The organism is Caulobacter sp. GW821-FHT12D05 (assembly GCF_058807295.1).
In genome coordinates this window covers 932,949-1,044,314 of the sequence record NZ_JBXAQO010000004.1, presented here as the reverse complement: position 1 = coordinate 1,044,314, position 111,366 = coordinate 932,949, and the positions used below count along the sequence as shown (strand labels likewise).

The 111,366-nt window shown below is 68.2% G+C and carries 100 protein-coding genes, 3 tRNA genes and 3 pseudogenes (1 of these 106 cut by a window edge); 43 read left to right on the top strand and 63 right to left on the bottom strand.

Features of this window, described 5'->3' with window-relative positions; genetic code table 11:
- Window positions 1-655: 655 nt before the first annotated feature.
- On the top strand, window positions 656-1,258 hold the full coding sequence (locus AC1RRR_RS23235) for a YdeI/OmpD-associated family protein (RefSeq protein WP_492816513.1): 603 nt from the start codon (window positions 656-658) through the stop codon (window positions 1,256-1,258).
- 140 nt (window positions 1,259-1,398) lie between these two features.
- Here AC1RRR_RS23235 and AC1RRR_RS23230 read toward each other — a convergent pair whose 3' ends face one another.
- A complete protein-coding gene (locus AC1RRR_RS23230; protein WP_492816511.1) occupies window positions 1,399-3,684 on the bottom strand; it encodes an NADP-dependent malic enzyme in 2,286 nt (761 codons plus the stop codon).
- Between the two features lie 251 nt (window positions 3,685-3,935).
- Here AC1RRR_RS23230 and dapB point away from each other — a divergent pair, with 251 nt between their 5' ends.
- The 5 genes from dapB to AC1RRR_RS23205 all read left to right on the top strand — a co-directional run bounded on the left by dapB (window position 3,936) and on the right by AC1RRR_RS23205 (window position 9,590).
- Window positions 3,936-4,709 (top strand): 4-hydroxy-tetrahydrodipicolinate reductase, encoded by a 774-nt coding sequence (gene dapB, locus AC1RRR_RS23225; protein WP_492816509.1) that lies wholly within the window; start codon window positions 3,936-3,938, stop codon window positions 4,707-4,709.
- A 51-nt stretch (window positions 4,710-4,760) separates the two neighbouring features.
- Window positions 4,761-7,976 (top strand): intermembrane phospholipid transport protein YdbH family protein, encoded by a 3,216-nt coding sequence (locus tag AC1RRR_RS23220; RefSeq protein ID WP_492816507.1) that lies wholly within the window; start codon window positions 4,761-4,763, stop codon window positions 7,974-7,976.
- Between the two features lie 32 nt (window positions 7,977-8,008).
- Window positions 8,009-8,194, top strand: coding sequence for a YnbE family lipoprotein (locus AC1RRR_RS23215; RefSeq protein WP_454718363.1), 186 nt, complete (start codon window positions 8,009-8,011; stop codon window positions 8,192-8,194).
- A gap of 13 nt (window positions 8,195-8,207) precedes the next feature.
- Window positions 8,208-8,561: a YdbL family probable chaperone protein gene (locus AC1RRR_RS23210; protein ID WP_492816504.1), complete on the top strand. Its 354-nt coding sequence runs from the start codon at window positions 8,208-8,210 to the stop codon at window positions 8,559-8,561.
- Between the two features lie 156 nt (window positions 8,562-8,717).
- The gene (locus tag AC1RRR_RS23205) at window positions 8,718-9,590 is read left to right on the top strand and encodes an EamA family transporter (RefSeq protein ID WP_492816502.1); all 873 of its coding nucleotides are present in this window, start codon (window positions 8,718-8,720) and stop codon (window positions 9,588-9,590) included.
- On the opposite strand, the gene cysQ is transcribed toward AC1RRR_RS23205, so the two are convergent.
- Together cysQ and AC1RRR_RS23195 are read right to left on the bottom strand one after the other, a co-directional pair.
- Window positions 9,587-10,360 (bottom strand): 3'(2'),5'-bisphosphate nucleotidase CysQ, encoded by a 774-nt coding sequence (cysQ, locus tag AC1RRR_RS23200; RefSeq protein WP_492816607.1) that lies wholly within the window; start codon window positions 10,358-10,360, stop codon window positions 9,587-9,589. The genes AC1RRR_RS23205 and cysQ overlap by 4 nt on opposite strands.
- Complete coding sequence (locus AC1RRR_RS23195) at window positions 10,357-10,545, bottom strand: DUF3553 domain-containing protein (protein ID WP_492816500.1); 189 nt, start codon at window positions 10,543-10,545, stop codon at window positions 10,357-10,359. Before AC1RRR_RS23195 ends, cysQ begins: the two co-directional genes overlap by 4 nt.
- A 65-nt stretch (window positions 10,546-10,610) precedes the next feature.
- On the opposite strand from AC1RRR_RS23195, the gene chpT reads away from it, so the two are divergent.
- From chpT to AC1RRR_RS23180, 3 genes are all read left to right on the top strand, one after another.
- Window positions 10,611-11,288, top strand: coding sequence for a histidine phosphotransferase ChpT (gene chpT / locus AC1RRR_RS23190; RefSeq protein ID WP_492816498.1), 678 nt, complete (start codon window positions 10,611-10,613; stop codon window positions 11,286-11,288).
- A 91-nt stretch (window positions 11,289-11,379) separates the two neighbouring features.
- The gene (locus tag AC1RRR_RS23185; protein WP_454718369.1) at window positions 11,380-11,757 is read left to right on the top strand and encodes a response regulator; all 378 of its coding nucleotides are present in this window, start codon (window positions 11,380-11,382) and stop codon (window positions 11,755-11,757) included.
- Window positions 11,754-12,587, top strand: coding sequence for a CheR family methyltransferase (locus AC1RRR_RS23180; RefSeq protein ID WP_492816496.1), 834 nt, complete (start codon window positions 11,754-11,756; stop codon window positions 12,585-12,587). Before AC1RRR_RS23185 ends, AC1RRR_RS23180 begins: the two co-directional genes overlap by 4 nt.
- Here the strand turns inward: AC1RRR_RS23180 and AC1RRR_RS23175 are convergent.
- The 5 genes from AC1RRR_RS23175 to nepR form a co-directional block, all read right to left on the bottom strand.
- Window positions 12,545-13,666 (bottom strand): hypothetical protein, encoded by a 1,122-nt coding sequence (locus AC1RRR_RS23175; RefSeq protein WP_492816494.1) that lies wholly within the window; start codon window positions 13,664-13,666, stop codon window positions 12,545-12,547. The two genes, AC1RRR_RS23180 and AC1RRR_RS23175, sit on opposite strands and share 43 nt — an antisense overlap.
- 171 nt (window positions 13,667-13,837) lie before the next feature.
- Window positions 13,838-13,972: an entericidin A/B family lipoprotein gene (locus tag AC1RRR_RS23170; RefSeq protein ID WP_099575337.1), complete on the bottom strand. Its 135-nt coding sequence runs from the start codon at window positions 13,970-13,972 to the stop codon at window positions 13,838-13,840.
- Between the two features lie 115 nt (window positions 13,973-14,087).
- Window positions 14,088-15,782 carry a sensor histidine kinase PhyK gene (gene phyK, locus AC1RRR_RS23165; RefSeq protein ID WP_492816492.1) on the bottom strand — a complete coding sequence of 565 codons (1,695 nt, stop codon included), beginning with the start codon at window positions 15,780-15,782 and terminating at the stop codon, window positions 14,088-14,090.
- A complete protein-coding gene (locus tag AC1RRR_RS23160) occupies window positions 15,779-16,384 on the bottom strand; it encodes a sigma-70 family RNA polymerase sigma factor (RefSeq protein WP_291876858.1) in 606 nt (201 codons plus the stop codon). Before AC1RRR_RS23160 ends, phyK begins: the two co-directional genes overlap by 4 nt.
- 2 nt (window positions 16,385-16,386) lie before the next feature.
- On the bottom strand, window positions 16,387-16,572 hold the full coding sequence (nepR, locus tag AC1RRR_RS23155; RefSeq protein WP_081612907.1) for an anti-sigma T factor NepR: 186 nt from the start codon (window positions 16,570-16,572) through the stop codon (window positions 16,387-16,389).
- Window positions 16,573-16,803: 231 nt separating this feature from the next.
- On the opposite strand from nepR, the gene phyR reads away from it, so the two are divergent.
- Complete coding sequence (gene phyR, locus AC1RRR_RS23150) at window positions 16,804-17,607, top strand: anti-anti sigma factor/receiver protein PhyR (protein WP_492816489.1); 804 nt, start codon at window positions 16,804-16,806, stop codon at window positions 17,605-17,607.
- A 229-nt stretch (window positions 17,608-17,836) separates the two neighbouring features.
- Here the strand turns inward: phyR and AC1RRR_RS23145 are convergent, their stop codons facing one another.
- The 4 genes from AC1RRR_RS23145 to AC1RRR_RS23130 form a co-directional block, all read right to left on the bottom strand.
- The gene (locus tag AC1RRR_RS23145; protein ID WP_492816487.1) at window positions 17,837-18,094 is read right to left on the bottom strand and encodes a hypothetical protein; all 258 of its coding nucleotides are present in this window, start codon (window positions 18,092-18,094) and stop codon (window positions 17,837-17,839) included.
- 14 nt (window positions 18,095-18,108) lie between these two features.
- Window positions 18,109-18,297 (bottom strand): hypothetical protein, encoded by a 189-nt coding sequence (locus AC1RRR_RS23140; protein WP_454761811.1) that lies wholly within the window; start codon window positions 18,295-18,297, stop codon window positions 18,109-18,111.
- Between the two features lie 333 nt (window positions 18,298-18,630).
- Window positions 18,631-19,098, bottom strand: a complete 468-nt coding sequence (locus tag AC1RRR_RS23135) for an OmpA family protein (RefSeq protein ID WP_492816485.1) — start codon at window positions 19,096-19,098, stop codon at window positions 18,631-18,633.
- Between the two features lie 84 nt (window positions 19,099-19,182).
- Window positions 19,183-19,527: a YMGG-like glycine zipper-containing protein gene (locus tag AC1RRR_RS23130; RefSeq protein ID WP_291876850.1), complete on the bottom strand. Its 345-nt coding sequence runs from the start codon at window positions 19,525-19,527 to the stop codon at window positions 19,183-19,185.
- 154 nt (window positions 19,528-19,681) lie between these two features.
- Between AC1RRR_RS23130 and AC1RRR_RS23125 the strand changes: the two genes are divergently transcribed.
- On the top strand, window positions 19,682-20,539 hold the full coding sequence (locus tag AC1RRR_RS23125; RefSeq protein ID WP_492816482.1) for a diacylglycerol/lipid kinase family protein: 858 nt from the start codon (window positions 19,682-19,684) through the stop codon (window positions 20,537-20,539).
- A gap of 3 nt (window positions 20,540-20,542) precedes the next feature.
- Window positions 20,543-21,331 carry a metallophosphoesterase family protein gene (locus AC1RRR_RS23120; protein ID WP_492816480.1) on the top strand — a complete coding sequence of 263 codons (789 nt, stop codon included), beginning with the start codon at window positions 20,543-20,545 and terminating at the stop codon, window positions 21,329-21,331.
- 58 nt (window positions 21,332-21,389) lie between these two features.
- Here the strand turns inward: AC1RRR_RS23120 and AC1RRR_RS23115 are convergent, their stop codons facing one another.
- The 4 genes from AC1RRR_RS23115 to AC1RRR_RS23100 form a co-directional block, all read right to left on the bottom strand.
- Window positions 21,390-21,566 carry a DUF1328 domain-containing protein gene (locus AC1RRR_RS23115; protein ID WP_454718380.1) on the bottom strand — a complete coding sequence of 59 codons (177 nt, stop codon included), beginning with the start codon at window positions 21,564-21,566 and terminating at the stop codon, window positions 21,390-21,392.
- A 97-nt stretch (window positions 21,567-21,663) separates the two neighbouring features.
- Entirely contained in the window at window positions 21,664-22,284 is a 621-nt protein-coding gene (locus AC1RRR_RS23110) for a superoxide dismutase (protein WP_492816478.1), read from the bottom strand.
- A gap of 216 nt (window positions 22,285-22,500) precedes the next feature.
- Window positions 22,501-22,902: a hypothetical protein gene (locus tag AC1RRR_RS23105; protein ID WP_492816476.1), complete on the bottom strand. Its 402-nt coding sequence runs from the start codon at window positions 22,900-22,902 to the stop codon at window positions 22,501-22,503.
- Window positions 22,899-23,246 carry a hypothetical protein gene (locus tag AC1RRR_RS23100; RefSeq protein WP_492816474.1) on the bottom strand — a complete coding sequence of 116 codons (348 nt, stop codon included), beginning with the start codon at window positions 23,244-23,246 and terminating at the stop codon, window positions 22,899-22,901. The genes AC1RRR_RS23105 and AC1RRR_RS23100 overlap by 4 nt, the downstream gene beginning before the upstream one ends.
- Before the next feature lie 218 nt (window positions 23,247-23,464).
- Here AC1RRR_RS23100 and AC1RRR_RS23095 point away from each other — a divergent pair, with 218 nt between their 5' ends.
- Both AC1RRR_RS23095 and aac(6') read left to right on the top strand, forming a co-directional pair.
- Entirely contained in the window at window positions 23,465-25,303 is a 1,839-nt protein-coding gene (locus AC1RRR_RS23095) for an HWE histidine kinase domain-containing protein (protein WP_492816472.1), read from the top strand.
- The gene (gene aac(6'), locus AC1RRR_RS23090) at window positions 25,300-25,746 is read left to right on the top strand and encodes an aminoglycoside 6'-N-acetyltransferase (RefSeq protein WP_492816470.1); all 447 of its coding nucleotides are present in this window, start codon (window positions 25,300-25,302) and stop codon (window positions 25,744-25,746) included. Before AC1RRR_RS23095 ends, aac(6') begins: the two co-directional genes overlap by 4 nt.
- A 105-nt stretch (window positions 25,747-25,851) precedes the next feature.
- On the opposite strand, the gene AC1RRR_RS23085 is transcribed toward aac(6'), so the two are convergent.
- Window positions 25,852-27,048 (bottom strand): CaiB/BaiF CoA transferase family protein, encoded by a 1,197-nt coding sequence (locus tag AC1RRR_RS23085; RefSeq protein WP_492816468.1) that lies wholly within the window; start codon window positions 27,046-27,048, stop codon window positions 25,852-25,854.
- 124 nt (window positions 27,049-27,172) lie between these two features.
- Here AC1RRR_RS23085 and AC1RRR_RS23080 point away from each other — a divergent pair, with 124 nt between their 5' ends.
- Window positions 27,173-27,805 (top strand): DUF4142 domain-containing protein, encoded by a 633-nt coding sequence (locus AC1RRR_RS23080; RefSeq protein ID WP_492816466.1) that lies wholly within the window; start codon window positions 27,173-27,175, stop codon window positions 27,803-27,805.
- A gap of 57 nt (window positions 27,806-27,862) precedes the next feature.
- Here AC1RRR_RS23080 and AC1RRR_RS23075 read toward each other — a convergent pair whose 3' ends face one another.
- From AC1RRR_RS23075 to AC1RRR_RS23065, 3 genes are read right to left on the bottom strand one after another with little or no spacing between them, the layout of a single operon-like run.
- Window positions 27,863-28,288 carry a PaaI family thioesterase gene (locus AC1RRR_RS23075; RefSeq protein ID WP_492816464.1) on the bottom strand — a complete coding sequence of 142 codons (426 nt, stop codon included), beginning with the start codon at window positions 28,286-28,288 and terminating at the stop codon, window positions 27,863-27,865.
- Window positions 28,285-31,881: an ABC transporter permease/M1 family aminopeptidase gene (locus AC1RRR_RS23070; protein ID WP_492816462.1), complete on the bottom strand. Its 3,597-nt coding sequence runs from the start codon at window positions 31,879-31,881 to the stop codon at window positions 28,285-28,287. The genes AC1RRR_RS23075 and AC1RRR_RS23070 overlap by 4 nt, the downstream gene beginning before the upstream one ends.
- Before the next feature lie 14 nt (window positions 31,882-31,895).
- Window positions 31,896-32,774 (bottom strand): ABC transporter ATP-binding protein, encoded by an 879-nt coding sequence (locus tag AC1RRR_RS23065; protein ID WP_454718389.1) that lies wholly within the window; start codon window positions 32,772-32,774, stop codon window positions 31,896-31,898.
- A 190-nt stretch (window positions 32,775-32,964) separates the two neighbouring features.
- Here AC1RRR_RS23065 and AC1RRR_RS23060 point away from each other — a divergent pair, with 190 nt between their 5' ends.
- The 3 genes from AC1RRR_RS23060 to AC1RRR_RS23050 are packed head-to-tail and all read left to right on the top strand — an operon-like array spanning window position 32,965 to window position 34,961.
- On the top strand, window positions 32,965-33,657 hold the full coding sequence (locus AC1RRR_RS23060) for a fumarylacetoacetate hydrolase family protein (RefSeq protein WP_492816460.1): 693 nt from the start codon (window positions 32,965-32,967) through the stop codon (window positions 33,655-33,657).
- Window positions 33,658-33,665: 8 nt separating this feature from the next.
- Window positions 33,666-34,298, top strand: coding sequence for a maleylacetoacetate isomerase (gene maiA, locus AC1RRR_RS23055; RefSeq protein ID WP_492816458.1), 633 nt, complete (start codon window positions 33,666-33,668; stop codon window positions 34,296-34,298).
- A complete protein-coding gene (locus tag AC1RRR_RS23050; protein ID WP_492816456.1) occupies window positions 34,299-34,961 on the top strand; it encodes a carbonic anhydrase in 663 nt (220 codons plus the stop codon). It abuts the gene before it with no gap.
- Here AC1RRR_RS23050 and pbpC read toward each other — a convergent pair.
- The 4 genes from pbpC to AC1RRR_RS23030 form a co-directional block, all read right to left on the bottom strand.
- A complete protein-coding gene (gene pbpC / locus AC1RRR_RS23045; RefSeq protein WP_492816454.1) occupies window positions 34,958-36,967 on the bottom strand; it encodes a penicillin-binding protein 1C in 2,010 nt (669 codons plus the stop codon). The genes AC1RRR_RS23050 and pbpC overlap by 4 nt on opposite strands.
- Window positions 36,968-37,002: 35 nt before the next feature.
- A complete protein-coding gene (locus tag AC1RRR_RS23040; RefSeq protein ID WP_492816452.1) occupies window positions 37,003-42,063 on the bottom strand; it encodes an alpha-2-macroglobulin family protein in 5,061 nt (1,686 codons plus the stop codon).
- 106 nt (window positions 42,064-42,169) lie between these two features.
- Complete coding sequence (locus AC1RRR_RS23035) at window positions 42,170-42,997, bottom strand: carbonic anhydrase (RefSeq protein ID WP_492816450.1); 828 nt, start codon at window positions 42,995-42,997, stop codon at window positions 42,170-42,172.
- A gap of 75 nt (window positions 42,998-43,072) precedes the next feature.
- On the bottom strand, window positions 43,073-43,546 hold the full coding sequence (locus tag AC1RRR_RS23030) for an Lrp/AsnC family transcriptional regulator (protein ID WP_492816448.1): 474 nt from the start codon (window positions 43,544-43,546) through the stop codon (window positions 43,073-43,075).
- Between the two features lie 119 nt (window positions 43,547-43,665).
- Between AC1RRR_RS23030 and ald the strand changes: the two genes are divergently transcribed.
- A complete protein-coding gene (ald, locus tag AC1RRR_RS23025) occupies window positions 43,666-44,778 on the top strand; it encodes an alanine dehydrogenase (protein ID WP_492816446.1) in 1,113 nt (370 codons plus the stop codon).
- Window positions 44,779-44,917: 139 nt separating this feature from the next.
- Here ald and AC1RRR_RS23020 read toward each other — a convergent pair whose 3' ends face one another.
- On the bottom strand, window positions 44,918-45,622 hold the full coding sequence (locus AC1RRR_RS23020; RefSeq protein WP_492816444.1) for a glycosyltransferase family protein: 705 nt from the start codon (window positions 45,620-45,622) through the stop codon (window positions 44,918-44,920).
- Between the two features lie 167 nt (window positions 45,623-45,789).
- On the bottom strand, window positions 45,790-46,668 hold the full coding sequence (locus AC1RRR_RS23015) for a bifunctional regulator KidO (RefSeq protein WP_492816442.1): 879 nt from the start codon (window positions 46,666-46,668) through the stop codon (window positions 45,790-45,792).
- On the opposite strand from AC1RRR_RS23015, the pseudogene AC1RRR_RS23010 reads away from it, so the two are divergent.
- Window positions 46,661-47,742: pseudogene (locus tag AC1RRR_RS23010) on the top strand (XdhC family protein). The gene AC1RRR_RS23015 and the pseudogene AC1RRR_RS23010 overlap by 8 nt on opposite strands.
- On the opposite strand, the gene AC1RRR_RS23005 reads toward AC1RRR_RS23010, so the two are convergent.
- Window positions 47,739-48,494: a creatininase family protein gene (locus AC1RRR_RS23005; RefSeq protein WP_492816440.1), complete on the bottom strand. Its 756-nt coding sequence runs from the start codon at window positions 48,492-48,494 to the stop codon at window positions 47,739-47,741. The pseudogene AC1RRR_RS23010 and the gene AC1RRR_RS23005 overlap by 4 nt on opposite strands.
- A gap of 156 nt (window positions 48,495-48,650) precedes the next feature.
- Between AC1RRR_RS23005 and acs the strand changes: the two genes are divergently transcribed.
- The 4 genes from acs (at window position 48,651) to AC1RRR_RS22985 (ending at window position 52,703) form a co-directional block, all read left to right on the top strand.
- The gene (gene acs, locus AC1RRR_RS23000) at window positions 48,651-50,594 is read left to right on the top strand and encodes an acetate--CoA ligase (protein ID WP_492816605.1); all 1,944 of its coding nucleotides are present in this window, start codon (window positions 48,651-48,653) and stop codon (window positions 50,592-50,594) included.
- A 34-nt stretch (window positions 50,595-50,628) separates the two neighbouring features.
- Entirely contained in the window at window positions 50,629-51,201 is a 573-nt protein-coding gene (locus AC1RRR_RS22995) for an SRPBCC family protein (RefSeq protein WP_492816438.1), read from the top strand.
- Window positions 51,198-51,602, top strand: a complete 405-nt coding sequence (locus AC1RRR_RS22990; protein ID WP_492816436.1) for a thiol-disulfide oxidoreductase DCC family protein — start codon at window positions 51,198-51,200, stop codon at window positions 51,600-51,602. The genes AC1RRR_RS22995 and AC1RRR_RS22990 overlap by 4 nt, the downstream gene beginning before the upstream one ends.
- Window positions 51,603-51,701: 99 nt before the next feature.
- The gene (locus AC1RRR_RS22985) at window positions 51,702-52,703 is read left to right on the top strand and encodes an SIR2 family protein (protein ID WP_492816434.1); all 1,002 of its coding nucleotides are present in this window, start codon (window positions 51,702-51,704) and stop codon (window positions 52,701-52,703) included.
- Between the two features lie 102 nt (window positions 52,704-52,805).
- Here AC1RRR_RS22985 and AC1RRR_RS22980 read toward each other — a convergent pair whose 3' ends face one another.
- Both AC1RRR_RS22980 and AC1RRR_RS22975 read right to left on the bottom strand, forming a co-directional pair.
- Window positions 52,806-55,322, bottom strand: a complete 2,517-nt coding sequence (locus AC1RRR_RS22980; protein ID WP_492816432.1) for an HWE histidine kinase domain-containing protein — start codon at window positions 55,320-55,322, stop codon at window positions 52,806-52,808.
- Window positions 55,309-55,899: a biliverdin-producing heme oxygenase gene (locus tag AC1RRR_RS22975; protein ID WP_492816430.1), complete on the bottom strand. Its 591-nt coding sequence runs from the start codon at window positions 55,897-55,899 to the stop codon at window positions 55,309-55,311. Before AC1RRR_RS22975 ends, AC1RRR_RS22980 begins: the two co-directional genes overlap by 14 nt.
- A gap of 163 nt (window positions 55,900-56,062) precedes the next feature.
- Between AC1RRR_RS22975 and AC1RRR_RS22970 the strand changes: the two genes are divergently transcribed.
- Both AC1RRR_RS22970 and AC1RRR_RS22965 read left to right on the top strand, forming a co-directional pair.
- On the top strand, window positions 56,063-58,921 hold the full coding sequence (locus tag AC1RRR_RS22970) for a M16 family metallopeptidase (RefSeq protein ID WP_492816428.1): 2,859 nt from the start codon (window positions 56,063-56,065) through the stop codon (window positions 58,919-58,921).
- Window positions 58,922-58,955: 34 nt separating this feature from the next.
- Window positions 58,956-60,185: a flavin monoamine oxidase family protein gene (locus tag AC1RRR_RS22965; RefSeq protein WP_492816426.1), complete on the top strand. Its 1,230-nt coding sequence runs from the start codon at window positions 58,956-58,958 to the stop codon at window positions 60,183-60,185.
- A 7-nt stretch (window positions 60,186-60,192) separates the two neighbouring features.
- On the opposite strand, the gene mscL is transcribed toward AC1RRR_RS22965, so the two are convergent.
- The 6 genes from mscL to aroA all read right to left on the bottom strand — a co-directional run bounded on the left by mscL (window position 60,193) and on the right by aroA (window position 67,066).
- Window positions 60,193-60,615, bottom strand: coding sequence for a large-conductance mechanosensitive channel protein MscL (gene mscL, locus AC1RRR_RS22960; protein WP_492816424.1), 423 nt, complete (start codon window positions 60,613-60,615; stop codon window positions 60,193-60,195).
- 84 nt (window positions 60,616-60,699) lie between these two features.
- Window positions 60,700-60,990 (bottom strand): integration host factor subunit beta, encoded by a 291-nt coding sequence (locus tag AC1RRR_RS22955; RefSeq protein WP_004617135.1) that lies wholly within the window; start codon window positions 60,988-60,990, stop codon window positions 60,700-60,702.
- Between the two features lie 117 nt (window positions 60,991-61,107).
- Window positions 61,108-63,072: a DUF3857 domain-containing protein gene (locus tag AC1RRR_RS22950; RefSeq protein ID WP_492816421.1), complete on the bottom strand. Its 1,965-nt coding sequence runs from the start codon at window positions 63,070-63,072 to the stop codon at window positions 61,108-61,110.
- Window positions 63,073-63,231: 159 nt separating this feature from the next.
- Entirely contained in the window at window positions 63,232-64,941 is a 1,710-nt protein-coding gene (rpsA, locus tag AC1RRR_RS22945) for a 30S ribosomal protein S1 (RefSeq protein ID WP_492816419.1), read from the bottom strand.
- Window positions 64,942-65,099: 158 nt separating this feature from the next.
- Window positions 65,100-65,732: a (d)CMP kinase gene (cmk, locus tag AC1RRR_RS22940; protein ID WP_492816603.1), complete on the bottom strand. Its 633-nt coding sequence runs from the start codon at window positions 65,730-65,732 to the stop codon at window positions 65,100-65,102.
- A 2-nt stretch (window positions 65,733-65,734) separates the two neighbouring features.
- Window positions 65,735-67,066, bottom strand: coding sequence for a 3-phosphoshikimate 1-carboxyvinyltransferase (aroA, locus tag AC1RRR_RS22935; RefSeq protein ID WP_492816417.1), 1,332 nt, complete (start codon window positions 67,064-67,066; stop codon window positions 65,735-65,737).
- A gap of 117 nt (window positions 67,067-67,183) precedes the next feature.
- Between aroA and AC1RRR_RS22930 the strand changes: the two genes are divergently transcribed.
- From AC1RRR_RS22930 to AC1RRR_RS22915, 4 genes are all read left to right on the top strand, one after another.
- Window positions 67,184-67,651, top strand: coding sequence for a TIGR02300 family protein (locus AC1RRR_RS22930; protein WP_492816415.1), 468 nt, complete (start codon window positions 67,184-67,186; stop codon window positions 67,649-67,651).
- A gap of 229 nt (window positions 67,652-67,880) precedes the next feature.
- Window positions 67,881-67,956, top strand: a tRNA-Ala gene (locus AC1RRR_RS22925).
- Window positions 67,957-68,125: 169 nt separating this feature from the next.
- Window positions 68,126-68,554, top strand: coding sequence for an Hsp20 family protein (locus tag AC1RRR_RS22920; RefSeq protein ID WP_492816413.1), 429 nt, complete (start codon window positions 68,126-68,128; stop codon window positions 68,552-68,554).
- A gap of 83 nt (window positions 68,555-68,637) precedes the next feature.
- Window positions 68,638-68,907, top strand: a complete 270-nt coding sequence (locus tag AC1RRR_RS22915; protein ID WP_354068258.1) for a DUF1150 family protein — start codon at window positions 68,638-68,640, stop codon at window positions 68,905-68,907.
- 52 nt (window positions 68,908-68,959) lie between these two features.
- Here the strand turns inward: AC1RRR_RS22915 and AC1RRR_RS22910 are convergent, their stop codons facing one another.
- The 10 genes and pseudogenes from AC1RRR_RS22910 to AC1RRR_RS22865 form a co-directional block, all read right to left on the bottom strand.
- Entirely contained in the window at window positions 68,960-69,733 is a 774-nt protein-coding gene (locus AC1RRR_RS22910; RefSeq protein ID WP_492816410.1) for a helix-turn-helix domain-containing protein, read from the bottom strand.
- A 99-nt stretch (window positions 69,734-69,832) separates the two neighbouring features.
- Window positions 69,833-70,297, bottom strand: coding sequence for a PTS IIA-like nitrogen regulatory protein PtsN (ptsN, locus tag AC1RRR_RS22905; RefSeq protein WP_492816408.1), 465 nt, complete (start codon window positions 70,295-70,297; stop codon window positions 69,833-69,835).
- Window positions 70,298-70,385: 88 nt separating this feature from the next.
- Window positions 70,386-71,018 carry a ribosome hibernation-promoting factor, HPF/YfiA family gene (hpf, locus tag AC1RRR_RS22900; RefSeq protein WP_492816406.1) on the bottom strand — a complete coding sequence of 211 codons (633 nt, stop codon included), beginning with the start codon at window positions 71,016-71,018 and terminating at the stop codon, window positions 70,386-70,388.
- 63 nt (window positions 71,019-71,081) lie between these two features.
- The gene (locus AC1RRR_RS22895) at window positions 71,082-71,696 is read right to left on the bottom strand and encodes an exopolysaccharide biosynthesis protein (protein ID WP_492816404.1); all 615 of its coding nucleotides are present in this window, start codon (window positions 71,694-71,696) and stop codon (window positions 71,082-71,084) included.
- A 52-nt stretch (window positions 71,697-71,748) separates the two neighbouring features.
- Window positions 71,749-73,242 carry an RNA polymerase factor sigma-54 gene (rpoN, locus tag AC1RRR_RS22890; protein WP_492816402.1) on the bottom strand — a complete coding sequence of 498 codons (1,494 nt, stop codon included), beginning with the start codon at window positions 73,240-73,242 and terminating at the stop codon, window positions 71,749-71,751.
- Window positions 73,243-73,446: 204 nt separating this feature from the next.
- A complete protein-coding gene (gene lptB, locus AC1RRR_RS22885) occupies window positions 73,447-74,205 on the bottom strand; it encodes an LPS export ABC transporter ATP-binding protein (protein ID WP_492816400.1) in 759 nt (252 codons plus the stop codon).
- Between the two features lie 12 nt (window positions 74,206-74,217).
- Window positions 74,218-74,778, bottom strand: a complete 561-nt coding sequence (locus tag AC1RRR_RS22880) for an LptA/OstA family protein (RefSeq protein WP_492816398.1) — start codon at window positions 74,776-74,778, stop codon at window positions 74,218-74,220.
- A 62-nt stretch (window positions 74,779-74,840) separates the two neighbouring features.
- Window positions 74,841-75,501: pseudogene (gene lptC, locus AC1RRR_RS22875) on the bottom strand (LPS export ABC transporter periplasmic protein LptC).
- Window positions 75,468-76,085, bottom strand: a complete 618-nt coding sequence (locus tag AC1RRR_RS22870) for a ribonuclease D (RefSeq protein WP_492816396.1) — start codon at window positions 76,083-76,085, stop codon at window positions 75,468-75,470. Before AC1RRR_RS22870 ends, lptC begins: the two are co-directional and overlap by 34 nt.
- Before the next feature lie 190 nt (window positions 76,086-76,275).
- Window positions 76,276-76,362: transfer RNA gene (locus AC1RRR_RS22865), tRNA-Leu, on the bottom strand.
- A gap of 166 nt (window positions 76,363-76,528) precedes the next feature.
- On the opposite strand from AC1RRR_RS22865, the gene AC1RRR_RS22860 reads away from it, so the two are divergent.
- Both AC1RRR_RS22860 and AC1RRR_RS22855 read left to right on the top strand, forming a co-directional pair.
- Window positions 76,529-77,494, top strand: coding sequence for a complex I NDUFA9 subunit family protein (locus AC1RRR_RS22860; protein WP_492816601.1), 966 nt, complete (start codon window positions 76,529-76,531; stop codon window positions 77,492-77,494).
- 11 nt (window positions 77,495-77,505) lie between these two features.
- A pseudogene (locus tag AC1RRR_RS22855) lies at window positions 77,506-77,577 on the top strand (hypothetical protein); the annotation flags it as partial.
- Window positions 77,578-77,618: 41 nt separating this feature from the next.
- Here the strand turns inward: AC1RRR_RS22855 and AC1RRR_RS22850 are convergent.
- Window positions 77,619-78,422, bottom strand: coding sequence for an undecaprenyl-diphosphate phosphatase (locus AC1RRR_RS22850; protein WP_492816394.1), 804 nt, complete (start codon window positions 78,420-78,422; stop codon window positions 77,619-77,621).
- A gap of 228 nt (window positions 78,423-78,650) precedes the next feature.
- Between AC1RRR_RS22850 and AC1RRR_RS22845 the strand changes: the two genes are divergently transcribed.
- A complete protein-coding gene (locus tag AC1RRR_RS22845) occupies window positions 78,651-80,096 on the top strand; it encodes an NAD(P)-dependent oxidoreductase (protein ID WP_492816392.1) in 1,446 nt (481 codons plus the stop codon).
- A gap of 18 nt (window positions 80,097-80,114) precedes the next feature.
- Window positions 80,115-84,629: a glutamate synthase large subunit gene (gene gltB / locus AC1RRR_RS22840; RefSeq protein WP_492816390.1), complete on the top strand. Its 4,515-nt coding sequence runs from the start codon at window positions 80,115-80,117 to the stop codon at window positions 84,627-84,629.
- Here gltB and AC1RRR_RS22835 read toward each other — a convergent pair.
- Complete coding sequence (locus AC1RRR_RS22835; RefSeq protein WP_492816388.1) at window positions 84,626-85,057, bottom strand: PaaI family thioesterase; 432 nt, start codon at window positions 85,055-85,057, stop codon at window positions 84,626-84,628. The two genes, gltB and AC1RRR_RS22835, sit on opposite strands and share 4 nt — an antisense overlap.
- A 90-nt stretch (window positions 85,058-85,147) precedes the next feature.
- Between AC1RRR_RS22835 and AC1RRR_RS22830 the strand changes: the two genes are divergently transcribed.
- Both AC1RRR_RS22830 and AC1RRR_RS22825 read left to right on the top strand, forming a co-directional pair.
- Complete coding sequence (locus AC1RRR_RS22830; RefSeq protein WP_492816386.1) at window positions 85,148-85,864, top strand: hypothetical protein; 717 nt, start codon at window positions 85,148-85,150, stop codon at window positions 85,862-85,864.
- Between the two features lie 19 nt (window positions 85,865-85,883).
- Window positions 85,884-87,494, top strand: coding sequence for a cisplatin damage response ATP-dependent DNA ligase (locus AC1RRR_RS22825; RefSeq protein WP_492816384.1), 1,611 nt, complete (start codon window positions 85,884-85,886; stop codon window positions 87,492-87,494).
- Here AC1RRR_RS22825 and AC1RRR_RS22820 read toward each other — a convergent pair.
- On the bottom strand, window positions 87,491-88,708 hold the full coding sequence (locus tag AC1RRR_RS22820) for a multidrug effflux MFS transporter (protein ID WP_492816599.1): 1,218 nt from the start codon (window positions 88,706-88,708) through the stop codon (window positions 87,491-87,493). The genes AC1RRR_RS22825 and AC1RRR_RS22820 overlap by 4 nt on opposite strands.
- A gap of 158 nt (window positions 88,709-88,866) precedes the next feature.
- On the opposite strand from AC1RRR_RS22820, the gene AC1RRR_RS22815 reads away from it, so the two are divergent.
- Window positions 88,867-90,048, top strand: coding sequence for an MFS transporter (locus tag AC1RRR_RS22815; RefSeq protein ID WP_492816382.1), 1,182 nt, complete (start codon window positions 88,867-88,869; stop codon window positions 90,046-90,048).
- On the opposite strand, the gene AC1RRR_RS22810 is transcribed toward AC1RRR_RS22815, so the two are convergent.
- Window positions 90,045-91,205, bottom strand: a complete 1,161-nt coding sequence (locus tag AC1RRR_RS22810) for a DegT/DnrJ/EryC1/StrS family aminotransferase (RefSeq protein ID WP_492816380.1) — start codon at window positions 91,203-91,205, stop codon at window positions 90,045-90,047. The genes AC1RRR_RS22815 and AC1RRR_RS22810 overlap by 4 nt on opposite strands.
- 132 nt (window positions 91,206-91,337) lie before the next feature.
- Here AC1RRR_RS22810 and AC1RRR_RS22805 point away from each other — a divergent pair, with 132 nt between their 5' ends.
- On the top strand, window positions 91,338-92,330 hold the full coding sequence (locus tag AC1RRR_RS22805; RefSeq protein WP_492816378.1) for a mechanosensitive ion channel family protein: 993 nt from the start codon (window positions 91,338-91,340) through the stop codon (window positions 92,328-92,330).
- Here the strand turns inward: AC1RRR_RS22805 and AC1RRR_RS22800 are convergent.
- The 6 genes from AC1RRR_RS22800 to AC1RRR_RS22775 form a co-directional block, all read right to left on the bottom strand.
- The gene (locus AC1RRR_RS22800) at window positions 92,257-93,432 is read right to left on the bottom strand and encodes a trans-sulfuration enzyme family protein (RefSeq protein WP_492816376.1); all 1,176 of its coding nucleotides are present in this window, start codon (window positions 93,430-93,432) and stop codon (window positions 92,257-92,259) included. The two genes, AC1RRR_RS22805 and AC1RRR_RS22800, sit on opposite strands and share 74 nt — an antisense overlap.
- Before the next feature lie 9 nt (window positions 93,433-93,441).
- Window positions 93,442-94,836 carry a pyridoxal-phosphate dependent enzyme gene (locus tag AC1RRR_RS22795; protein ID WP_492816374.1) on the bottom strand — a complete coding sequence of 465 codons (1,395 nt, stop codon included), beginning with the start codon at window positions 94,834-94,836 and terminating at the stop codon, window positions 93,442-93,444.
- A 69-nt stretch (window positions 94,837-94,905) separates the two neighbouring features.
- A complete protein-coding gene (locus AC1RRR_RS22790; RefSeq protein ID WP_492816372.1) occupies window positions 94,906-95,142 on the bottom strand; it encodes a hypothetical protein in 237 nt (78 codons plus the stop codon).
- Between the two features lie 138 nt (window positions 95,143-95,280).
- Window positions 95,281-95,934: a fructose-6-phosphate aldolase gene (gene fsa, locus AC1RRR_RS22785; RefSeq protein WP_492816370.1), complete on the bottom strand. Its 654-nt coding sequence runs from the start codon at window positions 95,932-95,934 to the stop codon at window positions 95,281-95,283.
- A gap of 74 nt (window positions 95,935-96,008) precedes the next feature.
- The gene (gene rfbD / locus AC1RRR_RS22780; protein ID WP_492816368.1) at window positions 96,009-96,872 is read right to left on the bottom strand and encodes a dTDP-4-dehydrorhamnose reductase; all 864 of its coding nucleotides are present in this window, start codon (window positions 96,870-96,872) and stop codon (window positions 96,009-96,011) included.
- Entirely contained in the window at window positions 96,869-97,414 is a 546-nt protein-coding gene (locus AC1RRR_RS22775; RefSeq protein WP_492816366.1) for a D-glycero-alpha-D-manno-heptose-1,7-bisphosphate 7-phosphatase, read from the bottom strand. Before AC1RRR_RS22775 ends, rfbD begins: the two co-directional genes overlap by 4 nt.
- Before the next feature lie 84 nt (window positions 97,415-97,498).
- Here AC1RRR_RS22775 and AC1RRR_RS22770 point away from each other — a divergent pair, with 84 nt between their 5' ends.
- The gene (locus AC1RRR_RS22770) at window positions 97,499-98,656 is read left to right on the top strand and encodes an AGE family epimerase/isomerase (RefSeq protein ID WP_492816364.1); all 1,158 of its coding nucleotides are present in this window, start codon (window positions 97,499-97,501) and stop codon (window positions 98,654-98,656) included.
- Here the strand turns inward: AC1RRR_RS22770 and AC1RRR_RS22765 are convergent.
- Both AC1RRR_RS22765 and AC1RRR_RS22760 read right to left on the bottom strand, forming a co-directional pair.
- Window positions 98,640-99,950: a mannose-1-phosphate guanylyltransferase/mannose-6-phosphate isomerase gene (locus AC1RRR_RS22765; protein ID WP_492816362.1), complete on the bottom strand. Its 1,311-nt coding sequence runs from the start codon at window positions 99,948-99,950 to the stop codon at window positions 98,640-98,642. The genes AC1RRR_RS22770 and AC1RRR_RS22765 overlap by 17 nt on opposite strands.
- A 75-nt stretch (window positions 99,951-100,025) precedes the next feature.
- Window positions 100,026-102,062 carry an NAD(+) synthase gene (locus tag AC1RRR_RS22760; RefSeq protein WP_492816361.1) on the bottom strand — a complete coding sequence of 679 codons (2,037 nt, stop codon included), beginning with the start codon at window positions 102,060-102,062 and terminating at the stop codon, window positions 100,026-100,028.
- Between the two features lie 179 nt (window positions 102,063-102,241).
- Here AC1RRR_RS22760 and tkt point away from each other — a divergent pair, with 179 nt between their 5' ends.
- Entirely contained in the window at window positions 102,242-104,203 is a 1,962-nt protein-coding gene (gene tkt / locus AC1RRR_RS22755; protein ID WP_492816359.1) for a transketolase, read from the top strand.
- A 22-nt stretch (window positions 104,204-104,225) separates the two neighbouring features.
- Here tkt and AC1RRR_RS22750 read toward each other — a convergent pair whose 3' ends face one another.
- Window positions 104,226-105,410 (bottom strand): carbohydrate porin, encoded by a 1,185-nt coding sequence (locus AC1RRR_RS22750; RefSeq protein WP_492816357.1) that lies wholly within the window; start codon window positions 105,408-105,410, stop codon window positions 104,226-104,228.
- A 230-nt stretch (window positions 105,411-105,640) separates the two neighbouring features.
- Window positions 105,641-105,716 (bottom strand) — tRNA-Ala (locus AC1RRR_RS22745).
- A 112-nt stretch (window positions 105,717-105,828) separates the two neighbouring features.
- Between AC1RRR_RS22745 and AC1RRR_RS22740 the strand changes: the two genes are divergently transcribed.
- The 3 genes from AC1RRR_RS22740 (at window position 105,829) to AC1RRR_RS22730 (ending at window position 108,332) form a co-directional block, all read left to right on the top strand.
- Window positions 105,829-106,143, top strand: a complete 315-nt coding sequence (locus AC1RRR_RS22740) for a YggT family protein (protein WP_492816355.1) — start codon at window positions 105,829-105,831, stop codon at window positions 106,141-106,143.
- Window positions 106,136-106,420, top strand: a complete 285-nt coding sequence (locus tag AC1RRR_RS22735) for a DUF167 family protein (protein ID WP_492816353.1) — start codon at window positions 106,136-106,138, stop codon at window positions 106,418-106,420. Before AC1RRR_RS22740 ends, AC1RRR_RS22735 begins: the two co-directional genes overlap by 8 nt.
- 196 nt (window positions 106,421-106,616) lie before the next feature.
- On the top strand, window positions 106,617-108,332 hold the full coding sequence (locus AC1RRR_RS22730; protein ID WP_492816597.1) for an ATP-binding protein: 1,716 nt from the start codon (window positions 106,617-106,619) through the stop codon (window positions 108,330-108,332).
- On the opposite strand, the gene AC1RRR_RS22725 is transcribed toward AC1RRR_RS22730, so the two are convergent.
- From AC1RRR_RS22725 to AC1RRR_RS22710, 4 genes are all read right to left on the bottom strand, one after another.
- Window positions 108,287-108,739, bottom strand: a complete 453-nt coding sequence (locus AC1RRR_RS22725; RefSeq protein WP_492816351.1) for a very short patch repair endonuclease — start codon at window positions 108,737-108,739, stop codon at window positions 108,287-108,289. The genes AC1RRR_RS22730 and AC1RRR_RS22725 overlap by 46 nt on opposite strands.
- Window positions 108,736-109,920: an FAD-dependent oxidoreductase gene (locus AC1RRR_RS22720; RefSeq protein ID WP_492816595.1), complete on the bottom strand. Its 1,185-nt coding sequence runs from the start codon at window positions 109,918-109,920 to the stop codon at window positions 108,736-108,738. The genes AC1RRR_RS22725 and AC1RRR_RS22720 overlap by 4 nt, the downstream gene beginning before the upstream one ends.
- Window positions 109,921-109,940: 20 nt before the next feature.
- Complete coding sequence (gene cysK, locus AC1RRR_RS22715; RefSeq protein ID WP_454761864.1) at window positions 109,941-110,927, bottom strand: cysteine synthase A; 987 nt, start codon at window positions 110,925-110,927, stop codon at window positions 109,941-109,943.
- Window positions 110,928-111,001: 74 nt separating this feature from the next.
- Window positions 111,002-111,366: the 3' portion of a DNA cytosine methyltransferase gene (locus tag AC1RRR_RS22710; RefSeq protein WP_492816349.1), read on the bottom strand. It continues 760 nt past the right edge of the window; the window shows 365 of its 1,125 coding nt (coding positions 761-1,125); the start codon falls outside the window, past its right edge — the gene reads right to left on this strand; its stop codon occupies window positions 111,002-111,004.

Genomic DNA, 111,366 nt, shown 5'->3' with positions numbered 1-111,366 from the left:
TGATGGGGGAAGGGTCGGGGATGGGGGTGATCTGCTGAGCTGGCGGCTGTGCGCGGCATCAACCGCCGTATTCACCCCCACCCCTGCCCCTCCCCCATCGAGGGGGAGGGAACGCGTTTCATCGTCCTCGCGCCGTGTGGCTGCGAGTGGCTGAAAGGGACCGCGGAGCGCCGGGCTGCGCCCGGAGTGTGAAGTGTGTGTACCGTTTCGACGAAGCCAGACGCCCCGCGCAGCCGTTATCCGAAAGCCTCCGGAGCGCGGGGTTTTAACCCGCTTCCGACATCGCCTCCGACGGGCGGAGGGTTTGGCTCCCCTCCGGAACGCACGGGCGATTTCAGCCCATGCCTGCCGCGCCGCCGAAGTCTTCGCCGCCAGGGCTTCGTCCCGATGTTTCAGGGAGCCTGCCGCTGGATCCGCCGCGAAGACGCCTTCCCGAAGAAAGACCGACGAGCGCTACCCGCTCGACCACCCCTGACAGCCGCCCAAGTCGCCGGCCGGACGTCCCTTTCGCGCCATCAGGTGAGGATGATTATGCGGGCGCCGCCGAACGCGGATCATTGGCGCGCTGCATTTTTCTGGAAGCCGTTGATCCGGCGCGGCTTTGTCTCGAAAAGAACGGGGATACAGCGTCCTCAGTCTCCGTCCGAAGGTCACGATGGCCCCTATCCACGTCGATCCCGCCCATGTCCACGAGTTCGTCGACGCCGAGGCCTTCTACGCCTGGCTCGCCAAGAACCATGACAAGGCCCCCGAGGCCTGGATCAAGATCCACAAGGTCGGCTCGGGCCTGCCGTCGATCAACGCCAAGCAGGCCATCGACGTCGTGCTGTGCTGGGGCTGGATCGATGCGGTGCGCAAGGGCTTCGACGAGAAGAGCTTCCTCCAGCGCTACACGCCGCGCGGCAAGAAGAGCATCTGGAGCCAGATCAATGTCGACAATGTCGCCCGCCTGATCGACGAGGGCCGGATGACGCCGCACGGCCTGCGCGAGGTCGAGGCCGCCAAGGCCGACGGCCGCTGGGACCGCGCCTATGGCAGCGGCCAGGACATGAAAATCCAGGACGACCTGCAGGCGGCGATCGACGCCAGCCCGAAGGCCAAAGAGATGATGGAGACGCTGTCGGCCCAGAACCGCTTCGCCCTGGCCTTCCGGGTCCACAACATGAAGACCGAGACGGGGCGGAAAAAGAAGATCGCCGACCTGGTCGCCATGCTGGACCGGGGCGAGACGCCCTACCCTCAGAAGAAGAAAGGGTAAGGGCCGGCCGGCGCCGCAAGGGAATGGCGCCGACCGGAGGGCTTACGCGTCAGCTTACTCTTGCCGACAGGACCTAGATGGGAGGGTTGGCCGCCCGATAAAGACGGTGCGGCGCCCTGTCGCGGAGGTTGTGCTTAAGCTTATTCGGCCGCTTGCTCGACCGGTTGGTCGTAAGCGGCCATCAGCGCCATGTTGAGGATCTTGGACACCGAGGCCGACAGCGGCGCGATCTGCACCGACTTGGACAGGCCCAGCAGCACCGGCCCGATCACCGTGGCCCCGCCCAGCGACTGCACCAGCTTGGTGGCGATCGAGGCCGAGTGGATGGCGGGCATGATCAGGATGTTGGCGCTGTCGGTCAGGCGCATGAACGGGTAGTTCGCGCGCTTTTCCGGATCCAGGGCCAGCTCGGGCGGCATTTCGCCCTCATATTCGAACTCGACCTCCATGTCGTCGAGCATGGCCACGGCTTCGCGGACCTTCTCCGAGCGCAGGCCCATCGGGTTGCCGAAGGTCGAATAGCTCATGAAGGCCACGCGCGGCTTGAAGCCCAGGCGCTTGACGGCCCTGGCGGCCTCGCAGGCGATCTCGACGATCTCGTCGGCTTCCGGCAGCTCGGTGACGTTGGTGTCGGCCACGAAGATCGTCCGGCCCTTGGCCAGCACCACCGACATGCCCATGATCCGGCCGCCCGGGGCCGGGTCGATGACGCGCAGCACCTCTTCCAGGGCCTGGTCGAAGCTGCGGGTCACGCCGGTGACCATGCCGTCGGCCTCGCCCAGCGCCACCATCGAGGCGGCGAAGCTGTTGCGGTCCTGATTGATCAGGCGCTGGACGTCGCGCTTCAGATACCCCTGGCGCTGCAGGCGGTGATAGAGCGCGTCGACATAGTCCGGATTACGGTCCGACAGGCGGGCGTTGATGATCTCCAGGTCGACGACGGCGGGGTCCAGGCCCACCAGCTTCATGTTCTCGTGCACCAGGTTCTCGCGGCCGCACAGGATGGCCCGGCCGTAGCCGCCCGTCTGGTAGGCATAGGCGGCGCGGATGACGCTGGGGTCCTCGCCCTCGGCGAACACGATGCGCTTGGGGTTGGCCAGCACCGCGTTGGAGATCTTCTGCAGGAAGCCCGCCGTGGGGTCGAGGCGCTGGGCCAGGCCGGCGCGATAGGCGTCCATGTCGGCGATCGGCTTGCGGGCCACGCCCGTGTCCATGGCCGCCTGGGCCACGAACGGCGGCACGTACCAGATCAGGCGCGGATCGAAGGCCGAGGGGATGATGTAGTTGGGGCCAAACTTCAGCTGGCGGCCGTGATAGGCGGCGGCGACCTCGTCAGGCACGTCCTCGCGGGCCAGCATGGCCAGCGCCTGGGCGCAGGCGATCTTCATCTCGTGGTTCACACGACGCGCGCGAACATCCAGGGCGCCGCGGAAGATGTAGGGGAAACCCAGGACGTTGTTGACCTGGTTGGGATAGTCGCTGCGACCCGTGCCCATGATCGCGTCCTTGCGGATCGCGTGGACCTCTTCCGGGGTGATCTCCGGATCGGGATTGGCCATGGCGAAGATGACCGGGTTGGGGGCCATCGAGGCGATCATCTCGGGCGTGAAGGCGCCCTTGGCCGACAAACCCAGCAGCACGTCGGCGCCGGCCACGGCTTCAGCCAGGGTGCGCTTGTCGGTCTTGACCGCGTGGGCGCTCTTCCACTGGTTCATGCCCTCGGTGCGGCCCTCGTAGAGCACGCCCTTGCTGTCGACCGCGATGACGTTCTGCGGGTGGACGCCCATGGCCTTGATCAGCTCCAGCGAGGCGATGCCCGCCGCGCCGGGGCCGTTCAGCACGACCTTCACGTCTTCCAGCTTCTTGCCGGTGATGTGGCAGGCGTTGATCAGGCCGGCGGCGCAGATGATGGCCGTGCCGTGCTGGTCGTCGTGGAACACCGGGATGTCGAGCAGGTCCTGCAGCTCGGTCTCGATGCGGAAGCACTCGGGGCTCTTGATGTCTTCCAGATTGATGCCGCCGAAGGTGATCCCGATGTTCTTGACCACCGTGATGATCTCGTCGGGATCCTTGGAACTGACCAGGATGTCGATGCTGTCGACGTCGCCGAAGCGCTTGAACAGGACGGCCTTGCCTTCCATCACCGGCTTGGAGGCCAGCGCGCCGAGATCACCCAGGCCCAGGATGGCCGTGCCGTTCGAGATGACGGCGACCATGTTGCCCTTGGAGGTGTACTCGTAGGCCGCGTCCGGGTCGGCGGCAATGGCGTGGACGGGCACGGCGACGCCGGGCGAATAGGCCAGCGACAGGTCGCGCTGGGTCGCCATCGGTTTGGTCGGGGTCACCGCCAGCTTGCCAGGCTGGGGGTAACGGTGGAAGGCCAAGGCCTCCTCATCCGTGAAGGTCTTGCGTTCCGCGTCGCTCATCCGGCGTTTCCCATTCCTGCTGCGCAAGTCGAAGAAGGGGCGCGCCGTCGATGCGAACACGCCCTTATGTGGGGTCACCGTAGCGACGGGTGCGGAGCGTCACAACCGGCCTTGGACGCGAAAACGCCAGCAAACGCTTGTTGGACTTGGCGTTGCGTCAACGGCGCTGACCTTCGGGAAGGCCGCGCGAGGTTGACCTCGGGGTCGGGTATTGCGATTTGCACGTACGCTAAGCGTACAGAGGAAGTGACTTGTCCCAGCCCGTGAAGATCGCGATCGCCGGCGCCAACGGCCGCATGGGCCAGGCCGTGGCGAAAGCCCTGGAAGGCCGGGCCGACGCCGTCGTGGCCGCGCGCTTCGAGCGTCCAGGCGTCGAGGGCGGCGATCTGGTCTCGCGCGACGAGGCCCTGGCCACCACCGAAGCGGTGATCGACTTCACCCTGCCGGAAGCCTCGGTGCTGCTGGCCGAAGAGGCCGCCGCCAAGGGCGGTCCCGCCCTGGTGATCGGCTCGACGGGCTTCTCGATCGAGCAACTGGCGCGTATCGACGCCGCCGCGACCAAGATCGCCATCGTCCGCTCGGGCAACTACTCGCTGGGCGTCAACATGCTGATGGGCCTGGTGCGCCAGGCCGCCGCCGCCCTGCCGGCCGAGGACTGGGATATCGAGGTCTACGAGGCCCACCACAAGCGCAAGATCGACGCCCCCTCGGGCACCGCCCTGATGCTAGGCGAAGCCGCCGCCGAGGGCCGCAATGTCGGTCTGGGCCAGGTCGCCGACCGGGGTCGCGATGGCGTCACCGGCGCTCGGAAGGAAGGCGCGATCGGCTTCTCGGTGGTCCGTGGGGGCGGCATCATCGGCGAACACAGCGTAATCTTCGCCGGCGAGAGCGAGAGCCTGACCCTGTCGCACTCGGCCATCGACCGGGGCCTGTTCGCCCGCGGCGCCATCGCCGCCGCCGTCTGGGTGCGCGGAAAGCCGCCGGGCCTGTACGACATGCAGGACGTCCTAGGCTTTTCAAAATAGGGATCTAAGCTGAGCCGGGGGGCTTCTTAAGGATCTAGATTTCAGGACCTGATGGCCGAGCCCTCGACCGAGCCCAAGCCCAAGACTTCCAGCCGCCGCGATCGCCTCGTCGATCTCGGCCTGGAAGCGCTGTCTCTGTCGATTCTGGCCTTCATCGCCACGGGCCTGGTCATCTGGTCGGGCCGGCGCGAGATCAGCCGCGAGCTGGCCGAGGCCTGGCTGCGCGACCACGGCATCGAGGCCGCCGTCGAGCTGGACGACCTGGACGCCACCGGCTTCACCGGCAAGGTCCGCCTCGGCGCCCGCGACAATCCCGTCTTCTCCGCCGACCGGCTGGAGGTCGCCTACGACCTGGCCGCGCCGTGGAACGGCGAGAAGTTCGGCATCCAGACCAAGGCCGTGCGGCTGGTCCGGCCGCGCGTGCTGGCCAGCATCGACGCCAAGGGCCAGGTGCGGTTCGGCGCCCTGCAACCCCTGCTCGACGAGTTCTTGAAGTCGCCCAAGCAGCCCGGCGTTCCCGGCCCGGCCGTGCTGGTCGAGGATGCTCGGCTGGACCTCGTGACCCCCGGCGGCCGCGCGCGGATCACCGGCGACGCCAGCCTGGACGACGGCCAGTTGCTGCGCTTCGACGGCCGCCTGGCGCCGCTGCACTACGCCGTCCGCGACCTCGTCCTGGACAGCAAGGGCGCGACCGTCTCGGCTCGCAAGCGCGGCGACCGCTTGAGCATCGAGGTCTCGCTGGGCGTCGACAGCCTGGAGAGCGAGACCGCCGACCTGTCCGACGCCGCCGCCAAGCTATCGGCCGACCTGCCCTATCCGGACCTGGCCAAGCTGACCGCCAGCGGCCTGGTCGAGGCGCGCCTGGATCTGCGAGCCGGCGGCGGGCGGATCGGCGACAGTCAGGCCGAAGACCTGGCCGGCGACGTCTCCCTGACCGGACGGCTGGACGGCGGGCTGGAGCGCTTCGCCTTCCTGGGTCGCTCGCGCGGGGCCTTCCACGGCGCGCGCCTGTCGGCCCCGACCCTGGACGCCCGCGACGCCGGCGCGACCTTCGACCTCGACCGCGTCACCGCCGGCCGCGCCGACGGCCGGATCACGGCCCGAGGCACCGCCCGCGCCGAGCTGCGGGCCGGCCAGGCGGTCGCCGCCGGAACCGCCGTGCGTGACCTGCGGGCCAAGACCGCCTCGGACAACCTGGCCCTGGCCGCCGACGCCCAAGGGCTGGCGCTGAAGGGGCCGCTGGCCGTCGACGCGACGGCCGCCCGCCTGGCCGGCGGCGCCCTGGCCCTGTCCTCGGCGCGGCTGAACGCCAAGGGCCGGATCGACCAGGGTCCCGGCGGCCTGATCCTGGCCCTGAACGGCTCGGCCGGCGGCAAGAGCGGGATCTCCGGTCCCGACGCCGAGCGCCTGGCGGCCCTGATCCCCAATCCGGCCTATGCCAAGCCGCTGGCCCAGGCCCTGCGGACCTTCACCTTGTCGCTGCCCGCCGTCGGCCTAGATATCAATGGCGGGCGCACGAAGCTGAACCTGGGCCAGGACGCTCGCCTGTCCGCGCCCAACGGCGTCGTCTTGACCGCCGGCGCGTCGATGGACGCCGGAGCCAACGCGGCGCGGGGAACGCTACGCGCCGCGCTGTCGGGCGGCGGCCTGCCGGTCGTGAAGGTCTCCGCGCCGAATTGGCAGGCCAATGGCGGCGTGATGACCTCGCCGCTCTCGATCGCCACTGAGAACTTCGACCTGCCGCCGATCGAGGGCGTCACCGGCCAGGTCGACGGCCAGGCCCGCATCGCCGGCGGCCGCTTCACCCTGACGACGGCCAAGTGCTCAGCCGTCACCGCCAAGGCCTACGCCCTGGGCGATGCGCCCGTCACCGGCATCAAGGCCCAGCTGTGTCCCTCCAAGGCTCCGCTGGTCACCGCCGGCGCGAACGGCTGGAGCGCGGCCCTGCGCTTCCAGGACGGCGAAGGCGATCTGGCCGTGGCCGAGGCCAAGCTGGCCAATATCAAGGGCGAAGCGACCCTCGGCGGGGCCGGCGGCTTCGACCGCTCGACCGTGCGCATCGACGGCGCGGCCATCTCCGACGTCGCCGCCAGCAAGCGCTTCAACACCATCCTGGCCAAGGGGAGCCTCGGCCTGTCAGGCGGCTTGTGGACCGGGACGTTCCAGGGCGCGACCCCGGTCGGGACGCCGCTGGGCGAGATCCGCCTGCGCCACGTCGTGGCCACCGGCAAGGGCCAGGCTGATATCGACGCCAGCAAGCTGGCCTTCGCCAAGGGCGGCCTGCAGCCGGCCGAGCTGTCGCCAATGGCCGCCTTCGCCCAGAACGCGCAGGGGCCCGCCAGCTTCACCGGCGTCTTCGCCTGGGACGCCCAAGGCGCGACGAGCCGCGGCCGCCTGGTCGCCGACAAGATCGACTTCACCAGCCCGATCGGCTTCGTCGCCACCCTGGACGGCGCGGTCGACTTCACCAGCCTGGCGCCGCTGACCACCGCCCCGAACCAGAGCCTGAAGATCGTCAAGATCGACAGCCTGGTGCCCCTGACCGGCATCGAGTCGGTGTTCCAGCTGGGCGCCGACGCCCTGCATGTCTCCAAGGCGAGCTTCGAGGCCGCCAAGGGCCGCATCTCGATCGAGCCCACCGACGTGCCGTTCGAACCGGGCAAGACCATCAGCGGCGTCATCGTCATCGAGCACCTGGACTTGGGCGAGGTGCTGGCCGCCTCGTCCCTGGGCGACAAGGTCAAGGCCCAGGCCGTGGTCGATGGTCGCCTGCCCTTCACCTTCGGCCCCGAGGGGCTGCGGTTCCAGGACGGCAAGATCCGCGCGATTCAGCCGGGCCGCATCGAGCTGGCCCGCGCGGCCCTGACCGGCGTCGCCGCGTCGCCCGCCGACAGTCCCGGTGCCCCGCCGGCGGCCCCGGCTCAGGTCAACGCCATCCAGGACTTCGCCTACCAGGCCATGGAGAACCTGGCCTTCGACCAGCTGGAAGCGGGCGTGAACAGCACCGACAAGGGGCGCCTCGGCATCCTCTTCCACATCAAGGGCGAGCACGATCCCAAGGTCGCCGAAAAGGCCCGCGTCGGGATCCTGGACCTGCTGCGCGGCAAGGCCTTCGACAAGCGCATCGCCCTGCCGGCCAAGACGCCGGTCGATCTGACCCTCGACACGTCGCTGAACTTCGACGAGCTTCTGGCGGCCTGGCGCCGCTCGTTCGCCGAGGAAGAGGCGACGGCCACCCAACCTCGTTCAGGTCCGGTTCAACCGTGACCGATCATCCTGAATACGAACTGGAGAAACGCATGAGAAAGCGCGCCCTCTTGATGGGCTTTATCGCGACGGCGGCGCTCGGCGCGGCCGCCTGCACGCCCACCGTCCGCGTGAAGGTCGACCCGATCAATATCTACGCCAAGCTGGACGCCGACGTGCGCGTGCGGCTGGACAAGGAAGTCCAGTCGCTGATCCAGCAGAACCCCAACCTGTTCTAAGAGGAGAACCGACATGATCCGCAAGACGATGACGGTTCTGGCGATGGGCCTCTCCCTCGCCGCCGTGTCCGCCCCCGCCTTCGCCCAATCGGCCGCCGCCAAGGCCGCCGTCGACGCCGCCAAGGCCGCCGGCACGGTCGGCGAGCAGGCCGACGGTTATCTGGGCATCGTGGCCGGCGGCGACGCTGGCCTGCGCGCCTCGGTCGCCGAGATCAACACCGGCCGCGCCGCCGCCTACAAGGACATCGCCGCCAAGACCGGCGTGACCCCCGACGCCGCCGGCCAGGCCACCGCCAAGCAGCTCTACAGCCGCCTGGCCCCCGGCCAGTTCTGGAAGCCGCTGGATGGCGGCTGGGTGAAGAAGTAACGACCCTATAGCGCCCCCTCCGGCCCTTCGGGCCACCTCCCCCGTTGCACGGGGGAGGAGATTGGGGGCGCTTTCTCCTCCCTTGCGAAGCGGGGGAGGTGGCGCGATGCGGATACGCATCGTGACGGAGGGGGCGTCACGGCCTAGATAGGCCCCATGCCCGCCTCCCGCCCGCACCTGCTCCCCTACGCCGCCCTGTTCGGGGCCATCGTCACGCTGTGCGTCGGCACGTCGTTCGCCAAGAGCCTGTTCCCGCTGGTCGGCGCGCAAGGCGTCACGGCCTATCGGGTGTTCTTCGCGGCGCTGATCCTGCTGATCGTCTGGCGGCCGTGGCGGCATCCGATCTCTCGCGCGGACCTCGGCAAGGTCGCCCTGTACGGCGCTTCCGTCGGCCTGATGAACCTGGTGTTCTACATGGCCCTGCGCACCATTCCGCTGGGCCTGGCGATCGCCATCGAGTTCTGCGGCCCGCTGGCCCTGGCCGTGGCCAGTTCCCGCAAGCTGATCCACTTCGTCTGGATAGGCCTGGCGGTTCTGGGCCTTGGCCTGCTGCTGCCGATCCATTCCGGAGCGACCCATCTGGACCCCGTGGGCGTGGCCTATGCCTGCGCTGCGGCGGTGCTGTGGGCGCTGTACATCATTCTGGGCAAGCGGATCGGCCACCTGCATGCGGGACGCTCGGTGGCGCTGGGCATGACGACGGCGGCGCTGATCGTCACGCCGGTGGGCCTCGTCACCGCCGGCGCCAGCCTGTTCCAGCCGCACCTGATCGCCCTGGGCTTGGTGGTGGCTGTGCTGTCCAGCGCCATTCCTTATTCGCTGGAGATGATCGCCCTGCGCGGCATCCCCAAGCGCAGCTTCGGCGTCATGCTGAGCGCCGAGCCGGCGGTCGGGGCCCTGGCCGGGCTCGTCATCCTGCACGAGCGCCTGGCCGTGACCCAATGGCTGGCCATCGTCGCCATCGTCGCGGCCTCGGTCGGCACCATCCTGACGACGCCGCCGGAGAAGGCCCCCGAGGTCGCGCCCTAGCTGCGGGCCACGAACCAGCCGTTGCGGAAGGCCTGGTCGGCCTTGCCATAGAGGAACGGCGAGCCGTCCGGCTGGGTGAAGCTGCCGCCGGCCCCGACCAGCACCGCATGAGCGGCGGCCGTGTCCCACTCGGACGTCGGACCGTGGCGCGGATAGATGTCGGCCGAGCCCTCGGCGATGCGGCACATCTTGATCGAGCTATCCATGGGGCTGCGCAGGTCGAAGCCGTATTCGGCGGCCAGTTCGGCGGCCTTTTCCTCACGCATGGTGTGGCTGACCAGGCCCAGGGCCTGACCCTTCGGCCAAGGCCGCACGCGGGCCGGAGCCTCGGCGCCGTCGACGCCGGTGCGCTTCATCGTCCCTTCGGCCGTGGTGAACCAGACCTCGCCCGTGGCCGGGGCGCAGACCGCGCCGGCGACCGGCACGCCGTTGTCGATCAGGCCGATATTGACCGTGAAATTGGGATCGCCGCGCACGAAGGCCTTGGTGCCGTCCACCGGGTCGACCAGGAAGAAGCGCGAACCGACCTCATCGGGCGTGCCGAACTCGCTGGCATGCTCCTCGGAGATTACCGTCACGTCGGGATAGAGCTCGGCCAGGCGCGCCAGGATCAGGCGCTCGCCGGCGCGATCGGCCTCGGTCACGGGGCTCTCGTCGGCCTTCTGGGCCACGGCCAGCTCGGTCTTCCAGAACGGCAGGATGACCACCGCGGCTTCTTCGGTGATCTTGGCCAGGGCGCGGCCCCAATCGGCGAGATTCTCGGTCACTATTCCCCCCGGGGGTCGTCGCCGACATAGACCAGACGCACGCGCGTGGCGTCGATGGTCTGCTTGCCGGCTTCTTCGAAATTGACGGTCACGCGGTGTCCGATCACGGACTGAACCTGGCCCAGGCCCCAGTCGGGCTGGCCGGGATGGCGCACCAAAACGCCGGGTTCTAGAAACGGATCGATCACGGGCGCTTTCCTTAGAGGACCCACCCGGTTTGCCAAAGCCTCAAATCACGGCAGAGTTCGCCGCCATGACCGACACCGTCTCCGAGACTCCTGCCGCCGCGTCGCCCGAAACCGACGTCCAAGGCCCCGATTTCGCCGCCATGCTGGCCGCGCGCCTGTGCCATGACTTCATCAGTCCGGCCAGCGCCATCGTCTCGGGCCTGGACCTGCTGGACGATCCGGCCGCCCAGGACATGCGCGAAGACGCCATGGGCCTGATCGCCTCGTCGGCCCGCAAGCTGGCCGACCTGCTGCAATTCACCCGCGTGGCGTTCGGCGCCTCGGCCTCGGCCGAGAACTTCGACTCGCGCGAGCTGGAAAAGCTGGCCCAGGGCGTGTTCGCCCATGTGCGCCCGACGCTGGACTGGCAGATCGAGCCGCAGGCGATGAACAAGCCGTCGTCGCGCGCCATCCTCAACATCGCCCAGATCGCCGCCAGCGCCCTGCCGGCCGGCGGCGTGGCCACGGTGAAGGGCGTTGCGGCCGATGGTCGCTTCTCGATCATCGCCGACTCGGTCGGTCCCCGCGCGCGCCTGCGTCCGGAAGTGCTGGCCGGCCTGCGCGGCGAGCCCCTGGCCGAGGGCCTGGGCGGTCCGTGGGTGCAGGCGGCCTATCTGAACGCCCTGGTCCGCGCGGCCGGCGGCCAGATCGCCGTCGAGATCGGCGAGGAACGCGCCAGCATCGCTGCGTGGGTTCCGGCATAAGCTCTGCCATAAAAGTTACATTTGCCGCACCCCGATCCGGGTTGAGGCAAACCGCTCCTTAACCAGACCGCTCGCACGATGGCGGTCTGAATTGGAGCATGCCGTGAAGACCTGTCTGGTGGTCGACGACAGCCGGGTGATCCGCAAGGTCGCCCGCCGAGTCCTCGAGGACATCGGCTTCGAGATCGCCGAGGCCGCCGATGGCATGGAGGCCCTGGCGTGGTGCCGCGCGGCCATGCCCGACGCGGTGCTGCTCGACTGGAACATGCCGGTCATGAACGGCATCGAGTTCCTGCGCCAGCTGCGCGGCGAGCCGGGCGGGACCGCGCCCAAGGTCATCTTCTGCACGGTCGAAAATAGCGTCGACCACATCCGCACGGCCCTGGAGGCCGGGGCGGACGAGTACATCATGAAGCCGTTCGACGGCGACATCATCGAGGCGAAGTTCGCCGAGGCGGGCCTGCTGTGACCCCCGAGGACATGGACCTGCTGGCGGCCCTGGGCCGCGCCCGCGCCGGCGTGCGGGTCGAGACCGAAAAGCCTTACTTGGTTGAAAGCCGCCTCTCGCCGCTGGCTCGCCGCGAAGGTTACGACTCGATCGACGCCCTGATCGCGGCCCTGCGCGCCAAGCGCGAAGAGCGCCTGATCTGGGCCGTGGTCGAGGCCCTGTGCCGCAGCGAAACCAACTTCTTCCGGGGCCGCGAGGCCTTCGCCCAGCTGCGCGACGCGGTGCTGCCGGCCCTGTCGCAGCGCCGCCGCGAAGCCCCGATCCGCATCTGGAGCGCCGCCTGCGCCACCGGCCAGGAGGTCTATTCGATCGCCATGGCCGCCAACGAGTCGACGGGCCTGGCGACCGGCACGCGCTTCGAATTCTTTGGGTCGGACCTGTCCGAGCGCTCGCTCGAGAAGGCCCAGGCCGGGATCTACACCCAGTTCGAGGTCCAGCGCGGCCTGCCGATCCGGCTGCTGATCAAGTATTTCGAGAACCACGACGACACCTGGGCGATCTCGCCGCGCATCCGCCAAATGGTGCGCTGGAAGCGGATCAACCTCTTGGCCGACCTGTCGGTCATGGGACGCTTCGACGTCATCCTGCTGCGCGGCGTGCTGCGCGGCATGGAGGCCTCGTTGCGGGCCAAGGTGGTGCAGGCCCTGACGGCGCTGCTGCCGAACGACGGGGTGCTGGTGGTGGATCCGGAAGACGATATCGGCGATCAGGACGACATGCTGTCGGCCGCGCCGGGCGGGACCGGGATCTACCTGCGCGATCCGTCCGTGCGGGCCGCCGCGGCCGCATAGGCCCTGGCCGGAGCGCGGCGGGTCACCGCCGCCCCACCCAGCAGGCCGCCGACGGCCTCTCCCAGCTTCTTCACGCCGCTGACCGGGGCCGGCGTCACGGCCGCGAAGGCCGGGGCCAGCTTGCGGAACAGGATCGGGTGGGCTTCCTGGCCCACGATCCCGCCGTGCAGGTCCATCAGGTCCACCACCTCACGCGCGGCCTTGCGCCACTGCACCGGCGGGGCGATGCCGTGCGGGGCGGGAGCGCGGCAGTCGGAGAAGTCGGGGCGCAGGCCGCTGCCGGCCTCGATCGCCGCCTCGACCTCGCGGGCATAGGCCTGGTCGCGGGCCAGGCGGTCCACGTCGACCACCAGATCGGCCTCCGGCAGCGCCTTCAGGTACGACCGCAGCCACACCGCCAGGAAAGCCTGGAACGAGACGCTGGCCGGAGCGCGCTTGAGGCGGCTGCGCACGGCGGCCAGGCGCTGGTCCAGCGAGCCTCCGCCGGCGAAGTCCTGGCCCAGCAGGGTGCGCGACAGGTCCTCGGCCCCCGCCATCTCGGACAGCAGGACATAGTGGCAGAGCTCGAAATAGGTCGGTCGGGGGCGCTTGCGCAGCGAATAGAACGACAGCCACTGCTGGACGGGATCACGCACCAGCATGACGTGGAAACCGCCAAACCGGCGCTTGAGCCAACCGACCCGGCCCAGCGTGCGACAGCAGGCCAGCACCGGCGTCTCGCCGCGTTCACGGGCCGCGCCGATCAGCCCCTCGACATAGGCCTGCTGGGCCAGGTCGCTGGCCTCGGGCTCGATCCAGAAGCGGTCCATCGCAAAGCCGGCGTTGAAGCCCTTGAGCCCCCCCGCCGGGTCCAGCACGACTTCGAATTCCTTGAGATAAGGATCGGTCCCGCCGGGATGGCGCAGGCCGCTGTTGTCGGGGGTCTCAGCGTTGATGGTTTGCGCGGTCACCCGCGCCAGCTGCTCGTGCCAGGGCTCATAATAGGCGCGCACACCGGGCAGCGCCCGGAACCGATGCCAGACATAGGTGCTCGAGCAGCGCCAGCCGCTGTGCACGAAGATGGTGTTGCTGGCGGACAAAGCGTCCCGGTCCCCTCGACGATGGAGACCAGCTTGAGCGTGCTGTTTTTCAATCCGATGGCGGATAACCGCCCTAAGGTTGCATCACCGAAACACTTCGTCGGCCGCTGAAAGACAAAAGGCCCGCCGGCGGAACCGGCGGGCCTCTCGATCTCAGTAGGGCTTGTGGCCTTACTTGACGTCCTTGGCGGTGTCGCTGACGGCCTTGCCGGCCGACGAGACGTCCTTGCCGGCGCCTTCGACGGTGTTGCAGGCCGCGACCGACAGGGACGCGAGGGCGGCGGCGATAATCACGAGCTTACGCATTGTTTTCTCCGCAGTTCGCCCCGGTCCGTGAGCGGGTGGGGCGCGTGTGAATAAGTGCCCCCAGAGAACGTCAGCAGCGAAGCTCGGTTCCGGAAATCAAACCGCGGCCCGAATCTTAAGCTTGGTGGACCACCGCCTGCGGCGTCGGGAAGATCAGCCGCACCGTCAGACCGCGCGGCTCATGGCTCTCGAACGTGACCTTGCCGCGCAGCTGGCGGGCGAAGGCGGTCATCAGGGTGCGGCCGACCCCGCCGCCCAGGCTCTCGGCCGCGCCGGGACCATCGTCGCTGATCGACAGCTCGGCCTCTTCGCCACGCACGTGGAAACCGACCTCCAGCTTGCCGCCATTGGGGCCGAAGGCATGCTTCTGGGCGTTGGTGATCGCCTCGACCGCGAACAGGGCGATCGGGGCCAGGCGGTCGGGATCGATGACCAGCGGGTCGGCATGCACCTCGGTCCGCACCAGCGGCGAGGTGGTCATGTCGTTGGCCAGCAGCTGGGCGGTCAACTCCTCCAGGAACGGCCGCAGGTCCACCCGCTTCAGGTCCGGCCCCTGGTAGAGAGCGCGATAGATCTGGGCCAGGGCGGTGATGCGCTGACGCGTGTCGTTCATCGCCGCCTTGGCCGCCGGGTCGGCCAGGGCCCGCTGCTGCATGTTCAGCAGCGAGGTGATGATCTGCAGATTGTTCTTCACCCGGTGATGGATCTCGCGCATCAGCGCGTCCTTCTCGGCCAGGCTGTCCATCAGCGAGGCGTCGCGGGTGACGATGGTGCCGGCCATGGCGTCCAGGGTGGCGGCCAGCTCGCGGATCTCGGGCGGCGCGCGCTCGGCCTGCAACGGCCGGACGGTGAAGCGCCCCCGGGCATAGATCGCCGCGACGCGTTGCAGATAGACGATCCAGCGCACGACCTCGCGCTCGGTCACCCACAGCACCGCGGCCAGGACCAGGACATAGGCCAGCACCGGCAGCAGGACCCGCGAGATCGGGCTCAGCGACGCCCAGGACACCAGGCCCGGCGCGGGGGCCGACAGCACGACGAAGACGTCGTCACCGACCAGTGGCGCGGCCGAATAGGTGCGGTCTCGGTTGCCCAGGTCGTGGCCGGTCCACAACGCCGAGCCATCCTTGGCCGCCTCCTCGCGCCAACGGTCCGAGACCGGTTCGAAGGCCTTGGGATCGGTGGCGGCGAAGACCTTGCCGGCGCCGTCGGCCAGGGCCACCTCGGCGCCGTTGGGCATGAAGCGGCTGGCGGTTTCCAGTTTCAGGTTGGTCAGGGTCAGGACGGCGGCCATGGCGCCGTCGAACTTGTCGGGCGTGCCGGCGCGCACGGCCGCCAGCACCGCCGGCTCGTTGGCATAGGCCGCGCCAGGCGCGCTGGCCACGACGATCGCATCGCCATTGCGCAGCGCCTGGAACCAGGCCCGCGCCCCGCGCTGGGTGTCGTAGGGCGTGGTCGCCGCCGCGCACGCCACCCGGCCCCGGCTGTCGAAGCGGATCAGGTTGGCGTAGCCCGACAGGCGCGCACGCACGTCGGCCAGGCGCTGGGCGCACTCAAGGCCCACCGAGCCCGGCCCCAGGGTCTGGAGCAGGACGCCGGCGGCCTCGATACGGGCGCGGGCCAGGGTGGCGCTGTGACTGGCGGCCAGCTCCAGGCTCTGGCGGCGCGCGTCGTTCTCGGCCCGGAAGGCGAGCGCCGACTGCGCGATGCCGATCAGCAGCACGGGCAGCAAGGCCAGGAACAGCGCCAGGGCCAGGCGGACGCGGATGGAGGTTACGGCCTGCGCGGCGCGGCCGGCGAGGGCGTTCACCGTAGAGAGCTCAACCGCTCCGCGTCGGCCAGGATGGCGTGCATGGCGTCACCCGCCGATCCGCCGTCACGATCATAGGCGCCCGCTTCCAGGATGGCCTGAAGCGCCCGACGCGCACGGCTGACCCGGCTCTTCACCGTGCCGACGGCGCAGCCGCAGATCTCGGCCGCCTCCTCGTAGGCGAAGCCGCCGGCCCCGACCAGAATCAGAGCTTCGCGCTGTTCGGCCGGCAGCATGCCAAGGCCCAGGCGCAGCTCGTCCAGAGCCACGGGAGCCTCGGGATCGTCGACCGCCACCAGGGTCCGCTCGGCGGCTTCCTGGTCCAGTTGGCTCTGACGCCAGCTGCGGCGCTTCTCGGAATAGAACTGGTTGCGCAGGATCATGAAGGTCCAGGCCTTCATGTTGGTGCCCAGCTGGAACGACGCGCGCGCGTCCCACGCCTTCATCATGGCGTCCTGCGCCAGGTCGTCGGCGGCGGTGGGATCACCGGTCAGGGTGCGGGCGAAGGCGCGCAGATGCGGAATCAGCGTGACCAGCTCGCGTTTGAACTGGTTGTCGCGGACGGGATCGGGCGGCGAGCGGCCGACTTGCGGTTCGCTCATGCTCAGCGACCTCCCGCAGGCGGCTCGGCCTTGCGCAGGATGTCGAGGAATTCGTCGGGCACCGGCTCGTTGACGACCTCGTCGAACATCTGGCGCAGCTTCACGCCGATCGCCTGCTGGCGCAGACGGGCTTCATCCAGCGCCGCGGCGCTTTTGCGTTTATCTTCCATGGGTACGTGTTCGATCATGTCCTCGACACCGTAATGCATTTGCATCGGCGTCCGCCCCCTTTGGCCGAATGTCTTTCCGCCAGACGACAACGTGGTTTTCCGTACCGGGTTCCATAAGCTTGGGCATAGGATGTCAAAATTCCGTCGTTCGCGGAACCGCTCAGTTGAGGGGACGTTATCGACCTTCGACGGAACGGCCCAGCTTAGCCGTTCGTTTTGTTGTTTCGAGACACCGCATCGGGAGGGGTCATGAGTCTTCTAGCTCGGCTGGCGCCGCATCTGCCTTACATCCGCCGCTACGCCCGCGCCCTGACCGGCGACCAGCAGACCGGCGATCATTATGTCCGCGTGGCGCTGGAGGCCCTGGCCGCCGGCGAACGCTCTCTGGACGCCGAACTGTCGCCGCGCGTGGCGCTGTATCGGGTGTTCCACGCCATCTGGCTCAGCTCCGGCGCCCAGTTGGAAGCCCGTCGTGAAGACGGCGCCCCCGGCAGCGACGACGCCTCGCAACGCCTGATGCGCATCGCGCCGCGTTCGCGCCAGGCGTTCCTGCTGACCGCGCTCGAAGGGTTCACGCCCACCGAGGCCGCCCAGATCCTGGACTGCGACTTCGGAGAGGTAGAGAGGCTCATCGCCGACGCCCAGGCCGAAATCGACGCCGAGCTCGCCACCCAAGTCCTGATCATCGAGGACGAGCCGGTCATCGCGGCCGACATCGAAGCCCTGGTCAAGGAACTGGGCCACGAGGTCATCGACATCGCCGCCACCCGTGGCGAGGCGGTCGACGCGGTTGCCCGCGCCACGCCGGGCCTCGTTCTGGCCGACATCCAGTTGGCCGACGGCTCGTCGGGCATCGATGCGGTCAAGGACATCCTGGGCCGGATGGACGTGCCGGTGATCTTCATCACCGCCTTCCCCGAGCGCCTGCTGACCGGCGAGCGCCCGGAACCGACCTTCCTGATCACCAAGCCCTTCCAGCCGGAAACGGTGAAGGCGGCGATCGGCCAGGCCCTGTTCTTCCACCCGCGCCGCAGCCAGACCAAGGCGGCGTAGGGTTTTACGAGACTTTCCCGATGAAGCGGCCTTCCGGAAGGGAGGCCGTTTTCTTTTGCCCTTCTCCCCCTGCGGAAGAAGGTGGCGCGAAGCGCCGGATGAAGGGTCGCACAAACGAAAACCGCCGCGACGGCGGATCAGCCAGTCGCGGCGGTTTCTGTCTTCAACCCCTCACCCGACCCACTGCGTGGGCCACCCTCTCCCGCAAGGGGAGAGGGATGAAGTCCGACTAAGGCGTCTGGCGCGCCGGCTGCTGCGGCGTGTCATACCGCTGCGCCTCGGCGGGCGTCTTCGCCCCGTTATTGACCTCGACCGAAGCCAGGTCGTCGGCGCGGTAGGTCCAGGCGCCGAATAGGGCGATGGCGGCGAGGACTGTCGAGACGATCAGCACCCAGAACACATGCTTGCCCCAGCGGCCCTGGCGGGCGCGGGTGGCGTTCAGGCGAGGCGCGTGTTCAGGCGCGGCGTGATGAATGTCGGCGGGCATGATCTCATACCTCCTTAAGGCGTCCACATGGCGGCGGCGCTCGCACGGTCTCGGTCGTTGAACGCCTGGACCATCCCGGCCGAGGCGCCGACCGCGGCGATCACGACCAGGGCCATGATCCGCGAACGCAGCTTTTTTTGACGCTGGCTGGGCGTCGAAACGAAAACCGTACCGCCATGTTCGGCCACATATGTGCGGATCACGACGTTGCTCCCCATCCCAGGCGGACACCGTGTCCGCCTGGGTTTTCAACGTCTTGTCGCGATCGTCGTTCCCTGAATCCGAGGTGTGGACCCCTCGGAAACCCAGATACAAAAAAAGTCGCGCAAAGCGGGAACCGTTCGCGCGACTTGTCGTTTTCATCTTTGCGAAGGCGGCGACGCCCCCCCGACTTGAGACTGGCGATAGCCAGTCTGCCGCCTTCGCACCCCCCTTTGTTGATGCGAACTCAGGCGGACCGGGCAACCGGCCCGCCTTTCCTTCGTCGCGGGTGCGGGTGCGCCTTCCCGAGCTGCGCTCGGGAAGGCTTGCGCGGTTTAGTTCGCCGCCGGCGCCTGCAGCTCGAACAGAATGTCCGCCCGACGACGCAGCGGGTTGGCCGCGCCCGAAGCGGCCATGGCGCCCGCGTCGCCCGCAGCGGCCGCGTCGATGTCGACCTTGCTGAAGCCGACCTTGCTCAGGGCGCTCGTCACCGACTCGGCGCGACGCTTGGAGAGGGCCAGGTTGGCCTGCGGCGCGCCGACGGCGTCGGCCAGGCCCAGCACCCGCACCGACTTGACCGTGCAGCCCCGCGCCTGGGTCTGGGCGCCGGACAGGACCATGCGGGCTTCCTTGGTCAGGGCCGCGCTGTCCTGTTCGAAATAGACCGAGGACTGGAAGTTGTCGCAGACCGGCGTTGCCGCGGCCACGGGCTTGCGCAGCGTGCGCCAAGGCCCTTGCGTCTCGGCGCAGGCGGCCAAGGCCAGCACGGCGCCGCCCAAGGCGATGATCGTCGTCTTTTTCATTCCACCCTCCGAAGCTTGCGAACACAAGAAAGGCGACCGGCAGGGCCGATCGCCTTCGTTTGGGACGTCGTCGACCGCCGCTGACTAGTAGCGGGGAGCGCCGTCTTCCCAATAGTAGCGACCGCTGCGGGAGTCGTAATAGTAGTAACGGCCCGCACGCTCGTCATAGTACTGGCGCCGGTTGACCGAGGTCGAGCCGCAACCGCCATCTTCCTTACAGCCCTTCACCGCGCCGACGGTGCCGCCGATGGCCGCGCCGACCAGGGCGCCGGTGCCCGCGCTGCCGCTGCCGACATTGTTGCCGATCACCGCGCCCGCGAGCGCGCCCAGGGCGGCGCCGCCGGCGGCGTTGCGTTCGACATTGCCGGTCGAGGTGCAGGCCGAGGCCAGCACGCCCACGCCCATCAGGGCGATCATGGTCATCTTCATGGTGGCTCTCTCCGAATCCGAGCTTCCTGTCCCCGTGCCGGAGCAAACGACTCCCAAGGGCGACGGTTCCGTTTGCCAAGCGGAACCATGGAACGCGGCAAGCCGTTGCCTCCCCAACTCCGAGACAGGGGCTTTCACGAGAGGGGGACGCTGCGTGAAGCGCATCGACGTCATCGCCAATACGGCTTCGGGCTCGGTCGGCCCCGACGCCCCACAGATCGCCGAGCGGCTGCTTGCCGAATACGGCGTCTCAGGCGTGGTCCACGCGCCGCAGCCGGGCGAGATCGGCGACTGCCTGCGTTCGGTGATCGACGGCGCGCCGGACGCGGTGCTGGTGCTGGCCGGCGACGGCACGGCGCGGGGCGCGGCCGAGCTGGCCGGTCCCGACGGCCCGCTGATCGCGCCCCTGCCCGGCGGCACCATGAACATGCTGCCCCGCGCCCTCTATGGCGAGCGCGACTGGCAGACGGCGATGAGAGCCTGTCTGGAAAACGGCGAGGCGCGGATGATCTCGGGCGGCGAGGTCGGCGGACGCCTGTTCTTCGTCGCCGCCATCCTGGGCAGCCCGGCCCTGTGGGCCACCGCTCGCGAGGCCGCGCGCGAGGGCAAGGCGGCCATCGCCGTGGCCCGCGCCCGCCGCGCCCTGCGCAACGCCTTCTCGGGCCGACTGCGCTTTACGCTGGACGGCCGCCCCAAACAGAAGGCCGAGGCCCTGACCCTGATGTGCCCGCTGGTCTCGACTGCCCTGGACGCCGAAGAACGCGCCCTGGAGGCCGCCGCCATGGACCCGTCCGGAGCGCTGGACATCTTCCGCCTGGGCTTCAACGCCGCGCGGGGGCAATGGCGCGAGGATCCTTCGGTGTCGGTCGGCCGTTGCCGGGTGGGCAAGGTCTGGGCGCGCGGGCGAATCCCGGCGATCTTCGACGGCGAACCGGCCAGGCTGGATCCGGAGGTCTCGATCCGCTTTCGGCCCAAGGCCTTCCGCGCACTGGTCCCGCCTGACGAAGTCTGACCCATGAAGCTCATCCAGGTCTCCGACATCCATTTCGGCGGCGAGAACAAGGAAGCCGTCGAGGCCGCCACGGCCTGGATCGTCGCGGCCGCGCCGAACCTGGTGATCGCCGCCGGCGACCTGACCCTGGACGGCAAGATCCCCGAATTCGACGCCGCCGCCGCCTGGTTGAAACGCCTGCCCGATCCCAAGATCGTCGCGCCCGGCAATCACGACACCCCCTTCGTCGGGCCGCGCGAGCTGCTGGCCCGGTTCACGCGCGGCTGGGGCCGGTTCAAGGACCGCTTCGGCGACGAGGACGGCGCATCCTGGAGCGCGCCCGGCATCACGGTCGCCTCGCTGAACAGCGCCCGCGTGGCCCAGGTCCGCTGGAACTGGTCGAAGGGCGCGGTCTCGCACAGCCAGATCCGCCGGGTGGTGCGCGAGCTGGAGGCCGCCCCGGCCGGCGACCTGCGCGTGGTGGTCTGCCACCATCCGCTGATGGAGATCCTGGGCGGGCCGATGACCGCCAAGGTGCATGGCGGGGTCGACGCGGCCAACCGCTTCGTCGCCGCCGGCGCCGACGTCATCCTGTCGGGCCACATCCACCTGCCGTTCGTCAGCGCCATTCCGTTCGGCGACGGCAAGACCCAGGCGGTCGGCTCGGGCACCCTGTCCCACCGCGAACGCGGCGCCGCGCCCGGCTTCAACGTCATTGAGATCGAGCCCCACTGCGTGCGCGTGGCGGCCATGGCCTATGACAAGGGCAAGTTCGACGTCTGGCGCACCTGGGCGTTTGACCGCCGGCCTTAGATACGAAAACGGCGCGACCCGAAGGCCGCGCCGCTCGTCAGTTCGATATCGCTCCCGTCTAGCGTGGCGCGCCGCGCCCTCGGAAGCCGTTGGCGACCAGCGACACCACGAACAGGATCAGGAAGACGAAGAACAGAATCTTGGCGATCCCGATCGCGGTGCCCGCGATGCTGGTGAAGCCCAGCAGGGCGGCGATCAGAGCGATCACCAGGAAGGTCACGGCCCAGTTCAGCATGGGATTTCTCCGAAAAAATCCGGCGACGCCGGGGTTGTTGTCTCGCTTGGAAACAACGCACCCGACTCGCCGGACGTTCCGGAAATCCGAAGACCTCTTAGGTCGGTGCCGGATAGGCCCAGCCTTGAGCGCCCGACTTGGCGGCCGCGTACTGGCTGTCGGCCAGGGTCCAGTTGATCAGGTTGTCGAACACCGCTTCCAGGAAGCCCTTACGCAGGTTCTGGTAGTCCAGGTAATAGGCGTGCTCCCAGACGTCGGCGACGACCAGGGCCGTCAGGTCCTGGGTGACCGGGCTCTCGGCGTCGTGGGTCGAGATGATCTTCAGGGCGCCCGAGGCGTCCGAGACCAGCCACACCCAGCCCGAGCCGAAGTGGCCGATGCCTTCGGCGACGAACTTTTCCTTCAGGGCGTCCAGGCCGCCGAAGGTCGAGTCGATGGCGGCGGCCAGGTCGGCGCCCGGGGCGGTCTTGGTCGGCGACAGGCCGTCCCAGAAGAAGGCGTGGTTCCAGGCCTGGGCTGCGTTGTTGAACACCTTGCCAGGGCCGGCGCCCTTGATCACGGCTTCCAGCGAGCCCTTGTCGTCGCCGTTCAGCAGGCCGTTCAGGGCCGTGACATAGGCGGCGTGGTGCTTGTCGTGGTGGAAGCGCAGCGTGTTGGCCGAGATGGTCGGCTCCAGCGCGTCGTAGGCGTAGGGCAGGTCCGGCAGCGAGTACGTCATGATCACTCCATGGGGAAGGCGTTCCCATGGAGAGGAAGGGAACGCGCGACAGGCATCTAGAACGCGCGGAGCCAAAGCGTAAGCTTTTAAAGCAGCCCGGCCCGCTCAACTTTAGTTGAGAAATTCCCTTTGAAACTTGGGGTTTCCAGGAAATCTGAGAACGCGAAAACGCCGCCGAGCGAGCCCGGCGGCGATCGGTGTCTGCATAACGCGCAATCAGCGCTGAGGTGGCTTCGGATCCAGGAAGGCCTTGGCCACGGCAGCGGTCAGGGTCGGGTTCTTCAGGGCGAAGATCCCGGCGGCCAGGCCGATGCCGATCGACATGATCGGGCGGTCGCGGACGATCTCGACGACTTTCGCCGTCATGTCGAAGCCGGCCTGCGGCGGCGCGTTGTGGTGAGCATTGCGGCTGCCCTCCACCTTGCGCGCGGCGATCATGCCGGCGACGGCGACGATCAGCGCCGCGACGGCGGCCACGATCGCGGCGGCGCCCGCCGGACTGACCAGCGGGACCAGCACGGCATAGACCGCGAAGGCGGCGGACACGACGCCGACCGCGGCGGCGGCGGCGATCGCCGCGGCCGCCGCCAGCGTCATCAGGGTCTTTTCGAAGATCACCGGTTGTTGCTACGGCCGCCGGAGAGCAGCAGGCCGATCAGCACGCCCACGCCCAGACCGGCCAGGGTGGCGGTGATCGGACGTTCGCGGATGCGTTCCGAGGCGTAGCGTTGGGCGTCCTCGATCTGCTGGCCGGCGGTGTCGGTATAGGTGCGGCTCTGGGCGCGCAGGGTCTCGAAGCCCTCGGTCACCGACTTCTCGACGCGCTTGGCGGCTTCGGTCAGCTGGACGCGAGCAGCGTCGGCGGCCTGCGCGAAGCTGCGCTCGGCGTGCTCGACGGCTTCCAGGGTGGCGCTCTTGGCCTTCTCGGCTTCCTTGGCGGCGGCAGTGGAACTGGCGGGCATGGTCATCTCCTGGTTCGCGACGCGACCGACCTGAAATGAAAAAGAAGTCTAAGGCGCTGAAGCTGCGCCCCGTCAACGCCGAGCTTAGCGCTGCGGTTCCAAGATACTCAAGGTCGACAAGCTTCACCACTCGGGAATCCGCAATCGATATCAATGGTCGGGCAAAAGTGCGGCCAAACCGGCTCGCGCCAAACGCGAAGCGGGTCTAAGGTCGAATCATGGAGGACGCCCCCATCGTCAGCGACGACAGTCAGGAAGCCGCCCGTCTCAACGCCTTGAAGGCCTTGGACATCCTGGACGGCGCGACGAACGAGCCGCAGTTCCTGCGCTTCGCCCGTCTGGCGGCCAAGCTGTTCGACGCGCCCAAGGCCGCCCTCGTCCTGGTCGACAAGGACCGGGTCTGGCGCAAGGCCTATGTCGGTTACGCTGGCCCCGAAAGCCCGCGCGACGGCGACCTGGCCGCCCAGGTGGTGACCGCCAATGGTCCCGTCGGCCTCGCCGTTCCCCTCCGCGACATCCACGGCCATGCCCTGGGCGCCCTGGTGGTCGAGGGTCCCGGCCTGTCCGGCCCCGCCTCGGACGAAGACCTGGCCGCCCTCGAGGATCTGGCCGATCTGGCCTCGGCCAGCCTGACGGCCAAGCCCTGCGCGTCGCGCAATCTCGAGAGCGAGCGCCTGGAGCTGGCCATCTCGGCCGCCAATTTCGGCGAGTTCGAGTGGGACATCAAACGCGACATGATCAAGGTCAGCCCGCGCCTGGCCAAGATCTCGAACATCGAGCCCGGCGAGGTGCCCGGCCAGAACGGGCTGGTGCTGTTCGACTACCTGCACCCCGAAGACAAGGAATGGGCGCCGGACTTCATCAACGGCCAGCTGAAGCAGACCGGCCGCTACGACATCGAGTATCGCCGCCCCACCAGCCCTGAAGGCCGCGAGACCTGGAACCATGGTTCGGGCGTGATCGTGCTGGGCGCGGACGGCGAGCCGGCCTATCTGATCGGCGTCGTCCAGGACATCACCGAGCGCAAGGCCGAGGAAGCCCAGCGCGAGAACCTGGTCGCGGAGCTCGACCACCGCATCAAGAACCTGCTGGCTGTCGTCCAGTCGGTGGCGGCCCAGTCGGCGCGCAAGTCGGCTTCGCTGGACGTGTTCCTCAAGACCTTCGCCGCGCGGCTGAAGTCGATGAGCTCGGCCCACGACCTGCTCAGCGCCGCCCGCTGGCGCGGCGCCACCCTGGCGCGGATCGCCGCCGCCGAACTGGGCGGCCTGTCGCCGACCCAGACCCGCTGGGACGGGCCGGAAATCTTCCTGACGCCCCGCGCCGCGGCCGCCCTGTCGCTGGCCCTGCACGAGCTGGCCGTCAACGCGATGCGCTACGGCTCGCTGTCGTCCGAAAACGGCAAGGTCGAGGTGGTCTGGCGGCGCACGCCCGAGGGCGGCTTCGCCCTGGAGTGGCTGGAGACCGGCGGCCCGCCGGCCAACGCCCCGACCACTAAGGGCTTCGGCGCGACCCTGATCGAGGACGTCGCCGGCCGCGAACTGGGCGGCTCGGCCCACATCAACTACAAGCCCAGCGGCGTCACCGCGATGATCCAGGGCGCGGCCGAGGCCCTGGCCGACGCCCCGCCGTTCGAACCGGCCGAGGCCGTCCCCGAACGCATCGTCGAAACCGTGGTCGCCGCCGACGAGACCGTGCGGCCCGGCGCCATCGCGGGCCTGAAGGTGCTGATCGTCGAGGACAGCCTGCTGCTGGCCCTGGAACTGGAAGCGGGCCTCGAAGACGCCGGCGTCGAGGTGGTCGGCTGCGCGGCCGAACTGTCCGAGGCCCTGTCGATGGTCGAGCTGGACTTCGACGTCGCCGTGCTGGACGCCGACCTCAACGGCCAGTCGGTGGCCCCGGTCGCCGAGATCCTGCGCACGATCGGGCGGCCCTTCGTGTTCGCCACCGGCTATGCCGACAAGGCCGCGCCGATGGGCTTCGACGCTCCGATCGTGCGCAAGCCCTACAATGTCCACCAGATCGCGCGCGCGGTGGCCGGCGTGACGGGCCGGGCATGATCGTTCGGTCGGTTCGCGCGGAGGATCTCGACGCCTGGGCGGCGCTGCGGTTCGACCTGTGGCCGGACGAGGGCACGGTCGCCGAGCTGCGCGCCGGGGCGGCCGAGACGCTGGAAAAGCCCGAGACCTTCGCGACCTTTGTCGCCGAGACCCCGGACGGCGCGATCGCCGGCTTCATCGAGGCCGCCCTGCGCCACGACTACGTCAATGGCTGCGAGACCTCGCCGGTGGCGTTCATCGAGGGGCTCTACGTGCGGCCCGAGCATCGCAAGGCCGAGGTCGGCCGGTCGCTGTGCGCGGCGGCGGCCGCCTGGGGGCGGGCGATGGGGTGTTCGGAGCTGGCCTCGGATGCGCTGGCGGACAATCTCGAGAGCCACGCCTTCCACCAGGCGGTCGGGTTCGAGGAGACCGAGCGGGTGGTGTATTTCCGGAGGGGTCTGTAGCGGGCCCGAAACCTCGTCCTTCGACAGGCTCAGGATGAGGTTTCTAGTGAAGCGCCGTGAAAAGTAGTCCTCATCCTGAGCTTGTCGAAGGACGAGGACGGCTCCTCAGACCACGCCCTTCGCTCGCAGCTGTTCCACCGCCTCCGCGCTCATCCCCGCCACCTCGGTGAGCACCGCCTCCGTATGCTCCCCCAGCGTCGGCCCCGGCCACCGCACCCCGCCGGGCGTCTCCGTCAGCTTCGGAAAGGCGTTCTGCATCTTGATCTGCCCGAACACCGGATGGGCCACCGTCACGATCGACTCCCGCGCCACGAACTGCGGGTCGTCGATCATGTCGGGCGCGCGATAGATCCGGCCCGTCGCCAGGCCGGCTTCCTGCAGCTTGGGCAGCAGGTCGTCGATCTCCTGGTCCGCCGTCCAGGCGGCGATGCGGGCGTCGAGTTCATGCTGGTGCACGCCCCGCGCGGCATGGTCACGATAGCGGACGTCCTCGGCCAGGTCCGGACGGCCCATCAGGTCGCACAGGCGCTTGAACAGGGTGTCCTGGTTGGCGCCGATCAGGACGAGTTCGCCGGACTTGGTCGGATAGACGTTCGACGGCGCGATGCCGGGCAGCACGGCGCCCGAGCGCTCGCGGACATAACCGGTCAGGTCGTATTCGGTGATCAGGTTCTCCATCACCGTCAGCACGCTCTCATAGATCGCCGCATCGACCACCTGACCGCGCCCCGTGCGCTGGCGGGCGTGCAGGGCCATCATCACGCCGAGGGCGGCGTTCAGGCCCGACAGGCTGTCGCCGATCGAGATGCCGGCGCGGGCCGGGTTGCGGTCGGGCTCGCCGGTGATGTGGCGCAGGCCGCCCATGGCCTCGCCGACCAGGGCGTAGCCGGCGCGCTTGGAATAGGGCCCCGTCTGTCCGAACCCGGACACCCGCGCCATGACCAGGCCCGGATTGGTCTTGGCCAGGTCCTCATAGCCCATGCCCCACTTTTCCAGGGTGTCGGGGCGGAAGTTCTCGACCACCACGTCCGCCTTGGCGATCAGGGCGCGGGCGATGTTCCGGCCTTCATCCGTGCGCAGATCGACGGTGACGGACTTCTTGTTGCGGCCGATCACCGGCCACCAGGGCGACAAGCCCTTGGGCTTTGAGCGCCCCCACTGGCGCATCGGATCGCCGACCTTGGGGTCCTCCAGCTTGATGACCTCGGCGCCGAAGTCGCCCAGCACCTGGCCGCAGAACGGCCCGGCGATCAGCGAGCCCATCTCGATCACGCGCAGTCCGGCCAATGGACCCTGGGTCATCGCATTCTCCCCCGCCTGCAACGGAACCGTTCACGGCGCCGTGAGGTTTTGTTGATCACCCGGCGCAGTGCGCCGCCGAGCTTTCAAGAACCTCTAAGAAAAACGCGTAGGGAAAGACAGAGCCATGACCCGTCACATTCTGATCAGCGCCGCCGCCGTCGCCGCGCTCAGCCTCGCCGCCTGCGGCCAGAAGGCCGATGAGACCAAGGGCGCCGCGACCCCGGCCGAACAGGCCGCCACGCCGGACGCCAACCCCGCCGCCACCGTGCCGACCCCGGCGGACGAGACCAAGGCCGACGTCTTTGTCGCCAAGGCCGCCGCCAGCGACATGTTCGAGATCGAAGCCGCCAAGGTCGCCGCCAAGCGCTCGACCAACGCCTCGGTGAAGAAGTTCGCCGCGTCGATGGAAAAGGCCCACATGGCCACCACCGAAGAGCTCAAGGCCGCCATCGCCGCCTCGGGCGCCGCCCTGGCCCCGCCGACCGCCCTGCCGGAAGACCTGCAAGGCAAGCTGGACGACCTGAACAAGGCCGACGCCAAGGACTTCGACAAGAAATACGCCGACAGCCAGGTCGACGCCCACCAGGCGGCCCTGAACCTGCTGCAGCGCTACGCCCAGGACGGCGACACCGGCGCCCTGAAGGCCTTCGCCGCCGCCACGGCCCCGAAGGTCCAGGAGCATCTGAACATGGCCGAGGGCCTGAAGAAAGGCTTCGACACCGGCGAGGACGTCGCCAAGGCCAAGGAAGGCCACTAAGCGCATCGGCCCGAAAAGTGGGAACCGGTTTTCGGGTTAGCTGATGCGAAGAAAAGACTATGGAATGGCGTAGGCGACGGTCGCTTTGGCGGCCGCTCGCTCGCGTCCTTCCGTCCACATCAGGACATCGGCCGTCGCGATGCGGCGGCCGAGCTTGAGCAGCGCAGCCTCGGCATAGAGATCGCCGGGCTGGCAGCCCCTCAGGAAGTGAATGTTCAGCGAGGTGGTCACCGCCATCGCCACCTCGCCGATGTGCGCCAGGATCACGGCATAGGCCGCCGTGTCGGCCAGGCCCATCAGAGTCGGTCCCGAGATCACGCCGCCCGGCCGCAGGTGCCGGCTCAGATGCGGCAACTTCAGCAGCGCCCGCCCCGGCCCGACCTCGACCACCGAGGCGATGTGCTCGGGATCGATGTCGGGAAAGGCGCGACGCAGGAACGCGTTCAGGGCTCCGGCGTCCATCTGGATCGCCGCCTCAGTCACTGAGCCCCGACCTTGACCGTGTTGTCATCGCCGTTGCGGTCGATCACCGTGTTGTAGGGATCGATGCCGGCGAAGGTCGGGGCCTTGGCCACCGTGAAGGTGAAGGTCTGCACGCCCGACCGGATCGGCCGACGCTCATAGGCCACCACGTTCTTGGCGTCGAAACCCTTGTCGCCCGGCTTGGCGGTGAAGAGACCGATGTCCATGGTCTCGTTCAGTGAGGCCGGCGTCTCCTTGCCCTTGCCGTCAGCGTACTTCTTGACGGCATCGATCGTGACCGTGACGTCGAACTTGCCGTCGGCGCGCGTCTTCACCACCGCCGACTTGGTCTTCAGGTCATACAGGGTGATCTTCTCGAACAGGTCGGTGATCAGCGCCTGCTTGTCGGCCGGCGCCTCGGCGCGGAGGATCGTCAGGAAGTCGGTGGTGATCGGATAGGGCGCGCCCTTGAAGGCGTGGTCGGCGATCAGCTTGCGCAGGGCGCGGTTGACCGTCTCCTCGCCCAGCTGGTCCTGCAGGCGGTACATGACCAGCGAGCCCTTGCGGTAATAGACATAGGGCTGGGTCTCGACCTTGTAGAGCGGCTGCTCGTCCAGGACGTCGCCGCCGCGCGCGCGCAGATAGCTGTCCAGCTCGAACTTCAGGAACCGGCGGATCTGCGCCTCGCCATAGGTGCGCTTCATGACCATCAGGGCCGAGTACTGGGCGAAGGTCTCGCTCAGCATCGCCCCGCCCTGCTGGTCGGCGCCGATCACCTGGTGGGCCCACCACTGGTGGCCGATTTCGTGGGCGCCGACATAGGTGACCATGTCGATCTTGGTCGGGTCACGATAGTCGGAGATGAAGAACATCCCCTCCGACCACGGAATGGTGTTGGCGAACGACTGGGCGAACTGCTCGTAGTCGGGGAACTCCTGGAAGCGCAGCTGGCGGAACTGATAGGGGCTGAATTTGGTCCCCATATAGTCCAGCGAGCGCTTCATCGACTGCTTCATGCGGTCGATGTTCCAGGTGTGCTGGGGATCGTAATAGACCGCCAGCTGGACGCCCTTGTAGGTCTCCTCGGCCACCTTGTAGCGAGCCGACTGGATCGAGACGAACGGCATGATCGGCGCCTCGGTGACGAAGCGGGCGATGCGGCGATCACCCTTCACCGTGTCCGAGACCTTGTAGCCCGGCGCGATCGGCGTCTGGTCGGCCTCGGTCGAGACGGTGATGTCGGAGGTGACGAAGTCGGCGTCCTTGCGCAGGCCGTTGAACTGGCGGGAGGCGACGTCGCCCAGCTTGGCCATGCGACGCTCGGGCGGCAGGCCGTACTTGCGGCGCTTGGCGCGGTCCTGCAGCAAACCATCGCGCGACATGCCCAGGATCGGCGCGATCTCCAGGTTGTTGACGAAGGTCCCGTTGTCGACGACCCGGTGCTCCTGGCCGCTGTTGGGGAAGCCCAGCTGGCCCCGCTGGGTGATGAAGCTCATCTTGCGCCGCTCGCCCGGCGCCATCGGCGTGTCGAAGGCGAAGATGCGATAGTTGAACTTCTCGAACGTCTTCTTGGGCCGCGCGCCCTCGATCGACAGACCCTTCACCTTGAGGTCGCGGTCGAACCGGACGTGGATCTCCTTCAGCGCCGCGCCCGTGCGGTTCTCGAAAATGTACGAGCCCTTGGTTTCGATGCTGGGCGTATGCGGCCGCACGTCGACGTCCAGCGTCATGGACACGATCTTGGGCTGAGGGGTGTTCTCGAACGGCAGCAGGGTCTTCTCGTAGTCGGCCTGCCACTTCTCGCCGTCGATCCGGGTCCGGTACTCGTTCCAGACATTGGTGTTCATGTAGATGAAGCCGCCCAAGGCCACGAACACGACCAGGGCGCCGCCAGCCAGGATCCCGGCCCCGCCCTTCAGGCGCAGCGGCAGCCGACGCAGGCGCGGCAGCAGGCGCGTCTCGGTCCCGCGCCGCCACAGGCCATAGGCGGCCACCAGCAGGATCAGGGCAAACGCGCTCCAATAGGCGCGCAGCCACCAGGCGCCGATCCAGAACTTGCCCAGGCCATTCATGTCCGAGAACGGCGTGTCGGTGACCGCGCCGTAGTTGTAGAGCTTGTGCTCGAAACCCAGGTTCACGAACGTGATGGTGGTGACCATGTAGATCACCATCAGGCCCCAGCCGATGAACTTGTGCGGGCTGATCGCCTGCAGGAACACGGCGAACACCGCCAGCAGGATCCAGTCGACGGTCTGGGGCAGGACGTACCACAGCAGGTACTTGTCCAGCTCGAAGTTGAAATAGCCGTGGAACACCTGGCTGACGATGGCGGCCAGCACGCTGACCAGCAGGGTCGAGACCAGCACCAGGCTGATGGCCAGGGTCTTGGGCGCCACGAAGGCCCAGTCGGGCACGGGGGTGGCGTCGATGATCTCGTGGGTCTTCTTCTCGCGCTCGCGCCAGACCAGCTCGCCCGAATAGTAGATGGCGATGATCATCGGGATCAGGCCGAACGACCCCAGCAGCGGCTGCAGCAGCACGCGGGTCACCGGATAGACCACGCCGCCGTAACGGCCGGCCTCGGTGGCGAACCACAACGCGCCCATGGCGTTGGCCAGGCCCAAGGCCAGCAGCACGAAATAGGCCGGGCTCTTGAACACCTGGCCCATGTCGAGGCGCGTGCGCATCACCAGCTGGGCCCAGGCGGTCTTGCGGTCGAACACCGGCTGCGGCAGCGAGCCCGTCAGAGCCTGCGGCGCGGCTTCGTCTTCAGCCTTGGCCTTCTTGCTCTTCTTGACCTTCCTCTGACCCGACAGGTCGGCCGACTGGAAGCGGAACAGGCCATAGGCGGCGACCAGGAACACGGCCGACAGCACGAGCACGAAGACGCGGTTGAACAGCAGCACGCCGGAGAGCGGCGGCACCAGGCTGTTGCGCTCGCTGGCCGTCCAGTACTTGGCGACCAGGCCGTAGGCGGCGGTGCCCAGGGGCTCGAAATTGGCGGCGATCTTCTCGTATTCGGGCCGATCCAGCGCGATGTTGGCGATGATCCACAGCACCATGAAGGCGATGACGCCGACATAGGTCCACATCATCGAGCGGGTCACCGTGGCCAGGGCGAAGAACAGCGCCGAGGTCAGCAGGATCGACGGCAGGGCCAGGGCGAAATAGGCGAACAGATAGGCGTGCAGGTCATTGGGACCCAGGCGCTCGGGATCGATCCACGGCATGAACGAGCCGATCCAGATGGCCAGCGGCACGACCAGGAACGAGATCGCCGCCGCCAGAAAGGCGCCCGTGAAGCGGCCGTAGAGGTAGTCGAACTTCCGAACCTGGGTGGAGCGCAGGATCGGCCCGAAGCCGGTCTCGTCGTCGCGCACCACCACATTGGCCACGAAGGCCGTGGTCACGAACATGTAGAAGATCGACAGGATCAGGTGGGTCTGGGCGATCGCGAACGGCGCGTTGCGGTGGATGTTGCCGCCGCCCCCGATCTGGATCTGGTCGATCGTCGCCGCCCCGAAGGTCAGCAGGAAAAAGATGGTCGCCACCACCCAGAAGACGGGCGACTTCAATTGGTAACGGAGCTCGAAGCCCGCGATCTTGCCAAACATCAGACCGCTCCCCGTCAGGCCGCCCGCCGCGTGGTCGAGAGGGTGGAGAAGTAGACGTCCTCCAGCCCGCCCTCGACAGGGGTGAAGCCCTCGCCCGGATTGTCGTCCGACAGGATGTGGATGACCGTGCGGCCAGCCAGCAGGCGGGTCGAGATGACCTTGTAGCGGGCCTTGGCGGCCTCAAGCTCGGCCTTGTCGATGATCTTCTTCCAGATCCGGCCCTTCAGCTGGCCGACCAACTCGGCCGGCGCGCCTTCGCGCACGATGCGGCCGTCGCAGATGATGGCCATGGCCGGGCACAGGTCGCTGACATCCTCGACGATGTGGGTCGAGAGAATCACCACCACGTTCTCGCCGATCTCGGCCAGGAGGTTCAGGAAGCGGTTGCGCTCTTCGGGATCGAGGCCGGCCGTCGGCTCATCGACGATGATCAGGCGCGGGTCGCCGATCAGGGCCTGGGCGATGCCGAAGCGTTGGCGCATGCCGCCCGAGAAGCCGGCGATGGCCTTCTTGCGCACGTTCCACAGGTTCACCTGGTTCAAGAGGTGCTCGACCGTGGCCTTGCGCTCCTTGGCGCCCGAGACGCCCTTCAGCACCGCCATGTGGTCCAGCATGTCGTAGGCCGAAACCCGCGGATAGACGCCGAAGTCCTGGGGCAGGTAGCCCAGGGTCTTGCGCAGCTCCTCGGGCGTCTTCAGCACGTCGATGTCGCCGAAGCGGATGTGGCCCGAGGTCGGGGCCTGCAGGGTGGCGATGGTGCGCATCAGGGTCGACTTGCCCGCGCCGTTCGGGCCCAGCAGGCCGTACATGCCGCGTGGGATCGTCAGGCTGACCTCGTCCAGAGCACGCGTGCCGTTGCCATAAACGTGAGTCAGATTTTCGATGATGAGCATGCGCGTCCTAAAGCCCCCAATAAGCCGCCAATATCCCCGACCGTGACATGACGCGACGGCGCGGACCGGAGCAAGTGAAAGAACATTTAGGCGAAGACCTCAACCGCAGGATTTCTGAACGGCGACCACTTTGCGGCCTCGATCCCGGCGGGGGTTTTGGCGTACGGATTTTGGGTCTACAGGAGGCGCCATGACGACCTATGCCTTTCCCCCGCACGCCATTCCGACGGTCCCGGTGGAGGGCCAAGGAGGCGAATCTCATTCGGTCTTCCCGGTGCGCCGCATCCTGTGCGTCGGCCGCAACTACGCCGCCCACGCCCGCGAAATGGGCGCCGATACGCGTGATCCGCCGTTCTTCTTCTCCAAGCCCGCCGACGCGATCGCGCCGCTGAAGGCCGAGATCGCCTATCCGCCGGCGACCAGCGACCTGCATCACGAGATCGAACTGGTCGTGGCCCTGAAGAGCGGCGGCGCGAACCTCTCGCCCGAGCAGGCGCTGGAGGCCGTGTTCGGCTACGCGGTCGGCGTCGACCTGACCCGCCGCGACCTGCAAGGCGCCGCGAAGGCCAAGGGCCAGCCGTGGGAAGCCGGCAAGGCCTTCGACGAAAGTGCTCCGATCACCGCCATCCGCGTCATGGACGCGCCCGCGCCGGAAGCCGCCGTCACCCTGTCGGTCAACGGCCAGGAACGCCAGCGCGGCGAGGTCGGCGACATGATCTGGAACGTCGGCGAGGTGATCGCCAAGGCCAGCGAGCTGTGGACCCTGGCCGCCGGCGACCTGATCTTCACCGGCACCCCCGAAGGCGTTGGCGCCATCGCCCGCGGCGACACCGTCGTCGGCGAGGTCGAAGGCGTCGGCCGTCTCGAATTCACGCTGGTCTAGGGGCCGACATGAAGCTGGTCCTGCACAGCGCCAAGCGCGCCGCCGCGCCCTATCGGGTGCGCATTGGCCTGAACCTGAAGGGCCTGCCCTACGAGCTGCGGCCCGTGGACCTGGTGGCCAACGCCCATCACGAAGACGCCTATCGCGCCCTGAACGCCCAGGCCCTGGTGCCGACGCTCGAGGTCGACGGCCGTCCCCTGACCCAGAGCCTGGCCATCCTGGAATGGCTGGACGAGGTCTCGCACGAGCCCGCCCTGCTGCCGGCCACGGCCTATGAACGCGCCATCGTGCGGAGCATGGCCGAGATCATCGCCTGCGACATCCATCCGCTGAACAACCTGCGCGTCCAACGCCAGCTGACGGCCTTAGGCGTCGGCGAGACCGACCGCAACGCCTGGACCGCCCGCTGGATCAGCGACGGCTTCCACGCCCTCGAACCGATGGTCGCCCAGCACTCGGGCGGCTTCGCGTTCGGCGACGCGCCAGGCCTGGTGGACTGCTGCCTGGTGCCGCAGGTGTTCAACGCCGGCCGTTTCAACGTCGACCTTTCGCCCTTCCCGGCGATCCAGGCCGCCGCCGCCCGCGCGGCCAAGCACCCGGCCATCGCCGCCGCCCATCCTGACCATCATCCGGAGCGCTAGATGCTTGAAGACCTGAAAGCCAACAACCGCGCCTGGTCGAAGAGCAAGACCCAGATCGATCCCGAGTTCTTCAAGCGCCTGGAGAACCAGCAGAGCCCCGAATATCTCTGGATCGGCTGCAGCGACAGCCGCGTGCCGGCCAACGAGATCGTCGGCCTGGATCCGGGCGAGCTGTTCGTGCACCGCAATGTGGCCAACCTGGCCCCGCCGCAGGACGCCAACTACCTGTCCGTGCTGCAGTTCGCGGTCGACGTGCTGAAGGTCAAGCACGTGATGGTCGTGGGCCACTATGGCTGCGGCGGCGTGGCGGCGGCCATCGACGGCCAGCGCCGGGGCCTGGTCGACCACTGGCTGCACCCGATCCGCGAGGTCCATGCCGAGCACAAGCACGAGCTGGAAGCGATCCCGGAAAGGCGCGACATGCTCGACCGCCTGACCGAGCTGAACGTCGCCCGCCAGGTGCGCAACGTCGCCGCCGACGTCTTCGTCCAGGACGCCTGGGCGCGCGGCCAGCAGCTGGCCGTGCACGGCTGGGTCTATTCGCTGGCCGACGGCCTGGTGAACGACCTCAACATCGGCATCGCCAGCCGCGAGGACTATGAGCGGACCATCGCCGACACGGTGGTGCAGGATCGTCCGTTCTGGAAGCGGGAAGAGGGCTAACCGCCCTTGATCCGCACCTTGGCCGTCACCCGGCGGCCTTGGGCGTCCACCACCGCCAGTTTGTAGAAGCCCGGCGCGCTGGGCTTCCAGATGGCGCGGCCGCTGACCGGATCGGGGTCCAGCGGCTGGCCTTCCACATACCAGGTCAGGCCTTCGCCCTCGGCGGCGAGGACCAGGCCCCGCGCCTTGGCGCCCAAGGCGTCGACCTGCACCGACGCGCCGTCGGGCGGGAAGATCAGGCGGGGGCCGGCGTGCTCGGCCTGCAGCTTCTGCAACGCCAGCGGCGCTGACTTCGGGGCGATCGGGCGGGGGGCCGAGGTCTGGGTTCCGATGGCGTCGGCGACATCAAACAGCAGCGGCAGGGCCGCGTCGCGTCCCGTCAGCCCGCCCCGCGCGCCGCCATCGGCCCGGCCCGTCCAGACCAGTATCGCATAGCCACCGACCACCCCCGCCGCCACCGCGTCGCGGAAGCCGTACGAGGTGCCCGTCTTGAAGGCCATCGACGGCCCGCCGCGCGTCAGGGCCGAGGGCGCGCGACCGCGCGGAGCCGGGGCCTCACGCAGGATGTCCAGCACCTGGCTCGCCGCCTCGGGCCTGACCAGGCGGTGGCCGCTTGAACGCTCGCGGGTCTTGGCCTCGTCCTCGGTCCAGGCCAGGGGCTTGGCGATGCCGCCGTCGCCGAGCGCGGCGTACAGCATGACGAGGTCGCGCCAGGTGATGCCTTCGCCGCCCAGGGCCAGGGCCAGGCCGGCCTCCTTCAGTTGAGCCTTCGGACGCGCCAGATGGGCGCCGGCGGCTTCGATGCGACCGGCGAAGGTCTCGGGACCCAGCTTCTCCAGGGTGGCCACGGCAGGGACGTTCAGCGAGTGGGCCAGGGCCTCGCGCACCGTGACCTTGTCGTGGAAGACGCGGTCGAAGTTCTCGGGCTGATAGTCGGCGAAGCGGGTGGCGCTGTCGGCCAGCTGGGTGTCGGCGGCGACCAGACCATCATCCATGGCCATGGCGTAGATGAACGGCTTAAGGGCCGAGCCGGGCGAGCGCAGGGCGCGGGTCATGTCGACCCAGCCCCCGGCCCGGTCGCGGCCCGCCGAACCGACGGCGGCGCGGACCGCTCTGTTCTTGATCTCGACCACCAGGATGGCGGCCGTCGCATCGGGCCCTTGCGCGCCCGCCACGGCGGCGGCCATCGGCTCCAGCCGTGACTGCAGGTCGGCGTCGAGGGTCGAGACCACGCTGGCCTGGTTCTGCGGCGCATTGCGGGCCAGCTCGCCGGCGACGTGCCAGGCCAGAGCCGGGAACGGCGTGCGGCGCGGCAGGGGCTCGTTCTCGGCCTCGTAGGCGGCGGCCTGGCTGATCGCACCGGCGTGGACCATCTTCTCCAGCACGGCGGTCCGGGCGCGCTTGGCGGCGTCGGGGCGACGATCCGGACGTCGGGCCTCAGGCGACTGCGGCAGGGCGATCAGCATCGCCTGCTCGCCGTCGGTCAGGCTGGACGGCTCATGACCGAAATAGCTGAGACTGGCCGCCCGCGCGCCTTCCAGATTGCCGCCATAGGGGGCGAGCGTCAGGTACAGCGCCAGGATCTCGCGCTTGGACAGCCGCGACTCCAGCTGCACGGCGCGGACCATCTCGATCAGCTTGGAGCTCAGATTGCGCGGACGCGGCTCGAGCAGGCGCGCGGTCTGCATGGTCAGGGTCGAGGCCCCGGACGTCACCCGGCCGTGCACCACCGCCGAGCCGATCGCCCGCGTCAGCGACAGTGGATCGACGCCCAGGTGCCACCAGAACCGCGCGTCCTCGACCTTGATCAGGCGCTTCTGGAACGTCGGGTCGGTGCGCTCAAGGTCGGCCCGGATCCGCCACCGCCCGTCCTCGACCGGCAGGGCCCGCAGCCACGCGCCGCGCCGATCCAGGGTGACCGGCGAGGAGTGTTTGGCCCGCGTCATGTCCGGCGGGAACACGGCGCTGAGGGTGAACAGCGCCGTCTCGATGGCGAGGGCGATCACCAGGCCTCTGGTGATCGCCCCAACTTTGTCATCTCTCACTGCCCGGGCGCGATCGTCGCGCGCGAGGCTTCCGAACGGCCGACCACCGCCGGACGGTACATGTCCTTGGCCACCGTCCCCGGCAGGAAGAAGCTGCCCGGCGTCACCGCTCGCGCCACATAGGCCAGGGCGAACGGCTTGCCGCCTTCCAGGTCCAGCGCGGCGATGAAGCGGTCGTCGCGGCTTTCCTGGACGTCGGCGGCGGTCAGCTGGCCGAGGAATTTGAACGGACCGTTCTGGGCGTCGTCGGCGCCCAGGGTGGTCTCGATCTCGAAGCCGGCCGGCAGGGCGTCGTCGACCACCAGGGCGGTCGAGCGGGCCTGCTGGTTGGAGCCAGAGACCAGCACGATCACCCGGTCGCCCTGGCGGATGGTGCTGGGATCGATCGCGCCGCCGCCCATCGACAGCAGGCGCTTGGAGACCGACAGGCCTTGGGCCGTCGCGCCCGGCGCCGAGGTGGGAGTGCCGCGCACGGACACCGTCCGCCACAGCGTCCCCTTGCCGGTGTTGGTAAAGCGGGCGTCGGCCAGCTTGCCCACCGCCCAGCGCGGCGCGCCGCCGGCCGGCGGCAGGGCGTTGGCGCCCTTGGCGTCGATCGACATCGGACCCGAGGCCTGGATCAGGGCGTTGGCCGCGTGCAGCAGCGCCGCCTGTTCCTGGGTGTTCAGGGCGTCGGGATCCTTGCTGACGTTCTCGAGGCGGGCCTGCATCTGGCGCGCGATGTCCATCATGTTGGACTCGGCCGCCAGGGCGGTGACCACCGCGGTGTCGCGCAGGGTCGACTGGTACCAGTCCTGCTCATCGCGATAGCCCAACGAGGAGACCGCCTGGCGCATGGCCGAGCGGGCGCGGGCGTTGTCGCCCATGCGGGCCAAGCCGGCGGCCACGTAGGCCTTGGCGACCGGCTGGCTCTCGTCCTTCATCTGCACGTCGTGCCACCAGCGCAGGCGGGCCAGGTCACCCTTGCCGGCCTTGGCCATCACATAGAGGGCGTAGGCGCTGGCGCGGCGACGCATGCGTTCGGTGGCCTTCTTGGAGGCGTCCTCGTTGCTCGCCCACCAGCCCGGATACTCCATGCGATAGGCGACCGACGCCCAGCCTTCCGGCCGGCTGACCTGGCGCATGGCCCCGACGGCCTTGTCGATGGCGTTGTCGGGCACGGCGACGCCTTGCGCGCGGGCCTCCAACAGGAAGTCGACGACATAGGCCCCCAGCCACGGATCAGCCTCACCGTCGCCGACGCGCCACAGGCCAAACGCCCCGTCCATCGTCTGGCGGTCCAGCAGCTTGCCCACCGCGCCGGCCAGGGCGGCCGGCGTGCGCTTCAGTTTCGGATCGTTCGAGAAGGTCTGGGCGTACAGCAGCGGATAGGCCGTCGAGACCAGCTGCTCGGTGCAGCCGTACGGATAGCGCTGCAAGGCCACCGCGATCGCCGACGGGTCGAAGCCCCGGATCGGCGAATAGCTGACCTGCATGGTCACGTCGCCCGCCGCCAGGCCCGAGAGGAGGCTGTAGGGCGGGGTGTAGGCCTCGCCAGGCTTCTGGATCTCGGTAGTGGTGCGCACCACGTCGCCCCAGCCCAGGCGGGTCTGGATCGGATAGTCCTTGCTGGTCGCAAAGCCCGGACCGGCGACCTTGAAGCCGATCTTGCCGATGCCGGTGACGTCCGGCGCCAGGAAGGGGATCTTCTCGGCGATGCGCTGGCCCAGGATCAGCTGGAACACCTTCTTGAAGGCGACCTTCAGCCCGTTGGTCGAGAAGGCTTCGGCGGTGTAGGCGCCCGGCTTGCCCTCGACATTGTGCAGCTCCAGCGTGGCGTAGGCCTGGTCGCCCGGCGCCAGGAAGCGCGGCAGGTTCAGGTCGGCCACCACCGGCTGGCGCACGGTCAGGGGCTTGCTGGCCGAACCGACGGCGGTGTCAGTCCAGGCCACGGCCTGGATGCGCAGTTCGCCGTTGAAGTCAGCGGCCGGCAGCTTGATCACCGCCTTGCCGTCCAGACCGGTCTCGACGACGCCGGACCACAGGGCCACGGTCTTGATCGGGGTGGTCGTAAGACCCTCGCCGCCGACCTCGTCGCCGCCGAAGTTGATGTTCGCCGGCGCGCCCATGTTCGGGTCGAGCAGGCGGCCGTAGTCGTCGCGGTAGTTCAGGGTCAAAGCCCGCTTGCCGAAGTACCATTTCACCGGGTCGGGGCTGTCCTGGTGGGTCAGGCGCAGGATGCCCTCGTCCACCGCGGCGATGGTGATCTTGGCCTTCTGGCCAAAGCCCATGCCGGTCACCTTCACCGGGATCTCGACCGGAGCCTTGCTGTCGATCTTGGTCGGCGTGCCCAGATCCACGGTCAGCTTGCGGCCCTTGGGGTCGAGCGGGACGTAGACCAGGCCCAGCGCGCGGCGGGGCTTGGGCGACGCGACCGGGTCACGCGGCTGGATGACGCTGACCATGATGTAGGCCCCGCCGCCCCAGGCGGCCGAGGTCTTCAGGCGCACGGTGGTCCCGTTCTCACCGACCGTGACGGTCTTGAGGTCGATCAGGCGATCGGTGGCCACCGCCACCTGGGCCTCACCGGCATAGGGCGGCTTCAGGGTGATCTCGACCGTGTCGCCTTGGCTATAGGTCTTGGTCCCCGCCGACACACGCACGACGTCCGGCGCCTCGCCCTCGCGAGCGGGGGCGCCCCAGCCGGCCGAGAAGCGGGTGACGGTCTTGGCGCCGTCCGCGCCCTCGATCTCGAGGCGATAGTCGCCCCAGCCCAGGCGGCGGGTGAACTTGGCCGGCGAGCCGGCGCCGATATTGACCTGCGCCTTGGCCACGATCGCGTCGCGGCTGCTGCGGCGCCATTGCCAGCGGCCGTTCTGCTGGAACCAGTCATAGTCCCAACGCTCGGCCACCAGGGTGTAGGTGGCCGTCGCGCCGATGCGCTGGCCGGCGGCGTTGACCGCGATCATGTCCAGGCTGACGGGCGGATCGCCCTTGCCGGCCTCGCCCTGGTCGACCTTGACGCCGTAGTAGACGGACTTAGCCCGAACCTTCAGGTCCACGCCCTCGCGGACCGGACGGCCGCCCGGCTCGAACACCGAGGCTGTGACCGAGGCGACCAGCGGCTGGGCGGTGTCGCCCGCATCCGTGGTCCCGACCGACAGGATCGCCCGTCCCTCGCCGTCGGTGACGGTCGAGCCCAGGTCGATATATTTCTCGTCGAAGGCCTTGGACTGGTCGCCCCACTGGAAGCCCTTATAGGCCGGGAACGGGTCGGTATCGGCGCGCAGGCGGGCCTCGCCTTGCGTCTGCAGGCCAGCGCCGGGCGCGCCGTAGAGGAAGCGGGCCGAGACGTCGACCTTGCGGGTCTCACCGGCCGCGACCGGGACGGACTCCTGGCCCGTGGCGGTGACCGCCAGGCGCTGCGGCGCGAAGTCCTCGACCGAGAACGACAGGCTGCCGGTCTCATCCTCGATGCCTTCGATATGCAGCTCGGCGGTCCAGCGGCCGCGCGGGGCCGAACGCGGCAGGGCGATGTCGGCCAGCACCGCGCCGGCATTGGCCTGGCTGAACGGATAGCGCTTGAACTCGACGCCCGAGGGCCGCTTGACCAGGATCTCGCCCTTGCGGTCGGTCACGGCCTTGGCCATGCGGTCGCGGACCATGGCGGTCAGGTGGACCGTCTCGCCAGGCCGGTAGATGCCGCGATCGGCATAGAGGTAGCCGTCGATGTCGGCCGCCACGCTGCGCCCGTCGACGCCGCCCTCGGTGCGGCCGCCGACGCCCTGCTTGGACAGGTCGACCGGCGAACGGTCCAGGTCCAGCAGCGCCAGGTCGCCTTGCGGGCCATAGGCCATGACCATCTTGGCGCGCTCGGCGCCCTGGCCCTTCAGCAGCGGACGCAGGAACCGCACGCGGCCGTCGGCGTCGCTGCTGGCTTCGGCCAGGGACTCGCCGTCGGCGGCCACCAGGGCCACCCGGACACCCGACAGGGTCTTGGCGCTCTTCAGCGAGCGGACCACCACGTCCAGGCTTTCCGAGCCGTCATAGCCCAGCAGGGCCATGTCGGTGAACACGATCCAGCGGCGGGCCTGGGCGGGGTTGTTGTCGCCGTTCTCCTCGTCGGGATCGCGGCCGCCCGAGACGTCGCGCGCCTTGATCACGAAGGCGCCGGCCTTCATGTCCTTCAGCACCGCGCCCAGCGGGAAGACGGTGGTGGCCTTCTGGCCGGTCGCGCCGCCGGTGACCGGCACCGTGCCCTTCCAGACGCGGCGGCCGTCGTCGCCCACCGAGTCGTCACCATAGTCGCCGGCCCAGTCGCCTTCGCCAGTCGGATCGGGGGCGGAGATCGACTTGCGCACCAGGTTGCGGTCCGGCACGCGCCAGACTTCCACAGCCAGGGTCTGGACGTTGATCGTCTCGATGGCGACGCCGTCCGACTCCTCGCGCGGCAAGATCACGCCGTCGCCGGCGAAGCCCACGTACGGCGGCTTCTCGCCGAAGGTGAAGTCGACATCGGCATTGGCCGTCAGCGTGTCGCCGCCCTTGGCCGGCAGGCCCTTCAGCAGGGTGATGCGGTGATCGGTGAAGCCGATGCCGCCCAGGCACAGCTCGTCGCCCTTCACCCGCACCGACGGCTGGCGGCCGATGTCGGGCGAGACCAGCACGAAGTCGGCATAGGACTTGGACGGATCCAGGTCCTTGCTCATGCGGATGCAGGCCAGCGGATCGGAGCCGGAGCTGTCGACGCGGGTCTGCCAGACCGCGAAACCTTCAGGCTTGGGGATCCCGCGACGGGGCGCGTTGGCGCCGCGCGGCTTGCCGAACAGCGACCAGGCCTCGCCCTTGACCGACTGCACGCCGGCCGGCTTGCCGCCGCCAAAGAACATCCCGGCCTTGCCGACCGCGAAACCGCCGCCGAAACCGACGACCAGCGCCCCGGCCACGGCGATCGCCACCGGACCCTTCAAGGCCTGCGGCCAACGCTCGGCAACCTGCGTGCGGAAACCGTCCCAGCGCGCCTTGAAGGAAGATTGGGTGTCGCGACCGCCTTCCGGCGGCGTCTCGTCCGTCGACATCCGTGTCTTCCCTTGATTTGCGCAGATTCCAGGCGAATTGAGCCTAAGCGCGACCAGGGGTCAACGGCAGTCGAATGACAGTGTTACGCTGAATACTTAAGCTTGATCAGGCGTCGAACGACACGACACCCGTCGCCAGATCGTAGCAGGCCGAGACCACCTTCAGGCGGCCTTCGTGGATGCGTTCGGCCAGGACGCCGTCGGCGACCTTCAGGCGGCCGGCGATGTCGCGGACGTTGCGGCGGATGGCGGCGTCCTGCAGGTCGGCGGGATGGGTCTCGTCGGCCTCCAGCACGGCCGGGATGATCGGCAGCACCATCTCGTGCAGGGCGCCGTGCAGCTCGGCGTGCTTCTTGGCGACGTCCACGGCCGCGCCGACGGCGCCGCACTTGGTGTGGCCCAGCACGACGATCAACGGTGCGCCCAGATGCTCGACGGCATAGACGATCGAGCCCAGGCCCTCGCGGCCGACGGTCGAGCCGGCCACGCGGATCACGAACAGCTCACCCAGATTGCAGTCGAAGACCAGTTCCGGCGCGGTGCGGCTGTCGGCGCAGCCGATGACCACCGCGAACGGCTTCTGGCCCTTGGAGAGCTCGGCCACGCGGGCCAGCGTCGGCAGCATCAGGTTGGCGCCGCCGCGGGCGAAGATGGCGTTGCCGTGCTTCAGGCGGCCCAGGGCCTCTTCGGGCGAGACCTCCTGGGCGGGCGCGGCGGCGGCCGGGGCGTGAGCGGCTTCCGCTTCCATCGGCTTGACGCTGGCCAGGGCCTTGTCCAGCGCGGCCTTGTCGGTGGTCTGGTGCTTGAGGGCCGAATGCGTGCGGCGGCCCTTCTTGGTCAGGAGGCTGGGCGAAGGGCCATCGCCCTCGGCGAAGGCCAGGGCCGGCGCGGCCATACCGGCCAGAGCCCCCAGCAGGATCCGTCTCGAAACCATCTCGTCCCCCGACGCGGTTTGAATGTCGGGAAGAAGACTAAGGACTCAACCGCTCAGGATTGGTTAACTACGCCCTCACAGCGGCAATTCGGCGCGCTTAACGACAGTGCGCATGGCGATACTGCTGCTGACGCGAACCACACCAGGGATGCGGGTCAGCTCCTGGGCGTGAACCCGCTCCAGGTCGTCGACGTCGCGCACCACCAGCCGCAGCAGATAGTCCGAGCCGCCGGTCATCAGGTAGCACTCGGCCACCTCACGGACATTGGCGATGGCCTTCTCGAAGGCGCTGAGCGTGCCCTCGGCCTGGGACGACAGGGTGACGGTGACGAAAACGCTGAGCGGCAGGCCCACCGCCCGCTCGTCGATCACCGCCGCATAGCGGCTGACGACCCCCGCCTCTTCCAGCGCCTTGACCCGGCGAAGGCACGCGGACTCGGAAAGATTCACCGCCTCAGCCATTTCCACATAGCTGGCGCGGCCCCGCCGCTGCAGCAGGTGCAGGAGCTTCCGGTCGAAACTATCAAGCTCAACGGCGGTTTTCTTCATGTGAATGACATAGCACGCAGGAATCCTGCACAACAGCGGTCACCGGACACGAAATCACCAGGGAAACTGCACTCGCCTGAGCGCACAGTCCCGGTCAAAGCGCTTTTGGAGGAAGCATCATGCGCGTTGGCGTCCCTTCCGAGATCAAACCGGGCGAACACCGGGTCGGACTCACCCCTACGGCCGTCCGTGAATATGTCGGTCACGGCCACACCGTCCTCGTCCAGTCGGGAGCCGGCCTCGGCGCCGGCTATGCCGACGACGTCTATGTCAAGGCGGGCGCGACCATCGCCCCGGACGCCGCAGCCGTCTTTGCCGGCGCGGACATGATCGTGAAGGTCAAGGAACCGCAGAAGGTCGAGTGGGAAAAGCTCGAACCCCGCCACATCCTCTTCACCTACCTGCACCTGGCGCCCGATCCCGCCCAGACCGAAGGCCTGCTGAAGAGCGGCTGCGCGGCCATCGCCTATGAGACCGTCACCGACGCGCGCGGCGGCCTGCCGCTGCTGGCGCCGATGTCGGAAGTGGCCGGCCGGATCGCCGTGTTCTCGGCGGCCGAGACCCTGCTCAAGCACAATGGCGGCATGGGCCTCTTGCTCTGCGGCGTGCCCGGCGTGCCCCCGGCTCGCGTGGTCGTGCTGGGCGGCGGCGTGGTCGGCTCAAACGCCGCCCGCATGGCCGCAGGCCTGGGCGCCGAAGTGGTGGTGCTGGAACGCTCGATCCCGCGCATGCGCGAGCTGGACGACCTGTATCAAGGCCGGATTCTCACGCGCTACTCGACCTTCGCCGCGGTGGAAGAAGAGATCCTCAAGGCCGACGTCATCATCGGCGCGGTGCTGACCGCCGGCGCGGCCGCACCGAAGCTGGTGCGTCGTGAACACCTGAAGCAGATGAAGCCGGGCTCGGTGCTCGTGGACGTCTCGATCGACCAGGGCGGCTGCTTCGAGACCAGCAAGCCGACTACCCATGCCGAGCCGACCTACACGGTCGACGGCGTCGTCCACTACTGCGTGGCCAACATGCCCGGCGCGGCCCCGCGCACCTCGTCCGAAGCCCTGGGCAACGCGACCCTGCCGTTCGGCCTGGCGCTGGCCGACAAGGGCCTGGACGCGCTGAAGACCAATGTCCACCTGGCGCGGGGCTTGAACGTCCTGAACGGCGAACTGACCCACCCGGCCGTGGCCGAGGCGCTGGGCAAGACGTCGGTGGATCCCTACGGGGCTTGGGCCTAACCCCACACCGATCTTCCCGGCGAAAGCCGGGACCCAGATCGTAAGGCTGTGAGGCGCATGCAAAGACGCCCGCGATCCTGTCCGGACCGCGGGCGTTCTTGCATCTGGGCCCCGGCTTTCGCCGGGGAGACGGATTCTGTTAGGCCGCGAAGCGCGCGATGTCCTGGCGGCTTTCGACCAGGTCCAGCACGTCGCCCATACGGAAGCCCGGATCGACCGGGTGCAGGGCGTCATAGACCGAGCGGGCGAAGGCCAGGTCGGCGGCGGTCTTGACCCGCCAGTCCAGCTTGGACCAGTCGCGGGCGGCCTTCAGGTGGGCCTGGCTCCAGCGTTGCGGCTGGTTGCGGATGGCGGCGGTCGGCGAGATGCGGGCCTGCGGGTCGCGCTCCTCGGCGGCGGCGTCGCGCAGCACATTGGCCTTGATCACCTCGACCTCGAGACCGGCCGGGAAGGTGCGCTGCACGCGGTTGGAGGTGTAGTCGGCGCCGCTGGCCAGGGCCATGCGGACGGCGTCGTCAATGACACCAGGATCCATGAACGGCGCGTCGCCCTTCAAGCGGACCACATGGCTGACCGAGCTGATCGCCTCGGCGCAGCGGGCGATGCGCGCCAGAATGTCGGCGCCGGCCCCGCGATGGACGGTGTGACCGCGCGAGACCAGGAAGCCGGCCAGGGCGTCGTCGGCCGCGTCGGTGCTGGTGGCGACGATGATCTTGGAAAGGCAGCGCGCGCCGCGCAGGCGTTCCAGCTGGCGCACGATCATCGGCTGGCCCTGGAGGGTGGCCATCGACTTGCCCGGCAGGCGGGACGATCCCATGCGGGCTTGCAGGACAGCGAGGATCATGACGCGTTTCCCTTTGTTGGGATAAAGCTAGACTAGACTGATAAAACTGATGTGAATCAGAAACTTACAGGTCGCTAACCGGCATGCTTAATTCGCGGATACCAAGACGCGCGAAAAAGGCGGCTGGTTGAGCCGCCTTCACTGTCGCTGGTGATTCTAGAGGTGGATCAGGCGACCCAACGTCGCGGGTCGAGCGCGACCGGATCGTCGATGGCCATCTCGTCCCAGTCGAGGTCCGGCGGCGGGCTCGAGGCGGCGGCCACGACAGCCGACAGCTCGGCGGCCGAGTTGACGCCGACCAGCACGGCCGAGCCTTCGGGGCGCGACAAAGCGAAACCCAGAGCCGCTTGCAGCGGATCAGAGCGCCCCTCGGCGATCATGCGGCGCACGCGCGACAGACGGCCCGAGGCGCCCTTCAGCTGGGCTGGGACGCGGTCGGGCGGCAGGAACAGCAGGCCGTTCAGGAAGATCGAGCGCAGATGCACCTCGACGCCCATGCCGGCGATGCGTTGCAGCGAGCCGTCGGCCAGCAGGCGCTGATCGAGCAGCGAGGCCGGGGCTTGCAGAATGTCGGGCTTGAAGCGACGGGCGACGCCGACCGGATCGTCGGTGGCGTGGGCCGCGACGCCGATCTTGGCGAACAGGCCCTGGTCCTTCAGGCGATGCAGGCGGTCCCACAGGGCCGCGCCGTGCGGGCCGCACAGTTCCGAGGGCGAGTGGACGATGATCGCATCGGCGCGCTCGACGCCGATCCGGCGCAGCGTGGCGCGAGCCTCGGCCTCGACAAAGTCGGGACCTCGATCGGCGCGGGCGGTGGCCAGGGTGACGCGGAACGGCACCGGGCGCGGAATCAGGTCGCCCAGCACGGTCTCGGCGCGGCCGAACAGGCCCGAGGCGTCCAGCACCGACAGACCGGCGCGGGCGGCGATGTTCAGGATATCGCGCGTCTCGGCTTCAGGCGAACGACCGCGCGGCGCCGACGAGCTACCGCCGTCGAGACCGAACTGGGCCGCAGCCAGACCGAGTTTTGTGACCGAAATGGACATCGCCATCCGTGCGCGAAAACACCAACAGACGCGAACGGTACGCGCCAAGGTTTGAACATCAGGTTTCTGGAAACTTGCCGAGGCGTTAACATCGCCATGATGACCGACGCCTACTCAGACGACACCTGGCCGATGCACGGCATGGCCGACGACGCCCGCCCGGCCTTGTCCGCCGCGCTTTCCCGGGGGCCGGCCACCCTGGCCACCATCACCGCCCTGGGCGGCGGCGGACCGCGTCCGATCGGCGCCCAGATGGTGTTCGGCGAAAATATTGTTTCGGGCTTCCTCTCCGGAGGTTGCATCGAGGCCGATGTCGAGATGCATGCCGAGGCCTGCCTGGCCGACGGCCAGCCGCGTCGCCTCGTCTATGGCGAGGGCAGCCCCTGGCCGGACATCCGCCTGCTGTGCGGCGCGCGCATCGAAATCCTGGTCGAGAAGATCGAAGCCGACGATCCGGCCGTGGCCGAGCTCTTGGCCCTGAACGACGCGCGCAAGACCGCCCACTGGATGAGCGACGGCCTGCGCCGGGTCTGTTCCGAAGCGCCGATCTTGCCCTGGCCCCAGGCGTTTGGCCGCACCTATCTGCCGCCACCGCGCCTGGTGGTGCTGGGCGGCGACCCGACCGCCCTGGCGGTGGCCAGCCTGGGGGCGCAGTCGGGCTTCGAGACCTTCCTGGTCCGCCCCAAGGGGCCGGTCGCGCCGCCGCCGCTGGCCGGCGTCGCCTACAGCCGCGAGACGCCCGACGCGGCGCTCTCCGGCATCGCCCTGGACGCCTGGACCGCCGTCGCCGTCTGCGGCCACGATATCGAGCTGGACCACGACGCCCTGATGGCCGCCCTGCCCTCGCCCGCGCCCTATGTCGGCCTCTTGGGCGCGCGCCGCCGCCTGCCCGAGCGGTTGGCGCGGTTGAAGGCGGCCGGACTCACCGACCGTGACTTGGCCAAGCTACGCGCTCCGATTGGCCTCGATCTCGGCGGCAAGGCGCCGTTCGAAGTGGCCGTGGCGGTGATCGGCGAGATCATGGCCGCGCGCCACGGCCAGCCAGTGATCGCGCGGCGCGTGGTGGAAGCCTAGACTGGCGCGCGCTCGTTCCCGAACGCGGCGATGTCTTCGAGCAGGGCGTTGGCCGCCATGTCGACCAGTTCGCCGCCCTTTTCGGGCGTGGCCTGGGCCGGGTCAGAGCCCATGCGGCCGTCGGCGTAGCGGGCGCGGAAGTCCAGGGCCTCGCGGATCGGACCGGTGGGCGCGATCTTGGGCTCATAGGCCGTGGTCTTGATCGTCTCCGGATACGCCCACTGGGTCACGGCGATCTCGGACGGGGTGGCGTGCGAGCCGTGACCGACCGGGAATTGACGGTTGGCCAAGGCGTTGACGCCAGCCAGATCCCACCAGTTCTTCAGCTTCAGCGCGAACGGCGCGCGGGTCTGGCGGAAGCTGTAGTCGGCATAGATCTCCGAGAACGCCGCCTCGATCGAGGCGACATTGCCGCCGTGGCCGTTCAGGAAATAGATCTTCGTGAAGCCGTGCGCGCCCAACGACCGCACCCAGTCGCCGATCGCGGCGATGAAGGTCGAGGGCCGCAGGAAGATGGTGCCCGGAAACGCCAGGTGATGCTGGGCCATGCCGATATTGAAGGTCGGGGCCACCAGGATCCGATCGCCCGCCCGCTTGCTGGCCTCGTGGGCGATGATCTCCGGACACAGCCAGTCGGTGCCCAGCAGGCCGGTCGGCCCATGCTGCTCGTTCGAGCCGATCGGCACGACCACGGTCTGGCTGGTCTGGATGCGGGCTTCGATTTCGGACCAGGTCGACAAGGCGAGCAGCATAGGAAAACTCCGGACGGATAGAGGAGACGACGCTTTACGCTCCTCATATAGGGCCGTCATCTTCCGGCCGTATCGGGGCGAGAAACCGAAATGGTCTTCTTGCGCCGGGCCGGGAGCTTCGCCTATTCCGGCGGCCAACGAGATAAGGGAGTACGGCTGGTGAGCGACGGACAGGTTTTCCCGGTGCCCGACGACTTGGCGAAGTCGGCGCATATCGACGCCGCCGGCTATGAGGCCGCCGTGGCGCGTGTCGAGGCCGACCCCGAGGGCTACTGGCGCGACATCGCCGCCCGCCTGGACTGGATCAAGGCTCCGACCAAGATCAAGGACGTCTCGTACGCCAAGGACGACTTCCGCATCCGCTGGTACGAGGACGGCGTCCTCAACGTCTCGGCCAACTGCCTGGACCGCCACCTGCCGGCCAAGACCGACGACGTCGCCCTGATCTTCGAAGGCGACGAGCCGGGGACCTCCAGCACCCTGACCTACGGCCAACTGCACGAGGAGGTTTGCCGCATGGCCAACGTCCTCAAGGACCTGGGGGTCAAGAAGGGCGACCGGGTCACGATCTATCTGCCGATGGTTCCGGTGGCCGCGGCCGCCATGCTGGCCTGCGCCCGCATCGGCGCGGTGCACTCGGTGGTGTTCGGCGGCTTCTCGCCCGACAGCATCGCCGGTCGCATCAAGGACTGCGAATCCCGCATCGTCATCACCGCCGACCAGGGCCGTCGCGGCGGCAAGCGTGTGCCGCTGAAGGCCAATGTCGACGAGGCGCTGCTGCAGTGCCCGGAAGTCGAGAAAGTGCTGCTGATCCGCTGGACCGGCGCCGACGTGCCGGTCGTCGAAGGCCGCGACGTGGTCTATGGCGATGTCCGTGAGGCCGCTTCGCCGGTGTGCGAACCCGAGCCGATGAACGCCGAGGATCCGCTGTTCATCCTCTACACCTCGGGCTCGACGGGAAAGCCCAAGGGCGTGCTGCACACCACCGGCGGCTATCTGGCCTGGGCGTCTTGGACCTTCTGGGCGGTGTTCGACTACAAGCCCGGCGAAGTCTTCTGGTGCACGGCCGACGTGGGCTGGGTCACCGGCCACAGCTATGTCGTCTACGGCCCGCTGGCCAATGGCGGGACCAGCCTGATCTTCGAAGGCGTGCCGAACTATCCGACCCCCAGCCGCTTCTGGGAGGTGGTCGACAAGCACAAGGTCGAGATCTTCTACACCGCCCCCACGGCCCTGCGCGCCCTGATGCGCGAGGGCGACGAACACGTGACCAAGAACGACCTGTCGTCGCTGCGCGTGCTGGGCAGCGTCGGCGAGCCGATCAATCCCGAGGCCTGGCTCTGGTACCACCGCGTGGTCGGCAAGGAGCGCCTGCCGATCGTCGACACCTGGTGGCAGACCGAGACCGGCGGCATGCTGATCACGCCTCTGCCGGGCGCCACGGACCTGAAGCCGGGCTCGGCCTCCAAGCCGCTGCCGGGCGTCAAGCCGCAGCTGGTCGACGCCGAAGGCGGCGTGCTGGAGGGCGCGACCGAGGGCAACCTCGTGATCACCGACAGCTGGCCGGGCCAGATGCGCACGGTCTATGGCGACCACCAGCGCTTCTTCGAGACCTATTTCTCGACCTATCCCGGCAAGTACTTCACCGGCGACGGCTGCCGCCGCGACGCCGACGGCTATTACTGGATCACCGGCCGGGTCGATGACGTGATCAACGTCTCGGGCCACCGCCTGGGCACGGCCGAGATCGAGAGCGCCCTGGTCGCCCACGAGGCCGTCGCCGAGGCCGCAGTGGTCGGCTATCCGCACGACATCAAGGGCCAGGGCGTCTACGCCTATGTGACCCTGAAGGCCGGTGTCGAGGCTACGGACCAGCTGCGCAAGGACCTGATCCTGTGGGTCCGCCACGAGATCGGTCCGTTCGCCGCCCCCGACATCCTGCAATGGGCCCCGGGCCTGCCCAAGACCCGCTCGGGCAAGATCATGCGCCGCATCCTGCGCAAGATCGCCGAGAACGAATTGGGCAGCCTGGGCGACACCTCGACCCTGGCCGATCCGTCGGTGGTCGACGATCTCGTGAAAAATCGCGCGGGGGCGTAACGAACGGCAGGCCAGCTGCGTTAGCTTGAGTGTGATGCGCCGGCTTGCTCCCTTCGTGCTCCTGATCGCCCTGGCGGGTCCCGCCCTCTCCAAGGCTGAGGCGGCTGACGCCGAGTGGGAGATAAAGGGCGACGGCATCACGGTCGACGCTCAGGCCGACAATCGCGGCCGCGGCACGGTCCGGGCCAGCGTCGACATCGACGCCCCGCCCAGCGTGGTGTTCCGCATCATCCTGGACTGCGACCGCGCCGCCCGCATGAGCCCGGGCGTCAAGAGCTGCCGCGTCGTCTCGCGCGCCCCGGACGGGACCGAGATCCGCGAGCACACGGTGCGCTGGAGCTTCTTCCTGCCGACCATGCGCTCGACCTCGCGGGTGACCCTGATCCCGGATCGCGAGATCCACTTCACCTGCATCGGCGGCGACATCCGGGCCTGCGACGGCTCGTGGCGGCTGGAGCCCCTGGAGGGCGGCCAGCGCACCCGCGTTACCTACGACATGTGGGCCAGCTCGCCCTTCGCCGTCCCGGCCGGCATGATCAGCGCCATGATGCGCAAGGACGTGCCCAGCTCGCTGAGGGCGCTGCGGCGCGAGTGCGAGGGACGATGACTCCGGACGGCCTGATGCTGTTCGACGGCGTCTGCCATCTGTGCGACGGGACGGTGCGGACCGTGCTGCGGCTGGACCGCAAGGGCGCTATCCGCTTCACGCCGATCCAGTCGCCATACGGCCGCGCGCTGGCGCTGGCCCACGGCATCGATCCCGACACGCCCGAGAGCTTCCTCTTCTTCGACCAAGGCCGCCCCCTGCGAAGAACCGCCGCCATCGCCGCCCTGCTGCGCCGCCTGGACACCCCCTGGCGCTGGCTGGCCTTCATCGACCGCCTGCCGCGTGGACCTGCGGATGTGGCCTATGACTGGATCGCCAGGAACCGCTACCGGCTGCTGGGCAAGAAGGACCGCTGCATGGTCCCGACTGAGGGGCAGCGGGCGCGGTTCGTGTTGGAGTAGGGACGGCTGTGGCGCGGCAGGTGGGATCCGCCGCTGTCGCTCATTCGGCGGATAGACTTTTTACCTCAAATCCCATTTTTTACCTCGCGCGAGGTTGAAATGGGAAAAACTGTATTTGTTCTAGGGGCCGGTGCCTCGAAGGATTTTGGCGATTACATGCCGGTCGGGGAAGAGCTGGCTGCTCAGATCGACCGCACTCTGATCGATGAGTTTTCGCAAGCCTCCATCACGAATGGAGGCTTGGTTAAGGACTCATTCCTACAGGGCGGGGGGCTGTTTCCTGACCATAGACGGGCGGCGTTGCAGATCTGCAAGAGCCTACATTCCAAACCTTCGATCGACGAACTCATCGACGAATGGATAGATTTTCCCGAATTCGCCACCGTCGCGAAGCGCGCGATAGCAGCTTCGCTGCTTTCAGCGGAAAGTAGCAGTTCACTTATGATCCCACTCGACGACGAGGTCGGATGGGCGACAGCTTTTCGGCCTTTGCGAAACAGCTGGGCAAGTTGGCTATTTCGAAACGTGGGTGGCAACGGGGTCCAGCGACGACAGGCGTTTCAAGCATTTAGCGACGTCTCGTTCGTTACCTTCAACTACGACCGCTGCCTTGAGCAGTTTCTACTGGCGAACTTCATCCACACATGTGGACTGGCTGAGGATGTGGCCCGCGCAGCGCTGAATCAGGTCGAAATACACCATGCTTATGGCTCGCTCGGATCACTCGAGCCGACGAATAAGCCCGTCGTAGCTCCCTTTGGCTCAACTGCTCCTTGGTCGGTTAAGGGGGCAGCAGATCAGATAAAAACATTCACTGAAGAAGTGGAGAGTGGCGCGGCCGAGAAAATCTGGCGAACTATCGATAACGCCAAACGCATCATTTTTCTGGGCTTCGGATTCCACGAGCGCAACTTGGACCTCCTATTCGGCACGGGCCGAAATTGCCCACCCGTGCCCGTCGCTGGAACTTGCACATTCTTCGACACACGCGCTTGGAGAAGTCCTGCCCAACGATTTGGCACAGCTGGGCACCAGATCTGGGAACGGGCGTTTGCTGCGGATTTTATGGGTCGGAGAGGAGAAGAGGCCCTGTTCGACTGATCTGATCTGCGCGTGGGAACGACAGCTATGCGACCGCTTCAGACACCGGGTCCATATCAAGGAACCCCCTCAGCATTTTAGAAAGTTCCGACTAGCCCGCCCCTAAAACAACGCCCGCACGCTCTCGGCGCTATACGGCTTCTGCAGCACCGGCGTTTCCTTGAACCGCTCCGGAAACGCCGCGCTGTCGCCAAAGCCCGTGCCGAAGGCGAACGGGATGCCGGCGTCCTGCAGGGCCTCGGCGACCGGGAAGCTGGTCTCCTGACCCAGATTGACGTCCAGGATCGCGAACGGCGGCTTGTCCTCGGCCAGGGCCTCGAAGGCCTGGGCCACGCTGGAGGCGACCGTGATCTGCTTGACGCCCAGGCGGGTCAGCATGTCCTCCAGGTCGAGGGCGATGATCATGTTGTCTTCCAGCACCAGCATCTTCTCGGGCGCACGCACGGGCGTGTCGGCGCGGCGCGGCTGGTTCACGGTCGCGGTGACGCCTTCGCTGCTGACATAACGACCGGGGATGCGGATGCGGGCCTGGAAACCCTCGGGCCGATAGTCCAGCTCGACCTCGCCGTTCAGATCGTGCGGGATCGAGTGTTCGATGATGGTCGAGCCGAAGCCCCGGCGGGTGGGCGGAATGACCAGCGGACCGTCCTTCTCGCGCCAGTCGATGATCAGGTCGCCCTTGGCGTCGCGGGTCCAGTCGATCGTCACCTGGCCGCGCTGGTCGCACAGGGCGCCGTACTTGGCCGAGTTGGTCATCAGCTCGTGGATGACCAGGGACAGGATCGAGAAGGCGTCGGGCGCCAGGGCGGTCGGCGCGCCGTTCAGCTTCACGCGCTCGGCCTTATTGGAGAGATAGGCCTCGGCTTCGGCGGTGATCAGGTCGGACAGCGCGCCTGGCCCCCACTGGTGGCGGGTGATCTGGTCGTGGGCGCGGGCCAGGGCCTGGACGCGACCACCCACCACCTCGGCGAATTCCTCGACCGTGGCGACGCCCGAGCGGCTCTGGGTGATCAGGCCGCGGATCAGACCCAGGATATTGCGCACCCGGTGGTTCAGCTCGGCGATCAGCAGTTCCTGGCGCTGGTTGGCGCGCTGGCGCTCCTCGTCGGCCAGGTCCGTCAGGCGGAAGACGATCTCCAGCAGGCTGGCGCGCATGCTCTCGGCCAGCGACCGCTCGACGGCGGTCCACGGCCGGCTCTGGCCGCGCACGGTCTCTTCCCAGGCCTCGAAACTCTTGCGCGGGGTCAGGCGGTCGCCCATCGGCCCGACCTGGACCAGCTTGGCCGGCTTGCCCGCCCACACCACCGTCTGGGCCGCTTCCTTGCGGAAGAAGATCAGGTAGTCGCGCGGGGCCCGCGACAGCGGCACGGCCATCATCCCGGCCGCTTTGCCCGCCCAGGCCGCCGCCGAGGGCAGCAGGGTCGCGATCTCGTTGGTGGAGAACACCGAGTGGGTGTCCTTGTCCCGCAGCACCCGGATCAGCGTGTGGACGTCGCTGGCGTCGGGCGTGGAGTCGCGCAGGGTCAGCCGCCCTTCCAGCCACAGGGCCAGGCCGTCGCAGCCGACCAGGCGGCTCAGGTCGTCGAGATAGGGGCTGAGGCCGTCGGCGCCGGTATTGGCCTTGACCACCGCGTTCATCAGCCGGTCGTGCAGGTTGCGCGCCTCGGCCATGCGCCGGGTTTCGATCTCGCGCTCGCGGCTTTCCAGGGTCAGGGAGAACAGCTGGCCAAACAGCTCGGCGGCCGTGCGGCGCTCGTAGCTGATGTGCTTGGGGGCGTAGTGGTGGCAGGCGAACAGGCCCCACAGCTTGCCGTCGCGCAGGATCGAGATCGACAGCGAAGCGGCCACGCCCATGTTGCGCAGATATTCGATGTGGATCGGCGAGACGGCCCGCAGCATGCTCATCGACAGGTCGACGGGCTCGCCGGAGGGGCTGACCTGCGGGATGATCGGCGAGACCTCGGCGTCGACGTCGGCGATGATCCGCAGCCAACTTCTTTCATACAGCGCCCGAGCCTGCACCGGGATGTCCTGGGCCGGATAACGCTGGCCCAGGAACGAGCCGATGCCGGGTCGCACCGACTCGGCGATCACCTCGCCGGCGCCGTCGTGGGCGAAGCGGTAGACCATGACCCGGTCGAATTCGGTCAGGGCGCGCACCTGGCGGGCGGCCTCGTGGCAGAACTCCTCGAAGGTTGGGCGGGCGGCGATGCGCGTCGTCATCGAACGCACGGCCGAGGCGGCCTCGATCAGGACGTCGGCCCGGCTGGGCTCGCCCTCGACGATCAGCAGGCGGCCGGAATAGTGCAAGGCGAGGTCGAAGTCCTCGCCGCCGTCGACCAGGGGCTGGCCGAACATCCGCTCGACCGCGTCGGCCCCGCGCATGATCTGCAGGCGGCCGCGGATGTTGTGGATGGCGTGGCCGCTCATCACCTGGGTCAGCGGCTTGCCCAGCAGGTCCTCGGGCGACAGGCCCAGGTAGCGCAGGCTGGTGGTCGAGGCGTGGACGACGACCCAGTCGGAATTGACGGCCAACAGGAAACCGAACGGCTGGACCGAGCCCAGGATGTGGATCGGCTCCCGGTCGCAGTTGGTCAGGTCGACCTCAAACCCGGACATGGGCGCCATTTCGGACATTCAGGGCTCCAGACGGGGCGAGCCTCTCGAACGCCTCCGAGAAACATCGGAAGCCATATCGCGCGCCCGCCTCGGCGGCGTCTGTCCGAAACCCGACTTTGGGTATCGCATCCAGCCACGCCAGGAACGATCGCCACAGATCCGGCCCTTCGCCGTGCGTCAGATAGGCAAGCGGCAGGCCGGCGCCGCCGGCGCGGACCTGGCGGGCCAGGAACTTGGCGCCCAGGCGCGAGCCTTCCAGCACATAGAGCAGGCCGGCGACGGCCTCCGGGGACGAGATCTCGGCGGGCTCGAACGATGGAGCTTCCAGGCCCAGCTCCGCCAGATCGGCGGCCAAGGCGGCGCGGCGCGCGCGCTGGGGCCAGTCCGGCAGTTGCTCGGCGACGCCGGCCTCCTCCAGGGCCAATTCCAGAGGCGCGAGGGCGGCGTAGGAGGCGCTGAGAAAGGCCCCGTAACCGATGGGCGTCTCGATCCGCCAGCCGGCCACCACGGCGTCCAGCGCCGCATGGTCTTGCGAAGTGGCCGCGCGCAGGCGGTCGCGGAGCGAGATTTCAGACAAGTATTTCCCCCATACGCATCGACCCTACGGTCATAGGGGGCGAGACAACCAATTGTAACACTGACGGCGCCATTCGGTTCCGGTGACATGACAGCTCGGTAAGGTTTACCGGCGAGGCGGCGGTGCTAGGGTCGCGCCCACGACTTTCGGAGATCTTCGCGCAATGATCCGCACCGCCAAGCTGGCCCTCGCAGCCGCCGCCCTGTTCTCGACCACGGCGCTGTCGCCCGTGGCCATGGCGGCGACGAAGGCCAAACCGAAGCCCGCCGCGCCGGCGGCTTCGTCGATCGCGGTCCCGCCGATCGTCTACCAGCAGCGTGTCCTGCCTAATGGCATGAAGGTCCTGACCTCGCGCGACACCACGACCCCGAACGTCTCGGTGCAGGTCTGGTACGGCGTCGGCTCCAAGGACGATCCGCACGGTCGCTCGGGCTTCGCGCACCTCTTTGAACACCTGATGTTCAAGGCCACGCGCAACATGCCCAACGAGACGCTGGACCGCCTGACCGAGGACGTCGGCGGCTTCAACAACGCGTCGACCTGGGACGACTTCACCAACTATTACGAGGTGGTGCCCGCCAACCACCTGGAGCGCCTGCTGTGGGCCGAGGCCGATCGCCTCAAGTCCCTGGTCATCGACGAATCGGTGTTCGCCTCCGAGCGCGACGTCGTGAAGGAAGAGCTGCGCCAGCGCGTCCTGGCCGATCCTTATGGCCGCTTCTTCGCGCTGTCGATCCCGCAGCAGTCGTACAACACCCACCCCTACCAGCGCCCGGGCATCGGCTCGATCGAGGAGCTGGACGCGGCCACCGTGGACGACGTGCGGGCGTTCCACCGCACCTACTACCGGCCCGACAATGCGGCGCTGATCATCGTCGGCAATTTCGACCAGGCCAAGCTGGACGCGCTGATCGACCAGTACTTCGTCCCGATCGCCAAGCCGGCGGGGGATATCCCCAAGGTCACGGCGGTCGAGCCGGCCCGCACGGGCCCCAAGAGCATCAACACCTACGGCCCCAACGTGCCGCTGCCGGCCCTGGCCATCACCTGGCTGGCCCCGGCCGCCGCCGATAAGGACGTCCCGGCCCTGACCGTGCTGGACGCGGTGCTGTCGGCCGGCAAGTCCTCGCGCCTCTATGACAGCCTGGTCTACGACCAGAAGATCGCCCAGTCGGTGTTCTCCAGCGCCCCGAACAACGCCCAGCCGGGCCTGTTCTACGTCGGCGCCATCATGGCTGGCGGCAAGACCGTGGCCCAGGGCGAGACGGCCCTGCGCGCCCAGGTGGCCCGCGTCCGCGACGGCCTCGTCACGCCCGCCGAACTTGCTGAAGCCAAGGCCGGGCTGCTGGCCGACGCCGTCCGCCGCCGCGAGGAGATCGACGGCCGCGCCTTCGCCATCGGCTACGCGCTGGAGACCGAAGGCGATCCCGCCGCCGCCAACACCAGCCTGGCCAAGCTGCAAGCCGTCACCGCCGCCGACGTCCAGCGCGTCGCCAAGAAGTACCTGGCCGACGACCGCCGCACGGTGATCCGCTACCTGGCCGAAAAGGATAAACCGGCCGGCGAGAAGGACGCCACGCCGGCGATCCCCAAGGTCGCTTCGGTGAAGTACGACGGCCCGGTCACCGTCCTGGCGCCGGAAGGCGAGCGCGAGAAGATCCCGGCCGTCGCCGCCCCGATCGATGCGGTGCTGCCGACCCCCGCCGAAAAGACCCTGGCCAACGGCCTGCGGGTCATCGTCGCCAAGTCCAGCGACCTGCCGCTGATCACCGCCGACCTGACCGTCAAGGGCGGGGCCAGCTCGGACCCCACGGGCCTGGCCGGCACGTCCAGCCTGACCTCGGAACTGCTGACCGAAGGCACCACCAGCCGCTCGGCGACCCAGATCGCCCGCGAGACCGAGGCCCTGGGCGCCAATCTGGAAGCCGGTTCGGGCTGGGAGGCCGCCTCCCTGACCCTCAGCGTCACGGCGAACAACGCCGCCCCGGCCATGGCCATCATGGCCGACGTCGCCCAGCACCCGGCCTTCTCGACCGAGGAGCTGGACCGCGTCCGCACCGAGACCCTCGACAGCCTGTCGGTCGCCTATCAGCGCCCCGGCAGCCTGGCCAGCTACGCGGTCGGCCCTGTGCTCTATGCCGGCAGCGCCTATGGCCACGTGGCCGGCGGCACGCCCGGCTCGCTGCCCAAGGTCAAGCGCACGGACCTGGCCAAGACCCACGCCGCCTACTGGCGTCCGGACAATGCGGTGCTGGTGCTGACCGGCAACCTGACGCCGCAGGCGGGCTTTGCTTTGGCTGAGAAGGCGTTCGGCGGCTGGAAGAAACCCGCCTCGCCGCCGCCCGCCGCCCCGGCCGCGCCCACGGGCTACAAGCCGCGCAACCTGGTGATCGACCTGCCCGGCACCGGCCAGGCGGCCGTGACCCTGGCCAAGCCGGCCATCACCCGCGCCGATCCCAGCTACTACCAGGGCATTGTCGCCAATACGGTGCTGGGCGTCGGTTATTCCTCGCGCCTGAACCAGGAGATCCGCATCAAGCGCGGCCTGTCGTACGGCGCCGGCTCCAGCCTGACGCCGCAAGGCCGCTTCGGCGGCTTCTCGGCCCGGGTGCAGACCAAGAACCCGTCGGCCGGCGAGGTCGTCACCCTGACCCGCGCCGAACTGACCCGCCTGGGCGCGCAGCCGGCCTCGGCCGGCGAACTGGCGGCGCGCAAGTCGGTGCTGGTCGGCGGCTTTGGCCGTGACCTGGGCACCTCGGAGGGCCTGGCCAACATCCTGGGCAACCTGGCCGTCTACGGCGTGCCGCTGACCGAGATCCAGAGCTACGCCGCCAAAGTTGAGGCGGTGAGCCCCGCTGAGGTCCAGGCCTTCGCCAAGACCAACCTGGATCCGGCCCAGATGAGCGTCATCGTCGCCGGCGACGCCAAGGCCATGGGCGAGGACCTGACCAAGGCCGCGCCGGGCGCCACGGTGATCGCCGCCGACAAGCTGGACCTCGACGCGGCCAGCCTGCAAAAGTAGGCGCAGTATTGGTCCCACGATCCGATGAGGTCTCATGGACGAGGTCGACATCGCGATCGTGGGCGCCGGCGCCGCCGGGCTCGCCGCCGCTGAAGCCGTGGCCGCCAGCGGTCTCTCCGGAATCCTGCTCGAGGCCCGCGACCGCCTGGGCGGCCGGGCCCATACGATCGACACCTCGCTGGGCCCCATCGACCTGGGCTGCGAGTGGCTGCACTCGGCCGACCAGAACCCGCTGGTGGAACGCGTCGAGGCCCTGGGCCTGACGGTCGACAAGACCCCGCCGCCCTGGGCCAATATCGCCGACAACCCGGTCTTCCCCCGCGAAGAGCGCGCCGCGTTTGGCGAAGCCTTCCAGGCCGTGGACGCCCGCATCGAAGCGGCGGCCCGCGACGGCGGCCCCGATCGCCCGGCCTCGGATCTGCTGGATCCGGGCAGCCCCTGGAACCCGCTGCTGAACGCCTTCAGCGCTTTCTACAACGGGGCCGAGTTCGACCAGGTCTCGCTGCACGACTACGCGGCTTACGAGGACACCGAGGTCAACTGGCGGGTCACCGAGGGCTACGGCACGGCCATCGCCGGCCTGGGCGGCAAGCTGGCGACGCACCTGTCGTGCCCGGTCACCATGATCCGCCATGACGGGCCGCGCGTGGCGCTGGAGACGGCGCTGGGCACGGTCTCCGCCCGCGCGGTCATCATCTGCGTGCCGACCACGATCCTGGCCCAGGGCGCCCTGCGCTTCATGCCCGCCCTGCCCGACAAGCTGGACGCCGCCGCCGGCCTGCCGCTGGGTCTGGCCGACAAGGTGTTCCTGCGGCTGGACGAACCGGAGATGTTCGAAGCCGAGACCCAGCTCTATAGCGACCCGCACACCACGGCGACCGGGGCCTATCACCTGCGGCCGCTGCACAAGCCGATGATCGAGGTGTTCCTGGGCGGCGCCCACGCCCGCTCTCTGGAAGGCCAGGGCGAAGGCGCGGCGGCGGCCTTCGCCGTCGAGGGGCTGGTCGGCGTCTACGGGTCGGGCACCCGCTCGAAGGTCCATGTCATCGCCGAGACCCACTGGGCCGCCGACCCGTTCGCCGGCGGCTCCTATTCCCACGCCCTGCCCGGCCATGCCGGCGCGCGGGCGGTGCTGGCCGCGCCGGTCGAGCAGCGCCTGTTCTTCGCCGGCGAGGCCTGCAGCCCCAACTTCTTCTCCACCGCCCACGGCGCCTGGCTGACGGGCCAGGCGGCGGCGCGGGCGGCGATCGCTTCTCTCGTTTGAGGGGGCCTTACTTAGCCGGCTTGGCCAGCAGGTCGCGGATCTCGGTCAGCAGCTTTTCTTCCGGGGTCGGGGCCGGCGGGGCCGAGGGCGCGGGTTCGGCGGCGTCGGCGCGGCGGATGCTGTTGACCGCCTTGACCAGCAGGAACACCACGGCCGCGACGATGAAGAACTGGATCAGGGTGTTGATGAAGGCGCCGTACTGGATCGACACCTTCTCGATCGCCTCGGTCGCCGGATTCTCGGGCTTGAGCACCCATTCCAGCTTGGAGAAGTCGAGGCCGCCAGTCAGCAGGCCGATCGGCGGCATGATCACCTGGTCGACCAGGCTTTTGACGATGCCGTTGAAGGCCGCGCCGATGATCACGCCGACGGCCAGGTCGATGACGTTGCCGCGCGAGATGAACTCGCGGAATTCCTTGACGACGCTCATGACAGATCCCTCGCTGCCTTAAAAACAAGGCGCAAAGGCTGAGGGCGTTCGCCGGCCAGGGTCAACCCCAGCGTACGATTGTTGTTATTCGTCGCCGTCGGCGTTGAGGCGGGCGCGCAGTTCCTTGCCGCTCTTGAAGAACGGCACGTGCTTGGCGCGGACCTCGACGGCCTCGCCGGTGCGCGGGTTGCGGCCGGTGCGGGCGGGACGCGAGCGGACCGACAGGGCCCCGAAGCCACGCAGTTCTACGCGGCCGCCGTCTTCCAACGCGCCGATCATACGCTCCAGGATCACGCCGACTACGCGTTCGACGTCCTTCTGCGTCAGGTGCGGATTTTCATTCGCGAGCCTGGCGATGAGTTCAGACTTGATCATCGATATCCCCGGAACGCCCCTGGAGGAGAAAGGCGCGAGCGGACCTTTGCCCAACGACGGCTGAGTCTTCAAGGGGTTGCGTGTGATTCTCGAACGAGGTTCGGTTAATCGCCACCCTCAAGAAGCCTTCGGCGCGCGGATGATCAGAGGCTGGTCGGCCAGCCGGCGGCGCACCTTGTTGGCCTCTTCGGCCTGGTCGAACGGCAGTTCGCGACCCGCGCTCTGGTCGGCCTCGAGGAAGACCGCCTTGCCGCCCTCCATCTGCGCGACCCGCGTGGTGTCGATATTGGCGACCCGGCCGCTATAGACCGGCCCCTTGACCGTGAAGCCGGCCCCGCCGCCGGGCAGGGTCACCTCGATCAGGGCCTTCTTGAAGCTGGGGAATGGCGTGGCGAACGGCGCGTCGGCATTGGGGCCGGGCTCGCGGCGCGGGAACTGGGCGGCCTTGCCCGAGCCCGACATCGGCAGGCGCCATTCCAACAGGCCGACATCGTCGTTCAGCCGCCAGTCCATGTCGGCCGTGCCGCCGATGGTCATGGTGACGGCGCCGTCGTCGGCGACCGCCCAGTCCAGGGTCTCGATCTTCAGCCAGCTGTTGGAGGCCGAGAAGCTCTGGCGGAAATTGCGCTCGATGTCGGCGCGCGGCGCGCTTTCGATCAGCCGCGCGATCTGCCGGCCCGAGTCGCCGCGCATGATCATGGTCACGACCGACTTGGCCGGCTTGTCCAGGCCCGCCGAAGCATCCAGGCGCATGGCCGCGTCCAGGTCCGGCCGGCTGGGCGCCTGCTGCACGATCGGCTCCAGCATCGCGCCCGACGCCTTGATCGGCAGGCCCCACAGGAACGGCGGCGCGGCCAGGCTGCTGAGACCACCCCGGTCACCGGTGCGCGTGCCGTCCAGCCAGTAGGGCTTGTCGTCGATGAAGGCGCGGACCAGCACGTGGTTGAACTGGCTGGCAGACGGCACGCGCTGGTCCAGGCCGTCGGCGGCGGGGCTGGCGAAGACCACGACGGGCTCGGCCCGGATGCCCAAGCCCTTCAGCAGGGCCAGGAGCAGCACCGTCTTGCCCTTGCAGTCGCCGAAGCGTCGCGCCCAGGTCTCGTCGGCCGAGGCGGGCTTGTAGCCGCCGTCGCCCATGGACAGCAGCAGATAGCGGGTCTTGTCCTCGACCAGCTGCAGAGCCTTGAAGGCGCGGACCTTGGGATCGGGGCTGGCGGCGGCGATGGCGGCGATCTCGGCCTTGATCGGCGAGTCCGGCTTCAGGGTCATGGCCTGCGCGTACAGCGGCGCCATCGGCGCGACGACGTCGGCCCAGCCGCGATAGGTGGTGGCCTGGATCTCGCCCACCCGCTGGAAGCGCAGCGGCGCGCCGGCCGGCGGCTTGGGCGCGATCGTGCCCGTCTGGTCGACCAGCAGCTCATTCAGCTCGCCCGCCTTGCCGATCTTCGGGTCGGGGAAGCCCGGCGTGGCCTTCCAGGTCAGCGGCACGCCGTCGGGCCACAGCATCCGCACGCGATGGCGGCCGATCGCGCCGGCCCAGCCCATGCGCTCGAAGTCGCTGGCGCGCGGGCCCAAAATCGGGTCGCGCCGCTCGATGCTGTAGGACCAGTCGATCATGTCGCCGACCCGCAGGTCCTTGAGCTGGATCGTCGCCGTCATACGGCCGTCCAGCACCGCCTTCTCCAGGTCCTTCTCTCGACGCAGGACCAGGACGTCCTCGCCGCTCTTTAGCAGGTCGATACGCTGGCCGTCGCGGATCAGCGCCAAGCCGTGCAGGGTGACCTTGTCGCGGCTGGGCTCCCAGGTGATCGAGCGTGAGCCCGACGACAGCCCCTCGGGCTTCAGCACCTTGGCGATGCGGCGGTTGTAGTAGTCCAGCCCGTCCTTGCCGAGCAGGGACTGGCTGTCGTCGAGCACGGCCTGGATGGCGGGGGCCTGGGCCGCGTCCGGCACGGCCGGGACATCGGCGACGTTCACCCAGGCCGCGGGCGGGCCATAGCTGGGCTTGTCGTCGGCCCACGCGGCGCTCGCCAGCGCCACAACCGATACCGCGGCAAACGCCGCCGTCTTCCAAACCCGCACGCCAAGCCCCCCCAAACTCAACCTCAGGCTAGTCTTGGCAGTCTTTCTCGCAAAAGAAAACGGTGGCTGGATTGCTCCAGCCCCCTTGGCTCGCAAAAGAAAACGGCGGCCGGATTGCTCCGGCCGCCGCTGACTTCAAACTCACAAGGAGCGTGAAGACTATTCCTTGGAAGCGCGCTCGCGGAGAGCGGCGCCCAGGATGTCGCCCAGCGAAGCGCCGGAGTCCGACGAGCCGAACTGCTCGATGGCTTCCTTCTCTTCGGCCATTTCCAGCGACTTGATCGACAGCGACACGCGGCGAGCCGCCTTGTCGATGTTGGTGATCTGAGCGTCGACGCGGTCACCCACGGCGAAGCGCTCCGGACGCTGCTCTTGACGATCGCGCGACAGGTCCGACTTGCGGATGAAGGCGGTCATCGGGGCGTCGTCTTCGCCGAAGCGAACTTCGATGCCGCCCGAGGTGACTTCCGTGACGGTGACGGTCACGGTCTGGTTCTTGCGGTAGGTGTCGCCCGACATCGGGTCGCCAGCCAGCTGCTTGATGCCCAGCGAGATGCGTTCCTTCTCGATGTCGACATCCAGGACCTTCGCCTTGACGACGTCGCCCTTCTTGTAGCGCGCCATGGCTTCTTCGCCCGGGACGCTCCAGTCGATGTCCGACAGGTGCACCATGCCGTCGATGTCGTTGTCGAGGCCGATGAACAGACCGAATTCGGTCGCGTTCTTGACTTCGCCTTCGACCGACGAGCCGACCGGGTGAGCCTCAACGAAGGCTTCCCACGGGTTGGCCAGGGCTTGCTTCAGGCCCAGCGAAACGCGGCGCTTGGACGGATCGACGTCCAGCACGACGACGTCGACTTCCTGCGAGGTCGAGACGATCTTGCCGGGGTGGACGTTCTTCTTGGTCCAGGACATTTCCGAGACGTGCACCAGGCCTTCAACGCCGGCTTCCAGCTCCACGAAAGCGCCGTAGTCGGTGATGTTGGTGATGCGGCCCGTGAACTTGGCGCCGACCGGGTACTTGGCTTCAACGCCATCCCACGGATCCGACTGCAGCTGCTTCATGCCGAGGCTGATGCGCTGGGTGTCCGGGTTGATCTTGACGATCTGGACCTTCACGGTGTCGCCCACGGCGAGCACTTGGCTCGGGTGGTTGACGCGCTTCCAGCTCATGTCGGTGACGTGCAGCAGGCCGTCGATGCCGCCCAGGTCAACGAACGCACCGTAGTCGGTGATGTTCTTGACGACGCCTTCGCGGATTTCACCCTCTTGCAGCTGCGACACCAGTTCGGTGCGCTGCTCGGCGCGGGCTTCTTCCAGGATGGCGCGACGCGAGACGACGATGTTGCCGCGCGGACGGTCCATCTTGAGGATGGCGAAGGGCTGTTCCTTGCCCATCAGCGGACCGACGTCGCGGACCGGACGGATGTCGACTTGCGAGCCCGGCAGGAAGGCCGAGGCGCCGCCCAGGTCGACGGTGAAGCCACCCTTCACGCGGCCGACGATGGCGCCCATGACGGGTTCGTTGCGGGCGTAGACGCCTTCCAGACGGGTCCAGGCTTCTTCGCGCTTGGCCTTTTCGCGGCTGATGACCGCTTCGCCCATCGCGTTTTCGAGGCGTTCCAGGAAGACTTCGACGGTGTCGCCGGTCTTGATGGTGGCCTTGCCGTTCTCGTCGACGCCGAATTCCTTCAGCTGGACGCGACCTTCGGTCTTCAGACCGACGTCGATGATGGCGAAGTCCTTTTCGATCCCGACGACCTTGCCTTTGACGACGGTGCCTTCCGCGAAGTCGCGGCCGCCCATCGAGTCGTTCAGCAGCGCTTCGAAATCGTCGCGCGTCGGGTTGAAGCTCATATCGTCAGCCATGCTGATCTTTAGTCTCTAGGTTGGGGGAAGCCCTGCGATGAGCGCCGCTGGAGAAAGCGGTTCTCGGGATTCCGGATGAATTGGGTTTTCTGCGATCCCGCGATTTCTCTCTATCGCGGCGAGGTCGGCGGTGGATTTGCCCAGAACCTGAAGGCTCTTTAGCGGGCGCGCGCGTCCTCGACGATACGGCGGGCCGCATCGAAGGCCTGCTCTATACTCATTTCAGAGGTGTCGAGCAAGACGGCGTCGGCGGCCTGCGTCATCGGCGCGTCCTTGCGGCCGCCGTCACGTTCGTCGCGCTTGCGGATATCGGCCAGGATCTCGTCGAAGGTGACGTTTTCGCCCTGGCCGACCAGCTGTTTCCAGCGGCGGTCGGCGCGGACCTGCGGGCTCGCGGTGACATAGAGCTTGGCCGGCGCCTCGGGAGCGATGACCGTGCCGATGTCGCGGCCGTCGATCACCGCGCCGCCCTCTTGGGTGGCGAAGGCGCGCTGCAGGTCGAACAGGGCCTTGCGCACGCCCGGATGCACGGCGCAGCGGCTGGCGGCCTCGCCGGCGGCGCGGGTGCGCACCTCCGGCTTTTCCAGCTCGGCCAGGGTCAGGCCGCGCGCCTGGTCTTCGGCGAAGGCGGGATCGTCCAGATCGCCGCCGGCGGCCAGGATCCGCACCCCGACGGCGCGATAAAGCAGGCCGGTGTCCAGCATCGGCAGGCCATAGGCCGCCGCCAGGCGCGAGGCGATCGTGCCCTTGCCCGAAGCGGCCGGCCCGTCGACGGCGATCACGAAGCCCATGCTCAAGCCTCGGTCAGGGTGGCGCCCAGGCCGCGCATCAGGTCGGAGAACCCCGGGAAGCTGGTGGCGATCATGCCTGGCTCGTCGACCGCGACGGCCTCCTGCGCGGCCATGCCCAGGATCAGGTGGCTCATGGCGATGCGGTGATCGCCGTGGGTGACCACGGTCGCGCCGCCCTTGGGCGGTTGGCCGTTCCCGGTGACGATGAAGCCTTCCGGCTCCTCGACCACCTGGACGCCGCAGGCCTTCAGGCCGTTGGCGGTCAGGGCGATGCGGTCGCTTTCCTTGACGCGCATCTCGCCGACGCCGCGCATCACCGTCTCGCCTTCAGCGAAGGCGGCGGCGACGGCCAGGATCGGATATTCGTCGATCATCGCCGGCGCGCGCTCGGGCGGGACGACCACGCCCTTGAGCTTGGAATAGCGGGCGGTGATGTCGCCGACCTCCTCGCCGCTGGCCACGCGCTGGTTCGAGATCACCAGGTCCGCGCCCATTTCCTGCAGCGTTGTGAAGAGGCCGGTGCGCAGGTCGTTGAGCATCACGCCCTCGACCGTCACTTCCGAGCCGGGGACGATCAGGCCGGCCACCAGCGGGAAAGCCGCCGACGACGGGTCGCCCGGCACCGCCACGTGGGTCCCGGTCAGCTTCTGGCCTTCGGGCAGGCGGATGTGGCGGAAGGTCTTTTCGCCGACGACGCGGTCCTCGACAATCACCTCGGCCCCGAAGGCGCGCAGCATGCGCTCGGTGTGGTCGCGGGTGGCTTCCGGCTCGATCACCTCGACGCCGCCCTCGGCATGCAGGCCGGCCAGCAGCACGGCCGACTTCACCTGGGCCGAGGCCATGGGCAGGGTATAGTTCAGGCCGCGCAGGGCGCCGCCCTTCAGGGTCAGGGGCAGGCGGCCCTTGTCGCGGCCCAGCCAGGTCGCGCCCATGCGGGCCAGCGGATCCAGCACCCGGCCCATCGGACGGCCGCGCAGCGAGCTATCGCCAGTAAACGTGGCGCACATCGCAAAACCGGCGGCCGCGCCCATGATCAGGCGCACGCCGGTGCCGGCGTTGCCGCAGTCGATCACGTCGACGGGCTCCTGGAAGCCGCCATTGCCTTCGATGCGCCAGCGACCGACGCCTTCCTGCTCAATCCGCGCGCCAAAGGCCTGCATGGCCCGCGCGGTGGCGAGAACGTCGTCGCCTTCCAGCAGGCCTTCCACCGTCGTGGTGCCAGACGCCAGCGCGCCCAGGATCATCGATCGGTGGGAAATGGACTTGTCGCCCGGGGCCCGCACGATCCCTCGCAGAGCGCCTGCGGGTGCGCTCTTTAATCCAGCCGACGACATGCCGAAACCGGCTCCTTAGTACTTGGTGGTTTTCGCGAAGGGGTTTGCTTTTGACAGCGGGCTCACGCCATGGCAAGTGACCGGCCGCTTTTCCCATCCGGATCAAAGGGTCGCCAATTGGCCAATCCCGACCTGGGCGCAAAACAAATCTGCCCCAACTGCCAATCGAAGTTCTACGACCTCAACCGCCGTCCGGCCGTCTGCCCCAAGTGTGGTGAGCAGTTCGACCCGGAAGAGGCGCTGAAGTCCCGTCGTGTCCGCGCGCGTTCGATCACGCCGGACTATGACGCTGAGGACGAAAAGGAAGCCCCCGCTCCGAAGGAGCCGGACGGCTACGAGGACGAAGCCGACGAAACGCCGGAAATCGACGAGGCCGCCGAGGCGGATGTCGTCGAGACCGACGATGAGGACGCTGAACCCGGCGTCACGCCCGCGGGCGGTGACGACCTAGGCGTCGACTTCGCCGAGGACGAAGACCTCGCCGAAGACGAAGCCGACGACGTTCCGTTCCTGGAGGACGAGGACGACGACGACAATCTCGACGACGAGATCGAAGGTCTGCCCGGCGAGGGCGACGAAGACTAATCGTCGGGAGTGATCCCTTCGTGGATAGCCGGTTTCGGGCTTCTGAAACCGGCTATCCACAGGGGTTTTCCGGGGTGCGACACTTTTCTCGAAAAAAGTTCGCGAAGGGGGTTGATCCCCGAAAAATCCCGGACTAGTTTCCGCGCCTCTTCGGAGGGCGACGCAAGTCGGAAACGCCGAAGAGACCAATGATTTCCGAGAGTTACCGCAAGGTTCTCGAAGAAATTTTGGGGCTATAGCTCAGCTGGTAGAGCGCTTGAATGGCATTCAAGAGGTCAGCGGTTCGACTCCGCTTAGCTCCACCATCAAGGCCCGGACGGAAACGTCCGGGCCTTGTCCATTTCTGGACCCAACTTTCTCCATCCTCTTGAACCGTCCGGTCACGGTCGCCATTTCTGGATCCGTGTCGTGGGGATCGGCGCCGGTCCTCGGGCTTTTCTCCGCGAACGAAGTCGCTTGAGCGAGGACTTCGCGATGAACCGGACCATCATGTTCGACAGCCCCTTTCTGCTGGGCTTCGAACACACCCGAGACCTGATCGAGCGCGCCGCCAAGGCCGCCTCGGAAAGCTATCCGCCTTACAACGTCGAGCAGGCCGACCACGGCGGCGTGCGCATCACCCTGGCGGTCGCCGGCTTTTCGCCCGAGCAGCTGCAGGTGACGGTCGAGGGCGGCCAGTTGGTGGTCGCCGGCAAGCGCGATAGCGAAGGCAGCCGTTCCGAGGCCGAGCGGGCCTTCCTGCACCGTGGCATCGCCGCCCGGGGCTTCGTGCGCACCTTCGTCCTCGCGGAGGGCATGGAAGTGACCGCAGCGACCCTGGAGCACGGCCTGCTGCACATCGACCTGGCGCGCCCGGAACCCGAGCGTCTCGTTAAAAGAATTCCCATTCGCAGCGCGGGCTGAACGCCGCGCGGAACCCGCCCCTTCCGGCCCGGCGCTGAACCGGCCGGTGAGAGGCGCGTTCCCTAGTCAAGGAGGTGGTCATCATGACGCCCAACACCCACCACAACCCGCTTTTCACGAGCGAAGCTTTCGCGGCCCTCGGCGCGCCCGATCTCGTCTATGTCCGGCCGATCAAGGCCGCCGAGATCCTGGCCGACGTCCCGGAAGGCGTGGAGGACTTCAACCTGGCGCCTGACCAGACCCTCTACGCCGTGTGCCGCGCCGACGGCGCTCGCCTGGCGGTGATGATCGACCGCGACACGGCGATCGCCGCCGCCCTGGCCCACGAACTGGCCCCGGTGTCGGTGCACTAGGTCACCGCCTCAGCGAGCGCCCTGGAAGCCTTCAGGACGCTCGCCGCCGGCTTCAGCGGATGAAGTAGCCGCCCACCACCCAAGCCGTCCCCTCGCGGGCCAGCACCACGGTTTCGACCGCGTCGGACTTGTTGGCGAAGGCCGTATCGAACTGCACGATCCTGTAGTCGCCGTCCGGCGCGCCTGGCAGCGTCGTCGTGCTCTGGATGCTCTTGAGGGAACGGGACGACACGGATCCAAGCTGAGCGCGCAGCGGCTGGACCATCGACACCCAGCCGGCCTCGGTGATCTTGGACCGGAACGAGGGCGCGGACGTCTTCCAGCTCTCGCCCCACCGCTGCCCGTCCAGCAGCTTCGCCCAGGCCTCCGCCGTCGCCGCGCTCGCCTTGTCCGACGCGCTGACCGACGTGGACAACGCCACCGGCGTCACGGCCGGTTTCATCCCGCCATCGCCTTGCATCACCGTCGCCAACACGACCACCGCGACTATCGCCAACATGACCATCCCTCGAAAGAGCCACGCGGAGGCCTGCGTCCTCCGTGGCGGGTTATCGGATGCGTCATGGTCTCGGCCCGGGAGCGCCGCGGCGGCGACCCCCAAAAGCTTGTCCCCCGAGAAATTTGGGTCCTCGGCCTGCGCCAGCAGCCTGGCGGCTTCCCGGCTGCTGCCGACGCCGAGTTTGCGCCGCGCCTCGCGCAGGCGCTCGTTCACCGTATGGACGGACAGGCCGAGCGCCGTGGCGGCCGACTTGGCGTCATGGCCCCGGAGCAGGAGCCGCAAGGTCTGCTTCTCACGCTCACTGAGAGTGTGAACACGCCCCTGCATCGCCGCACGCCCCTCCAACCCAAGGTGGATAGGTTAGGGGCACAGGCTGCAAACCGCTACAGGTTGAACGGACGGTCGTGACGTCGGGCCTTAAGCCCCCTACGCCGCCGTGCTGGTCGCTTCGTGGGTCAGCAACACGTGGAGGGCGTCGGCCGAGCGGGCCTGGCGCAGGGCCGCCCGCATTTCGGGCTGGCGCATCATCCGCGCGACGCGGGCCAGGGCGCGCAGGTGCGCGGCATTGGCTTCGCGAGGAGCGAACAGGGCCACCAGGAGGTCGACAGGCTTGTCGTCGAGGGCGTCGAAGGCCACGGGCGCATCCAGGCGCACCACGACGGCGCGGACACGATCCAGGCCGTCCACACGCGCGTGCGGGATGGCGACACCTTCGCCCACGCCGGTCGAGCCGGCGGCTTCACGATCAACCAGGCCTTCGAGGACCGCATCGACGTCGAGGCCGAGCACGCGGCCCGCCACGTCGGCGACCATCGAAAGGGCTTGGCGTTTGCCAGGAGCGCCAGCGCGCAGCGCCACCGCTCCGGGGTCCAGAAGATCGCCAATGGTCATGGACTTCTAACGCTCGCTCGTTGTCGACCGCCTTGGCGTCGCCGTCGGGGGTCCGCCGACGACGCCATCCCACCATGCCATGGTCGGATTAGCTCGCGGTTGACCCGTGCCCGTTTAGCGACTTCGTGCGTTCGGGGTCGATCCAGCCGATATTCCCGTCTGGACGCCGGTACACCACGGACAATCCGCCGTGGGCGGCGTTCCTAAACACGATTGCCGGGTAAGCGGTCAAGTCCAGTTCCATGACAGCCATGGAAACGGTCATCGTCTTCACCGCGGCCTGTGTCTCCGCGATGACCATCGCCGCGGGCGCGCCCGTCGGGTGGTCAGCCTCCACGTCCCAGTCGTGTTCTTCGTGCTCTTCGACTTCGGGAGCCTTGAGGACGAACATCGCGGCGTTCTCGACCTGCTTGGCCGTGGCCGCCTCGGAGTGGCTCTTCAGCCGCCGCTTGTAGCGCCTGATGCGCGTATCGATCTTGGACAGGGCGGAGTCGAACGCCGCGTGTGCGTCGCCTCCCGATCCATGACTGATGAGCTGCTGGCCCGAAGCCAATTTTACCGAGCAATCGACACGGAAGGCGTAGCCCTCCTTGCTGACCACGACCTCGGCGTTACCGCCGCGATCGAAGTATTTCCCAATGCTCAGGGCGATTTCGTCGGAGACTCGCACTCGCAGAGCCTCACCAACGTCGACATGCTTGCCGGAGACTTGGACTTGCATATCGATACAACGCGCCTGTCCAAGTCGGGTGTCAAGCGGCGCTTTAAAGGCCTGTGGACGACCTCAGACGAGACCTGAAAACACGCCCAGAAGCTTGCGCACGGCCATCACGACAACGTGCGCGCTGACGAACAGCAGAGCCCCGCTGCCCAGCGCCATCAGGTAGCCCAACAGCGCCAGAACGCCGTCCCTCTGCAGCAGAGCGAGCGCCAAAACCGCGACCGTCGCGCCGGGCGCCAGGTTGCCCAGCGGGATGGGCAGAACCAGCACAAGGGCCAGCAAGGTGCAGACCACGCCGATGGCCCGCTCGCCCAGAGGTGCGAACATCGGTCGCAGGCGCGGACGGGTGACCAGTTCCATGCTGCGGACGATCGGACCCAGGCGCTTGAACAGGCCACGCAGGTCGGCGCGCTTCAGGGGCTTTTCCATCAGGCCGCGTGGCAGCCACGGCGTCTCGGCCCCCATGGCGATCTGCGGGGCCAGGAACAGGATCGGCAGGGACAGGAGGGTCGAGGAGCCCGGCGGCAAGGGCAGGCAGTTCAGCAACCCGAAGACCAGCAGCATGGCCCCGAAAGCCCGGCTCTCGAACGCCTCCAGCATCTGACCGACCGTAAGCGTGGGACGAGCATCCTCGCCGAAGCCCTCGATCACGTCCGCCAGACTTTTTTCGCTCATCACAACTGTTCCCACCGCCACGAAACACGCGGCCCAAAAAAGCGGGAGAGGAGCGTTAGACCGCTTCCTTCATCTGACGACGGCGTTCGACCGACGACGGGATCCGCATGGCTTCGCGGTACTTGGCCACGGTCCGGCGGGCGATGTCGACCCCGGCGGCCTTGAGAATTTCGACGATGGCGTCGTCGGAGTGCACTTGGGCCTCGGTCTTCTCGGCGTCGACCAGGCCCTTGATCTTGTGACGGACGCTGGCGGCCGAGTGGGCCTCGCCGCCTTCCGACGACTGGATGGCCGAGGTGAAGAAGAACTTCAGCTCGAACACGCCGCGCGGGGTGGCGATGTACTTGTTGGAGGTGACGCGGCTGACCGTGCTCTCGTGCATGCCGATGGCGTCGGCGACGGTCTTCAGGTTCAGCGGGCGCAGGTGCTCGACGCCGAAGGCCAGGAAGCCGTCCTGCTGGCGGACGATCTCGCTGGAGACCTTCAGGATGGTCTTGGCGCGCTGGTCCAGGCTCTTCACCAACCAGTTGGCCGTGGCCATGCAGTCCGAGACGAAGGTCTTTTCCTGATCCGTGCGCGCGCCCTTGGAAATGCGGGCGTGATAGCGCTGGTCGACCAGCACGCGCGGCAGGGTGTCGGTGTTCAGCTCGACGTGCCACATGCCGCCCAGGCCCTCGCGGACCATGACGTCGGGCACCAGGGTCTCGGCCGGCTCGCTATGATAGGCCGCGCCCGGACGCGGGTTCAGCGACCGGATCTCGGCGACCATCTCGCGCAGGTCTTCGTCGTCCACGCCGCAGAGGCGGCGCAAGCTCGCCATGTCGCGCTTGGCCAAGAGCTCGAGATTGTCGAGCATGGCAGCCATGCAGGGGTCGTAGCGGTTCAGGTCCTTCAGCTGCAGCGCCAGGCACTCGCGCACGTCGCGGGCGAAGACGCCGACGGGCTCGAAGCCCTGCAGGATAGCCAGGGTCTCCTCGACCATCTCCAGCTTGCAGCCGAGGCGCGCGGCCAGCTCGATGACGTCCAGGCGCAGGTAGCCGCCCTCGTCGACGGCGTCGATCAGGATCTCGGCGATGGCGTTGCGAGCCGGCGACAGCGCCGCCTGGACCAGTTGCGAGCGCAGGTGAGCGGAAAGGGTAGGAACGTCGGTCAGGGCGCTCTCATAGCCCTCGTCGCCTTCGAACGAGCCGCCGCCGCCGGCGCGCGACCAGTCGATCTGGCCGCCGGCGTGTTCGGCCTCGGCGCCGTCGCCCGTGGCGCGTTCGCCGGGCGAGACGTCTTCGTGCGGGGCGTCCATCTCGCGGCCGGCCGTCGTGTCGGCCACGGCGTCCAGCTGGGTCAGGCTGACGTCGCGTTCGCTTTCGACCTCTTTGGCCGGTTCGGACTCGCCCTCATCGCGTTGCAGGAGCGGGTTACGCTCCAGCTCCTGCTCGACGAAAGCGTCGAGCTCGATGTTCGACAGTTGCAGCAGCTTGATAGCCTGCTGCAGCTGCGGGGTGATGACGAGGCCCTGACCCTGACGGATCTCGAGGCGGTGGCTGAGCGCCAATGCGCCCTCCTGACAAATCGAAAAACTTCGATCGCCATTGAAGGGCCTGTTTGGTTAACGGGTCGCCAACGCCTGCAATATCCGGGCCGGTGCGACGTTCCGTCCCGGAAAATATCATGCCAGAGCTATTAGCCCTTGCGGGACAAGCACTTGATCCGGGTGCGGAGGGGTGACGCAGGCTATTTTTGCCCACCCCTGCGCCAATTAATCCCCGAGGCGGGGCTCGCTGAAGCTGTCGCCCAGATAGACGCGCTTAACTTCCGGATTGTCGACGATCTCGCGCGGCGAACCTTCGAACAGAACTTCACCGGCGTGGATGATCGAGGCGCGGTCGATGATGTCCAGCGTCTCGCGCACATTGTGGTCGGTAATGAGAATGCCGATGCCGCGACCCTTCAGGTAGCCGACCACCTCGCGGATGTCGGCGATGGCCAGGGGGTCGATGCCGGCGAAGGGCTCGTCCAGCAGCATGAAGGACGGCTCGGACGCCAGGGCGCGGGCGATTTCCACGCGGCGACGCTCACCACCCGACAGGGCGACGGCGGGCGACTTGCGGATGTGGGTGATGCGCAGTTCTTCCAGGATGCTGGTGACCTGCTCACGCGCCTTGCGCTGGTCCTTCTGGCGCATCTCGACCACGGCCATGACGTTCTGCTCGACCGTCATGCCCCGGAAGATCGAGGCTTCCTGCGGCAGGTAGCCAACGCCGAGGCGGGCGCGCTGGAACATCGGCTGGGCGGTGATGTTCTCGCCGTCCAGATAGATCGCGCCGTAGTCGGCGGCGATCAGGCCGGTGACCATGTAGAAGCAGGTCGTCTTGCCGGCGCCGTTGGGACCCAGCAGGCCCGCGACTTCGCCGCGCTTGAGACGCAGGGAGACGTTCTTGACGACCGGACGGTCGCCGAACGACTTGCCCACGGAATCGACGAACAGGCCGTCCATGTCGTTGGAGGTCAGGGTCATGAAGACAGGGTCCTAGCGCGGAGCGGCGGGCGTATCGGCCGCGGCCGGCGCGGTCTTGTTCTCGTCCTGATAGAAGACGGCCCGCACCCGCTTGGGCGCGGCGCGACCCGTGCTGTTGGATTCCAGCTTGGCGTCGTTGGTCTTGGTGTTGACCGTCAGGCGGTCGCCGCGCGCCACGTCCTTGCCCTTGACCAGCACCACGTCGCCCGTGACGACGGCGATGTTGTTGTCGAAGGTGTAGACGGCTCGGTCGCCGCGAGCCTGCTGCTGGTCGCTGACCAGATAGACGCTGCCCTCGGCTTCCATGCGCTGGGCGTTGCCGCAGGCATTGGCGTTGTCGGCCGTGGACTTGCGGGCGCTGTACACCGTCACCTGCCGGGCCCGCAGGCGCGACCGGTTCTGCAGGATCTCCACGTTGCCGCGGAAGATCGTGATGCACTTGCTGTTGATCGTTTCCTGCTGATCAGCGGACACGTCGATCGGCGCGCTCGAGTCGCCCACCTGGGCGCTAGCCGCACCGGCCGAGCTGGCCAGGATCAACGCGGTCATCGCCGCAGCCGTCCATCGCTTCATCAGAACCATGTCCTCATCCGTCGCGGTTCGCGTCACGAGCGAACCTGCGCCATTGATTGTCTTTACTGCCGTTCGAACCGCGCGCGAACCCCGCCCCGGAAAACGATGCGATCGCCCTTGTCATATACGGAGTAGGCGCTGGATTGCACCTGTCCGCTGGGACCTTCGCCGTTCATCGTGGTTTCGCCCGTCACGTCGCCCGTCTGGGTATTCACGAAAGCGCCTTCCGACGCGAAGCGGTAACCCGCTCCGTCGTCCATCCGGACATCCTGTTTCAAGGCCAGGCTGAAGTCGTCCTGGCGATAGACGCCGTGCTTGGCGGTCATCCGCGTCGGCGTCGGCGAGCCCAGGTCCAGGGTCAGGGCCGGGTCGTCCAGAATGATGCGGCGCGGGTCGTTGTCGTCGCGGATCGCCGAGCGCGCGGTGATCATGAAGCTGCGGCCCTCGGTCGACTGACCATAGAAGCGCGGCGTGATCAGGCGGATCTCGGTCTTGGCCTCGGTCGGCGGATGGGTCGCGGCCATGTAGGTGCGCCAGCCGACCTGCGTGGCCACGATCAGGACCAGGCCGCCGATCGCGATCGGCAGGATGATCCGCGCAGCCAGGACGCGGCGCGAACGACGGCGCCAGCGCGCGAGATCGGCGCTCAGCGTTCGTTCGGAAATGGCCGCGGCGGAGTGCATGGCTGGTTATGCGTGAGCGAAGATGTCCATCTCCTCCCAACCGGCCAGGTCCAGCGAGGCGCGGTGGGGGAGATAGTCGAAGGCGGCTTGCGCGTGGCCCATCCGGCCTTCGCGCTCGAGCATGATGTTCAGCTTGTCGCGCAGGGCGTGCAGGTGCAGCACGTCCGAGGCGGCGTAGGCGACCTGGTCGGCGCTCAGCGAGGGCGCGCCCCAGTCCGACGACTGCTGGACCTTGGACAGCTCCACGCCCAACAGTTCGCGCGTCACGTCCTTCAGGCCGTGGCGGTCCGTATAGGTCCGGGCCAGCTTCGAGGCGATCTTGGTGCAATAGACGGGCGCGGTCACGACTCCCAGATGGAGTTCGAACATGGCGATATCAAAGCGCCCGAAGTGAAAAAGCTTCAGGACGGCCGGATTCGTCAGCAGGGCCTTCAGGTTCGGGCAGTCGTAGGTCGCGCGATTCAGGCGCACCACATGGGCGTCGCCGTCGCCCGACGACAGCTGGACCACGCACAGCGGGTCACGACCCAGGCGCAGGCCCATGGTCTCCGAATCGATCGCAATGACGGTAGCGCCGGCGAAGACGTCGGCGGGCAGATCGCCCTCGTGAACAAAATTGGCCAAGTCTCAGAAATCTCCGGCGAAGAGTCGGGCGCGTCCGCGCGCGAACGCGACGAACCACGCGCTCGATAGAAGCGCGTGACACTTATACTCACGATGAACGGGATATCTATCCGCCAGACCATCAACCGTCGGCGATATCGCCATCGGGAAGTTTGGCGCCACCCCCGCTTCAAATGAAGCTGATAAGGGGTGGTGCCCAGGAGAGGACTCGAACCTCCACGACCTTTCGGTCACTGGCACCTGAAGCCAGCGCGTCTACCAATTCCGCCACCTGGGCCCGCTGCGCAACCGGGTAGGTCGCTGCGAGGCCGGGACGTTTAGGGAAAGCTTCTGACGCCGTCAACAGACAAAAATCGACAAAGCGTGATTTCTTGCGAACGAGCCCCGCGTCGTCTAATTCCCCCTTATCGCGGTGGGGTCACCGCAGGCGACGAGGAATGAAGATGCAAGGTCTGGTCACGGTGTTCGGCGGCTCCGGTTTCGTGGGCGGCCAGGTCGTGCGGGCGCTCGCCAAGGCGGGCCATCGCGTACGGGTGGCCGTGCGCCAGCCCAACCTCGCCTACAAGATGCGCATGCTGGGCGATGTCGGCCAGATCGAAGTGGTCCAGGCCAATGTCCGCAACCCAGCTTCGGTGGCCCGCGCCCTGGACGGCGCCGAGGCCTGCGTGAACCTGGTGGGCGTGCTCTGGGAGAGCGGCCGCCAGAAGTTCCAGTCGCTGCACGTGATGGCCGCCCAGAACGTGGCCCAGGCCGCCGCCAAGGCCGGTGTGAAGCACTTCGTGCAGGTCAGCGCCCTGGGCGCCAACGCCGACAGCCAATCCAAGTACTACCGCACCAAGGCCGAGGGCGAAGCCGCTGTGCGCGCCGCCTTCCCGGGCGCGACGATCGTGCGTCCGTCGCTGGTCTTCGGTGTCGACGACCGGTTCTTCAACAAGTTCGCCCAGATCGCCACCCTGGCGCCGATCATGCCGCTGGTCGGCGGTGAGACCCGCGTCCAGCCGGTGTTCGTCGCCGACGTCGCCGCCGTGATCGCCAAGGCCGCGACCAATCCGGCCGCCGTGGGCGTCACCTACGAGCTGGGCGGTCCGACCGTCTACACGATGCGCGAAGTCCTGCAGCTGATCCTGACCGAGACCGGCCGCAACAAGCCGCTCGCCCCGCTGCCCTGGCCGATCGCCTCGCTGATCGGCTCGCTGGGCGACCTGCAAGCCTCGGTGATCCCGTGGGCCCCGCCGCTGACGTCGGACCAGGTCGAGATGCTGAAGACCGACAACGTCGCCGAGCACGGCCTGCCGGGCCTGGCCGAGGCCGGCGTGATCGGCACGAGCGTCGAGGCCGTGGTCCCGACCTACCTCTACCGCTATCGCAAGGGTGGCCAGTACGCCGAGACCCCGGCGGGCGCGTTCTAAGAAACTAGATCCCCCCCCAGCGGGGGAGGCGGCCGAAGGCCGGAGGGGGAAGTGATGCCGAGCCGGCCGCTTCCCTCTCCGTCGTCTCTTCGAGCCGACACCTCTCCCCTGGGGAGAGGGTCTATCAGTGGTGCAGGTACAGCACCGCCAGGCCGCCGACGCCCACCACGATCCGCCACCAGGCGAACGGGGCGAAGCCGCGCTTGCCGATGAAGTCCAGCATGTACTTCACGACCACCAGGCCCGACAGGAACGATACGACAAAGCCGATGCCGACGATGCCGATATGGCCAGCGTCCAGGGCGTCGCGGTTCTTGTAGACGTCCAGGGCGAAGGCTCCGACCATGATCGGGATGGCCATGAAGAAGCTGAACTCGGCCGCCGCCCGGCGCTCGATGCCGAACAGCATGGAGCCGACGATGGTCGAACCCGAGCGCGAGACGCCCGGGATCAGCGACAGGCACTGGAACAGGCCGACGATCAGCACCTTGTGCAGCGGCAGGTTCATGGCGTCGTGATCGACGGCCGCCGGGGCCTTGCGGTCGATGAACAGCAGGATCACCCCGCCGATCAGCAGCGACCAGCAGATGATCAGCGGGCTCTCGAACAGAAATTTCTTGATCACGTCGTGCAGCAGCAGGCCCGCGACGAAGGCCGGGATCACCGCGACGATGACGCTGAGCGCGAAACGCCGCGCCTCGGGCTTGGTCGGCAGGCCGATCAGCACGCCCCACAGCTTCTGAAAGTACAGGGCCACCACCGCCAGGATCGCCCCCAGCTGGATCAGCACGATGAAGGTGTCCCAGCTGGGATCCTTCAGCCCCATGGCCTCCTTGGCCAGCAGCAGATGGCCGGTGGAGGAGACGGGAATGAACTCCGTCAGCCCCTCGACCAGACCCAGAATGATGGCGCTCAACCAGTCAGGCATTTTTCCGCTCCAAACCCGGTCCTGGCGTGCGCCCGACACGGTAAATAGGTCGTAAATCCACAAAGTGGACTATATCGAGGTTCTCTTGCGAGTCGATCTCAAAGCCCACGTCCAAAACAGGGATATATCGGTCTACTATTTTGACCACCACATTCTTCTTGCCCCAAAGAGTCCGTATGAGGCCCGCGAGAGCAATTTTTCTCCTTCGGGAGATACGGGGAAAGTCGCATGGCCGAACGCATGCTGAAATTCACGACGGTGGCCCGCAAGACGCCTGAAAAGCGTGCGGCCGCCGAGCGTTCGGGCGACTTCCACGAGATCTATGCCGACTTCATCGACGCCAAGGCCAACGAGCAGGCCTCGCGTTGTTCGCAGTGCGGCGTGCCGTTCTGCCAGACCCACTGCCCGCTGCACAACAACATCCCCGACTGGTTGCGGATGACGGCCGAGGGCCGCCTGGAAGAAGCCTACGCCCTGTCGCAGGCGACCAATTCCATGCCGGAAGTCTGCGGCAGGATCTGCCCCCAGGATCGCCTGTGCGAAGGCAACTGCGTTATCGAGCAATCGGGTCACGGCACCGTGACGATCGGCTCGGTCGAACGCTACCTGACCGACAAGGCCTGGGAAAACGGCTGGGTGAAGCCGCTGGTGGCCGGTCCGGCCCTCGGCCAGTCGGTCGGCGTCGTCGGCGCGGGCCCCGCGGGCCTGGCCGCCGCCGAGAAGCTGCGCGAAGCCGGCTACGATGTCACCGTCTATGACCGCCACGACCGCGCCGGCGGCCTGCTGATCTACGGCATCCCCGGCTTCAAGCTGGAGAAGGACGTCGTCGAGCGCCGCACGAAGCGCCTGGCCGATGGCGGCGTGGAGTTCAAGCTGGGCTTCGAGGTCGGCAAGGACGCCTCCCTGGAAGACCTGCGCGCCAAGCACGACGCGGTGCTGATCGCCGTTGGCGTCTATGCCGCGCGCGACCTGACCGTGCCGGGCGGCGGCAGCAAGGGCGTGGTGCCCGCGCTGGACTACCTGATCGCCTCCAACCGCCAGGACCTGGGCGACACCGTGCCGGAGATCGAGTCCGGCCTGCTGAACGCTGACGGCAAGGACGTCGTCGTGGTCGGCGGCGGCGACACCGCCATGGACTGCGTGCGCACCGCCATCCGCCAGGGCGCCAGCTCGGTCACCTGCCTCTATCGCCGCGACAAGGCCAACATGCCCGGCTCGATGCGCGAAGTGGCCAACGCCGAGGAAGAGGGCGTCACCTTCGAATGGCTAGCCGCTCCGCGCGCCCTGTCGGGTGAGGCCGAGGCCGTCACCGGCGTGCGCGCCATCCGCATGCGCCTGGGCGCTCCGGACGCCTCGGGCCGCCAGAGCCCCGAGGAAATCCCCGGCGGCGACTTCGACCGTCCGGCCCAACTGGTGGTCAAGGCCCTGGGCTTCGAGCCCGAGAACCTGCCGGAATCCTGGTCGGCGCCGGACCTGAAGGTCACCCGCTGGGGTACGGTCAAGGCCGACGTCCGCAACCAGATGACCAATCTGGACGGCGTGTTCGCCGCCGGCGACATCGTGCGCGGCGCTTCGCTGGTGGTCTGGGCGATCAAGGACGGCCGCGACGCCGCCGACGCCATCCACCGTTACCTGCAGGCCAAGGTCAGCTCCGCGCTGATCGCGGCGGAATAAGAGAGAGGACTTAAAGCCATGAACGAGATGGACCTCTATCTGAAGAACCGCCAGGCGCTGATCGACGGTCACGCCTATGACCCCACCACCGAGCGCGACGCCTGTGGCGTCGGCCTGGTCTGCGCCATCGACGGCAAGCCGCGCCGCGAGGTCGTCGAACTGGCGATCAAGGCCCTGAAGGCCCTCTGGCACCGGGGCGCGGTCGACGCCGACGGCAAGACCGGCGACGGCGCCGGCGTGCTGGTCAGCGTTCCGCAGGACTTCTTCATCGATCAGGTGCGCCGCACGGGCCACGCCCTGCGTTCGGGCCCGATCGCCGTCGGCCAGATCTTCCTGCCGCGCACCGACCTGGGCGCCCAGGAGACCTGCCGCACGATCGTGGAAGCCGAGGCCCTGCGCTTTGGCTTCTACATCTATGGCTGGCGCCAGGTGCCGGTCGACACCTCGGTGATCGGCGAGAAGGCCAACGCCACCCGTCCGGAAATCGAGCAGATCATGCTGGCCCCGGCGGCCGGCCTGGAGGGCGAGGCGCTGGAGCGCGCCCTGTTCCTGTGCCGCAAGCGCATCGAAAAGCGCGTCCACAGCCAGAACATCACCGACTTCTACATCTGCTCGCTGTCGGCCAAGTCGCTGATCTACAAGGGCATGTTCCTGGCCGAGGCGATCGACGAGTTCTATCCCGACCTGAAGGACGAACGCTTCACCGCCGCCGTCGCAATCTTCCACCAGCGCTACTCGACCAACACCTTCCCGCAATGGCGCCTGGCCCAGCCCTTCCGGATGCTCGCCCACAACGGCGAGATCAATACGATCAAGGGCAACATCAACTGGATGAAGTCCCACGAGATCAAGATGGCCGCCCAGGCCTTCGGCGAGTTCGGGGACGACGTGAAGCCGGTGATCCAGCCGGGCGCTTCGGACAGCGCCAACCTGGACAACACCTTCGAGGTGCTGGTGCGCGCCGGCCGCGACGCGCCGATGGCCAAGGCCCTGCTGGTGCCGGAAGCCGCGAACCCGAAGATGAAGGAGTCGCACAAGGCGCTCTATTCATACTGCAACGCCGTGATGGAGCCGTGGGACGGTCCGGCCGCCCTGTGCGCCACCGACGGCCGCTGGGTCGTGGCCGGCAAGGACCGCTCGGGCCTGCGCCCGCTGCGCGTGGCCTATACCGATGACGGCCTGGTGATCATGGGCTCGGAAGCGGGCATGTGCGGCGTCGAGGAAAGCCGCATCACCCGCAAGCTGGCCATCGCGCCGGGCCGCATGCTGGCCATCGATCTCGCCGAAGGCCGCCTGTACGGCGAGGACGAGATCATCGACGAACTGGCCGACCGCCACCCCTATACGGACTGGCTGGGCAACATGGTCGATCTCGAAAAGGAGATCGGCCCCGGTCCCGAGCCGCGCAAGTACGGCCGTGAAGAGCTGACCCGCCGCCAGGCCGCCGCCGGCTATTCGCTGGAAGACCTAGAGATGATCCTCGCCCCGATGGTCGAGGACGGCAAGGAAGCCGTCGGCTCGATGGGCGACGACACCCCGCTGGCGGTGCTGTCGGAGAAGTATCGTCCGCTCAGCCACTACTTCCGCCAGAACTTCAGCCAGGTGACCAACCCCCCGATCGACCCCCTGCGGGAGACCGGCGTGATGAGCCTGAAGACCCGCTTCAAGAACCTGGGCAACATCCTGGCCCAGGACGCCGCGCAGGCGGACGTCTACGTGTTGGAAAGCCCCGTGCTGACCACTGGCATGTACGAGCGCGTCCATAACCTGCTGGGCGAGAAGAACGTCGCGGTCATCGACTGCACCATGCCCCTGCCGGCCGAAGAGGCCCGGGGCGGCGACGCCCTGCGCGCCAACCTGGACCGCATCCGCGCCGAGGCCGAGGACGCCGTGCTGCGCGGCTGCGGGGCCATCGTGCTGACCGACGAGGCTTCGGCCGAGGACCGCGTCGGCCTGCCGATGATCCTGGCCACCGGCGGCGTCCACGCCCACCTGGTCGCCAAGGGCCTGCGCTCGTACGTCTCGATCATCGTCCGCTCGGCCGAGTGCCTGGACACGCACTATTTCGCGGTGCTGGTCGGCGTCGGCGCCACGGCGGTTAACGCCTACCTCGCGCAGGAAAGCTTCCAGGATCGCCTGGAGCGCGGCCTGCTGGGCGACAAGTCGCTGCGCGACACCTGCATCAACTTCAAGACGGCCATCGAGGGCGGTCTGCTGAAGATCATCTCCAAGATGGGCATCAGCGTCATCTCCTCGTACCGCGGCGGCTACAACTTCGAAGCCGTCGGCCTGTCGCGCGCCATGGCCGCCGAGTTCTTCCCCGGCATGCCCTCGCGCATCTCGGGCATCGGCCTGGCCGGCATCGAGAGCAAGACGGTCGAGCTGCACCGCAAGGCCTGGAACCTGACGGCCGTGACCCTTCCGGTCGGCGGCCTGTACAAGTCGCGCCGCTCGGGCGAGGCCCACGCCTTCGAGGCGCGCCTGATGCACACCCTGCAGAGCGCCTGCGACACCGGCGACTACGAGCTGTATCGCCGCTGGAGCAACGGCCTGCGCACGCAGAAGCCGATCCAGCTGCGCGACCTGCTGGACTGGCGCTCGGACCGCAACCCGATCGCCACCGACGACGTCGAGAGCGTCAACGAGATCCGCAAGCGTTTCGTCACGCCCGGCATGAGCCTGGGCGCGCTGAGCCCCGAGGCTCACGGCGCCCTGAACATCGCCATGAACCGTATCGGCGCCCGCTCGGTCTCGGGCGAGGGCGGCGAGGACAGCGCGCGCTACAAGCCGCTGCCCAACGGCGACAACCCCAACAGCGCCATCAAGCAGGTCGCCTCGGGCCGGTTCGGCGTCACTGCCGAATATCTGAACCAGTGCGTCGAGCTGGAGATCAAGGTCGCCCAGGGCGCCAAGCCCGGCGAGGGCGGCCAGCTGCCCGGCTTCAAGGTCACCGAGATGATCGCCCGCCTGCGTCACTCGACGCCCGGCGTGATGCTGATCAGCCCGCCGCCGCACCACGACATCTATTCGATCGAGGACCTGGCCCAGCTCATCTATGATCTGAAGCAGATCAACCCGGTCGCCCGCGTCACGGTGAAGCTGGTCGCGGCCACCGGCATCGGCGCCATCGCCGCTGGCGTGGCCAAGGCCAAGGCGGACGTGATCCTGGTCGCCGGCGGCGTCGGCGGCACGGGGGCCTCGCCCCAGACCTCGGTCAAGTATGCCGGCGGTCCGTGGGAGATGGGCCTGTCGGAAGCCAACCAGGTACTGACCCTGAACAACCTGCGCCACTCCGTCGTCCTGCGGGCCGACGGCGGCATGCGCACGGGCCGTGACGTGGTCATCGCCGCGATGATGGGCGCCGAGGAGTTCGGCATCGGCACCGCCTCGCTGGTGGCGATGGGCTGCATCATGGTGCGCCAGTGCCACTCCAACACCTGCCCCGTCGGCGTCTGCACCCAGGACGAAGCCCTGCGCGCCAAGTTCACCGGCACGCCGGACAAGGTCATCAACCTCTTCACCTTCGTGGCTGAAGAAGTGCGCGAGATCCTGGCGGGCCTGGGCTTCAAGAGCCTGCAGGAAATCGTCGGCCGCACCGACCTGCTGGCGCAGGTGTCGCGCGGTGGCGAGCACCTGGACGACCTCGACCTGAACCCGCTGCTGGTCCGCGCTGATCCGGGCGCGAACAAGCCGTACAACACGGTCGTCGGCCGCAACGCGGTGCCGGACACCTTGGACGCCCAGATCGTCCGCGACGCGGCGCCGCTGCTGGAGCGTGGCGAGAAGATGCAGCTGACCTACACGGTCCGCAGCACCGCCCGCACCATCGGCACGCGCACGTCCAGCCACATCGTCCGCAAGTTCGGCATGAAGGGCCTGCCCTCGGGCCACCTGACCGTCCAGCTCAAGGGCTCGGCCGGCCAGAGCCTGGGCGCCTTCGCGGTCCAGGGCCTGCGCATCGAGCTGACCGGCGAGGCCAACGACTATGTCGGCAAGGGCCTGTCGGGCGCGACCATCGTGATCAAGCCGGCGCGCGGCCTGGCCGCTCCCGAGACCAACGCCCTGCTCGGCAACACCGTGCTGTTTGGCGCCACTTCGGGCCGGCTGTTCGCGGCAGGCCAGGCGGGTGAGCGCTTCGCGGTCCGCAACTCGGGCGCCACCACGGTGGTCGAGGGCTGCGGCGCCAACGGCTGCGAATATATGACCGGCGGCCAGGTGGTGATCCTGGGCCCGACGGGCGGCAACTTCGGCGCGGGCATGACCGGCGGCATGGCCTTCGTGCTCGACCAGCACGACCGCTTCGAGGACAATATCAACCCCGACAGCATCGTCGTGCAGCGCCTGGCCTCGCCCTATTGGGAAGGCTTGCTGCGCTCGCTGATCGCCGAGCACGCCCGCGAGACGGACTCGGTGTTCGCGGCGACCCTGCTGCGGGACTGGGACCGCGTGCGGGATCAGTTCTGGCAGGTCTGCCCGAAGGAAATGCTCACCCGCCTCGCCCAGCCGCTGGCGGCCGAGCAGGCTGTGGCCTAGGCGGCAGCCTTCGCCTCCAGCAGCTTGAAGGTTGCACGGGCGCGCACGACGGGAACTCCGTCCGCGCGCACCGTCGCCTCGGCGAAACAGATCGACCGGCCCAGCTTGACGAAATCGGTGTCGAACTCGAGCCATTGGCCGAGTTTCGCCTGGCCGAGATAGTCCAGGGTCAGGGACACGGTGACGAGACCGCTGGCCGGCTGGCGCGCGGCTGTCAGATTGACGCCCAGCGACAGGCCCATGGCGTTGTCGGCCAGGGCCGCCAGGAAGCCGCCGTGCGGCATGCTCCGTGAATTGCAGTGCGCCTCGCGGATCCGCGTGCCCAGCACCAGCCGGTCATCGGCTTTGCGGGCGTAGAGCGGCTCCCAAGGGTCGGTGACCGGGCTCTTGCGGACATGCGGTTCGAAGCCTTCGGGGATCTCGTCCATCTTCGCCTCGCTAGAATTCAAACAGTCGTTTTAATCTAACAGCGTTCACGCTCTTGCGCGAGGGGTCATGAACCTGCGCTATGACGGGGCATGGCTCGGGATCGTCAGAAGCTGGACGCGGACAAGGTGGTCGAGACGCTCGACAGCCTGTACGCCCGCGTGGCCGCGCGGTTTCCGGCCTCGGGGCTGGCGGCGGTCTGCGGACGGCTGGCCGACACCGCCCACCGGACGGCCGAGCGCGCTCACCGGATCTCGCGGCCCTATCTGTTCCTGCGCCTGCTGGTGGCCTTGATCGTGTTGGGCGGCATCGGCCTGGAGGCCATGCTCGTCTGGCGCCTGGACTGGAGCGCGGTCGTCCGCGCCAAGGAGGGTTTCGGCCTGGCCCAGGGCCTGGAGTCGGCCGCGAACCTCGCCCTGCTCTCCGGCGCGGCCGCCTGGTTCCTGGCCTCGCTGGAACGGCGCTGGAAGCAGCAGCGCGTCCAGAAGGCCCTGCACGAGCTGCGCTCGTTCTGCCATGTCATCGACATGCACCAGCTGACCAAGGACCCGACCGTCCTGCTGGGCCCCAGGACCGCCGTTTCGCCCAAGCGCGAAATGACCAACTTCCAGCTCTCCCGCTACCTGGACTACTGCGCCGAGATGCTGGCCCTGACCGCCAAGCTGGCCGCGCTCTATGCCGGCGAGAGCGACGACCCGGTGATCGTCGCCGCCGTCAACGACATCGAGACCCTGGCCTCGGACCTGGGCCGCAAGATCTGGCAGAAGATCATGATCCTGGGCCAGCTGGACGAAGCGCGGGCGAGCTAAAGCGCGGGTACGGCGTTCCATGTCCATGCGCGCCTTCGCCCACCTGCTCGACCGGCTGTCCCTGACCAGCTCGCGCAACGCCAAGCTGACCCTGATCGCCGACCATCTGCGCACCACGCCAGACCCCGATCGCGGCTACGCCCTGGCGGCCCTGACCGGGGCGCTGTCGTTCAACGCGGCCAAGCCGGCCTTCATCCGCAAGGCGGTCGAGGCGCGGATGGACGCGCAGCTGTTTGCCTGGTCCTACGACTATGTCGGCGACCTGGCCGAGACCGTCGCCTTGGTCTGGCCGGCCAAGCCCGGCGCCAACCGGCCGCCGGAGCTGTCCGAGGTGATCGAGGCCCTGCACTCGGCCTCGCGCGCCGAGGTCCAGCGACTGATCGAGGGCTGGCTGGACGCCCTGGATCCCGACGGGCGCTGGGCGCTCTTGAAACTGATGACCGGCGGCCTGCGGGTGGGCGTGTCCTCGCGCCTGGCCAAGCAGGCCTGCGCCAATTTCGGCGGGGTCGAGATCGGCGAGATCGAGGAGGTCTGGCATGCGATGGAACCGCCCTATGGCGACCTATTCGCCTGGCTGGAAGGCCGCTCCGAACGCCCCTCGCCCGACGCGCCGGGGCGTTTCCGACCGGTGATGCTGGCCCAGCCGATCGACGAAGCGGTCGATTTCGCCAAGCTGGATCCCGCCGCCTACGTCGCCGAATGGAAGTGGGACGGCATCCGCGTCCAGGCGGTGAGCGAACGCGGCGAGCGGCGGCTCTATACCCGCACCGGCGACGACATCTCGGCCGCCTTCCCGGACGTCGTCGAAGCCCTGGACTTCGAGGGCGCGATCGACGGCGAGCTGCTGGTGCTGCGCGACGGCGCCCTGGCCCCGTTCGGCGATCTGCAGCAGCGGCTGAACCGCAAGACCGTCGACGGCAAGCAGCTGGCGACCTTCCCGGCCGGCATCCGCGCCTACGACCTGATGATGGACGGCGAGGAGGACGTTCGCGGCCTGCCCTTCGTCGAGCGCCGCGCGCGGCTGGAGGCGTTCGTTGCGCGGCTGACGACGCCGCGTATCGACCTCTCACCGCTACAGCCGTTCGAGACCTGGGAGGAACTGGCCGCCCTGCGCCTGGACCCGCCCGAGGGCGACGCGCGCCTCTCCGAAGGCCTGATGCTCAAGCGCCGCGACAGCGTCTACGAGCCGGGCCGCCCCAAGGGTCCGTGGTTCAAGTGGAAGCGCGACCCGCACCTGATCGACGCGGTGCTGATGTACGCCCAGCGCGGCCACGGCAAGCGGTCCAGCTTCTATTCCGACTACACCTTCGGCGTCTGGCGCGAGGACGAGGCGGGCGTCCGTCACCTGACCCCGGTCGGCAAGGCCTATTTCGGCTTCACCGACGAGGAGCTGAAACTGATCGACAAGTTCGTCCGCGACCACACGATCGAGCGCTTCGGACCCGTGCGCTCGGTGCGGGCCGATCTTGAGTTCGGCCTGGTGTTCGAGGTCGCCTTCGAGGGCCTGCAGCGCTCGACCCGCCACAAGTCCGGCGTGGCCATGCGCTTCCCGCGCATCAACCGCATCCGCTGGGACAAGCCCGCCCGCGAAGCGGACGAGCTTGCGACCCTGGAAGCGATGCTCGACTAGTGCGCAGCCGCCGGAGCGGGCGCGGAGGCGCCGGTCTGGAACAGCTTGCCCTTCTCGGTGGCCAGCACCATCAGCAGGCCCGCCAGGCCGAAGCCCGTGAAGCCGATGGTCAGCGGGATGGTGGTCCCGTCGTACATCTGGCCGATCAGGAACCCGAACAGCGCCCCGCCGATCGTGGTGATGAAGCCCTGGATCGAGGCGGCGGCCCCGGCCACGTGGCCGAGCGGCTCCATGGCGATGGCCCCGAAGTTGGACATCACCAGACCGAAGCAGAACATCATCCCGGCCTGCATCAGCGAGAAGCTCAGCAGGGTCTCGTGGCCGGTGATGGCGATCAGCGCGTGGACGGCGGCGAAGGCGATGAAGCCGATCAGCGCCCAGTGCGAGACCTTGCGCATGCCCAGCTTGTCGACGATCCGCGCGTTCAGCAGCGACGAGACGGCCATGGTCCCGGCGATGCCGGCGAAGATCAGCGGGAAGATGTCGCCGGCATGCAGCACCTCGGCGAACACCTGCTGGGCGGAATTCAGGAACCCGAACAGGCCGGCCAGCACCAGGGTCGCGGCCAGGGTGTAGCCCATGGCGATGCGGTCGGTCAGGGCGGTCTTGAAGGCCGAGCTGACGCCCTTGACCGAGATCGGGATGCGGTCTTCGGGATGCTGGGTCTCGGGCAGCTTGATCGCCGCCCAGGCCATGACGACCAGGCCGAAGATCGACAGGATGCCGAAGATCCAGCGCCAAGAGGCGACCATCATCACCGCCATGCCCAGCGAGGGGGCGATGATCGGGGTGGCCAGGAAAACGATGAAGGCCAGCGACATCACCCGCGCCATCTGGCGGCCGGCATAGCAGTCGCGGACGATCGACACCGACAGCACCCGCGTCGAGGCCGCGCCCAGGCCAGTCAGGAACCGCGCGATCAGCAGGGTCTCGAACGAGGTCGAGAAGGCGCAGAGGGCGGCGAACAGCGTGTACAGCGTCAGCCCGACCATCAGCACCGGCTTGCGGCCATAACGATCGGCCAGCGAGCCATAGGCCAGTTGGGCGACGCCGAAACCCAGCAGATAGGCGGTGATCACCCACTGGCGGGCATTGGGATCATGCACGCCCAGCGCCTCGCCGATGTGGGGCAGGGCCGGCAGCATCGAGTCGATGGCCAGCGCATTTGTCGCCATCATCGCCGCGATCAGGGCGACGAACTGGCCAAAGCCCATGCCGGGATGCGGCGACGGCTTGGTGTCGGACATGGGAGTTCTCGCGATCTGGACGCCCCAGACACGAGACGCGTACGCGGGCCATATAGGGCTCATGCGACAACCCGCCAACCTCAGGGTGATCGCTTCTGGGTCGGAAACGCCTATATAGCCGCCCCATGACCCACAGTACCCCGCCCGGCGCGTTGAGCCGGGGCCTGACCCTGGCGATGGCCGCCGCCACCGGCATCGCCGTCGCCAACATCTATTACAGCCAGCCGACCCTGGGCCTGATGCTGCGCGACATGCCCGGCGGCGCCACGGCCCTGATCCCGACCGCGACCCAGGCCGGCTACGCGGCGGGCCTGTTCCTGCTGGTGCCGCTGGGCGACCTGATCGAGCGGCGCAAGCTGATCGCTTTCCAGTTCCTGGCCCTGTCGCTGGCGCTGATCGCCACCGCCCTGGCCCCGACGCCGGGGCTGATGATCGTCAGCTCGCTGCTGCTGGGCGCCGCCGCGACGGTGGCGCAGCAGATCGTGCCGTTCGCCGCCCACCTGGCCTCACCCGAGAAGCGCGGCGCGACGGTGGGGACGGTGATGGCCGGCCTGCTGTGCGGGATCCTGCTCTCTCGAACCCTGGCCGGCTTCGTCGCCGCCCATGCCGGCTGGCGGGCGATCTTCTGGCTGGCCGCGCCGGTGGCCCTGGCGGCCGGCGGCTGGATGTACGCCAAGCTGCCGCGCAGCCATCCGCAGGGCGGCCTGTCCTATGTCACCCTGATGATCTCGCTGGGACGGCTGTGGAGCGAGTTCGGTTCGCTGCGCCTGGCCGTGGCGACCCAGGCCCTATTGTTCGCGACCTTCACGTCGTTCTGGACGATCCTGGCCCTGCATCTGCAGAGCTATCATCTGGGCTCGGACATCGCCGGGCTGTTCGGCGTGATCGGCGCCGTGGGCATCCTGGCCGCGCCCCTGGCCGGCCGCATCGCCGACAAGCGCGGCCCGCGCCCGATCATCGCCGCCGGCGCGGCGCTTGCTTTGGTCTCGTGGCTGATCCTGGGCTTCTGGCCGGGCGTGCCGGGCCTGGTCGTCGGGGTGATCCTGCTGGACTTCGCGATCCAGAGCGTCCTCGTCTCCAACCAGCACATCGTCTACGCGCTGCGGCCCGAGGCGCGCGCCCGGCTGAACACCGTCTTCATGGGCGGCATGTTCGTGGGCGGCGCGGCCGGCTCGGCCGTCGCGGTGATGCTGTGGAAGTCGATGGGCTGGACCGGCGTCTGCGCCATGGGCGTGACGCTGGCGGCCTCGGCGACGGCTTTGCAGGCGGTGAACCTGCTGCGCCGCCGGGCCTTGAAACCCGCCTAGCCGTTGAAGGCGCGGATCGCGTCGATGATCTTCTGCTGGTCGGCCTCGCCCAGATAGGGATGCATCGGCAGGGCCAGCACGGTTTCGGCCTTGGCCTCGGTCACCGGCAGACCGCCTTCGCCACGCGGGAAGTGGGCGTAGGGCGCCTGCACATGCATCGGGACGGGGTAGTAGACCGCCGTCGGGATCCCTTGCGTCTTCAGATGCGCGGCCAGGCCGTCGCGGTTCTCGTGCTCGATGACATATTGCGCCCAGACCGAGACGCCGCCGTCGATCACGGCCGGGCTCGAGATCACCGCGCCCTTCAGGCCCTCGGCGTAGCGGTCGGCCACCCCCTGACGCAGGTCGATCTCTTCCTGGAAGATGGCCAGCTTCTCGAGCAGGATCGCCGCCTGGATGGTGTCGAGGCGCGAATTCATGCCGATGCGGGTGTTCAGATATTTCGGGTCGTGGTCGAAGGTCTTGCCTTCCAGGTCCGGACCGACCGCCTTGCCGTGGACGCGGTAGCTGTCCATCAGGTCCCACAGCGTCTGGTCATTGGTCAGCACCGCCCCGCCGTCGCCGTAGCAGCCCAGCGGCTTGGCCGGGAAGAAGCTGGTAGTGGCGACATCGGCCCAATGCAGCGGGTGGTGGCCGTTCAGCGTGCAGCCGAAACCCTGGGCGCTGTCGGAGATCAGCTTCAGGCCTTCGCGGTCGCAGATCGCCTTGATGGCCGGATAGTCGGCGGGCTGGCCGAACAGGTCGACGGCGATCACCACCTTCGGGGTCAGGCGACCCTCGGCCTTCACGGCGGCGATGGCGGCGTCCAGCTTGGCGGGGTCCAGGTTGTAGGTGTCCGGCAGCACGTCAACGAAGACCGGCGTCGCGTCGACCCACGGCACCACTTCCGGCGTCGCGGCGAAGGTGAAGGACGGGCAGAACACCGCGTCGCCCCGGCCCACGCCCCAGGCCATCAGCGGCAGGGCGATGGCGTCGGTGCCGTTGGCGCAGGACAGGGCCAGCTTGGCCTGGCCAAACTCGGCCAGCTTGGCTTCGAACTCACGGACCTGCGGACCCATGACATAGGCGCCGCTGTCCAACACCTTGGCGATGGCGGCGTCGATCTTGTCGCGGATCCGGCGCTGCTGCGCGGCGAGGTCGATGAAAGGCATGCTCATGGCGCGGCCTTTATGCGCGGTTCATGACGATTTCGAGCCAATTGATGTAACCGACTGTTTCCCGCCACAAGCGGAACCGCACGCTCATCCTGTCGTTGACCGATGAGCGCGGGGGCGCCTATCGAGAGCCTTATGCAGACCAAACCCACCACCCTTCCGGCGGATGCGTCCCTGCCGTCGCTCGCCAACCTCAAGGCCGACGAGACCATGCTCGGGCACTTCCTGGATTGGGCCGGCAAGGTGGCGGTGAACCTGGTGGTCGCCGCGCTGATCCTGATCCTGACGTTCTGGATCGCCGGCATGGCCGCGCGCTTCATGCGCCGGACGCTGAACCGCGTGCACCGGAACAATCCCGACCCGACCCTGGAGAGCTTCAGCGCCTCCCTGGCCCGCTACGCCATCGTCGCGGTCGGCCTGGTGGCGGTTCTGCAGCAGCTGGGCGTGCAGGCGACCTCGATCATCGCGGTGCTGGGCGCGGCCTCGCTGGCCATCGGCCTGGCCTTGCAAGGCGCGCTGTCGAACGTGGCGGCCGGGGTGATGATCCTGCTGTTTCGGCCCTACAAGGTCGGCGACGTCATCGAGACCTCGACCCGCAACGGCACGGTCAAGTCGCTGGACCTGCTGTTCACCGAGATCGCCACCCCCGACAACGTCAAGGTGATGATCCCCAACAGCAAGGTGTTCGGCGACGTCATCCTGAACTACTCGACCCACCGCACCCGGCGGGCCGACGTGCTGTTCAAGGTGCCGCTGAAGACCGACCTCGTTCTGGTGCTCAAGCGCCTGCGCGAACGGGCCGAGAGCGACCCGCGCATCCGCAAGGACCCGGCGGTGATGATCGAGGTCACCGACCTGTCGGAAGTCTACGCCCAGGCCGCCATCCGCGCCTGGACCTCGGCCGCCGACTTCGGGCCGGTCAAGACCGACCTGATGCTGGTGGCCCACCTGCTGGCCGAGGATCCGACCCGCGAGGACCTGCCGCCGCCGCGCAAGTCAAAGGCGGTCGATCCCTCGCCCGTCATGCCGGGCGAGGGCGAGCACCATCACCTGCTCAATCTGATAAAGCCGCGTCGAGGTCGGAAATCAGGTCCCGCGTCGACTCGATCCCGACCGAAAGTCGAATAAGGCCGTCGGTGATGCCCAGCGCCGCGCGCTGATCGGCGGGGATCGAGGCGTGGGTCATGATCGCCGGATGCTCGATCAGGCTTTCGACCCCGCCCAGGCTTTCCGCGAGCGTGAACAGGCGCGTGCGCTCCAGCATCTTGCGGGCCGGGGCCAGGCCGCCCTTCACGTCGGCCGAGATGATGCCGCCGAAGCCGCCGGTCATCTGGCGTTTGGCCAGGTCGTGCTGGGGATGCCTTTCCAGGCCCGGATAGATCACCCGCTCGATGGCCGGGTGCTTCTCCAGCCAGCGCGCGATCTCGAGCGCGCTGTCGCAGGCCCGCTGCATGCGCAGGGCCAAGGTCTTCACCCCCCGTAGCGCCAGGAAGCTGTCGAACGGGCCGAGCACGCTGCCGATGGCGTTCTGCAGGAACTTCATCTGGTCGGCTAGGGCCGCGTTGTCGCCGACCACCGCCACGCCGGCGACCACGTCGGAGTGGCCGTTCAGGTACTTGGTCGCCGAGTGCATGACGACGTCGAAGCCCAGCTCCAGCGGCCGCTGGATGTAGGGGCTGGCGAAGGTGTTGTCGGCGACGGTGATCAAGCCGTGCTTCTTGGCGAGCGTGGCGATGGCCGCCAGGTCCGCAAGCCGCAGCATCGGGTTGGTGGGCGTCTCCACCCAGATCATCCGCGTCGCCGGCGTGATCGCCGCCTCGACGGCCGCCAGGTCAGCCATGTCGACGAAGCTGAAGGTCAGGCCGGCCGAGCGCTTGCGCACCTTGTCGAACAGCCGGAACGAGCCGCCATAGAGGTCGTCGCTGGCGATCACGTGCGCGCCGCTGTCCAGCGTCTCCAGGATCGTCGAGGCCGCCGCCAGGCCTGAGGCGAAGGCGAAGCCCGCCGTGCCGCTCTCAAGGTCGGCGATGCTGCGCTCGAAGGCGAAGCGGGTCGGGTTGTGGCTGCGGCTGTACTCGAAACCCTTGTGCTCGCCGGGGCTGGCCTGGGCGTAGGTCGAGGTGGCGTAGATCGGCACCATCACCGCCCCGGTCGTCGGGTCGGGATACTGGCCGCCGTGGATGGTCCGCGTGGCGAAGTCCAGGCGGTTCTTGCCGGGGATGTCGGTCATGCAGGTCCTCTAGGCGCTCAGGCGCAGGTGATTGATCAGGTCCACGCGGGTGATGACACCCAGAAATTCTTCACCCTCCACCACCAGGGCCACCTCGTCGCGGTCGAAGACTTCCGGCAGGTCGTCGATGCTCTGGTGGGCCTGCAGGGTGTTGACCGCCTTGGTCATGGCCGCGCCGACCAGGGTCTTGAAGCGGGGCGCCTCGTCGCCGGCCTCGACCGCGGCCAGGAGATCGCTCTCGTCGAGGATGCCGACCAGCCGACCGCGATCGACCACCGGCAGCTGGCTGATGTCGGACGAGCGCATGCGGTTGTAGGCGGTCAGCAAGGTGTCGTCGGGACCGATGGCGATCACCCCGCCCTCGGCATAGCGCTTGGCGATCAGGTCGCGCAGGTCGCCGTGCAGCTCGCGACCGTCGAAGCCGTGGGCCGCCAGCCAGAAGTCATTGAACATCTTGGTCAGGTATTTCGAGCCCGTATCGCAGACGAGCGTGACAACCCGCTTGGGCTCGGTCTGCTCGCGGCAGTATTTCAGCGCCGCCGCCAGCAGGCAGCCCGAGGACGAGCCGGCCAGGATGCCTTCCTTCTTCAGCAGCAGGCGGGCGGTGTCGACGCTCTCTCGGTCACTGATCGAATAGGCCTTCGACACCAGGTCCATCTGGGCGTTGTCGGGGATGAAGTCCTCGCCGATGCCCTCGACGATCCAGCTGCCGGCCTCGCCGAAGGTCCCGGTCTCGACATAGTCGCGCAGGATCGAGCCGACCGGGTCGGCCAGCACCATCTGGGTCTTGGGCGAATTTGCCTTCATGTAGCGGCCGACGCCCGTAAGCGTTCCGCCTGAGCCGACGCCGACGACGATGGCGTCGATGTCGCCGTCCATCTGGGCCAGGATCTCGGGACCCGTCGTGGTCTCGTGGGCGTAGGGATTGGCCGGGTTCTCGAACTGGTTGGCGTACAGCGCGCCGGGGATCGACTGGGCCAGGCTCTGGGCCATGTCCTGGTAGTATTCCGGATGGCCCTTGCCGACGTCGCTGCGGGTCAGGCGCACGTCCACGCCCATGGCCCGCAGGTGCAGGATCTTCTCCCGCGCCATCTTGTCGGGGACGATCAGGATCAGCTTGTAGCCCTTGAGGGTGGCCACCTGGGCCAGCCCCAGGCCCGTATTGCCGGCCGTGGCCTCGATGATGGTGCCGCCAGGCTTGAGCCGGCCATCGGTTTCCGCGGCCTCGATCATCGCGCGGGCGACGCGGTCCTTGATCGAGCCGCCGGGGTTCTGGTTTTCGAGCTTGAGGAAGAGGCGGCAGGGACCGGTGTCGAGGTTCTTGACCTCCATCATCGGCGTGCGGCCGATCAGGTCCAGGGCAGAGCCGGCAATCGAAGGAAGGCCGGATTTGGGGTCGTTCATGGCGCAGCTCCGCCAGAGGGGGAAACGATTTCCTCTAGGTAGGTACGCTTTGGGGAATATTGGAAGGGGTTAGGCGGTTCCGGTCATCACCGACCACTCGGCGGCGAACTTGCGGCTGAGGCAGACGTCCTCGAACACCACCTTGCGCAGCTGGCCCAGCAACTCGGGCGTGTCGTGGACGATCACGAACGGAAAACCGTTGGCCGACAGGAAACCGTGCAGGAATCGCGAGAAGCGATCGGCCTCTTCTGGGCCGGCGAGGCGAACCTCGGTCTCAGCGGTCGTAGAGGCCTCTTGGGAAGCCATGAGCGTGGCCCTCTGTGAACGGACCAAGCCTTAACGCATGAACTCGCATTTGCGAACCAGCTTCGCCAATGCGAAATAAACTGTGATCACCTATTCGCGTCCCGGGCGAGCGCCTGCCCGCCCGGGAGCACGCAATGCTTAGAGGATCGACTGGCCGGTCGAGGCCCAGTCCTTCAGGAACTGTTCCAGGCCCTTGTCGGTCAGCGGGTGCTTGTAGAGCTCGGCGAACACCGCCGGCGGGATGGTGACGACGTCGGCGCCGATGATCGCGGCTTCCTTGACGTGGGCGGCGTTGCGCACCGAGGCGGCCAGGATCTCGGTCTCATAGCCGTAGTTGTCGTAGATCGCGCGGATGTCCCGGATCAGGTCCATGCCGTCGAAGCCGTAATCGTCCAGGCGGCCGATGAACGGCGAGATGTAGGTCGCGCCGGCCTTGGCGGCCAGCAGGGCCTGGGTCGGCGAGAAGCACAGGGTGACGTTGGTCTTGATCTCTTCGTCGGCGAAGGCGGCGCAGGCGATCAGGCCGTCACGGGTCAGCGGGATCTTGACCACCACGTTCGGGGCGATCTTGGCCAGCTTCTGGCCCTCGGCGATCATGGCGTCGGCCGTGGTGGCGGCGACTTCGGCGCTGATCGGGCCCGGGACGATGTCGCAGATCTCGGCGATGACTTCGAGCATCGGACGGCCCGACTTGGCGATCAGGGTCGGGTTGGTGGTGACGCCGTCGATCAGGCCGGTGCTGGCCAGGTCGGCGATGACCTTGGTGTCGGTGCTGTCGAGGAAGATCTGCATGGTCGCTCGCGCTGCTCTGTTATGTCGGGAGTTGGCGTCGGTTTAGCCCGAGCGGCGGCGTCACGCCAGACTCGTCATACCAGTCGGTCTGCTGTGCGCTCGACGGCGGTGCGCCAGGGTTCGGGCGTGAAACCAAACACGGTTTGCAGCTTGCCAGTATCGAGCGGCGTGCGCGGCGGACGCGGAGCCGGCTCGGCGAACGCGGCCTGGGTGGTCGGCTCGACGCGGGCCTTCGACTGCGGATCACGATCGATCGCGGCCTTGGCGAAGTCGAAGCGGCTGGTCTCGCCGGCATTGGCGAAGTGGAACAGGCCGAAGACCGGATCGCCGGCCGGCGCGGCGGCCCAGCGCGGGGTGGTCGCGACCAGGAAAGCGGCCAGGGCCTCGCCGTCGGTCGGCGTGCCGAACTGGTCGGCCACCACCTTCAGCACCTCGCGCTCGCGGGCCAGCTTCAGCATGAAACTCACGTAGTTGCGGCCGTAGCGGGAAAAGACCCACGAGATGCGCAGCACGGTCGTCCGGGGATGGGCCAGTACGGCCTGCTCGCCGGCCAGCTTGGAGCGGCCATAGACATTGATCGGCTCGGCCAGATCGGTCTCGACATAGGGACGCTCGGTCACCCCATCGAACACCGCATCAGTCGACAGATGCACGAACGGCAGGCCCCGTTCGGCGCAGGCGGCGGCCATCGCGCCTGGCGCCGTGGCGTTGACCGCGAAGGCCTCGTCGGGCCGCGCTTCGGCCGGATCGACATGGGTGAAGGCGGCGGTGTTGAGCACCAAGTCGCAGTCGGCGGCCAAGATGGCGGCGCGGATCGCTTCCGGGTTCTCCAGGTCGCAGTCGGCGCGGGACCGGGCGACGACTTCGACGCCGTCGCGTGCCGCGGCCTGGACCGCCGTGGCGACCTGACCGGTCTTGCCGAACTGCAGGATCCTCATTTGAGCGCGGGAACCCGATCGCCCAGCACCTGGCCGACAAAGGCCCGCAGGTTGCCGCCCTTGAACAGGTAGCCCGGCATGCCCGCGCGATTACCGGCCTCGACGTCGATATGGCGGTCGCCGATGATCACCGCCTCTTCCGGCGTCAGGTTCCACTCGGCCAGGCCGCGCAGGACCATGCCGGGATTGGGCTTACGATCGGGGTGATCGGCGACGCGATAGGCTTCGACGATGGCCGCCTCGTGGAACGGCGAGTGGTAGAAGGCGTCGATCACCCCGCCCAGCTGCGCCAGTTGCTCCAGCATGGCGTCGTGGAAGCGGTCCATGGCCGCCTCGTCGAAATAGCCCCGGCCGATGCCCGACTGGTTGGTGACCACCAGGACCTTCAGCCCCGCCTGGGTCATCGCCGCCACCGCTTCGCGCGCGCCCTCGATCCAGTTCAGCTTGGCCGGATCGGAGACATAGCCGTGATCGACGTTCAGCACGCCGTCACGATCCAGGAACACAGCCTTCAGGGGAGGAAGCGCGGCAGCGTCGATCATGGCCTGAGCACTACCGCGAGTGCTCGCGAAATACCACGGCTCGCGTCTTGGCCTCGTCGCTTAAGCTCCCTAGAAATGCGGCCCATGACCAACGCCTTCGCCGACGCCGCCCGCCTGCGCGACCGCCTCAAGACCTGGGCGACCGAGGCGGCCTATCCAATATGGTGGAAAACCGGCGCCGATCCGGCCGGCGGCTTCTTCGAGAAGCTCAGCCTGGAAGGCGAACCTGTCCAGGGTCCGCGTCGCGGCCGGGTTCTGCCGCGCCAGATCTATGCCTACTCGGTCGCCGGCGACCTTGGCTGGACCGGCCCGTGGCGGGAGGCCGTGACACACGGCCTGTCCTTCTATCTGTCGAACTATCGTCGACCGGACGGCCTGTTCCGCGCGCTGGTCGGGCCCGACGGCGCCAGCCTGGACGACACCGCCGCCCTCTATGACCAGGCCTTCTCGATGTTCGCCGCCGCCGCTGTGGCGCGGATCATGCCCGAGCGGGCCGACGAGATGCGCGCCCTGGCGACGGAAGTGCGCGGCAAGCTGATCGCCACGCGCAAGCATCCGCAAGGCGGCTTCTACCTGACCGATCCGCCCAGCCTGCCGCAGGGCTCAAACGAACACATGCACCTGCTGGAAGCCTGCCTGGCCTGGTCCGAGATCGACAGCGATCCCGTCTGGCGGGCTCTGGCCGACGAGATCGCCGAGCTGACCCTGGCGAAGTTCATCCAGGCTGAGAGCGGCATGCTGCGCGAGTTCTTCGACCTGGACTGGAACCCTGCCCCCGGGCGCGAAGGCCGCATCTGCGAGCCGGGCCACCAGTTCGAATGGGGCTGGCTGCTGCTGCGCTGGGGCAAGCTGGCCGGCCGCGCCGACGCCACGGCCGCCGCGCTGCGCATGATCGACGCCGGCGAGGATCACGGGATCAATCTCGAGAACGGCGTGGCGATCAACGCCCTGCTCGACGACTTCTCGATCGACGACGCCAAGGCTCGCCTGTGGCCGCAGACCGAACGGATCAAGGCCGCCGTCCTGGCCGCCGAGATCACTGGCGAGGCCAAGTATTGGGCCATGGCGGCGGCGGGCGCCCAGGGCCTGATGGCCTATCTGCGCACGCCGGTTCCCGGCGTCTGGCGCGACAAGATGCAGCCCAACGGCGACTTCATCGACGAGCCGGCCCCGGCCAGCTCGTTCTATCATATCGTTTGCGCCATTGTGGAGTTCGACCGGGCGGTCAGCGCGGCTTCGTAAGCAGTAGGGTGGCTGCGCCGATGGCGCGCGCCCGCGTCTCGGCCTCCAGCGGAATGATCGCGCCGGCGGCATAGACGTCGCCGTCGATCTCCAGCACGCCTTCCAGCAGTTGCACGGTCGAGACCGGCAGGACCACGGTCTCACCAGCCGGGGCGCGACGCAGCTCGACGTCGAAACCGTCGGTGCTAACCAGGGTCTCGGTCCCATTGGGCGAGGCGCTCTTGCGCGAGGCGATCGAGCGGCCCTTGGCCTTCAGCCCGTCGACCAGGACCTTCACCGCCTGGCTGTCCTTGCGATGGCAAACCAGCACCGCGTCCGGCTCGACCACCACGACGATGTCGCTGACGCCGATCACCCCGACATAAGGCCCAGTCGTCCGCACCAACACGTTTGTGGCCTCGTGCAGGTCGACGTCACCGTCCTGAGCGTTGCCGTCGTGGTCGCGAACCGAGGCCTCCCAGATAGCGTCCCAGGCACCCAGGTCCGACCAGGCGAAGGTCGCCGGAACCACAGCGGCCTTGGTCGTGCGCTCCATCACCGCGTAGTCGAGGCTGATCTTGGCCGCGCTGGCGAAGGCCTCGCGGTCCAGGCGGCCAATGCCGGCTTCGAGTTCCAGCGTCGCGACGCAAGCCTTGGCGGCCTCGGCCACCGAAGGCTCGAACGCCTCGAACTCGCCCAGCAGCGTACTGGCCTTGAAGGCGAAGTTGCCGCTGTTCCAGAGATAGCCTTCCAGCAGGTAGCGCTCGGCGGTCTCGCGGTCGGGCTTCTCGACGAAGGCGGCGACTTCGCGCACCGAGCCGTCCAGCAGCGGCGCGCCGGGGCGGATATAGCCAAAGCCGGTGGCCGGAACGGTGGGCTGCACGCCAAAGGTGACGATCAAGTCGTGCTCGGCGGCCTTGGCGGCGATGACGGCTGCGTCGCCGAACATCGCGGGGTCGGCGACGTGGTGATCGGCGGCCAGCATCAGCACCACGCCGTCGGCGTCCAGGGTCTGGACATAGGCGGCGGCGGCGGCCACGGCCGGAGCGCTGTCGCGGGCCTCGGGCTCGACCAGGATGGTGACCCAGGTCTCGATCTCGGCGGTCTGCTCGGCGACGAAGCCGACCATGGCCTCGCCGGTGACCACGACGATCTCGGCGACACCCGGCAGGTCGCGCACCCGCAGCACCGTCTCCTGGAAGCTGGAACGGTCGCCGACCAGCTTCAGGAATTGCTTGGGTTGGTCGCTACGCGAAGCGGGCCACAGGCGCGTGCCCGAACCGCCGCACAGGATAACCGGATAGATCGCGGCCAAGAGTAACCTCAGACTGACAAGCACCCCTGCTTGGGTCCGGGGATATAGCGAAGCGACCGCAAGGCGAAGGCCTTATTAGTTCGGAACGTTCGCCTTCAGCTCGGCCAGCCAGGTGTCAGCGGTCGCGTCCGACGGCATCCGCCAGTCGCCGCGCGGCGACAGCGCCCCGCCCGACGAGATCTTGGGCCCGTTCGGCACGGCCGAGCGCTTGAACTGGTTGGCGAAGAAGCGCTTGAGGAACAGCTCCAGCCACTTGCGGATCTCGGCCAGGTCGTAGGCGCGGCGACCGCTGTCGGGCAGGCCGACCGGCCAGCCGCCCTGCTCCGCATCGTGCCAGGCGCTCCAGGCCAGGAAGGCGATCTTAGACGGCGCCATGCCGTAGCGGGTCATGTAGAAAAGATTGAAGTCCTGCAGGGCGTAGGGGCCGACGAAGCTCTCCGTCGCCTGCGTGACCTCGCCCGGCACCAGTTCCGGCGAGATCTCGGTGGCCAGGATGTCCTCCAGCAGCGCGGTCGTGCCTGTGTCGACGTCGCCCGAATGGGCCACGAAGCGGATCAGGTGCTGGATCAGCGTCTTGGGCGCCCCGCAGTTGGGGTTGTAGTGGCTCATATGATCGCCGACGCCGTAGGTGCACCAGCCCAGGGCCAGTTCCGACAGGTCGCCGGTGCCGACAACCAGGGCGGCGTTGTGGTTGGCCAGGCGGAACAGATAGTCCGTCCGCAGGCCGGCCTGCACGTTCTCGAAGGTCACGTCATAGACTGGCTCGCCGCGCCCGAACGGGTGGTCCAGGTCCTTCAGCATCTGGGTCGCGGCCGGCCGGATGTCGAGCTCGGCGGCCGTGACGCCGATGGCCCGCATCAGGGCCCAGGCGTTGTCCTTGGTGCGGTCCGAGGTCGCGAAGCCCGGCAGGGTGTAAGCGAGAATGTTGGTGCGCGGCAGACCTAGCTGGTCGACCGCCTTGGCCGCCACCAGCAGCGCCTGGGTCGAGTCGAGCCCGCCCGAGATGCCGATGACCAGCGTCTTCAGGCCTGAGGCCTCCAGCCGCCGCGCCAGGCCCTGGACCTGGATGTTGTAGGCCTCGTAGCAGTTCTCGCGCAGCTTGGCGGGGTCCGAGGGCGTGAACGGGAAGCGCTCGATCGGCCGGACCAAAGCGAGATCGCCGGCCGGCGCTTCAAACGTGAACGGCACGATGCGGAATGGAACCTTGGGCGGGTTCAGCGCCATGGCGTCGCCGAAGCTGCCGACCCGCATGCGTTCCTGGCGGATCCGCTCGACGTCGATGTCGGCATAGGTCCAGGCCGGCCCCGTCGAGAAGCGCGGGCTCTCGGCCAGCAGGGCGCCCATCTCGTGGATGTCGACATGGCCGTCCCAGGCCAGGTCCGTCGAGCTCTCGCCCGCGCCGGCGGCGGCATAGACATAGGCCGCGACCATCCGAGACGACTGGCTGGCGCACAGCATCCGGCGGGTCTCGGACTTGCCGATGGTGATGTTGCTGGCCGACAGGTTCAGCAGGATCTCGGCCCCGGCCAGGGCCTGGGCGGTGCTAGGCGGGGTGGGCGTCCAGACGTCCTCGCAGATCTCGACACCCACGGTGAACGGCGTCGGGGCGTCGGCCCTGAACAACACGTCGGTCCCGAACGGGACCCTTTGGCCGGCCAGGGTCAAGGTCTTGCCCGTAATCCCCGCGCCCGGCGTGAACCAGCGGCGCTCATAGAATTCGCGGTAGTTGGGCAGGAAACTCTTGGGCGTGACGCCCAGCACCTTGCCGCCCTGGATCGCCACAGCGGTGTTGTAGAGCCGGCCGCCGTCACGCAGCGGCGCGCCGACCACGATGAGCGGCGCGAGACCGGCGCTCTCTTCGACCAACGTCGCGATCGCCGCCTCGACGGCGTCCAGCAGCACTTCCTGCTGCAGCAGATCGTCGATCGTGTAGCCGGTCAGGCCCAGCTCCGGGAACACGATCACCGCCACGCCGGCGTCATGCGCCTCGCGGGCCAGGGCCAGGACACTCGCGGCGTTCACGGCCGGATCGGCCAGCTTCACCTTGGGAACGGCGGTCGCCACGCGGACGAAGCCATGGCGGTAGGGCGAGAAGAACGACGGACTACCCAAAGAACCGGCCTTTCAGGGTTATGCTGAAATTGAGCATAAGTCTGTCTCCAGCTATAGCGCCTGCGGACGATGTTGCATAGCGGTCAAGAAGCGTGTCCGCGCGGGTTGACCCCCGGGGCATCGCGTGCGAGTGCGCCCCTCGCGCAGCCCTGCAAAACATAACAAAGACGGAAGCTCACATGCCCGTTTCGCCCATCAAGATGGCCGACGCGATCCGCGTCCTTTCCATGGACGCCGTGCACAAGGCCAAGTCCGGTCACCAAGGCATGCCGATGGGCATGGCCGACGTGGCGACCGTTCTGTGGGGCAAGTTCCTGAAGTTCGATGCCTCGCAGCCCAACTGGGCCGACCGCGACCGCTTCGTGCTGTCGGCCGGCCACGGCTCGATGCTGCTCTATTCGCTGCTTCACCTGACCGGCTTCAAGGCCGTGACGATGAAGGAGATCGAGAACTTCCGTCAGTGGGGGTCGCTGACCCCCGGCCACCCGGAAGTGCACCACACGCCCGGCGTCGAGACCACGACCGGTCCGCTGGGCCAGGGCCTGGCCACGGCCGTCGGCATGGCGATGGCCGAAGCCCATCTGGCCGGCCGCTTCGGCTCTGACCTCGTCGACCACCGCACCTGGGTGATCGCCGGCGACGGTTGCCTGATGGAAGGCGTCAGCCACGAAGCCATCAGCATCGCCGGCCGCCTGCGCCTGAAGAAGCTGACGGTGCTGTTCGACGACAACAACACCACCATCGACGGCGTGGCCACCATCGCCGAGACCGGCGACCAGGTCGCCCGCTTCAAGGCCGCCGGCTGGGCCGTGAAGGTCGTCGATGGCCACGATCATACGAAGATCGCCGCCGCCCTGCGCTGGGCCACCAAGCAGGACCGCCCGACCATGATCGCGTGCAAGACGCTGATCTCGAAGGGCGCGGGTCCGAAGGAAGGCGACCCCCACAGCCACGGCTACACCCTGTTCGACAGCGAGATCGCCGCCTCGCGCGTCGCCATGGGCTGGGACGCCGAGCCGTTCACCGTGCCGGGCGACATCGCCACGGCCTGGAAGAGCGTCGGCCGTCGCGGCGCCAAGGTCCGCAAGGCCTGGGAAGCCAAGCTGGCCGCCTCGACCCACGCCAGCGACTTCACCCGCGCCATGAAGGGCGAGCTGCCCGCGACCGCCTTCGAGGCCGTCGACGCCCACATCGCCAAGGCCCTGGAGACCAAGCCGGTCAACGCCACCCGCGTCCACTCGGGCTCGGCCCTGGACCAGCTGATCCCGGCCATCCCGGAAATGATCGGCGGCTCGGCCGACCTGACAGGCTCGAACAACACCCTGGTCAAGGGCATGGGCGCCTTCGACGCGCCGGAATATACCGGCCGCTACGTCCACTACGGCGTGCGTGAGTTCGGCATGGCCGCGGCCATGAACGGCATGGCCCTGCACGGCGGCGTGATCCCGTATTCGGGCACCTTCCTGGCCTTCGCCGACTATAGCCGCGCAGCGATCCGCCTGGGCGCGCTGATGGAAGCCCGCGTTATCCACGTGATGACCCACGACTCCATCGGCCTGGGCGAAGACGGCCCGACCCACCAGCCGGTGGAACAGGTCGCGTCCTTGCGCGCCATCCCCAACCTGCTGGTCTTCCGTCCGGCCGACGCGGTGGAAGCCGCCGAGTGCTGGAAGGTCGCCCTGCAAAGCGCCCGCACCCCGTCGGTCATGACCCTGTCGCGCCAGAAGACCCCGCACGTGCGCACCGCCGGCGGCGATCTGTCGGCCAAGGGCGCCTACGAGCTGCTGGCCGCCGAGGGCGGTGAAGCGGCCGTGACGATCTTCGCTTCGGGCACGGAAGTCGGCGTCGCCGTGGCCGCCCGCGACATCCTGCAGGCCAAGGGCAAGCCGACCCGCGTCGTCTCGACCCCCTGCTGGGAACTGTTCGACAAGCAGGACGCCGCCTACCAGGCTTCGGTCATCGGCCAAGCCCCGGTGCGCGTGGCCGTCGAGGCCGGCATCCGCATGGGCTGGGAGCGCTTCATCGGCGAGGACGGCAAGTTCGTCGGCATGAAGAGCTTCGGCGCCTCGGCCCCGTTCGAGCGCCTCTACAAGGAATTCGGCATCACCGCCGAAGCCGTCGCGGAAGCCGCCGGCGCCTAAGACACTGTGGTGGCGTGGAGTTCTAGAACTCCACGCCCACCCGCAGGATCGCCACCAGGGCATGGCCGACGCCGCCGTCGGCGCCTGGGTCCTTCACATATTGCAGGTCGGGCTGGATCGTCACCGGTCCGATCTTGTCCGAATAGGTCACCTCGATCGCGCTCTCGGCGCGTTGCAGGCGCTGGCCCGCGTCAAAGGCGTTGTCGCGGAACTTGCCCGACAGATAGGCCTGGTTGACCCCCATCGAGAAGGCGCTGTCGGGGCGGCTCTCGAAGACATGCTCCACCAGCACGCCGGCCTGCCAGCCGCCCTTGAAGGCGGTGGTGTCGCCGTCCGAGACGCCCAGGCGCGCGAAGGCCGTGGTCTTGCGAACCACGTCATCACCTTCGCCGGTCAGCTGGCGTTCCAGCAGGACATAAGCGCCCTGGGCCGTGGCGTGGACCGGATCGCCGGCGGGCGTCACGCTGCGGATGTCGTCCTGCTTGTCGCTGTAGCGCCAGGTCCCGAGGGCCACCTTGCCACGCCCTTGCCAGCCGGCTTCACCGATCACCAGCACGCCATTGTCGAACGAGGTGTGGACACCGCCGGGATCGCCCAGCACGCCGGCATTGGCGTTCAGCACGGCGGCTTGCGCGTAGACGTGCTCATTGGGCGTCCAGCGGGCGCGCACGGCCAAGGCGGTGGACGGGAAGATCGACGGACCGTTCGGCCCCGTGGCCGCCAGCTCCGAACCGATGCCGAAGGCCGGGGCCAGCAGCATGCCGGCGCTGTCGTTGGAATAGAACTCGCTGTTGAGGTCATAGAGGCCCGCGCGGATCGAGCCCTTGTCGCCGAAGCCCTGCTCGACCCAGGCCTCGAACAGACGGGCGCGCTGGCGGCTGACCTCGATATTGTCGACGCCCTGCAGCGTGCCGGCGTCGTCATTGGGCATGGCGCCGCTGTTGTTGAGGAACAGGGCGTGGGCGGTCGCGCCTTTCCAGCCGAAGGCCTTGTCCAGGTCGAGATCGGCGGAGATCTGGAAATCGTCCAGCACCCGGCCGCGCTTGGCCAGACCGCCACTGACCGTGCCGGTCACGTCCGCCGTGTAGCTGCCGCCCAGCTTCAGCGCCGGTTCGGCATAGGCGTCGGCCGCCATCAGCGCCGCGGCGATGAAGAAGGATCCCGCCGCCAGGCGATAGGCGATCCGGTTGGTTTTCGTCTGGCGCATTCTAGCCCCCCGCTGGCCCGACGTTCGATCAGGCGTGGGGGCAACCTCATCCGGGGCGAGGCGCCATCCGGTAAACCTTGGCTGTGGCGAGTCGTCGCAGACCGTGCGCCGAGACGGTGATTTCTGCCCCATGCGGCGAGATGACGCTGACGGGCGCGGAAGGGGCATGAACGTGCACGGTCAAGCTCTCACCCGGAGAAGCGTTCATTTGCACGTGTCGGGAAGGTCCTTGGTGGAGCCGAGGGGAATCGAACCCCTGACCTCCTCATTGCGAACGAGGCGCTCTACCATCTGAGCTACGGCCCCAAGGAGCGGCGGAGATACGGCCCTTGGGCGCGTACGTCAAGCGGGGTTCTCACCGCGCCTTGCCAGCAACCTCCAGGCGCGGCAAGAAGCTGTGGCATCAGACGGAAATCCCATGGCGCCCATCATCAATCTCGTCTTCTTCATCCTCAACGCGCTGCTGGACCTGCTGTGGTGGGCCATCATCATCTCGGCCGTGCTGAGCTGGCTGTTCGCGTTCGACGTGATCAACCGCCGCAACCAGTTCGTCTATAATGTCGCCTCCTTCCTGGACCGCGTCACCGACCCGATCCTGGCCCCTTTCCGCCGGATCATCCCGTCGATCGGCGGCGTCGACATCAGCCCGATCATCGTGCTGCTGCTGCTGCGCGGCCTGCAGATCTTCATCCTGCCGGCGCTTCAGAACACCCTGCTGAACGTTCTTGGCTGAGGTCCTGGCCGTCCGCCTGACGCCCCGTGGCGGCCGCGATGCGGTTGACGGCTGGGCCAGCGACGCGGACGGCCGCCCTTACTTGAAGGTCCGCGTGGCCAGCCCGCCGGTCGACGGCGCGGCCAACGCGGCCCTGCTGGCCTTCCTGGCCAAGAGCCTGAAGATCCCGCGCTCAGCCGTCCGTCTGGCGGCCGGCGACACGGCCCGGCTCAAGCGCCTGGAGCTGGATGGCGTCACCGCCGACGACCTGGCCAAGGCCTTCGGCGCACGTCCCTAAACTTGACCACAAAAGGCAAATCCTTGCTGAAGCCGGCGCGCTGCGCGCTGGCAAAGCACGATCATGCCCAAACCCGATGATGGTCCAACCCATTGACTAGGCGGCATTCTTTGACTTCCATCTAGGTCATCGCGGCTGGCCTGGCCGTGGTGGGGACCGGGGGGTCTCAGGGGGCGAAGGCGTGACCGAGACGACGATGCAGAAGGACGTGGCTCGCGCCGCCGCCTCACGGCGCGCGAACACCTATCTGCGCATCGGCGCCACTGTGGCCATCGCCGTGCTGCTGCAGGTCTATCTGCATCCGGCCTGGGGCTGGGTGTGGGCCGGCGTCTACACGCTCTGCTACGCCTTCGAGAACTGGGTGCGGGGTCCGACGGAGTCCGCGCCGACCTGGCGACGCCTGGCCGCCGTGGTCGCGCCGTTCGTCACCTCGGCCGCCTTCGGCGCCGTGTCGCTGGCGCTGTTCGCCTCGCACATCCGGTTCGCACCGACCCTGGGCGGCATGCTGCTGGCCGGCGCCCTGCTGAACGTCGTGGTGGTCAACGCCGGCAACCGCCTGGCCACCCTGATGGCCGCCGCGCCGCACGCCCTCTACCTGCTGATCGCGCCGTTCGTGGCCAAGGCCGCCAATCCCGGGGCCAACCTGGCCGACGTCCTTTGGTTCGGCGCCATCCTGATGATCGTCTCGGTCACCGTCGCCAGCCGCACCCTCAGCGCCGCCCTGAAGGCCGAGGCCGACGCCAAGGCCGAGGCCGAGCGCCGCCGCCACGAGGCCGAGGAGGCCGTCGCCGCCAAGTCGGCCTTCGTGGCCATGATCAGCCATGAGCTGCGCACGCCGATCAGCGCCATCCTGGCCGGCGCCGCCCGCCTGCACAGCGAGGTCCCCGAGGCCGGCCAGAAGATCCACGCCCAGCTGATCGCCGACGCCGGGGGCCTGATGCGCACCCTGCTCAACGACTTGCTGGACCTCTCGCGCCTGGACGCGGGCCGGATGACGGTCGAGCAGTCGGCCTTCAACCTGCGCCAGGCCCTGTCGGACACCCTGCGCCTGTGGCGGCCCGAGATCGCGCGCAAGGGTCTGAAGCTGCGGATCAAGGGCGCGGCCAGCCTGCCCCGCTGGGTGGCCGGCGACGCCATGCGCCTGAAGCAGGTGCTGAACAACCTGCTCAGCAACGCCATCAAGTTCACCGAGCGCGGCGAGATCACCGTCGTCCTGCACGCCCAGCCCTCGCCCGACCAGGTCCTGCTGTCGATCGAGGTGATCGACACCGGCCCCGGCATCCCCGAGGCCGCCCTGCCGCGCCTGTTCACGCCCTTCGACCAGCTGAACGCCGCCATCGTCCGCCAGCATGGCGGCTCGGGCCTGGGCCTGGCGATCAGCCGCGAGCTGGCCCGGCTGATGGGCGGCGACCTGACCGCCACCAGCGCGCCCGGCCACGGCGCCCACTTCACCCTGACCACGGTCTTCGAGACCGCCGAGGCCCCGCGCGCCGAGGACGAGGGCCGCTCGATCACCGGCCTGCGGGTGCTGGTGGTCGACGACCACGTGGTCAACCGCCGGGCCATCGAGCTGGTGCTCCAGCCCTTCGGCGTCGACGCCACCCTGGCCGAGTCCGGCGAGGAGGCGCTGGAGCTGCTGAACGCCGAGGTCTTCGACGCGGTGTTGATGGACGTCTACATGCCCGGCATGGACGGCCGCGAGGCCACGCGGATCCTGCGCGCCGGATCAGGTCCCAATCGCGACACCCCGGTCATCGCCGTCACCGCCTCGGCCACGCCCAAGGACTGGGACGCCTGCATGGCCGCCGGCATGAACGGCCACGTGGCCAAGCCGATCGACCCCGTGGAGCTGTTCGGCGCCCTGGCTCAGGTGCTGGCGGTCGAGGTGTCCGCCTCGGCCGACGCGGCCTGATCAAGCACGGCCGCCAAGCGCGCCGTCAGGGCCGCCTCGTCCTTCATGGCGCACTCCCAGACCACCTCGACCCGCCAGCCGGCCGCCTCCAGCGCCGCTTGCGAACGTTCGTCGCGGGCGACGTTGCGGGCCACCTTGGCCAACCAGTAGTCGCGATTGTTCTTGGGCACGCGAGAGCCTCGCGCACAGTCGTGACCATGCCAGAAGCAGCCATGGACGAAGAAGGCCAGCTTGCGCCCCGGCATGACCAGGTCCGGATTACCCGGCAGGTCCTTGCGATGCAGCCGATAGCGCGCGCCCAGGCTGGTCAGGATCCGGCGTAGAGCCTTTTCCGGCGTGGTGTCCTTGCTCTTCACGGCGGCCATGACGGCCGAGCGCTTGGCCTTGTCATAGACGTCTGTCGTCACGGCCGGGTCTCCGGCGGGAAACGGCCCAGGCGCAAAGTTCCGGTCAGCAGCAGCACGCCCAGCTGCTTGAGGCCCGGCCAGCGCGACATCGGGGTGAAGAACCAGTCCCTCATGCAAGGCCAGAACGCGCCGTGGGCCTGGAAGAGCGGAGTCAGGGCCTTGGAGACCAGCTGGTAGATGCCGGTGTGCCGCCGACGGTCGTCCTGCCAGGCGCGGACGGCGACGGTGACCCCGCGATAGTCGCGGTCCAGGCGCACGGCCAGCTCGACGGCGTCCACCAGGGCCAGGTTCGCCCCCTGCCCCAGTTGCGGACTGGTGCCGTGAGCGGCGTCGCCGATCAGCACGCAGGCGTCGCGGTTCCAGCGTCCCACCGAGACGTCGCGATAGAGGGCGCGGGAGAAACCCTCCCAGGCTTCGCGGCCTTCCAGCAGCGCGGCGGCCTCGGGCCACAGCGCCCCTAGCCGCTCGCGCCGCCAGGTCTCGAAGTCGCCAGCCAGGAAGGCGTCCAGGTCCTTGACCGGCACGGACCAGAAAAGGCTGACCTGATCGGTCTCGCCCTCGGCGCCGCGCCCGACGGGCAGCACGCCGCTCATGACCTCGGCGCGATGATAGACCTGCCGCAGGGCGCCGGCGAAGCGACCCTCGGGATCGCGGGCGTTGGTCCAGACCGCGCCCCACGGATACACGGGAGCCCGCGCGCCGGGCCGGATCGCCGTCCGCAGGGTCGAGGCCGAACCATCGCCGATGATGGCCAGGTCGAAGGGCCCGAAGCTGCGGTCTTGCTGGTCGTGAAGAATAGGGTTCGCGGGGTTCTCGATCCGCACGACCCGCGCGTCGGTAACGACCTCGACCCCGGCCGGGGCCAGCTGGTCGTGCAGGGTGTCGAACAGCACCGCGCGATGGATGCCGACGCCATGCGCGCCGGGTCGCCAGTCGCCGTAGTCCAGGTCCATGACCCGGCGACCGCGCGTGTCCTTGCCTTCCAGCTTGTCGACGCGGGCGCCGGCCTCACGGATCGCCTCGTCGAGACCCAGGGCGCGCAGAGCCGCCAGGCCTGTGGGCTGCAACAACAGCCCCGAGCCCAACGGACGCGGGGCCGCGAAGGCCTCCAGCAGGGTGACCCTATGCCCTCGGCGCGCCAGGGCCAGCGCGGCGGCCATGCCGCCGACGCCGCACCCGATGACGCCTACACGAAGGGGGCTCAGAGGCCCTCGAACAGCGCCGTGGACAGATAGCGCTCGGCGAAGCTGGGGATGATCACCACGATCAGCTTGCCGGCATAGTCGTCGCGCAGAGCCAGGTCGAAGGCGGCGGTCAGGGCCGCGCCCGAGCTGATGCCGACCGGCAGGCCTTCGGTGGCCGCCGCGCGGCGAGCCATGGCGAAGCTGTCGTCATTGCTGACCTGGACAATGTCGTCGATCACCGAACGGTCGAGGATGCCCGGCACGAAGCCGGCCCCGATGCCCTGGATCTTGTGCGGGCCGGGCGCGCCGCCCGACAGCACCGGCGAAGCCTCGGGCTCGACGGCGACCATCTTCAAGCTGGGTTTGCGGGCCTTCAGCACCTGGCCGACGCCGCTGATCGTGCCGCCGGTGCCAACGCCCGAGACCACGGCGTCCACGGCGCCGGCCGTGTCGTTCCAGATCTCCTCGGCGGTAGAGACGCGGTGGATCAGCGGGTTGGCGCCGTTCTCGAACTGCTGCGGCATCACCGCGCCGGGCGTGGCGTCGATCAGTTCCTGGGCGCGCGAGACGGCGCCGCGCATGCCCTTTTCGGCCGGGGTCAGCTCAAGCTTGGCGCCCAGCAGCAGCAGCATCTTGCGGCGCTCGACCGACATGCTCTCGGGCATGACCAGGATCAGCTTGTAGCCCTTGGCGGCGGCCACGAAGGCCAGGGCGATGCCGGTATTGCCCGAGGTGGGCTCGATGATCGTCGCGCCGGGCTTCAGGATGCCCTGCGCCTCCAGCGACTCGATCATGGCCACGCCGATGCGGTCCTTGACCGAACCGATCGGGTTGAAGAATTCGAGCTTGGCGACGACCTCGCCCTTGGGCTTCAGCTCGGCCGTGAGGCGCGGCAGGCGGACGATCGGGGTGTCGCCGATCGTGTCGATGATCGAGTCGTAGATCTTGCCGCGACCCGCGCGCTTGAAACGCGAAGCGTCGTAGAGGGAGGAAGCGTCGTCCATCGGATACCTCGGAGGCCCTAGGGTTGCGGGAAGCGGCGCGCACCCTAAACCCGCAAACCCCAGCTGTCAGGAGGTCATTCGGCGGCGAGGCTTGCAGTTTTGCTAATCAGCAAGGGCTCCAGCAGGGTTTGCGCCAGCCAGCGCACGGCCGGAACCGCCACGCCGTCGCCGATCACCTGCAGGCCCGCCGTCTGCGAGCGCGGCAACAGATAGCTGTCGGGCAGGCCCATCAGGCGCGCGCCTTCGCGCGGCGTGACCAGGCGCGAGCGGACCTGGCCGTTCTCGATGACCAGTAGGGTCTGGCGCGAGGAGCCGCCGCGCGGCGTGCGCAGGCAGCCGGCGACGCCGTCGAACCGCACCTCGGCCCGCTGGTCGCCGCCGCGCATCCGGCGGAAGACGGCCCCGACCGCGCGCTCGCCCGACCTCACCCGACGCTCGA

What these genes read in the sequence shown, in the direction of transcription:
- AC1RRR_RS23230 (WP_492816511.1), bottom strand. Translation starts at nt 3,684, where the DNA reads ATGAGCGACGCGGAACGCAAGACCTTCACGGATGAGGAGGCCTTGGCC.
- AC1RRR_RS23085 (WP_492816468.1), bottom strand. Translation starts at nt 27,048, where the DNA reads ATGACCCAGGGTCCATTGGCCGGACTGCGCGTGATCGAGATGGGCTCG.
- AC1RRR_RS23205 (WP_492816502.1), top strand. Translation starts at nt 8,718, where the DNA reads ATGCCCGCCTCCCGCCCGCACCTGCTCCCCTACGCCGCCCTGTTCGGG.
- AC1RRR_RS22910 (WP_492816410.1), bottom strand. Translation starts at nt 69,733, where the DNA reads ATGCAGGGGCGTGTTCACACTCTCAGTGAGCGTGAGAAGCAGACCTTG.
- cysK (WP_454761864.1), bottom strand. Translation starts at nt 110,927, where the DNA reads ATGGACGACGCTTCCTCCCTCTACGACGCTTCGCGTTTCAAGCGCGCG.
- ald (WP_492816446.1), top strand. Translation starts at nt 43,666, where the DNA reads ATGCGCGTTGGCGTCCCTTCCGAGATCAAACCGGGCGAACACCGGGTC.
- AC1RRR_RS23160 (WP_291876858.1), bottom strand. Translation starts at nt 16,384, where the DNA reads ATGAGCGAACCGCAAGTCGGCCGCTCGCCGCCCGATCCCGTCCGCGAC.
- AC1RRR_RS22985 (WP_492816434.1), top strand. Translation starts at nt 51,702, where the DNA reads ATGGGAAAAACTGTATTTGTTCTAGGGGCCGGTGCCTCGAAGGATTTT.
- AC1RRR_RS23065 (WP_454718389.1), bottom strand. Translation starts at nt 32,774, where the DNA reads ATGCTCATCATCGAAAATCTGACTCACGTTTATGGCAACGGCACGCGT.
- AC1RRR_RS22805 (WP_492816378.1), top strand. Translation starts at nt 91,338, where the DNA reads ATGCAGACCAAACCCACCACCCTTCCGGCGGATGCGTCCCTGCCGTCG.
- cmk (WP_492816603.1), bottom strand. Translation starts at nt 65,732, where the DNA reads ATGGGCTTCGTGATCGCCGTCGACGGGCCGGCCGCTTCGGGCAAGGGC.
- AC1RRR_RS23095 (WP_492816472.1), top strand. Translation starts at nt 23,465, where the DNA reads ATGGAGGACGCCCCCATCGTCAGCGACGACAGTCAGGAAGCCGCCCGT.
- lptB (WP_492816400.1), bottom strand. Translation starts at nt 74,205, where the DNA reads ATGACCCTGACCTCCAACGACATGGACGGCCTGTTCGTCGATTCCGTG.
- AC1RRR_RS23035 (WP_492816450.1), bottom strand. Translation starts at nt 42,997, where the DNA reads ATGGTTTCGAGACGGATCCTGCTGGGGGCTCTGGCCGGTATGGCCGCG.
- AC1RRR_RS22965 (WP_492816426.1), top strand. Translation starts at nt 58,956, where the DNA reads ATGGACGAGGTCGACATCGCGATCGTGGGCGCCGGCGCCGCCGGGCTC.
- AC1RRR_RS22825 (WP_492816384.1), top strand. Translation starts at nt 85,884, where the DNA reads ATGTCCATGCGCGCCTTCGCCCACCTGCTCGACCGGCTGTCCCTGACC.
- AC1RRR_RS23115 (WP_454718380.1), bottom strand. Translation starts at nt 21,566, where the DNA reads ATGCTGAACTGGGCCGTGACCTTCCTGGTGATCGCTCTGATCGCCGCC.
- AC1RRR_RS22980 (WP_492816432.1), bottom strand. Translation starts at nt 55,322, where the DNA reads ATGTCCGGGTTTGAGGTCGACCTGACCAACTGCGACCGGGAGCCGATC.
- AC1RRR_RS23130 (WP_291876850.1), bottom strand. Translation starts at nt 19,527, where the DNA reads ATGAAGATGACCATGATCGCCCTGATGGGCGTGGGCGTGCTGGCCTCG.
- AC1RRR_RS22750 (WP_492816357.1), bottom strand. Translation starts at nt 105,410, where the DNA reads ATGCGCCAGACGAAAACCAACCGGATCGCCTATCGCCTGGCGGCGGGA.
- mscL (WP_492816424.1), bottom strand. Translation starts at nt 60,615, where the DNA reads ATGAGCGTCGTCAAGGAATTCCGCGAGTTCATCTCGCGCGGCAACGTC.
- AC1RRR_RS23080 (WP_492816466.1), top strand. Translation starts at nt 27,173, where the DNA reads ATGACCCGTCACATTCTGATCAGCGCCGCCGCCGTCGCCGCGCTCAGC.
- maiA (WP_492816458.1), top strand. Translation starts at nt 33,666, where the DNA reads ATGAAGCTGGTCCTGCACAGCGCCAAGCGCGCCGCCGCGCCCTATCGG.
- AC1RRR_RS22790 (WP_492816372.1), bottom strand. Translation starts at nt 95,142, where the DNA reads ATGGCTTCCCAAGAGGCCTCTACGACCGCTGAGACCGAGGTTCGCCTC.
- AC1RRR_RS22880 (WP_492816398.1), bottom strand. Translation starts at nt 74,778, where the DNA reads ATGAAGCGATGGACGGCTGCGGCGATGACCGCGTTGATCCTGGCCAGC.
- AC1RRR_RS23170 (WP_099575337.1), bottom strand. Translation starts at nt 13,972, where the DNA reads ATGCGTAAGCTCGTGATTATCGCCGCCGCCCTCGCGTCCCTGTCGGTC.
- AC1RRR_RS23210 (WP_492816504.1), top strand. Translation starts at nt 8,208, where the DNA reads ATGATCCGCAAGACGATGACGGTTCTGGCGATGGGCCTCTCCCTCGCC.
- AC1RRR_RS22810 (WP_492816380.1), bottom strand. Translation starts at nt 91,205, where the DNA reads ATGAGCATGCCTTTCATCGACCTCGCCGCGCAGCAGCGCCGGATCCGC.
- AC1RRR_RS22775 (WP_492816366.1), bottom strand. Translation starts at nt 97,414, where the DNA reads ATGATCGACGCTGCCGCGCTTCCTCCCCTGAAGGCTGTGTTCCTGGAT.
- AC1RRR_RS22795 (WP_492816374.1), bottom strand. Translation starts at nt 94,836, where the DNA reads ATGAACGACCCCAAATCCGGCCTTCCTTCGATTGCCGGCTCTGCCCTG.
- AC1RRR_RS23220 (WP_492816507.1), top strand. Translation starts at nt 4,761, where the DNA reads ATGGCCGAGCCCTCGACCGAGCCCAAGCCCAAGACTTCCAGCCGCCGC.
- AC1RRR_RS23030 (WP_492816448.1), bottom strand. Translation starts at nt 43,546, where the DNA reads ATGAAGAAAACCGCCGTTGAGCTTGATAGTTTCGACCGGAAGCTCCTG.
- AC1RRR_RS23120 (WP_492816480.1), top strand. Translation starts at nt 20,543, where the DNA reads ATGAAGCTCATCCAGGTCTCCGACATCCATTTCGGCGGCGAGAACAAG.
- aroA (WP_492816417.1), bottom strand. Translation starts at nt 67,066, where the DNA reads ATGTCGTCGGCTGGATTAAAGAGCGCACCCGCAGGCGCTCTGCGAGGG.
- AC1RRR_RS22820 (WP_492816599.1), bottom strand. Translation starts at nt 88,708, where the DNA reads ATGGGCTTTGGCCAGTTCGTCGCCCTGATCGCGGCGATGATGGCGACA.
- AC1RRR_RS22835 (WP_492816388.1), bottom strand. Translation starts at nt 85,057, where the DNA reads ATGGACGAGATCCCCGAAGGCTTCGAACCGCATGTCCGCAAGAGCCCG.
- ptsN (WP_492816408.1), bottom strand. Translation starts at nt 70,297, where the DNA reads ATGACCATTGGCGATCTTCTGGACCCCGGAGCGGTGGCGCTGCGCGCT.
- AC1RRR_RS22740 (WP_492816355.1), top strand. Translation starts at nt 105,829, where the DNA reads ATGGCGCCCATCATCAATCTCGTCTTCTTCATCCTCAACGCGCTGCTG.
- tkt (WP_492816359.1), top strand. Translation starts at nt 102,242, where the DNA reads ATGCCCGTTTCGCCCATCAAGATGGCCGACGCGATCCGCGTCCTTTCC.
- AC1RRR_RS22800 (WP_492816376.1), bottom strand. Translation starts at nt 93,432, where the DNA reads ATGACCGACATCCCCGGCAAGAACCGCCTGGACTTCGCCACGCGGACC.
- AC1RRR_RS22920 (WP_492816413.1), top strand. Translation starts at nt 68,126, where the DNA reads ATGAACCGGACCATCATGTTCGACAGCCCCTTTCTGCTGGGCTTCGAA.
- AC1RRR_RS23070 (WP_492816462.1), bottom strand. Translation starts at nt 31,881, where the DNA reads ATGTTTGGCAAGATCGCGGGCTTCGAGCTCCGTTACCAATTGAAGTCG.
- AC1RRR_RS22770 (WP_492816364.1), top strand. Translation starts at nt 97,499, where the DNA reads ATGACCAACGCCTTCGCCGACGCCGCCCGCCTGCGCGACCGCCTCAAG.
- AC1RRR_RS23040 (WP_492816452.1), bottom strand. Translation starts at nt 42,063, where the DNA reads ATGTCGACGGACGAGACGCCGCCGGAAGGCGGTCGCGACACCCAATCT.
- AC1RRR_RS22970 (WP_492816428.1), top strand. Translation starts at nt 56,063, where the DNA reads ATGATCCGCACCGCCAAGCTGGCCCTCGCAGCCGCCGCCCTGTTCTCG.
- AC1RRR_RS22915 (WP_354068258.1), top strand. Translation starts at nt 68,638, where the DNA reads ATGACGCCCAACACCCACCACAACCCGCTTTTCACGAGCGAAGCTTTC.
- hpf (WP_492816406.1), bottom strand. Translation starts at nt 71,018, where the DNA reads ATGCAAGTCCAAGTCTCCGGCAAGCATGTCGACGTTGGTGAGGCTCTG.
- AC1RRR_RS22860 (WP_492816601.1), top strand. Translation starts at nt 76,529, where the DNA reads ATGCAAGGTCTGGTCACGGTGTTCGGCGGCTCCGGTTTCGTGGGCGGC.
- chpT (WP_492816498.1), top strand. Translation starts at nt 10,611, where the DNA reads ATGACCGACACCGTCTCCGAGACTCCTGCCGCCGCGTCGCCCGAAACC.
- phyR (WP_492816489.1), top strand. Translation starts at nt 16,804, where the DNA reads ATGAGTCTTCTAGCTCGGCTGGCGCCGCATCTGCCTTACATCCGCCGC.
- fsa (WP_492816370.1), bottom strand. Translation starts at nt 95,934, where the DNA reads ATGCAGATCTTCCTCGACAGCACCGACACCAAGGTCATCGCCGACCTG.
- AC1RRR_RS22995 (WP_492816438.1), top strand. Translation starts at nt 50,629, where the DNA reads ATGCGCCGGCTTGCTCCCTTCGTGCTCCTGATCGCCCTGGCGGGTCCC.
- AC1RRR_RS23135 (WP_492816485.1), bottom strand. Translation starts at nt 19,098, where the DNA reads ATGAAAAAGACGACGATCATCGCCTTGGGCGGCGCCGTGCTGGCCTTG.
- AC1RRR_RS22830 (WP_492816386.1), top strand. Translation starts at nt 85,148, where the DNA reads ATGGCTCGGGATCGTCAGAAGCTGGACGCGGACAAGGTGGTCGAGACG.
- AC1RRR_RS23060 (WP_492816460.1), top strand. Translation starts at nt 32,965, where the DNA reads ATGACGACCTATGCCTTTCCCCCGCACGCCATTCCGACGGTCCCGGTG.
- AC1RRR_RS22955 (WP_004617135.1), bottom strand. Translation starts at nt 60,990, where the DNA reads ATGATCAAGTCTGAACTCATCGCCAGGCTCGCGAATGAAAATCCGCAC.
- AC1RRR_RS23005 (WP_492816440.1), bottom strand. Translation starts at nt 48,494, where the DNA reads ATGCTGCTCGCCTTGTCGACCTGGTCCGAAATCGAAGCCCGCATCCAG.
- AC1RRR_RS23215 (WP_454718363.1), top strand. Translation starts at nt 8,009, where the DNA reads ATGAGAAAGCGCGCCCTCTTGATGGGCTTTATCGCGACGGCGGCGCTC.
- AC1RRR_RS23235 (WP_492816513.1), top strand. Translation starts at nt 656, where the DNA reads ATGGCCCCTATCCACGTCGATCCCGCCCATGTCCACGAGTTCGTCGAC.
- AC1RRR_RS22850 (WP_492816394.1), bottom strand. Translation starts at nt 78,422, where the DNA reads ATGCCTGACTGGTTGAGCGCCATCATTCTGGGTCTGGTCGAGGGGCTG.
- AC1RRR_RS23145 (WP_492816487.1), bottom strand. Translation starts at nt 18,094, where the DNA reads ATGCCCGCCGACATTCATCACGCCGCGCCTGAACACGCGCCTCGCCTG.
- AC1RRR_RS22845 (WP_492816392.1), top strand. Translation starts at nt 78,651, where the DNA reads ATGGCCGAACGCATGCTGAAATTCACGACGGTGGCCCGCAAGACGCCT.
- AC1RRR_RS23020 (WP_492816444.1), bottom strand. Translation starts at nt 45,622, where the DNA reads ATGATCCTCGCTGTCCTGCAAGCCCGCATGGGATCGTCCCGCCTGCCG.
- AC1RRR_RS23100 (WP_492816474.1), bottom strand. Translation starts at nt 23,246, where the DNA reads ATGCCCGCCAGTTCCACTGCCGCCGCCAAGGAAGCCGAGAAGGCCAAG.
- AC1RRR_RS22730 (WP_492816597.1), top strand. Translation starts at nt 106,617, where the DNA reads ATGCAGAAGGACGTGGCTCGCGCCGCCGCCTCACGGCGCGCGAACACC.
- nepR (WP_081612907.1), bottom strand. Translation starts at nt 16,572, where the DNA reads ATGATCGAACACGTACCCATGGAAGATAAACGCAAAAGCGCCGCGGCG.
- gltB (WP_492816390.1), top strand. Translation starts at nt 80,115, where the DNA reads ATGAACGAGATGGACCTCTATCTGAAGAACCGCCAGGCGCTGATCGAC.
- AC1RRR_RS22815 (WP_492816382.1), top strand. Translation starts at nt 88,867, where the DNA reads ATGACCCACAGTACCCCGCCCGGCGCGTTGAGCCGGGGCCTGACCCTG.
- AC1RRR_RS23110 (WP_492816478.1), bottom strand. Translation starts at nt 22,284, where the DNA reads ATGACGTACTCGCTGCCGGACCTGCCCTACGCCTACGACGCGCTGGAG.
- AC1RRR_RS23050 (WP_492816456.1), top strand. Translation starts at nt 34,299, where the DNA reads ATGCTTGAAGACCTGAAAGCCAACAACCGCGCCTGGTCGAAGAGCAAG.
- rpsA (WP_492816419.1), bottom strand. Translation starts at nt 64,941, where the DNA reads ATGGCTGACGATATGAGCTTCAACCCGACGCGCGACGATTTCGAAGCG.
- rfbD (WP_492816368.1), bottom strand. Translation starts at nt 96,872, where the DNA reads ATGAGGATCCTGCAGTTCGGCAAGACCGGTCAGGTCGCCACGGCGGTC.
- AC1RRR_RS23015 (WP_492816442.1), bottom strand. Translation starts at nt 46,668, where the DNA reads ATGTCCATTTCGGTCACAAAACTCGGTCTGGCTGCGGCCCAGTTCGGT.
- AC1RRR_RS22990 (WP_492816436.1), top strand. Translation starts at nt 51,198, where the DNA reads ATGACTCCGGACGGCCTGATGCTGTTCGACGGCGTCTGCCATCTGTGC.